General features: G+C 39.0%; 94 protein-coding genes and 19 tRNA genes (2 of these 113 running past the window's edge). 47 read left to right on the top strand and 66 right to left on the bottom strand.

What is annotated here, in order from left to right; genetic code table 11:
- The 7 genes from rodA to leuS all read right to left on the bottom strand — a co-directional run.
- Positions 1–1037 carry the 5' portion of a rod shape-determining protein RodA gene (gene rodA, locus AVFI_RS03815; RefSeq protein ID WP_005418170.1) on the bottom strand. Its footprint begins 85 nt before the window's first position, so only the first 1037 of its 1122 coding nucleotides appear in the window; it begins with the start codon at positions 1035–1037; its stop codon lies off the left edge, out of view.
- Positions 1037–2917, bottom strand: coding sequence for a penicillin-binding protein 2 (gene mrdA, locus AVFI_RS03820; RefSeq protein ID WP_054776188.1), 1881 nt, complete (start codon positions 2915–2917; stop codon positions 1037–1039). Before mrdA ends, rodA begins: the two co-directional genes overlap by 1 nt.
- Before the next feature lie 3 nt (positions 2918–2920).
- Positions 2921–3391 (bottom strand): 23S rRNA (pseudouridine(1915)-N(3))-methyltransferase RlmH, encoded by a 471-nt coding sequence (gene rlmH / locus AVFI_RS03825; RefSeq protein WP_005418174.1) that lies wholly within the window; start codon positions 3389–3391, stop codon positions 2921–2923.
- Between the two features lie 4 nt (positions 3392–3395).
- Entirely contained in the window at positions 3396–3719 is a 324-nt protein-coding gene (gene rsfS, locus AVFI_RS03830) for a ribosome silencing factor (RefSeq protein WP_080562627.1), read from the bottom strand.
- A 47-nt stretch (positions 3720–3766) separates the two neighbouring features.
- Entirely contained in the window at positions 3767–4801 is a 1035-nt protein-coding gene (holA, locus tag AVFI_RS03835) for a DNA polymerase III subunit delta (RefSeq protein ID WP_017018577.1), read from the bottom strand.
- Between the two features lie 2 nt (positions 4802–4803).
- Positions 4804–5421 carry an LPS-assembly lipoprotein LptE gene (locus tag AVFI_RS03840; protein ID WP_054776187.1) on the bottom strand — a complete coding sequence of 206 codons (618 nt, stop codon included), beginning with the start codon at positions 5419–5421 and terminating at the stop codon, positions 4804–4806.
- A gap of 167 nt (positions 5422–5588) precedes the next feature.
- On the bottom strand, positions 5589–8165 hold the full coding sequence (gene leuS / locus AVFI_RS03845; RefSeq protein WP_054776186.1) for a leucine--tRNA ligase: 2577 nt from the start codon (positions 8163–8165) through the stop codon (positions 5589–5591).
- Positions 8166–8331: 166 nt separating this feature from the next.
- Between leuS and AVFI_RS03850 the strand changes: the two genes are divergently transcribed.
- On the top strand, positions 8332–8814 hold the full coding sequence (locus AVFI_RS03850; protein ID WP_065597183.1) for a zinc ribbon-containing protein: 483 nt from the start codon (positions 8332–8334) through the stop codon (positions 8812–8814).
- Positions 8815–8872: 58 nt separating this feature from the next.
- On the opposite strand, the gene lnt is transcribed toward AVFI_RS03850, so the two are convergent.
- The 5 genes from lnt to miaB form a co-directional block, all read right to left on the bottom strand.
- Entirely contained in the window at positions 8873–10387 is a 1515-nt protein-coding gene (gene lnt, locus AVFI_RS03855; RefSeq protein ID WP_065597182.1) for an apolipoprotein N-acyltransferase, read from the bottom strand.
- Between the two features lie 95 nt (positions 10388–10482).
- The gene (corC, locus tag AVFI_RS03860; protein WP_005418183.1) at positions 10483–11361 is read right to left on the bottom strand and encodes a CNNM family magnesium/cobalt transport protein CorC; all 879 of its coding nucleotides are present in this window, start codon (positions 11359–11361) and stop codon (positions 10483–10485) included.
- A gap of 67 nt (positions 11362–11428) precedes the next feature.
- Positions 11429–11890 (bottom strand): rRNA maturation RNase YbeY, encoded by a 462-nt coding sequence (ybeY, locus tag AVFI_RS03865; RefSeq protein WP_012533592.1) that lies wholly within the window; start codon positions 11888–11890, stop codon positions 11429–11431.
- A gap of 16 nt (positions 11891–11906) precedes the next feature.
- A complete protein-coding gene (locus AVFI_RS03870) occupies positions 11907–12980 on the bottom strand; it encodes a PhoH family protein (RefSeq protein WP_005418188.1) in 1074 nt (357 codons plus the stop codon).
- Between the two features lie 146 nt (positions 12981–13126).
- Positions 13127–14551, bottom strand: a complete 1425-nt coding sequence (miaB, locus tag AVFI_RS03875; RefSeq protein WP_005418189.1) for a tRNA (N6-isopentenyl adenosine(37)-C2)-methylthiotransferase MiaB — start codon at positions 14549–14551, stop codon at positions 13127–13129.
- A gap of 214 nt (positions 14552–14765) precedes the next feature.
- Between miaB and AVFI_RS03880 the strand changes: the two genes are divergently transcribed.
- Positions 14766–15923, top strand: a complete 1158-nt coding sequence (locus AVFI_RS03880) for a 2-octaprenyl-3-methyl-6-methoxy-1,4-benzoquinol hydroxylase (protein ID WP_188863889.1) — start codon at positions 14766–14768, stop codon at positions 15921–15923.
- 174 nt (positions 15924–16097) lie between these two features.
- Here AVFI_RS03880 and AVFI_RS03885 read toward each other — a convergent pair.
- The 23 genes from AVFI_RS03885 to lolB form a co-directional block, all read right to left on the bottom strand.
- Positions 16098–16172 (bottom strand) — tRNA-Gln (locus AVFI_RS03885).
- A gap of 25 nt (positions 16173–16197) precedes the next feature.
- Positions 16198–16282 (bottom strand) — tRNA-Leu (locus AVFI_RS03890).
- Positions 16283–16370: 88 nt separating this feature from the next.
- Positions 16371–16447, bottom strand: a tRNA-Met gene (locus AVFI_RS03895).
- 10 nt (positions 16448–16457) lie between these two features.
- A tRNA-Leu gene (locus tag AVFI_RS03900) sits at positions 16458–16542 on the bottom strand.
- An 80-nt stretch (positions 16543–16622) separates the two neighbouring features.
- Positions 16623–16697 (bottom strand) — tRNA-Gln (locus AVFI_RS03905).
- Positions 16698–16722: 25 nt separating this feature from the next.
- Positions 16723–16807: transfer RNA gene (locus tag AVFI_RS03910), tRNA-Leu, on the bottom strand.
- A gap of 89 nt (positions 16808–16896) precedes the next feature.
- Positions 16897–16973, bottom strand: a tRNA-Met gene (locus AVFI_RS03915).
- Positions 16974–16983: 10 nt separating this feature from the next.
- Positions 16984–17068 (bottom strand) — tRNA-Leu (locus tag AVFI_RS03920).
- Positions 17069–17148: 80 nt separating this feature from the next.
- A tRNA-Gln gene (locus AVFI_RS03925) sits at positions 17149–17223 on the bottom strand.
- 29 nt (positions 17224–17252) lie between these two features.
- Positions 17253–17329 (bottom strand) — tRNA-Met (locus AVFI_RS03930).
- 10 nt (positions 17330–17339) lie between these two features.
- Positions 17340–17424, bottom strand: a tRNA-Leu gene (locus AVFI_RS03935).
- A gap of 80 nt (positions 17425–17504) precedes the next feature.
- Positions 17505–17579: transfer RNA gene (locus AVFI_RS03940), tRNA-Gln, on the bottom strand.
- A gap of 25 nt (positions 17580–17604) precedes the next feature.
- Positions 17605–17689: transfer RNA gene (locus AVFI_RS03945), tRNA-Leu, on the bottom strand.
- 80 nt (positions 17690–17769) lie between these two features.
- A tRNA-Gln gene (locus tag AVFI_RS03950) sits at positions 17770–17844 on the bottom strand.
- A 25-nt stretch (positions 17845–17869) separates the two neighbouring features.
- Positions 17870–17954 (bottom strand) — tRNA-Leu (locus AVFI_RS03955).
- 80 nt (positions 17955–18034) lie between these two features.
- Positions 18035–18109, bottom strand: a tRNA-Gln gene (locus AVFI_RS03960).
- 25 nt (positions 18110–18134) lie between these two features.
- Positions 18135–18219 (bottom strand) — tRNA-Leu (locus tag AVFI_RS03965).
- A gap of 78 nt (positions 18220–18297) precedes the next feature.
- Positions 18298–18374 (bottom strand) — tRNA-Met (locus AVFI_RS03970).
- Between the two features lie 307 nt (positions 18375–18681).
- Positions 18682–19773: a redox-regulated ATPase YchF gene (gene ychF, locus AVFI_RS03975; protein WP_005418193.1), complete on the bottom strand. Its 1092-nt coding sequence runs from the start codon at positions 19771–19773 to the stop codon at positions 18682–18684.
- 19 nt (positions 19774–19792) lie between these two features.
- On the bottom strand, positions 19793–20383 hold the full coding sequence (gene pth / locus AVFI_RS03980) for an aminoacyl-tRNA hydrolase (protein ID WP_005418195.1): 591 nt from the start codon (positions 20381–20383) through the stop codon (positions 19793–19795).
- Between the two features lie 181 nt (positions 20384–20564).
- Positions 20565–21512 carry a ribose-phosphate pyrophosphokinase gene (locus AVFI_RS03985; protein WP_054776196.1) on the bottom strand — a complete coding sequence of 316 codons (948 nt, stop codon included), beginning with the start codon at positions 21510–21512 and terminating at the stop codon, positions 20565–20567.
- A 38-nt stretch (positions 21513–21550) separates the two neighbouring features.
- Entirely contained in the window at positions 21551–22417 is an 867-nt protein-coding gene (gene ispE, locus AVFI_RS03990) for a 4-(cytidine 5'-diphospho)-2-C-methyl-D-erythritol kinase (RefSeq protein ID WP_011261467.1), read from the bottom strand.
- On the bottom strand, positions 22414–23040 hold the full coding sequence (gene lolB / locus AVFI_RS03995) for a lipoprotein insertase outer membrane protein LolB (protein WP_233650317.1): 627 nt from the start codon (positions 23038–23040) through the stop codon (positions 22414–22416). The genes ispE and lolB overlap by 4 nt, the downstream gene beginning before the upstream one ends.
- A gap of 169 nt (positions 23041–23209) precedes the next feature.
- Here lolB and hemA point away from each other — a divergent pair, with 169 nt between their 5' ends.
- The 6 genes from hemA to kdsA are packed head-to-tail and all read left to right on the top strand — an operon-like array spanning position 23210 to position 28516.
- A complete protein-coding gene (gene hemA, locus AVFI_RS04000; protein WP_188863894.1) occupies positions 23210–24466 on the top strand; it encodes a glutamyl-tRNA reductase in 1257 nt (418 codons plus the stop codon).
- A gap of 39 nt (positions 24467–24505) precedes the next feature.
- Entirely contained in the window at positions 24506–25594 is a 1089-nt protein-coding gene (prfA, locus tag AVFI_RS04005) for a peptide chain release factor 1 (protein WP_005418202.1), read from the top strand.
- Positions 25594–26448, top strand: coding sequence for a peptide chain release factor N(5)-glutamine methyltransferase (gene prmC, locus AVFI_RS04010; RefSeq protein WP_054776190.1), 855 nt, complete (start codon positions 25594–25596; stop codon positions 26446–26448). Before prfA ends, prmC begins: the two co-directional genes overlap by 1 nt.
- 15 nt (positions 26449–26463) lie before the next feature.
- Complete coding sequence (locus AVFI_RS04015) at positions 26464–26847, top strand: SirB2 family protein (protein ID WP_005418206.1); 384 nt, start codon at positions 26464–26466, stop codon at positions 26845–26847.
- A 2-nt stretch (positions 26848–26849) separates the two neighbouring features.
- Positions 26850–27650 carry a SirB1 family protein gene (locus AVFI_RS04020; RefSeq protein ID WP_054776191.1) on the top strand — a complete coding sequence of 267 codons (801 nt, stop codon included), beginning with the start codon at positions 26850–26852 and terminating at the stop codon, positions 27648–27650.
- Between the two features lie 11 nt (positions 27651–27661).
- The gene (gene kdsA / locus AVFI_RS04025; RefSeq protein WP_005418209.1) at positions 27662–28516 is read left to right on the top strand and encodes a 3-deoxy-8-phosphooctulonate synthase; all 855 of its coding nucleotides are present in this window, start codon (positions 27662–27664) and stop codon (positions 28514–28516) included.
- A 77-nt stretch (positions 28517–28593) separates the two neighbouring features.
- Here the strand turns inward: kdsA and cobA are convergent, their stop codons facing one another.
- The 5 genes from cobA to AVFI_RS04050 all read right to left on the bottom strand — a co-directional run bounded on the left by cobA (position 28594) and on the right by AVFI_RS04050 (position 35496).
- Entirely contained in the window at positions 28594–29370 is a 777-nt protein-coding gene (gene cobA, locus AVFI_RS04030) for a uroporphyrinogen-III C-methyltransferase (RefSeq protein ID WP_065622179.1), read from the bottom strand.
- Between the two features lie 128 nt (positions 29371–29498).
- The gene (locus AVFI_RS04035; RefSeq protein WP_054776192.1) at positions 29499–30308 is read right to left on the bottom strand and encodes a formate/nitrite transporter family protein; all 810 of its coding nucleotides are present in this window, start codon (positions 30306–30308) and stop codon (positions 29499–29501) included.
- 109 nt (positions 30309–30417) lie between these two features.
- Positions 30418–30747: a nitrite reductase small subunit NirD gene (nirD, locus tag AVFI_RS04040; protein WP_005418217.1), complete on the bottom strand. Its 330-nt coding sequence runs from the start codon at positions 30745–30747 to the stop codon at positions 30418–30420.
- A 2-nt stretch (positions 30748–30749) separates the two neighbouring features.
- Positions 30750–33326, bottom strand: a complete 2577-nt coding sequence (gene nirB / locus AVFI_RS04045; RefSeq protein WP_054776194.1) for a nitrite reductase large subunit NirB — start codon at positions 33324–33326, stop codon at positions 30750–30752.
- 295 nt (positions 33327–33621) lie between these two features.
- Complete coding sequence (locus tag AVFI_RS04050; protein WP_065597797.1) at positions 33622–35496, bottom strand: methyl-accepting chemotaxis protein; 1875 nt, start codon at positions 35494–35496, stop codon at positions 33622–33624.
- A gap of 424 nt (positions 35497–35920) precedes the next feature.
- Between AVFI_RS04050 and ushA the strand changes: the two genes are divergently transcribed.
- On the top strand, positions 35921–37582 hold the full coding sequence (gene ushA / locus AVFI_RS04055) for a bifunctional UDP-sugar hydrolase/5'-nucleotidase UshA (RefSeq protein WP_017019471.1): 1662 nt from the start codon (positions 35921–35923) through the stop codon (positions 37580–37582).
- A gap of 50 nt (positions 37583–37632) precedes the next feature.
- Here ushA and smrA read toward each other — a convergent pair whose 3' ends face one another.
- Entirely contained in the window at positions 37633–38217 is a 585-nt protein-coding gene (gene smrA / locus AVFI_RS04060; protein WP_054776195.1) for a DNA endonuclease SmrA, read from the bottom strand.
- Positions 38218–38427: 210 nt separating this feature from the next.
- On the opposite strand from smrA, the gene AVFI_RS04065 reads away from it, so the two are divergent.
- Together AVFI_RS04065 and AVFI_RS04070 are read left to right on the top strand one after the other, a co-directional pair.
- Positions 38428–38504 (top strand) — tRNA-Pro (locus AVFI_RS04065).
- A 202-nt stretch (positions 38505–38706) separates the two neighbouring features.
- Positions 38707–39878 (top strand): IS3 family transposase gene (locus AVFI_RS04070; protein ID WP_139073841.1). Its coding sequence is split into 2 segments (ribosomal slippage): positions 38707–38977 and positions 38977–39878, totalling 1173 coding nucleotides; the frame shifts between segments, so codons are not numbered across the junction.
- A gap of 62 nt (positions 39879–39940) precedes the next feature.
- Here AVFI_RS04070 and AVFI_RS04075 read toward each other — a convergent pair.
- Positions 39941–40378 (bottom strand): DUF411 domain-containing protein, encoded by a 438-nt coding sequence (locus tag AVFI_RS04075; protein ID WP_054776122.1) that lies wholly within the window; start codon positions 40376–40378, stop codon positions 39941–39943.
- Positions 40379–40481: 103 nt separating this feature from the next.
- Positions 40482–43163 (bottom strand): heavy metal translocating P-type ATPase, encoded by a 2682-nt coding sequence (locus tag AVFI_RS04080; protein ID WP_188863860.1) that lies wholly within the window; start codon positions 43161–43163, stop codon positions 40482–40484.
- Positions 43164–43248: 85 nt separating this feature from the next.
- Here AVFI_RS04080 and cueR point away from each other — a divergent pair, with 85 nt between their 5' ends.
- The gene (gene cueR, locus AVFI_RS04085) at positions 43249–43650 is read left to right on the top strand and encodes a Cu(I)-responsive transcriptional regulator (protein ID WP_005418236.1); all 402 of its coding nucleotides are present in this window, start codon (positions 43249–43251) and stop codon (positions 43648–43650) included.
- Positions 43651–43685: 35 nt separating this feature from the next.
- Here cueR and AVFI_RS04090 read toward each other — a convergent pair whose 3' ends face one another.
- The 6 genes from AVFI_RS04090 to AVFI_RS04115 all read right to left on the bottom strand — a co-directional run bounded on the left by AVFI_RS04090 (position 43686) and on the right by AVFI_RS04115 (position 50459).
- On the bottom strand, positions 43686–44540 hold the full coding sequence (locus tag AVFI_RS04090; RefSeq protein ID WP_012533772.1) for a thioredoxin family protein: 855 nt from the start codon (positions 44538–44540) through the stop codon (positions 43686–43688).
- 328 nt (positions 44541–44868) lie between these two features.
- Positions 44869–45696 (bottom strand): SDR family oxidoreductase, encoded by an 828-nt coding sequence (locus AVFI_RS04095; RefSeq protein ID WP_069581154.1) that lies wholly within the window; start codon positions 45694–45696, stop codon positions 44869–44871.
- Between the two features lie 183 nt (positions 45697–45879).
- Positions 45880–46887: a glycine betaine/L-proline ABC transporter substrate-binding protein ProX gene (gene proX / locus AVFI_RS04100; protein WP_012532956.1), complete on the bottom strand. Its 1008-nt coding sequence runs from the start codon at positions 46885–46887 to the stop codon at positions 45880–45882.
- Positions 46888–46889: 2 nt separating this feature from the next.
- Positions 46890–47972 carry a glycine betaine/L-proline ABC transporter permease ProW gene (gene proW / locus AVFI_RS04105; RefSeq protein ID WP_054776121.1) on the bottom strand — a complete coding sequence of 361 codons (1083 nt, stop codon included), beginning with the start codon at positions 47970–47972 and terminating at the stop codon, positions 46890–46892.
- A 3-nt stretch (positions 47973–47975) separates the two neighbouring features.
- On the bottom strand, positions 47976–49163 hold the full coding sequence (proV, locus tag AVFI_RS04110; protein WP_188863859.1) for a glycine betaine/L-proline ABC transporter ATP-binding protein ProV: 1188 nt from the start codon (positions 49161–49163) through the stop codon (positions 47976–47978).
- Positions 49164–49553: 390 nt separating this feature from the next.
- Positions 49554–50459, bottom strand: coding sequence for a TIGR01777 family oxidoreductase (locus AVFI_RS04115; protein WP_188863858.1), 906 nt, complete (start codon positions 50457–50459; stop codon positions 49554–49556).
- A gap of 127 nt (positions 50460–50586) precedes the next feature.
- Between AVFI_RS04115 and yfcE the strand changes: the two genes are divergently transcribed.
- Entirely contained in the window at positions 50587–51135 is a 549-nt protein-coding gene (gene yfcE, locus AVFI_RS04120; RefSeq protein ID WP_065596172.1) for a phosphodiesterase, read from the top strand.
- A 68-nt stretch (positions 51136–51203) separates the two neighbouring features.
- Here yfcE and AVFI_RS04125 read toward each other — a convergent pair whose 3' ends face one another.
- The gene (locus AVFI_RS04125) at positions 51204–51749 is read right to left on the bottom strand and encodes a regulatory protein ToxS (protein WP_012533028.1); all 546 of its coding nucleotides are present in this window, start codon (positions 51747–51749) and stop codon (positions 51204–51206) included.
- Complete coding sequence (locus tag AVFI_RS04130) at positions 51740–52621, bottom strand: winged helix-turn-helix domain-containing protein (RefSeq protein WP_012534065.1); 882 nt, start codon at positions 52619–52621, stop codon at positions 51740–51742. The genes AVFI_RS04125 and AVFI_RS04130 overlap by 10 nt, the downstream gene beginning before the upstream one ends.
- 230 nt (positions 52622–52851) lie before the next feature.
- On the opposite strand from AVFI_RS04130, the gene htpG reads away from it, so the two are divergent.
- From htpG to AVFI_RS04185, 11 genes are all read left to right on the top strand, one after another.
- The gene (htpG, locus tag AVFI_RS04135; protein WP_012534252.1) at positions 52852–54747 is read left to right on the top strand and encodes a molecular chaperone HtpG; all 1896 of its coding nucleotides are present in this window, start codon (positions 52852–52854) and stop codon (positions 54745–54747) included.
- Positions 54748–55008: 261 nt separating this feature from the next.
- On the top strand, positions 55009–55653 hold the full coding sequence (gene adk / locus AVFI_RS04140) for an adenylate kinase (protein ID WP_054776120.1): 645 nt from the start codon (positions 55009–55011) through the stop codon (positions 55651–55653).
- An 85-nt stretch (positions 55654–55738) separates the two neighbouring features.
- Entirely contained in the window at positions 55739–56707 is a 969-nt protein-coding gene (gene hemH, locus AVFI_RS04145) for a ferrochelatase (protein ID WP_054776119.1), read from the top strand.
- Positions 56708–57048: 341 nt separating this feature from the next.
- Positions 57049–58347 (top strand): trigger factor, encoded by a 1299-nt coding sequence (tig, locus tag AVFI_RS04150; protein ID WP_012533616.1) that lies wholly within the window; start codon positions 57049–57051, stop codon positions 58345–58347.
- A 105-nt stretch (positions 58348–58452) separates the two neighbouring features.
- Positions 58453–59076, top strand: coding sequence for an ATP-dependent Clp endopeptidase proteolytic subunit ClpP (gene clpP, locus AVFI_RS04155; protein WP_005418252.1), 624 nt, complete (start codon positions 58453–58455; stop codon positions 59074–59076).
- A gap of 86 nt (positions 59077–59162) precedes the next feature.
- Positions 59163–60449 (top strand): ATP-dependent protease ATP-binding subunit ClpX, encoded by a 1287-nt coding sequence (gene clpX, locus AVFI_RS04160; protein WP_005418253.1) that lies wholly within the window; start codon positions 59163–59165, stop codon positions 60447–60449.
- A gap of 132 nt (positions 60450–60581) precedes the next feature.
- Entirely contained in the window at positions 60582–62936 is a 2355-nt protein-coding gene (gene lon / locus AVFI_RS04165) for an endopeptidase La (protein ID WP_017018476.1), read from the top strand.
- Between the two features lie 172 nt (positions 62937–63108).
- A complete protein-coding gene (locus tag AVFI_RS04170; protein ID WP_005418257.1) occupies positions 63109–63381 on the top strand; it encodes an HU family DNA-binding protein in 273 nt (90 codons plus the stop codon).
- A 204-nt stretch (positions 63382–63585) separates the two neighbouring features.
- Positions 63586–65442, top strand: coding sequence for a peptidylprolyl isomerase (ppiD, locus tag AVFI_RS04175; protein WP_017018475.1), 1857 nt, complete (start codon positions 63586–63588; stop codon positions 65440–65442).
- A gap of 187 nt (positions 65443–65629) precedes the next feature.
- The gene (locus tag AVFI_RS04180; RefSeq protein WP_005418259.1) at positions 65630–65932 is read left to right on the top strand and encodes a ComEA family DNA-binding protein; all 303 of its coding nucleotides are present in this window, start codon (positions 65630–65632) and stop codon (positions 65930–65932) included.
- A 150-nt stretch (positions 65933–66082) separates the two neighbouring features.
- Positions 66083–67405, top strand: a complete 1323-nt coding sequence (locus AVFI_RS04185; protein ID WP_199414946.1) for an IS4 family transposase — start codon at positions 66083–66085, stop codon at positions 67403–67405.
- An 83-nt stretch (positions 67406–67488) separates the two neighbouring features.
- Here the strand turns inward: AVFI_RS04185 and AVFI_RS04190 are convergent, their stop codons facing one another.
- On the bottom strand, positions 67489–68844 hold the full coding sequence (locus AVFI_RS04190) for a peptide MFS transporter (RefSeq protein ID WP_017018474.1): 1356 nt from the start codon (positions 68842–68844) through the stop codon (positions 67489–67491).
- A 382-nt stretch (positions 68845–69226) separates the two neighbouring features.
- Here AVFI_RS04190 and rfaH point away from each other — a divergent pair, with 382 nt between their 5' ends.
- On the top strand, positions 69227–69721 hold the full coding sequence (gene rfaH, locus AVFI_RS04195; protein WP_065597783.1) for a transcription/translation regulatory transformer protein RfaH: 495 nt from the start codon (positions 69227–69229) through the stop codon (positions 69719–69721).
- A 60-nt stretch (positions 69722–69781) separates the two neighbouring features.
- On the opposite strand, the gene asnB is transcribed toward rfaH, so the two are convergent.
- The 4 genes from asnB to nagA form a co-directional block, all read right to left on the bottom strand.
- Complete coding sequence (gene asnB, locus AVFI_RS04200; RefSeq protein ID WP_065597782.1) at positions 69782–71449, bottom strand: asparagine synthase B; 1668 nt, start codon at positions 71447–71449, stop codon at positions 69782–69784.
- Between the two features lie 288 nt (positions 71450–71737).
- Positions 71738–73342 carry a cation:proton antiporter family protein gene (locus AVFI_RS04205; protein ID WP_005418263.1) on the bottom strand — a complete coding sequence of 535 codons (1605 nt, stop codon included), beginning with the start codon at positions 73340–73342 and terminating at the stop codon, positions 71738–71740.
- A gap of 84 nt (positions 73343–73426) precedes the next feature.
- A complete protein-coding gene (nagC, locus tag AVFI_RS04210; protein WP_005418264.1) occupies positions 73427–74641 on the bottom strand; it encodes a DNA-binding transcriptional regulator NagC in 1215 nt (404 codons plus the stop codon).
- Between the two features lies 1 nt (position 74642).
- Positions 74643–75779, bottom strand: coding sequence for an N-acetylglucosamine-6-phosphate deacetylase (gene nagA / locus AVFI_RS04215; protein ID WP_188863397.1), 1137 nt, complete (start codon positions 75777–75779; stop codon positions 74643–74645).
- Between the two features lie 402 nt (positions 75780–76181).
- Here nagA and nagE point away from each other — a divergent pair, with 402 nt between their 5' ends.
- Positions 76182–77675 carry an N-acetylglucosamine-specific PTS transporter subunit IIBC gene (gene nagE, locus AVFI_RS04220; protein WP_005418270.1) on the top strand — a complete coding sequence of 498 codons (1494 nt, stop codon included), beginning with the start codon at positions 76182–76184 and terminating at the stop codon, positions 77673–77675.
- 175 nt (positions 77676–77850) lie between these two features.
- Positions 77851–79509, top strand: a complete 1659-nt coding sequence (gene glnS, locus AVFI_RS04225) for a glutamine--tRNA ligase (protein ID WP_155661768.1) — start codon at positions 77851–77853, stop codon at positions 79507–79509.
- Between the two features lie 78 nt (positions 79510–79587).
- Here glnS and fur read toward each other — a convergent pair whose 3' ends face one another.
- Positions 79588–80031, bottom strand: a complete 444-nt coding sequence (gene fur / locus AVFI_RS04230; RefSeq protein WP_005418273.1) for a ferric iron uptake transcriptional regulator — start codon at positions 80029–80031, stop codon at positions 79588–79590.
- A 180-nt stretch (positions 80032–80211) separates the two neighbouring features.
- Between fur and AVFI_RS04235 the strand changes: the two genes are divergently transcribed.
- Entirely contained in the window at positions 80212–80676 is a 465-nt protein-coding gene (locus AVFI_RS04235) for a hotdog fold domain-containing protein (protein WP_063648471.1), read from the top strand.
- A 53-nt stretch (positions 80677–80729) separates the two neighbouring features.
- On the opposite strand, the gene fldA is transcribed toward AVFI_RS04235, so the two are convergent.
- The 3 genes from fldA to AVFI_RS04250 all read right to left on the bottom strand — a co-directional run bounded on the left by fldA (position 80730) and on the right by AVFI_RS04250 (position 82402).
- Positions 80730–81257: a flavodoxin FldA gene (fldA, locus tag AVFI_RS04240; RefSeq protein ID WP_011261496.1), complete on the bottom strand. Its 528-nt coding sequence runs from the start codon at positions 81255–81257 to the stop codon at positions 80730–80732.
- A gap of 59 nt (positions 81258–81316) precedes the next feature.
- Positions 81317–81538 carry a DUF2788 domain-containing protein gene (locus AVFI_RS04245; protein WP_054775277.1) on the bottom strand — a complete coding sequence of 74 codons (222 nt, stop codon included), beginning with the start codon at positions 81536–81538 and terminating at the stop codon, positions 81317–81319.
- 87 nt (positions 81539–81625) lie between these two features.
- Positions 81626–82402: an alpha/beta fold hydrolase gene (locus AVFI_RS04250; protein WP_054775278.1), complete on the bottom strand. Its 777-nt coding sequence runs from the start codon at positions 82400–82402 to the stop codon at positions 81626–81628.
- Between the two features lie 95 nt (positions 82403–82497).
- Between AVFI_RS04250 and seqA the strand changes: the two genes are divergently transcribed.
- The 3 genes from seqA to AVFI_RS04265 all read left to right on the top strand — a co-directional run bounded on the left by seqA (position 82498) and on the right by AVFI_RS04265 (position 85555).
- On the top strand, positions 82498–83040 hold the full coding sequence (gene seqA, locus AVFI_RS04255) for a replication initiation negative regulator SeqA (RefSeq protein WP_005418290.1): 543 nt from the start codon (positions 82498–82500) through the stop codon (positions 83038–83040).
- A 48-nt stretch (positions 83041–83088) separates the two neighbouring features.
- Positions 83089–84735, top strand: a complete 1647-nt coding sequence (pgm, locus tag AVFI_RS04260; RefSeq protein WP_011261498.1) for a phosphoglucomutase (alpha-D-glucose-1,6-bisphosphate-dependent) — start codon at positions 83089–83091, stop codon at positions 84733–84735.
- A gap of 64 nt (positions 84736–84799) precedes the next feature.
- A complete protein-coding gene (locus tag AVFI_RS04265; RefSeq protein ID WP_065622187.1) occupies positions 84800–85555 on the top strand; it encodes a Nif3-like dinuclear metal center hexameric protein in 756 nt (251 codons plus the stop codon).
- A 91-nt stretch (positions 85556–85646) separates the two neighbouring features.
- Here AVFI_RS04265 and AVFI_RS04270 read toward each other — a convergent pair whose 3' ends face one another.
- A complete protein-coding gene (locus AVFI_RS04270; protein ID WP_005418295.1) occupies positions 85647–86936 on the bottom strand; it encodes a citrate synthase in 1290 nt (429 codons plus the stop codon).
- Between the two features lie 393 nt (positions 86937–87329).
- On the opposite strand from AVFI_RS04270, the gene sdhC reads away from it, so the two are divergent.
- The 9 genes from sdhC to AVFI_RS04315 all read left to right on the top strand — a co-directional run bounded on the left by sdhC (position 87330) and on the right by AVFI_RS04315 (position 98737).
- Positions 87330–87725 (top strand): succinate dehydrogenase cytochrome b556 subunit, encoded by a 396-nt coding sequence (sdhC, locus tag AVFI_RS04275; RefSeq protein WP_026029235.1) that lies wholly within the window; start codon positions 87330–87332, stop codon positions 87723–87725.
- Entirely contained in the window at positions 87719–88066 is a 348-nt protein-coding gene (gene sdhD / locus AVFI_RS04280; protein ID WP_054775279.1) for a succinate dehydrogenase, hydrophobic membrane anchor protein, read from the top strand. The genes sdhC and sdhD overlap by 7 nt, the downstream gene beginning before the upstream one ends.
- A complete protein-coding gene (sdhA, locus tag AVFI_RS04285; RefSeq protein ID WP_188863396.1) occupies positions 88066–89832 on the top strand; it encodes a succinate dehydrogenase flavoprotein subunit in 1767 nt (588 codons plus the stop codon). The genes sdhD and sdhA overlap by 1 nt, the downstream gene beginning before the upstream one ends.
- Before the next feature lie 12 nt (positions 89833–89844).
- Positions 89845–90558 (top strand): succinate dehydrogenase iron-sulfur subunit, encoded by a 714-nt coding sequence (locus tag AVFI_RS04290; RefSeq protein ID WP_005418304.1) that lies wholly within the window; start codon positions 89845–89847, stop codon positions 90556–90558.
- A gap of 97 nt (positions 90559–90655) precedes the next feature.
- Complete coding sequence (sucA, locus tag AVFI_RS04295) at positions 90656–93472, top strand: 2-oxoglutarate dehydrogenase E1 component (RefSeq protein ID WP_017018466.1); 2817 nt, start codon at positions 90656–90658, stop codon at positions 93470–93472.
- A 19-nt stretch (positions 93473–93491) separates the two neighbouring features.
- The gene (odhB, locus tag AVFI_RS04300) at positions 93492–94703 is read left to right on the top strand and encodes a 2-oxoglutarate dehydrogenase complex dihydrolipoyllysine-residue succinyltransferase (protein ID WP_005418306.1); all 1212 of its coding nucleotides are present in this window, start codon (positions 93492–93494) and stop codon (positions 94701–94703) included.
- A gap of 152 nt (positions 94704–94855) precedes the next feature.
- Positions 94856–96022, top strand: a complete 1167-nt coding sequence (sucC, locus tag AVFI_RS04305; RefSeq protein WP_005418307.1) for an ADP-forming succinate--CoA ligase subunit beta — start codon at positions 94856–94858, stop codon at positions 96020–96022.
- The gene (sucD, locus tag AVFI_RS04310; protein WP_005418308.1) at positions 96022–96894 is read left to right on the top strand and encodes a succinate--CoA ligase subunit alpha; all 873 of its coding nucleotides are present in this window, start codon (positions 96022–96024) and stop codon (positions 96892–96894) included. The genes sucC and sucD overlap by 1 nt, the downstream gene beginning before the upstream one ends.
- A 232-nt stretch (positions 96895–97126) precedes the next feature.
- A complete protein-coding gene (locus AVFI_RS04315; protein ID WP_233650327.1) occupies positions 97127–98737 on the top strand; it encodes a methyl-accepting chemotaxis protein in 1611 nt (536 codons plus the stop codon).
- 94 nt (positions 98738–98831) lie between these two features.
- On the opposite strand, the gene znuB is transcribed toward AVFI_RS04315, so the two are convergent.
- Together znuB and znuC are read right to left on the bottom strand one after the other, a co-directional pair.
- Positions 98832–99617 (bottom strand): zinc ABC transporter permease subunit ZnuB, encoded by a 786-nt coding sequence (gene znuB, locus AVFI_RS04320; protein WP_017018464.1) that lies wholly within the window; start codon positions 99615–99617, stop codon positions 98832–98834.
- Complete coding sequence (gene znuC / locus AVFI_RS04325; RefSeq protein WP_005418311.1) at positions 99614–100384, bottom strand: zinc ABC transporter ATP-binding protein ZnuC; 771 nt, start codon at positions 100382–100384, stop codon at positions 99614–99616. The genes znuB and znuC overlap by 4 nt, the downstream gene beginning before the upstream one ends.
- Positions 100385–100472: 88 nt before the next feature.
- Here znuC and znuA point away from each other — a divergent pair, with 88 nt between their 5' ends.
- From znuA to AVFI_RS04355, 6 genes are all read left to right on the top strand, one after another.
- Positions 100473–101366 (top strand): zinc ABC transporter substrate-binding protein ZnuA, encoded by an 894-nt coding sequence (gene znuA / locus AVFI_RS04330; protein ID WP_054775281.1) that lies wholly within the window; start codon positions 100473–100475, stop codon positions 101364–101366.
- Positions 101363–102703 carry a murein DD-endopeptidase MepM gene (gene mepM, locus AVFI_RS04335; RefSeq protein ID WP_017018462.1) on the top strand — a complete coding sequence of 447 codons (1341 nt, stop codon included), beginning with the start codon at positions 101363–101365 and terminating at the stop codon, positions 102701–102703. Before znuA ends, mepM begins: the two co-directional genes overlap by 4 nt.
- Before the next feature lie 148 nt (positions 102704–102851).
- Positions 102852–106259 (top strand): helix-turn-helix domain-containing protein, encoded by a 3408-nt coding sequence (locus AVFI_RS04340; RefSeq protein WP_188863395.1) that lies wholly within the window; start codon positions 102852–102854, stop codon positions 106257–106259.
- Positions 106260–106887: 628 nt separating this feature from the next.
- Positions 106888–107115, top strand: coding sequence for a FeoA family protein (locus tag AVFI_RS04345; protein WP_005418316.1), 228 nt, complete (start codon positions 106888–106890; stop codon positions 107113–107115).
- A 1-nt stretch (position 107116) separates the two neighbouring features.
- Complete coding sequence (gene feoB, locus AVFI_RS04350; RefSeq protein WP_054775283.1) at positions 107117–109393, top strand: Fe(2+) transporter permease subunit FeoB; 2277 nt, start codon at positions 107117–107119, stop codon at positions 109391–109393.
- Positions 109390–109632, top strand: coding sequence for a FeoC-like transcriptional regulator (locus AVFI_RS04355; RefSeq protein ID WP_005418321.1), 243 nt, complete (start codon positions 109390–109392; stop codon positions 109630–109632). The genes feoB and AVFI_RS04355 overlap by 4 nt, the downstream gene beginning before the upstream one ends.
- A gap of 425 nt (positions 109633–110057) precedes the next feature.
- Here the strand turns inward: AVFI_RS04355 and pta are convergent, their stop codons facing one another.
- Positions 110058–112223: a phosphate acetyltransferase gene (gene pta, locus AVFI_RS04360; protein WP_005418323.1), complete on the bottom strand. Its 2166-nt coding sequence runs from the start codon at positions 112221–112223 to the stop codon at positions 110058–110060.
- A 99-nt stretch (positions 112224–112322) separates the two neighbouring features.
- The gene (locus AVFI_RS04365) at positions 112323–113519 is read right to left on the bottom strand and encodes an acetate kinase (RefSeq protein ID WP_012533087.1); all 1197 of its coding nucleotides are present in this window, start codon (positions 113517–113519) and stop codon (positions 112323–112325) included.
- 317 nt (positions 113520–113836) lie between these two features.
- Between AVFI_RS04365 and yfbV the strand changes: the two genes are divergently transcribed.
- Positions 113837–114286 carry a terminus macrodomain insulation protein YfbV gene (yfbV, locus tag AVFI_RS04370; RefSeq protein WP_017018457.1) on the top strand — a complete coding sequence of 150 codons (450 nt, stop codon included), beginning with the start codon at positions 113837–113839 and terminating at the stop codon, positions 114284–114286.
- A 109-nt stretch (positions 114287–114395) separates the two neighbouring features.
- Here the strand turns inward: yfbV and argS are convergent, their stop codons facing one another.
- Positions 114396–115343 carry the 3' portion of an arginine--tRNA ligase gene (gene argS, locus AVFI_RS04375; RefSeq protein WP_005418328.1) on the bottom strand. It continues 786 nt past the right edge of the window, so 948 of the gene's 1734 nt are visible here — the last part of the coding sequence; its start codon lies off the right edge, out of view — the gene reads right to left on this strand; the stop codon is at positions 114396–114398.

Genomic DNA, 115343 nt, shown 5'->3' on the forward strand with positions numbered 1-115343 from the left:
CCACCATAACTAACTAAGGGAAGAGGAACGCCTACAACAGGAAGAATACCACTGACCATGCCGATGTTTACAAAAATATAAACAAAGAAGCTTAGTACAACACTTCCTCCCATCATGCGCCCAAAAGCCGTCTGTGCTTGACTTGCCAAAAATAAGCCGCGACCAATGATAAATAGATAGAGCGTTAATAAAGCAATAACACCAATAAGTCCCCATTCTTCTGCAATCACGGCAAAAATGAAATCGGTATGTCGTTCAGGTATGAATTCGAGTTGAGACTGAGTCCCGTGTAACCATCCTTTTCCTAATAGGCCACCAGAACCAATCGCTATTTTGGATTGAATAATATGATAACCAGCACCAAGTGGATCGGATTCGGGGTTAAATAATGTTTGAACACGAACTTTTTGATAAGGTCGCATCAAGAAAAACCATAAAATAGGGATAAAAGCGCCAACGGCAACGGCTGCTGCTGTGATAATTTTCCAACTGATACCGGCTAGAAAAATAACGAAAATACCCGATGCTGCAATCAGTATTGAGGTCCCTAGATCTGGTTGTTTGGCAATCATGATGGTTGGAACAAAGACCATTAACAGAGCGAAAAAGAGAGTTCTAACCGTTGGTGGTAATGGTTTATTACCAATATAACGAGCCACCATTAATGGCACGGCTAATTTGATAAGTTCTGATGGTTGAAATCGAACAAAGCCGAAATTCAACCACCGTTGAGCCCCTTTTGATGCCTCTCCAAAAAGGAGAACCCCTAATAATAGGAAAATTCCTATAGTGAAAACATAGGGAGCAGCGGCTTCGTAGGCTCTTGGTGATATTTGCGCAAGAAAGAACATGACTCCCAAAGAAAGCAACATTCTCATTGCTTGCTTATCCATCATCAATAAGCTTTGACCACTGGCGCTATACATAATAACTAAGGCACATGCCATCAATAATAAAATGCCTAGCAATAGTGGTAAATCTAAATGAATTCGATGAAAAAAGTCGCGATTCTTTCCTGATGCAATATCAACTCTCATTACTTCTTAGCGGCCTCTTCCGTTTTCGGTAGTAATACATAATCGAAGACGTGACGAGCTATTGGACCACCTTGGCTAGAGCCACCACCACCATTCTCTAATACGAGAGAAATAATAACTTTTGGATCTTTTGCTGGTGCAAAACCGGTAAATAAAGCGTGGTCACGTAAGTGTTCTGCAATTTCATCTGCATTATATTCTTCATCTTCTTTTAGACCGAATACTTGCGATGTACCTGATTTACCAGCACTTACATAAGGTGTGCCAGCAAAAGCTCGTCTTGCTGTACCTTTACGTCCATTATTTACTAGAATCATGCCATCAATAGCTAATTGCCAGTAACTGTCTTTTACCCCTTCAATTGGTGGGTAAGGCTCTGGTTCATAAGGCACTTCTTTATTATTTTCAATAATGCCTTTTAATAAATGTGGTGCTTGAACTTTACCATGATTGGTTAATACAGCCGTTGCTTTTGCAAGCTGCATTGGCGTTGCTGTCCAGTAGCCTTGACCAATACCTACAGGGATAGTATCCCCTTGGTACCATGGGGTACGGAAACGAGCAACTTTCCATTCTCGAGTAGGCATATTCGCTTTACTTTCTTCACGAATATCAATACCTGTATAATCACCAAAACCAAATTTCATCATCCAACTTGATAATCTATCAATGCCCATATCATAGGCAATTTGATAGAAGAAGGTATCAACAGACTCTTCAATAGATTGTTTTAAGTTAACTGTACCGTGACCCCAACGCTTCCAGTCTCTAAATGGTTTAGTTTTAGAGTTCGGTATGCGCCAATAACCCGGGTCATCACGGGTTGTTTCTGTCGTAACAATTTTCTCTTTTAATGCTGCAACAGCAATAAATGGTTTTACGGTTGATGCTGGCGGATAGATACCTAATGTACTTCTGTTAACTAATGGACGATCAGGATCATTTAATAGAGCGCTGTAATTTTTACTTGAAATACCATGTACAAATAAGTTTGGATCATAGCTTGGGCTTGAAACCATAGCTAAAACTGCACTGGTTTTAGGGTCAAGTACAATGGCAGAACCTCTGCGTCCATCCAGTTGTTTTTCAACAAATTTTTGAAGTTTGATATCTAGGTTTAAAACGATATCTTTACCTGGGATTGGTGGTACGTACTTCAGAGTACGAATAACACGACCACGACTATTTACTTCAACTTCTTGATAGCCTGCAGTTCCATGAAGAATATCTTCATAAAAGCGCTCAATACCTAATTTACCAATATCACGAGTTGCTTGATAATTTGCGTCTTTTTCTTCTCGTGCTAGACGAGCTAAATCACGATCGTTAATTTTAGCTACATAACCAAGAACATGCGTGAGGGTTTTCCCATAAGGATAAAAACGTTTTAAGTAAGCTTTTATCTCAACACCTTGGAATTTATGCTGATTAACAGAAAATATTGCAACTTGCTCTTGTGTTAATTGGGTAAGAAGAGGAACGGATTTAAAGCGACGAGTTCGGCGACGTTCTTTTTGAAAGTCATCAATATTATCTTGTGTTATTGGCAGGATAGTTTGTAATTCTGTAAACAAAAGAGAAAGATCTGACACTTTGTCAGGGGTGACTTCTAAATTAAAAACAGGGCGGTTTTCCGCTAATGGATTTCCGTTTCTATCAAAGATTAATCCTCGGTTTGGTGCGATAGGGACTATCTTAATACGGTTATCATTTGAGCGTGTTTTATAATCTTGAAATTCATTGATTTGAATGTTGTACAAGTTAGTCAAAAGCAGACCAATAAGTACAATGATCCCTGAAAACGAGATAATTGCACGTGATGCAAATAATCTCGTTTCAGCGTGATAGTCACGGATCTGTGTGCGTTTGCGCTTAATCAACTCTTATTCTCTATGGTAAGGATGATTTGCCGTAATACTCCATGCTCGATATAGGCTTTCAGCCATGACAACTCGAACCAGAGGATGAGGAAGGGTTAGTGGTGATAAAGACCAGCTTTGATCGGCTGCTGCCTTACATGCAGGAGCCAAACCTTCAGGGCCACCTATTAAAATAGAGACATCACGAGCGTCTAATTTCCAAGCTTCCAGTTGTTCTGCTAATTGTTCTGTATCCCAGCGTTTTCCAGGAATATCAAGCGTTACGATACGGTTGCCTTTAGGAACAGCAGCAAGCATTGCTTCGCCTTCTTTTTGAAGGATTCGAGCTATGTCGGCATTTTTACCACGTTTTCCTGCTGTGATTTCTACGAGCTCAAGAGGCATATCTTTAGGGAAGCGTCGGCTGTATTCTTTGTAGCCTTCTTCAACCCATTTAGGCATTTTGGTTCCAACAGCGATTAACTGAATTTTCATGGAGTTAGCTCCACAGTTTTTCTAGTTGGTATAACTCACGGTGTTCTTCTTGTAGGATATGAACCATAACATTTCCCATATCGACAACAACCCATTCGCCTTCTGCTTCACCATCAATCCCATAAGGCATTAGGCCAGCTTCTTTTGCTTTGTCTGATACATTTGATGCAATAGAGCTTACATGACGTTTAGATGTTCCTGTACATACGATCATAAAATCGGTAATGCTTGATTTACCACGAACATCAAGAGTTGTTATGTTTTCAGCTTTCATATCATCAACGTTGTTGAATAGAAAATCATGGAGTTCTTTATCTTGCAAAGTCATCACCTAGAAATGGGTTATTTATAATGAAGTATATCAGTGAACGCCGCTTAATGAGAGACGTTCGATGTCACCGAAATGTGAATATTGCACATATCCAGCGTTAGTTGGCTAAGTTGTGGCCAGCAATCACTGTCATAGTCTGTTTTTGTTGCTATTTCGATCTGTGCAAGTAAGCGAATTAATTGTTTTATTTGAGTTATTGATAAGCGCTGTAGAGCGGCTTGGTATAATGCCCGACGGTTTTGCCATACTTTATATCGATCAAAAACAGTGAACATCGCTTCGCCTTGAGATAGTGAATATTGGAATGTCTGTAATAACAGCAATTCTTTTTGTAGTGTACGTAAAAGAATGATGACTTCTGTTCCTTCACTTTCAAGTTGACGAAGAATTCGTTGCGCACGTTTGGCTTGGCCTGATAATAACGTATCGACTAATTGAAATGGCGTAAAATGATTGTTTCTATTTAAGGCTTCTTCTATTCGAATTAATGTTAGTAAGCCATCAGGATATAAAAGGGCTAATTTATCTAGGCTTTGAGCAAGCGCTAATAAATTGCCTTCGTGCCATTGGGCAAGCATTTGAATCGCTTCTGCATCAGGTTTTAGCTTTAATTTTTTACAACGTTGTTGGATAAAACGAGGTAACTGCTGATTGTCAGGTGTATTACATGGAATAAATAAACCTAATTGCGTTAACGCCTTAAACCATTGAGTGCTTTCTTGAGCTTTATTAACTCTTGGACCTTGTAACAATAAAATTATATCGTCATGCAGTGTTGGTACTAGTTCTTTTAGCTTACTTGTATGTGCGGTTGTCATTCCTGTATCAGGAATGGTTAGCTCTATTATTTGTCTAGATGAAAAAAGACTTAACGCTTGAGTACAATCAAAAACGTTATTCCAATCTAACTGCTTATCCAGTGTAAATTGGTGCTTTTCTTCAAAACCTTGTGCAAATGCCGCTTGGCGAATTGCATCAAGGCTTTCTTGTTTTAACAGAGGCTCATTACCAAACAGTAAATAGCATTGACGTAGCCCACGTTCTAAGTTTTGAGCTAGTTGTTCTGGAAATACACGCATGATTATTGAGTCGTTTCAGCTGTAGAACTCATTGATTTTATGACTTCTTTCGTTGTCACTTTACTTTCAGTTTCATCATTGTGCGTAATTACATCAGTTGTCACAACTGGCGTATCATCTGCTTTTAAACGCGCCATTTGACGTAAGATTTGTTCAGCAGCTTGAGTTCGCATCTCACCTTCAATCATATCTCGTTCGACCGATTTTGCTAAGGCTGTTAGTGGGTTATCAAGATAATTACGGTTTACCGTTGTTGTATATATTTTTAAATCATGGCCCGGAATTAAAACGCTATAGCGAACATTGTAAGTAAGTTCTTTTTCAGCTGCACGACTGTTTTGATAAAGTGATAACGTACGCTCATTTAGGCTTTCACTGATTAAATCTAAGCTTGGCGTTACTGTTGTTGGTGCCACCTGACGGATACCATTCATGCGAAGTTGCTTTTGAACATCACGAGTTAATGCGCTGTATTGGTCAAAACTCGTTAATGATATTTCATGAACTTCATCTGGTAATAAATAATCACCACGTAGGTGAAATCCACAGGCTGAAGTTATTAATGAAAGAGTCAGAACAATTAACGTTCGAAGAGAAAATAGAGATAAAAGTCGTTTCACCGAGTAACTCCCTCAAGTGGTGATAAAAATGCTTATTTAACCATTTTATCGGCACTCTTATGGATTGCATAAGACAAAATGGTTAAATAAGCACAAGCGGATATCCGCTTATGCTTTAGTAGAAAAGTAATAAGAAAAATGGTTCAAATTACTTTTTTTATCGTTTCTTAGTTCGCTACGATGTTTAATAACTTACCAGGTACGTAGATAACTTTACGAATTGTTAAGCCATCTAAGAACTTCATTGCGTTTTCGTCTTTTAGACCAAGTTCACGTACGTGTTCTTCTGTTGCATCAGCTGCAACAACAAGTTTTGCACGAAGTTTACCGTTGATCATTACTACGATTGTTTTTTCATCTTCAACTAGTGCATTCTCATCGAATGTTGGCCATGTTGCAGAATCTAAATCTGATTCACCTAGTGCTTCCCACATTGCAAAACTTGCGTGTGGTGTCATTGGGTAAAGCATAGCAACAACCGCTTTTAGTGCTTCATCAAGAAGAGCACGATCTTGTGCTGATTCTTGAGGTGCTTTGTTTAGCTTGTTCATCAATTCCATAATAGCAGCGATTGCTGTATTGAATGTTTGACGACGGCCAATATCATCACTTACTTTTGCGATTGTTTTGTGAACGTCACGACGAAGTGCTTTTTGACCACCTGTTAGTGATGATGTATCTAGCGCTTCAGTTGTGCCTTTGTTTGTGTGCTCGTGAACCAGTTTCCATACACGTTTAAGGAAACGGTTTGCACCTTCAACGCCAGACTCTTGCCATTCAAGTGTCATGTCTGCTGGTGAAGCAAACATCATGAATAGACGAACGGTATCAGCACCGTATTTGTCTACCATTTCTTGTGGATCGATACCGTTGTTTTTAGACTTAGACATTTTGATCATGCCTGAGTGTTCAACTTCACGACCTTGGTCATCAACGGCTTTCTCGATACGACCTTTAGCATCACGCTCGATAGTTACATCCGTAGGAGCAACCCACTCTTTACCGCCTTTGTCGTTGGTGTAGTAGAATGCATCGGCAAGTACCATACCTTGACATAAAAGCTGTTTGAATGGTTCGTCAGAAGTAACATAACCCGCATCACGTAGAAGCTTATGGAAGAAGCGAGAATACAATAGGTGCATACAAGCGTGCTCGATACCACCAATGTATTGGTCTACTGGTAACCAGTAGTTTGCTTTTTCTGGATCTAGGATATCGTCTGCTTGTGGTGAACAGTAGCGAGCGTAGTACCAAGATGATTCCATAAAGGTATCGAACGTATCTGTTTCACGTAGAGCCGGTTCGCCGTTAAATGTCGTTTTAGCCCACTCTTTGTCTGCTTTAATTGGACTAGTAACGCCATCCATTACCACGTCTTCAGGAAGAATTACTGGTAATTGGTCAGCAGGTACTGGGTGAACTTCACCATCTTCAGTGGTTACCATTGGGATTGGAGCGCCCCAGTAACGTTGACGAGATACACCCCAGTCACGTAGACGGAAGTTTACTGTTTTCTTACCTTTGCCTTCCGCTTCAAGTTTCGCTGCGATAGCATCGAATGCTTCTTGGAAAGCAAGGCCATCGAATTCACCAGAATCGAATAGAACGCCTTTTTCTGTGTAAGCCGCTTCAGATACATCTAAATCAGAACCATCTTCTGGCTTGATTACAGGGATAATATCTAGGCCGTATTTAGTTGCAAATTCAAAGTCACGTTGATCGTGAGCAGGAACCGCCATTACCGCACCTGTGCCGTAATCCATTAATACGAAGTTAGCAACAAATACTGGTACTTCACGACCATTTAATGGGTGAATAGCACGTAGACCAGTGTCCATGCCTTTCTTTTCCATTGTTGCTAATTCAGCTTCAGCAACTTTAGTGTTACGGCATTCTTCAACAAAAGCGGCTAACTCAGGGTTATTTTGAGATGCTTTTTCTGCAAGAGGGTGACCAGCAGCAATACCAACGTAAGTTACGCCCATTAGCGTATCAGGACGTGTAGTATATACTTCTAAAGGTGCTTCTTCGCCGTTTACAGCAAATGAAAGCTCAACGCCTTCAGAACGGCCAATCCAGTTACGTTGCATGGTTTTAACCATTTCAGGCCAACCATCAAGGTTATCTAGATCATCAAGAAGCTCTTGTGCGTATTCAGTAATTTTAATGAACCACTGTGGAATTTTCTTTTGTTCAACAGGGGTGTCACAACGCCAACAACAACCGTCTTCAACTTGTTCGTTAGCCAGAACCGTTTGGTCATTAGGACACCAGTTTACAGAAGAGGTTTTCTTGTAAACTAGACCTTTGTTGTACAGTTTTGTGAAGAACTCTTGTTCCCAACGGTAGTACTCAGGTGTACATGTTGCAAATTCACGATTCCAATCGTAACCAAAGCCTAATAGCTTAAGTTGGTTCTTCATGTACTCGATATTTTCATAAGTCCAAGGTGCTGGAGCTGTTTTATTTTTAACAGCCGCATTTTCAGCAGGAAGACCAAACGCATCCCAACCAATAGGTTGCATTACGTTTTTACCTTGTAGACGTTGGTAACGAGAAACTACATCACCGATAGTGTAGTTACGAACGTGACCCATGTGTAGACGACCACTTGGGTATGGGAACATTGAGAGACAGTAGAATTTTTCTTTATTTGCGTCTTCAGTTACAACAAACGTTTTGTTGTCGTCCCAATGTTTTTGGATCTTTTGTTCAAGATCCTGTGGATTATATTGTTCTTGCATCGATTTACCCAGTTATGTCAGTGGATCACAAAAAATGTGAGATCGGTTTGATCAGATAATACTTGATCGGCATAGAATAACTAATGGAGCGCTTATACTCAAGCGACCTGATAACCTTTAACTCACTCTTCGCTATATAAATCTAGTGAAATCTTGGAGGTGACTTATGTCTAAGCAAAAAACAGGTTATAACGCCGTCTTTGAGCGGGTAATGAATGTATTAGAAAGAAGTCCTGAAGAATTTGAACATTGGGCTAAATCTTCAGAGGAAGTGGTGGATGCCGCTTCTGATATGACTAAAGATGAGCTTGCTCTCATTTCCACTTACGTTAAACGTGATATTAAAGAATTTGCTCAAAGTTATGAAGAGAGTAAAAGCACATTCCCTGATTCGCCTTTCTACCGATTAATTGCGGATTCAATTTGGCATGGCTTATTGGAGATAACCGATAGAACGCAAGTTGAATGGAAGGAGGTCTTTGATGATTTGGAGCATCAAGGGGTATATCAGGCAGGAGAGGTTATTGGTTTAGGTATTCTAGTGTGTGAAAAGTGCGGGCATCGTGAGCAATTTAACCACGCTCAAATCATAGAGTCGTGTACTCACTGTCAACATGAAGAATTTACAAGAGTTTCTTTAAAACCTTAGTTTAAAAGGCTATTGGTTAAAGGTCTGTATATCAAAAAGAGATACAGACCGTAAGATGTTACATATTGTCTTTTCGTTTACGCCAAGCAACAAGCAGAAATAGACCGACTAATAAGTATAAAGGAATCGAACCCCAGTAGCGGTAAGGGGTAGTCCCTGTAGTAGGAATAACCTCTCCACGTAATACTGCAGTAGTGAACTGTGGGATTTGTTTTGTTATATGCCCTTTATGGTCAGTAATTGCTGTAACCCCGTTGTTAGTTGAACGAATTACTGGTTTCCCTATCTCTAACGCTCGCATTTGAGCCATTTCCATGTGTTGTAATGGACCAATAGAAGTACCAAACCATGCATCATTAGACAGGGTTAAAATATAATCGGTTTGTGGTGTGATATTTTCTCTCACTTGTTCCCCATAAACGATTTCGTAGCACAATGCAGGGGCTAAATGAGTGCCGCTAGCTTCCATATTTGGTTGAATATAATTACCTCGGCTAAATGATGACATAGGTAGATTAAATATTGGTGCAATTGGGCGTAATAAATTTTCAAAAGGGACGAATTCACCAAATGGAAGTAAATGGTGTTTGCTGTATCTTGGTTGCTGTCCGTAATCGTATCCATTAGTGCCGTTAACACCTAATGAAATAATGTTATTGTAGAAATTACCGGTAGGGCTTTGACCTACAATCCCGGTGATAACTGTGCTGTTATTCATTGATGCAGCACTATCTAAGTTGCGAAGAAAGCTAGGGATCTCTACTTCTAATGCTGGAATAGCGGCTTCTGGCCATACAATGACATCGGCATCCCAATTTTTACGTGTTAAATCCATGTACTTCATGATCGTTGGCCAACGCTCGCTCGGTAGCCATTTAATTGCTTGATTGATATTCCCTTGAATTAACGCCACTTTAGTTGCTTTATCTGCTTGAGGTGTAACCCAATCAAAAGGTTTTATAGCAAAAGATGTCGCTAAAATTACAGCTGGAATAAGTAATAGAGACCATTTCTTTTCAAGGAAACTGTACGCAATAGTGCCAACAGATAGAAGGATCATTATAGTAATACCTTCAACGCCTAATATTGGTCCCCAAGCTGACAGTGGGCTATTAATTTGGCTGTAACCTAGCCATAACCATGGAAAGCCAGTAAATACCCAACCACGAAGCCAATCGGTGATAATCCAAAGAGCAGGTGCGGCAAGTAAATACTTTGTGATGTTGTGATTGCTAAAAAAGCGTTGTAAAAGAAACGAGAATAGCATTGGATATAACGAAAGGTAGCTGATCAGCCCTATCATTAAAAATAGACTGGCAGCAACAGGCATACCACCAAAATTATCGATACTGACATGAACCCAACTCACACCTGCACCAAAGTAGCCTAAACCCCAAACAAAACCTAACCAAGTGGCTTTTTTGGTTGTTTGCTTATGCATTAGTAATAAAAGGATTAAAGGCGCAATAAAAGCAAAAGGCCATAAAGAGTAGGGAGCAAAAGCAAGGGTTGCACTTGCGCCAGAGAGTAAAGCAACAAGAAGGCGAATAAAGTAATGAGAAAGTAAAGGCATCGGCTATAACTCAAATAGATGGTAAGTAGCGAAAGAGAGTTAGTCTGTATAAATTAGATAAAGTTCAGCCACTGAAATATCAGTGGCTGATTTTGTTATTCTTCTTCAGGATCTTTGTTTTCAGATTCTTTATCAGGAATCGTCACTTGAAGTTGAATAATACGACGGTTGTCTGCAGCAGTAACTTTGAATGTAAATCCTGAGATTTCAATCGTTTCACCACTTTCTGGTAAATGACCAAATCCAGTTAATACAAGACCACCTACAGTATCAATTTCTTCGTCGCTGAAGTTGGTTGAGAACGCTTCATTAAAATCTTCGATTTCAGTTAATGCTTTCACAGAGAATGTGTGTTTGCTTAACTGACGAATGTCTTTTTCTTCTTCGTCATCAAATTCATCTTCAATGTCACCAACGATTTCTTCTAAGATATCTTCAATGGTAACTAGACCAGAAACTCCACCAAACTCATCGACAACGATGGCCATGTGGTAACGCTCTTCTCTAAACTCTTTTAAAAGCTTATCAACACGTTTGCTTTCTGGAACTACAACAGCAGGTCTAATAACTTGCTCTATTTCAAAGGCTTCACAGTCAGAGCCTAAGTATCTTAGTAAGTCCTTCGCAAGGAGTATACCTTCAACATGGTCTTTATCTTCACTGATCACTGGGTAGCGTGAGTGAGACGCTTCAATGATGGTTGCTATCAGTGATTCAAGGTCTTGAGTTTTCTCGACCGTGACCATTTGAGAGCGAGGTAACATAATGTCTCTTACTCTCATTTCGGCTATTTCCATAACACCTTCAAGCATATCTCGAGTGTCATGGTCGATAACTTCATTTTCTTCAGAGTCTCTAAATACATCAACCAACTCTTGGCGATCTTTAGGTTCTCCTTGAAATAGTTGTGAAAGGCGTCCTAAGAAGGACTTTCTACTCGGACCTTCTGTATTCTGTGAATTTTCGTCGTTCATGGCTTCTTTTAAAGTAAATGCTATCAATGTGGATAGCGCACATTAGTAACTACGGGTTATTCCGTTGTTATTTCTCAGCAATATATGGGTCTTCAAATCCCATACCTTGCATTAATTCTGTTTCGAGCGATTCCATCTCTTCAGCTTCATCATCTTCGATATGGTCATAACCTAGCAGATGAAGACTACCATGTACAACCATATGAGCCCAATGTGCTAATAATGGCTTATTTTGCTCGATAGCTTCTTCTTCAACAACTTGGCGACAGATAATTAAATCGCCAAGTAAATCGAGTTCAAGACCAGGAGGAGCTTCAAACGGAAATGAAAGTACATTAGTTGGCTTATCTTTACCACGATATTCGTGATTTAATTCATGACTTTCTTTTTCGTCTACAATACGAATGGTTAATTCGGCTTGCGGTTGAAATTGTGGAATAACTGCATTTAACCATGTCATCAGATCTTTTTCTGATGGTAAGCCGTTTTCATTTTCACATGCAATTTGTAGATCGAGTTCAATACTCATTGTTCACCTGATTTTGTTACTGATTATTTTCTGCTTCAGCCATACGAGCATCACGCTCCTGCTTTCTGCGTATTTCCTCTAGTTTACGCTCTTTTTGATCTTTTGCTTCCCATTTTTCATAAGCGTTCACAATTCGAGCTACGACAGGATGACGAACCACATCATCTGCAATAAAGAAGTTGAAGCTGATTTCATCTACTTCAGAAAGTACTTCAATCGCGTGACGAAGACCTGATTTAGCGCCACGAGGCAAATCAATTTGAGTTACATCGCCAGTAATAACCGCACGTGAATTAAAACCAATACGAGTTAAGAACATTTTCATTTGTTCTACAGTTGTATTTTGGCTTTCATCTAGGATGATAAAGGCATCGTTAAGGGTTCTACCACGCATATAAGCAAGTGGAGCTACTTCAATGACGTTGCGTTCAATAAGTTTCTCAACACGCTCAAAGCCAAGCATTTCAAATAGCGCATCATAAAGAGGGCGTAAATACGGGTCAACCTTTTGGCTAAGATCACCTGGTAAAAAGCCTAATTTTTCACCCGCTTCAACAGCTGGACGAGTAAGCAGGATACGACGAACTTCTTGGCGTTCTAAAGCATCAACGGCAGCAGCAACCGCAAGGTAGGTTTTCCCTGTACCTGCAGGGCCAATGCCAAAGGTAATATCATGAGTTACCATATTGGTTACGTATTGCGCTTGGTTTTCGGTTCTTGGCTTTATTAACCCTTTTTTGGTTTTAATAAAGACTTCTTTTCCATAAGGAATGGTTGAAACGTCTTCTTTCGCCTGTTCTAAAACACCGGATTCTTTTACCGCTAAATGGATTTGTTCTGGCTCAATATCAGGGTATTGATTCTTTACAGGAGCGGTATCGACGTATAGATCTTTGAGAATATCAATAGTAGCTGAAACGGTATGAGGTTTACCGACCACAGTAAATAGGTTGCCTCTATAGTTAATCTCCACCCCTAAACGACGTTCAAGGTGCTTGATGTTGTCATCAAAAGGCCCACAAAGGCTAGATAAACGATGATTGTCTGCTGGCTCTAAGGTCAACTCTAATTTGGTTGTTTTAATGCTCAATGTCACCTCGCATAAAGTAACTAGTAAGATATCTATACAGTATTTATTGGGTAAATAAGGTATTTTCTCAAGACTATAAAAGAAAAAAGATGACTGAGTAACCTCAATCATCTTTATTTGTCTTTGATTTTATTAAAGAGATCACACTATGGCGTAAAAGTACCTACACCAAGATCATCTTCACGACGTGTTTTTTCCATCATTTCTGCTGGAGTCATAACAACACGTAAACCCATGTCTTTTTCTGTACGAACTAGTTCACCACGCAGTGAGTTTGCAAATACATCTGTGATTTTAACATCAACAAATTGACCAATAAGATCCGCTGAACCTTCAAAGTTTACAACACGGTTGTTTTCAGTACGAGCACGAAGCTCCATCAGGTTTTTCTTCGATGGGCCTTCAACCAATACACGTTGCTCTGTGTCTAGCATTAAACGAGAGTAGCGCATTGCTTGGCTGTTTACTTGCTGTTGCAGTTCAGCTAGGCGATCTTTCTTCTCTTGTTCAGGGATATCACATGGATAATCAGCAGCAGGTGTTCCTGGACGTGCAGAGAAGATGAAACTAAAGCTCATGTCGAAATCAACATCTTTAATCAGTTTCATTGTATCTTGGAAGTCTTTCGCCGTTTCACCAGGGAAGCCAACAATAAAGTCAGAACTGATTTGAATATCAGGACGAGCTTTACGTAATTTACGAATGATTGATTTATATTCAATCGCTGTGTGAGGACGCTTCATCATGGTTAAAATACGATCAGAACCACTTTGAACAGGTAAGTGTAAGAAACTTACTAGCTCTGGCGTATCTTCGTATACAGCGATGATGTCATCACCAAACTCTAATGGGTGGCTTGTTGTAAAGCGTAAACGGTCGATACCATCGATAGATGCAACCATACGTAGTAATTCAGCAAATGTGCAGATATCACCATCGTGCATTGGACCACGGTACGCGTTAACGTTTTGACCTAATAGGTTTACTTCGCGTACGCCTTGCTCTGCAAGTTGTGCGATTTCAAATAATACGTCATCAAGAGGACGACTTACTTCTTCACCACGAGTGTATGGAACAACACAGTAAGTACAGTACTTAGAACACCCTTCCATAATAGAAACGAATGCTGTTGCACCTTCTGCCTTTGGTTCTGGAAGGTTGTCGAACTTTTCGATCTCTGGGAATGAAATATCCATTACTGGCTTTTCATTTGATTGAGATTGACGGATCATTTCAGGTAAACGGTGTAAAGTTTGTGGACCAAAGATAACGTCAACATATGGAGCTCGTTGGCGAATATGATCACCTTCTTGAGTTGCAACACAACCACCAACACCGATCACTAGATCTGGTTTTTTATCTTTTAGGTTTTTCCAGCGGCCTAATTGGTGAAACACTTTCTCTTGTGCTTTTTCACGAATAGAGCAGGTATTTAATAGTAGAACGTCAGCTTCTGTTGGTTCTTCTGTTAATTCATAACCATTTGCGGCACCTAAAAGGTCGGCCATTTTAGATGAATCGTATTCGTTCATCTGACAGCCCCAGGTTTTGATCAGCAGTTTCTTAGTCATGTAACTTTTCACTCGTTTTGTATTACTAAAATTCGGTACAGTTTTGAGAGACAAGCTCGATCAAAACGGATAGGGCGCGTATTGTACTGCTTTCCAAGCGCTGTGACTAGGTGTAGTAGACCATGAAAATTATAAGGACATGCAGTGAGTGATTTCGATTACTGATAAATCAGGCTAGAATAAGGGAAAATAATTGATTCAATAAGGTCGATGGATGATAAAAGAATATGATTATGCCGTAGTCGGTGGTGGCATGGTTGGCGCAGCAACTGCGGTTGGTTTGGCTAAATTAGGTCACTCAGTTGTTTTGCTTGAAGCAAGAGAACCAGCGGTTTATGACAAAGCACAACCTATGGATATTCGAGTTTCGGCTATTTCACAATCATCAGTCGACTTATTAGATTCTTTAGGTGCTTGGAAATTTATAAGCGAGACAAGAGTATGTCCTTATAAGCGATTAGAAACGTGGGAACATCCTGAGTGTAGGACGCGTTTTCATTCAGATGCTCTTAATCTGGAACAACTTGGCTTTATTGTTGAAAACCGATTAATCCAATTAGGTCTTTGGAATGAATTTTCTCATTACAGTAACCTAAATGTACTCACTCCAATAAACATTAATACAATCACTTTTCATCAAGAATACAATGAGTTAACTCTAAGTGATAATTCCGTATTAAAAGCAAAATGGGTGATTGGAGCTGATGGCGCTAACTCTTATGTTCGTCAACAAGCAAAAATAGGAATAACTGCTTGGGATTATCGTCAACATTGTATGTTGATTAATATTGAAACCGAGCAAGAACAGCAAGACATTACATGGCAATGGTTTACACCGTCAGGGCCAAGATCATTCTTACCTTTATTTGGAAATAAAGGCTCATTAGTTTGGTATGACTCACCTACTCGTATTAAGCAATTAACTGCAATGAGTAATACTCAATTAGAAGAACAAATCAAGCGACACTTTCCTGCAGAACTTGGTGGTTTTAAAGTTGAACGCTTTGGTTCTTTTCCTCTTACACGCAGGCATGCTCAACAATATGTAAACCATCGGTGTGTGTTACTTGGTGATGCGGCACATACCATTAATCCGCTAGCAGGGCAGGGTGTTAATTTAGGTTTTAAAGATGTGAATGTCTTTTTAGAAGAAGTCGAAAAAAATGGCGTAGAGAGTGATAAAGCGCCAGTAAGATATGAAAACAGAAGACGAACAGATAATTTACTAATGCAAACCAGTATGGATGTTTTTTATACCTTATTTAGCAATACACTGCCTCCGGTTAAATTATTACGTAATATTGGATTAAGAGCTGCAGAATCAGCAGGTCCATTAAAGATCCAAGCATTGAAATATGCATTAGGGTTATAGAAAATATTAGGGACAAGGGACAAGGGACAAGGGACAAAAAACGAAAGGTGATCATTAATTGGTCACCTTTTTTGTATCTGATTAACTAATTATCCTGATTGGCATGAGCGGATGAAAATAGGATCTTACAGACGAAAAAAAAGCCCATCAAATTAATGATGAGCTTTTTAAAAGTGGCTGGGATACCTGGATTTGAACCAGGGAATGGCGGCATCAAAAGCCGCTGCCTTACCGCTTGGCGATATCCCAACGAGATTCTTACGAACCTAAATAATGGTGCGGTCGGAGAGACTTGAACTCTCACACCTCGCGGCGCCAGAACCTAAATCTGGTGCGTCTACCAATTCCGCCACGACCGCACAAATTTTATAGTGAAATTAGAGATTGGTGATCTAATAACACTTTTTCCTTTCTTACTTACTCTCAAGTTAATGAGGAAGAGAAGAATGGTGGCTACTACGGGATTTGAACCTGTGACCCCATCATTATGAGTGATGTGCTCTAACCAGCTGAGCTAAGTAGCCATTCAATTAATGGTGCGGACGGAGAGACTTGAACTCTCACACCTCGCGGCGCCAGAACCTAAATCTGGTGCGTCTACCAATTCCGCCACGTCCGCACAAATATTGTAGTGAAATTGAAGATTGGTGATTCAATAACACGTTGTCATAATCGAAATAAATCAATTACGTTTTAAAATGGCTGGGATACCTGGATTTGAACCAGGGAATGGCGGCATCAAAAGCCGCTGCCTTACCGCTTGGCGATATCCCAACGAGATTCTTACGAATCTAAATAATGGTGCGGTCGGAGAGACTTGAACTCTCACACCTCGCGGCGCCAGAACCTAAATCTGGTGCGTCTACCAATTCCGCCACGACCGCACAAATTTTATAGTGAAATTAGAGATTGGTGATCTAACAACACTTTTTCCTTTCTTACTTATTCTCAAATTAATGAGCAAGAGAAAGAATGGTGGCTACTACGGGATTTGAACCTGTGACCCCATCATTATGAGTGATGTGCTCTAACCAGCTGAGCTAAGTAGCCATTCAATTAATGGTGCGGACGGAGAGACTTGAACTCTCACACCTCGCGGCGCCAGAACCTAAATCTGGTGCGTCTACCAATTCCGCCACGTCCGCACAAATATTGTAGTGAAATTGAAGATTGGTGATTCAATAACACGTTGTCATAATCGAAATAAATCAATTACGTTTTAAAGTGGCTGGGATACCTGGATTTGAACCAGGGAATGGCGGCATCAAAAGCCGCTGCCTTACCGCTTGGCGATATCCCAACGAATTTTTTTACTAAACAATTAAAAAATGGTGGCTACTACGGGATTTGAACCTGTGACCCCATCATTATGAGTGATGTGCTCTAACCAGCTGAGCTAAGTAGCCATTCAATTAATGGTGCGGTCGGAGAGACTTGAACTCTCACACCTCGCGGCGCCAGAACCTAAATCTGGTGCGTCTACCAATTCCGCCACGACCGCACAAATATTGTAGTGAAATTGAAGATTGGTGATTCAATAACACGTTGTCATAATCGAAATGAATCAATTATGTTTTAAAGTGGCTGGGATACCTGGATTTGAACCAGGGAATGGCGGCATCAAAAGCCGCTGCCTTACCGCTTGGCGATATCCCAACGAGATTCTTACGAATCTAAATAATGGTGCGGACGGAGAGACTTGAACTCTCACACCTCGCGGCGCCAGAACCTAAATCTGGTGCGTCTACCAATTCCGCCACGTCCGCACAAATATTGTAGTGAAATTGAAGATTGGTGATTCAATAACACGTTGTCATAATCGAAATGAATCAATTATGTTTTAAAGTGGCTGGGATACCTGGATTTGAACCAGGGAATGGCGGCATCAAAAGCCGCTGCCTTACCGCTTGGCGATATCCCAACGAGATTCTTACGAATCTAAATAATGGTGCGGTCGGAGAGACTTGAACTCTCACACCTCGCGGCGCCAGAACCTAAATCTGGTGCGTCTACCAATTCCGCCACGACCGCACAAATTTTATAGTGAAATTGAAGATTGGTGATCCAATAACACGTTATTATAATCGAAATGAATCAATTACGTTTTAAAGTGGCTGGGATACCTGGATTTGAACCAGGGAATGGCGGCATCAAAAGCCGCTGCCTTACCGCTTGGCGATATCCCAACGAGATTCTTACGAATCTAAATAATGGTGCGGACGGAGAGACTTGAACTCTCACACCTTACGGCGCCAGAACCTAAATCTGGTGCGTCTACCAATTCCGCCACGTCCGCATTCTACTATTTTAACGTTAATACGTTAAGTAGAAATTTTATTTTAATCGACAATTGGATAATCAATTAAAAATTGTATGGTGGCTACTACGGGATTTGAACCTGTGACCCCATCATTATGAGTGATGTGCTCTAACCAGCTGAGCTAAGTAGCCAAATTGTATTGCATTTCTTGCTTGTCTCTCTTTCGCCTTAGCGGTGAGGACGGAGCGCATTATGCGTATCTAAGGCTTATGCGTCAACACTTTTTTGAAAAAAACAGTAATTCTTTGTTTGTTCGAACGGAATTTAATCAAACCGTGCTTTTTATATGCAAATATGAGCATAAATGAATAAAACTCAGTATATAAGAGATAAAAAGGGGGGAAGAAAAATAACAGAGGACTGGTTGAAAAGTAATCTTAAGTGGTTGAATTATTAGCAAGTAATAAAAAGGCCAGCAAATTTGCTGGCCTTATTTAATTATACGTTGAAGCGGAAATGAACAACATCACCATCTTTAACGATATATTCTTTACCTTCTAGACGCCATTTACCTGCTTCTTTAGCACCACTCTCACCGTTGAACTCGATGAAGTTGTCGTAACCAATAACTTCAGCACGGATAAAGCCTTTTTCAAAGTCAGTATGGATCTTACCAGCAGCTTGTGGTGCTGTAGCTCCTACAGGGATAGTCCATGCACGAACTTCTTTAACACCAGCAGTGAAGTAAGTTTGAAGAGTAAGCAGTTCGTAACCAGAACGGATTACACGGTTTAGACCTGGTTCTTCGATACCCATATCAGCAAGGAACTCTTCACGATCTTCATCGTCAAGTTCAGAAAGCTCAGATTCAATAGCAGCACAAACAGGAACAACCACGTTGTTTTCTTTTTCTGCGTATTCACGAACCATATCTAGGAATGGGTTATCTTCGAAGCCATCTTCGCTTACGTTAGCAATGTACATGGTTGGTTTTAACGTTAGGAAGTTTAGGTAACCAATAGCTGCCGCTTCTTCTTTCGTTAGCTCAACAGTACGAGCCATACCACCTTCAGTTAATACTGGAAGCAGTTTCTCAAGTACAGAAATTTCAAACTTCGCGTCTTTGTCTCCGCCTTTTGCTTTTTTCGCATTACGTTGCATTGCACGTTCACACGAATCTAAATCAGCAAGAGCAAGTTCAAGGTTGATGATCTCAATATCTTCAATTGGTGAGATCTTACCAGCAACGTGAATGATGTTTTCATTTTCAAAACAACGAACAACATGACCAATTGCATCTGTTTCACGGATGTTTGCTAGGAATTTGTTACCTAGACCTTCACCTTTAGATGCGCCTGCCACTAAACCAGCGATATCAACGAATTCCATTGTAGTAGGAAGAATACGTTCTGGTTTTACGATTTTTGCTAATGCATCTAAACGTAGATCAGGAACAGGAACCACACCTGTGTTTGGTTCAATTGTACAGAAAGGGAAGTTTGCTGCTTCGATTCCTGCTTTTGTTAGTGCGTTAAATAGTGTTGATTTACCAACGTTTGGAAGACCAACGATTCCGCATTTAAAACCCATGATGTAAACCTTATCTGTGTTATTCAGCTTTGAATGTGTGTAAACGATTTTGTGCTTTGCTTAATCCATCTTTGAGAAGGATATCAAGGCAGCGTGTAGATTCATCTACTGCAGCATCGATTAATTCTTGCTCTTTAGTTGGCGCTTTACCTAAAACAAAACCGGCAACTTTATCTTTATGGCCAGGATGACCAATGCCAATACGAAGGCGGTAAAACTCTTTCGTATTCGCTAATTTACTAATGGTGTCACGTAAACCGTTATGGCCACCGTGTCCACCACCTTTTTTAAATTTAGCAACACCAGGAGGGAGATCCAGTTCATCATGAGCAACAAGAATTTCTTCTGGTTTGATCTGATAGAACTTTGCCATCGCAGCGATAGCTTTACCTGATAGATTCATAAAAGTGGTTGGGATCAACAATCGAAGATCATCACCATTACTTTGGATCCTACCAGTTAAGCCGAAGAATTTAGCTTCTTCTCGCATAGAAACATTATGAACTCGAGCGAGTTCTTCAACAACCCATGCACCAGCATTATGGCGAGTTCTTTTATACTCAAGACCAGGGTTTGCTAGTCCAACGAGAAGTTTGATCTGATTACTCAAAGAATTATCTCTCTTATCTTGGATACTAATATGATTAATGAACTTGTTTAGAGCGTATGAGAGCTAAATACAATTAATGATATTAGTATGCACCATTAAAAAGGCGCGCCATATTACCACAAGAATTCCAAATACAAAAACGCCCCGCAAAGGCAGGGCGTTTGAATAGATTTCTGTTTGATTAGTGATCAAACATTGCAGAGATAGACTCTTCATTGCTGATACGACGAATCGCTTCAGCTAGCATGCGAGAAAGGCTAAGTTCAGTTACTTTACCTGTTGCTGCCATTTCTTTAGAAAGAGTAATTGAGTCAGTTACGATAACTTGGTCAAGAACTGAGTTTGCAATGTTTTGTGGTGCACTACCAGAGAATACTGCGTGAGTTGCGTATGCAAATACACGTTTTGCGCCACGCTTTTTAAGCGCTTCAGCTGCTTTACATAATGTACCGCCAGTATCGATCATGTCATCAACGATTACACAATCACGACCGTCAACATCACCAATTAGGTTCATTACTTCAGAAACGTTAGCACGTGGACGGCGCTTATCAACGATAGCGATATCAACATCACCTAATGCTTTTGCTGTTGCACGAGCACGAACAACACCGCCTAGGTCAGGAGAAACAACAACAGGGTTTTCTAAACCACGAGTACGCATGTCATCAAGCAGTACAGGAGTACCGAAGATGTTGTCTACAGGTACGTCGAAGAAACCTTGAATTTGTTCAGCGTGAAGGTCGATAGTTAAAACGCGGTCAACACCAACGTTTGAAAGCATATCAGCAATAACTTTTGCAGTGATTGGTACACGAGCAGAACGTACACGACGATCTTGACGAGCGTAACCAAAGTATGGGATTACCGCAGTAATACGGCCAGCAGAAGCACGACGAAGTGCATCAATCATCACTACTAATTCCATAATGTTGTCATTAGTAGGAGCACAAGTCGATTGAATGATGAAAACATCACTACCGCGTACATTCTCGTTAATTTGAACGGCTACTTCGCCGTCAGAAAAACGATCTACAGTAGCGTCACCAAGTGAAATATATAGTCGATCAGCGATACGTTGGGCTAGTTCAGGAGTTGCATTACCAGCAAATAGCTTCATGTCAGGCACGGTGGAAACCTCAGGGTTGCGTCCAAATTGTGAGAATTTTATATTTTGCATAATGATTTATACTCTTCCAGTGTTCGGTTGAGTGGCGAAGTATTCATACCTCGGGCGATAAATCCGGTTGCATTATCAGGGATTAAAGAATAAACATCTTGTGCTTCTTTTTCGCTGTTAAATTCAGCAAAAACACAAGCGCCTGTTCCAGTTAATCTCGATGGCGCATATTCTAACAGCCATGAAAGTTGGTAATCAACCTCTGGATACACACTTCTGACAATTTTTTCGCAATCGTTTACGTATGTTGCCTCTAAAAGTGCGTTAAGTGGCTGTTTTGGTGTATTTCTGACCAAGTTAGGATGAGTGAAAACATCGACGGTTGCGATACTGACTTCTGGTTTGATTAAAACGTACCATAACTCTTTAGGGGTGGCTGGTTGCAATTTCTCACCAATACCTTCTGCAAAAGCGGCAAATCCATGAACAAAAATAGGCACATCAGCCCCTAGTTTTACTCCGAGTGCTGCTAAAGTATCGTTACTTAAATTGAGCTGCCATAGAAAATTAAGGGCGACGAGTACGGTCGCTGCATTAGAGGAACCACCACCGATACCTCCACCCATAGGTAAAATCTTTTCTATTTCGATATGAGCACCGAATTCACATTGACTGTGCTGCTGTAATAGCGTTGCCGCTTTCCATATCAGATTATCTTCCGTTTTTACTCCAGGAATGTCTGGTGCAAGGGTTATTTGACCTGATTGATTAGCAGTAATGGTGAGGTGATCACATAAATCAATAAATTGAAATAAAGTTTGAAGCTCATGATAGCCATTTTCTTGTTGGCCATTGATATAAAGAAATAGGTTTAATTTGGCTGGGGATGGCCAGCGAGTTGTTTTGGTGATCATTGAGAAATTATCCAATTTGAAGCAATGATTTTAATGGTGGTATCTTGTTGAGTGAGTTTCATTGAATTAGGGAGAAGTAGGTTACTTTTTTCAATATAGCTGTTGTAACGTAAATGCCAGTTAGTTTGACCAATTTGTTTTGATAAGTGTTCTACAGTATTAAGCTCATTGAGTTGGAAATTATCTGCGGCGGTTGGTAAGCCTTTAATCCAATCTTGTAAATACCCTATAGGCATGCTGATGCCACTTAAGCTATACATTAATCTTCCAGGATCACGACCTTCAAATTTTTGTCCATCGCCAGTCTCGATTGTTGTCATTTGCTCTGTCATTGTTAGTTTCATTACCGTTTGGCCAAGAAATGAAGTGAGCAATAGTTGACTTTGTTCTGGTTTCTGAATCCACTGGAAATTTAAACTATGGCGTTGGTTCGGTGCTTGATATCCAATTTTTCCTGTTACTTTATATTGCGTAATCTGTTCGAGTTTTGCTTGATGTTTATCCCAATCTGTCGATTGTTGAGGTGTTAAAGGGGTCGTTGAACAGGCGTTAAGAAAAAGCGTGAATATGAGAATAGTAAAAGGGGAACGTACAAAGCGAGGAAACATTCTTGATAATCTCATCTTTAATTCTGAAGTAATGCAACAATTGTAGCAAATTAATGGCGAATTTGGAGCCAAATAGTATTTGAATATCACTAATTTCTTACACAAAAGCCCTGATGCCTTTTAAAATTGGGTCGCATCAAGTAAAATCCGCCCTTGTTATTTTTATTATTGGTCCGTTTGCCGAATGTCATTGCTTGTTATTGGAATTAATCATACGTCAGCCTCTGTTGATTTACGTGAGAAAGTTGCATTTTCTCCGGAAAAATTGACAAAAGCGTTAGATGAATTAAAAAACAGTGATGCAATTCAAAGTGGTGTAATCCTATCGACCTGTAATCGAACAGAAATCTATTGCGAAGTTAAACACGGTATTAGCAGCGGTTATGTGATTAATTGGCTCGCTGAATTTCATCATGTCGCACTAGAAGTCTTAATGCCTAGTATTTATATCCATGAAGAGCAAGCTGCAGTAAAACACCTTATGCGTGTTTCTTGTGGTTTGGATTCGCTGGTTTTAGGTGAACCACAAATTTTGGGGCAAGTTAAAAAAGCCTTTGCTGATGCACGAGAGCACAATGCGGTTGAAGGAACAATTGAAAAATTATTTCAGCAGGATTTCTCGGTAGCAAAAAGAGTACGCACTGAAACCAATATTGGTGGCAATGCCGTTTCTGTTGCTTATGCAGCATGTACATTAGCTCGTCAAATTTTTGAATCTCTGTCTGATTCGACCGTACTTTTGGTTGGAGCAGGTGAAACCATTGAGCTTGTCGCAAAACATTTAGATGACTCTGGTTGTAAAAGACTGATTGTTGCTAACCGAACTCGTGAGCGAGCGATGGGATTAGCGGAGCAATTTAATGCTGAAGTCATTAGTCTTCCTGAGATCCCTGAGCATCTCCCTAAAGCCGATATCATTATTAGTTCTACTGCAAGTCCTTTGCCTATTATTGGTAAGGGGATGGTTGAAAGTGCGTTGAAATTACGTAAACACCAACCAATGTTGTTTGTTGATATTGCTGTTCCTCGAGATATTGAGGGTGAAGTCGCAGAATTAAATGATGCGTATTTATATTCAGTTGATGATCTTCAATCTATTATTGATCACAATATAGAACAACGAAAAATAGAAGCGATACAAGCTGAAGCAATTGTCAGTGAAGAGAGCGCAGAATTCATGACATGGATTCGTTCTCGTCAAGCGGTAAATAGTATCCGTCAGTATCGTGAAAATTCAGAAGCGATGCGAATTGAGCTATTGCAAAAAAGTATGCAAGCACTTGCTTCAGGACAAAATCCAGAAAAAGTATTGGCTGAACTCAGTAATAAGTTAACCAATAAACTCATTCATGCACCAACATTGGCGATGCAGCAAGCTGCAAAAAACGGTGAAACTGAAAAATTAACAGTAATCCGAACCACTATTGGTCTAGACAACTAAGCGTAGCGTTCGCTACCAACAAAAAGAACAAATATTATTATGAAAGCATCCATTCGAGTAAAATTAGAGACGCTGGTTGAGCGTTATGAAGAAGTTCAGCATTTATTAGGCGATCCTGATGTTATCGGAGACCAAAATAAGTTTCGTGCTTTATCTCGTGAATACTCACAGCTAGAAGAAGTTACACAATGCTTCCAAGCGTATGAGCAAGCTCAAGAAGATCTTGTTGCAGCCCAAGAAATGGCGCAAGAAGATGATGAGGAAATGCGTGAGATGGCACAAGAAGAAATTAAAGATGCTAAAGAAGCTATTGAACGTTTAACTGATGAACTTCAAGTTCTTCTTCTTCCAAAAGATCCAAACGATGAACGTAACTGTTTCTTAGAAATCCGTGCTGGTGCAGGTGGTGATGAAGCGGGCATTTTTGCTGGTAACCTATTCCGCATGTATTCACGTTTTGCTGAGAAAAAGGGCTGGCGCGTTGAAGTAATGAGCTCAAACGAAGCTGAACACGGTGGTTATAAAGAAATGATCGCAAAAGTGAGCGGCGAGGGTGCATACGGTGTACTTAAGTTTGAATCAGGCGGTCACCGTGTACAACGTGTACCAGAAACTGAATCTCAAGGTCGTGTACACACATCGGCATGTACGGTTGCAGTTATGGCTGAAATCCCAGAAGCGGATCTTCCTGAAATTAAAGCAGCAGACTTAAAAATTGATACTTTCCGTGCGTCAGGCGCGGGTGGTCAGCACGTTAACACCACGGATTCCGCAATTCGTATTACTCACTTACCAACAGGTACGGTTGTTGAATGTCAGGATGAACGTTCACAACATAAAAACAAAGCAAAAGCGATGTCTGTTCTTGCTGCTCGTATTATTCAAGCAGAAGAAGCTCGTCGTGCTGCTGCTGTTTCAGATACTCGCCGTAACTTGTTAGGTTCTGGTGACCGTTCTGACCGTATTCGTACTTACAACTACCCACAAGGTCGTGTATCGGATCACCGTATTAACTTAACGGTTTACCGTTTAAATGAAGTGATGGAAGGTGATTTAGGCTGTCTAATTGAGCCAGTTGTTCTTGAGTACCAAGCAGACCAATTAGCTGCATTGGCTGAACAAAACTAATGAGCTTGTCTATTGAAGCGTTATTAAAGCGCTCAATTCAATCTCTGATGCTTGAGGGGAGTGATTCTCCTCAAGTTGATGCTGCGGTTCTTCTTTGTCATGTGTTAGATAAGCCAAGAAGTTATCTATTAACTTGGCCTGAGAAAATAGTATCAGACGAAGAGCTGGGTAATTTTAATGCGTTACTAGAGCGTCGTCTTGCTGGTGAACCGATTGCTTATATCGTGGGTTATCGTGAATTTTGGTCATTACCACTTAAGGTATCGCCAACAACATTAATCCCAAGACCTGATACCGAACGTCTGGTTGAAGTGGCATTAGATCATTTAACACCTAATGCTCAATCCATTTTGGATTTAGGAACAGGTACAGGAGCCATTGCGTTAGCTATTGCTTCTGAAATGCCTACTCTTAATGTGATAGGTGTCGATTATCAAGACGATGCGGTTGAGTTAGCAAAAGGGAATGCGAAAATAAATCACATTAATAATGTTGAATTTAGACAAGGAAGCTGGTTTGAACCTATTTCTCTGAGTGATAAGTTTGACATTATTGTGAGTAATCCCCCTTATATTGATGGTAACGACCCTCATTTATCTGAAGGGGATGTTCGTTTTGAACCGCAAACCGCTTTGGTTGCGGAACAAAACGGTTTTTCAGATTTAATTCACATTATGCAACACGGCCGAGAGTATTTATTAAATGGCGGTTGGTTAATGATGGAGCATGGTTTTGAACAAGGTGAACAATTACGTCACTTTTTTGAAGATCATGGTTATATTAATGTGAAAACAGAGCAAGATTATGCTGGCAATGACCGAGTTACTTTAGGTCAATGGGTAGTAGATAACTAGAATAAAGGATAATTCATGTATACCGCAGTTAAACACATACACTTATTATTAGTCGCTTGTAGCGTATTGTTTTTTGTCGTTCGTTATTGTTTGATGATGGCAAATTCTGACATTCGTAATAATGGCTTCTTTAAGCGTGTTCCTCACGTTGTTGATTCAGCAATGCTACTTAGTGGTATTTGGCTTATTTTTATTACTGGATTCATTCCATTTACGTCATCTGCGCCTTGGTTAACAGAAAAAATCACCTGTATTATGGTTTACCTTGCTTTAGGTGTAGTTACTTTAAATAATGGTAAAAATAAAGTCTTTAAGACCTTTGCATTTTTAGGTGCAATGGGTTGGTTAATGGTTGCTGCTAAAATTGCGGTAACAAAAGTACCAACGTTCTTGGGGTAATTATGTTCCAACTGTGTGATGAAAATTTAGATGACCGCACTTTAGCTGAAGGAGCATTAGAGCTTAATTTAGCGATAAACCCCGATACTGAAATACATTGGGCTAAACATAAATTACAGCAGATGTGCCAAGAAGCTGAGCAAGTACTTGTTCATGAGCCAAATGATGAACTACGCTTAGAGCGTCTTATTCAATTGTTTTATGTTGAATGGGGTTATTGCGGAGACGTGAATACTTATTTTAATTCTGAGAATGCATTTATTGAACATGTACTCAAAGAAAAAAAAGGCATTCCTGTCACCTTAGGCGCTGTGTTTTTGTATTTATGCCAATACATGGGTTTTCCAGTTAGTGCGATTAATTTCCCTACTCAACTCGTATTACAAATAGAGTGGCCAAATAAAAAAACGCAATATTTTAATCCGTTTGATGGGCAATATTTAAGTCAACACTTGATGACGGCATGGTTAATAGGCTACGGTGGGCCATTAGCTACAATTCAACCATCACACTTGGAAAAAGTGGATAATTCTACCTTACTTGCTGTTATTAAAACGGCTTGTATTCGTGAAAAGAATTTTTCATTTGCATTAAAATGCAGTGATTTAGCACTGACAATGGTGCCAGATGATCCGTTTGAAATTCGTGATAGAGGCTTAATCTATCAACAATTGCATTGTAATGATGCCGCGAAAAATGATTTAGAATATTTTATTGAACAGTGCCCAAATGACCCATCAGTTTTACTGATGAAAGAGCAAGTTCAATTATTACTTGAACAACACCCTACCGTTCTCCATTAAGAGTGAAGATAATGCAAAATCAAAAAACAGTAAAAATTGGCAATATCGATGTAGCGAATGATAAGCCGTTTACCTTATTTGCCGGTATGAACGTATTAGAATCTCGTGATCTTGCAATGCAAATCTGTGAGAAATACGTAGAAGTAACAGATAGATTAGGCATCCCGTACGTATTTAAAGCGTCTTTTGATAAAGCAAACCGTTCATCTGTTCATTCATACCGTGGTCCTGGTATGGAAGAAGGTTTGAAAATTTTTCAAGAGCTGAAAGATACGTTTGGTGTGAAAATCATTACCGATATTCATACAGAAGCTCAAGCTCAACCTGTTGCTGATGTGGTGGATGTGATTCAATTACCTGCATTTTTGGCACGTCAAACGGACCTTGTTGAAGCAATGGCAAAAACAGGTGCTGTAATTAATGTGAAAAAACCACAGTTCATGAGCCCAGACCAAGTGGGTAATATCATTGATAAGTTCTCTGAGTGTGGTAATGAAAACATCATTCTTTGTGAACGTGGTTCTTGCATGGGCTATGACAACCTAGTTGTTGATATGCTTGGTTTTGGTGTAATGAAAAAAGCATCAAATGGCAGCCCAATTATCTTTGATGTGACGCATTCACTACAGAATCGCGATCCAAGTGGTAAAGCATCTGGTGGTCGTCGTTCACAAACTGTTGAGTTAGCAAAAGCAGGTTTAGCGACGGGAATTGCTGGTCTATTTATTGAAGCGCATCCAAACCCAGATAAAGCGTTATGTGATGGTCCTTCTGCATTGCCATTAGATCAATTAGAACCTTTCTTGAAGCAAATGAAATCACTAGATGATTTAATTAAAGGTTTCGAGCACATCGATATTAAATAATCGAGTTCTAAAGAATAAATAAAAAAGCCCAAGAGAGAATACTTTCTTGGGCTTTTTTATTATCTGAATGGTAAAAATTATTCGTTTGGTTTAAACCAATCTAATTTATGATGAAGCGTTGTTACGGTACCTACTACGATCAGCGATGGACTGATGGCTTTTTCTGCTAATTGTGCAAGCTCTGAAATATCGCCAGTAAATACTTTTTGTTTATCTGTGGTGCCTCGCTCAATAATTGCACATGGTGTATCAGCAGCTAATCCATGTTTTATCAACTGTTCAGATATATGAGGAGATTGCTTTAATCCCATATAAAATACCAAAGTATTATTAGAGCGGACTAATGCATCCCATTCAATATCAGCACCATCTTTTTGTACATGAGCTGTGATAAATTGAACGCTTTGGGCATGATCTCGGTGAGTTAATGGGATACCTGCGTATGAGGTTGCCCCCGCCGCAGCTGTGATCCCCGGAACAACTTCAAAGTGAACGCTATTTTCAGCTAACGTTTCAAGCTCTTCTCCGCCACGCCCAAAGATAAATGAGTCTCCGCCTTTAAGGCGAACCACATGTTTACCTTCTTGTGCTTTATCGACTAAGATTTGATTGATTTTATCTTGAGGAACGAAGTGGAAATCCAGTTTTTTTCCAACATAAATCATTTCAGCATTTTCATTTGCAAGCGCTAAAATTTCTTTTGAGACTAGACGATCATAAACGACAACATCCGCCTCTTTAATTAAGCGATAACCTTTCATGGTTAATAGTTCGGGATCACCAGGACCTGCGCCAACAAGAGAAACAAGTCCGTTTTGTTTTTTCGGCTCAGATTGAGCTTGAATACTTGGCATAATGGAATTCCAGAATAAGGTTTAATCACCTTAGTATGTAAGAGTCGATAAAAAAAATCACCCTTAATCAATTAGTAAGAGTGATTTTAATCGCATGAGTTATAACTAATCTAAACGGAAATAAATTCTTAAGCGTCTAATGATGGCGCTGTTTTTACGTGTGTTAGGTATAGAGGAATACATGTAAATAGTAGACCACCAACAATGTTACCTAAAATAGTTGGGATTAAGTTGTAGCTTAACCATGTAGTGATACCAAAGTCAGCACCAAGCATCATACCTAGTGGGAATAGGAACATATTTACTACCGCATGTTCAAATACAAGAGCGAAGAAGATAAAGATAGGTAGCCACATTGCTGCAATTTTTCCAGCAACAGAACGAGCGGTCATATTACCAATGACACCTAGACATACCATTAGGTTACATAAAATGCCGCGTACAAAACAGGTAATCCAACCATCCGTACCTAGGTTTTCAAAACCAACAGTACGTGCAGTAGCAACCGCCATGAATTTTTGACCAACTGCGTTTGGCTCTACGCTGAAATTCATTGTTAATGATAGTGCAATAAGGGCCGCAACAATTAAAGAACCAATTAGGTTGCCAAGACCAACAAGACCCCAACAACGGAAAACACGTCCCCAAGAAACGCCTTTACGATTTTCAAATTTAGCAAGAGGAGCAAGACCAAATACACCAGTAACAAGGTCATAGCCCATTAAACTTAAAATACAAAAACCAACAGGGAAGACCAGAGCGCCAACAATACCTACACCTGTTTGAACAATAGTCGTGATTGCAACAACAACAGCCAGAGAGAGAATAATACCGGCCATTGTGCCACGTAAGATAAGATCACGAGAGCTAGTTTTAATCTTTGCTTCGCCAACATCGATCATAGTTTGGACGAATTCAGAGGGTTTGTTATAAGACATAGAAGTCCCTTACTAAAAGTTAAAATTAAAAATTGGATAGGAAAGGGCTCTAGTCGCTGTTTTATGAGCAATAAATAGGTGACTAAAACCCTTGAACTATCAAATCTTCTTATGCTGAGATTTCAACATGTCCGTTAGTTACACGAACTTTGTATGTCTTTACGTTAAAACGCTCGTCTTCCATACATGCACCAGTCACTAAATTAAAGTGTTGTTTCTTTAGTGGACTTGCTACCCAAAGTTCGCCTTGGTGTTCCCCCGTTAAACCACGAGAAAGTACGTTTGAATTAGCGAATGGGTCACGATTACTAATAGCAAAGACTTCATCATTTTCTCTTGGACGAAATACAGCTACTTGTTCGCCATTTATAAGAGCACAAACACCAGTGCCAGGGATGATGTCATCGAGTTGGCAGATTTTTTGAAATTTAGCAGCCATGATTATTTCTCCACTGTTGCATCAGTTAGAGCGACATGCAGAATATCGCCTTTCGCATTTGGGTTTTTCTCAGTGTATGTTGCAGGACGGTGTTGTTCACGACTATCTGAAACAAAAACCACATTGTCATCACGTTCATCACTATTGATGAAATGAGTAAAACGTTTTAACTGAGATTCATCATTGATGGTGTCTGTCCACTCACATGAGAATTCATTAACTAGTTTTGCAACATCCAGTTCTAATTGATCATTGATACCCAGTTTGTTATCAACAATAACTTCGCGTAAATAATCAACACCACCTTCAAGGTTTTCCATCCACACAGAGGTACGTTGCAGTGGTGCAGCCGTACGAATGTAGAACATCATGAAGCGGTCGATGTATTTAATTAATGTCTCTTGGTCTAGGTCGGTAGCCAGTAAGTCAGCGTGACGAGGTTTCATACCGCCGTTACCACATACGTACATATTCCAACCAGCATCGGTAGCAATAATACCTAAATCTTTACCTTGAGCTTCTGCACATTCACGAGTACAGCCAGATACACCGAACTTCATTTTATGAGGTGTACGAATACCTTTGTAGCGATTCTCAATCATTACTCCAAGGCCAACAGAGTCTTGAACACCATAGCGACACCACGTTGAACCAACACACGTTTTAGCCATACGAAGAGCTTTTGCATACGCTTGACCGGTTTCGTATCCAGCTGCAATTAGCTTTTTCCAGATAGCTGGTAAATCGTCTTTTTGAGCACCAAATAAACCAATACGTTGAGCACCAGTGATTTTTGTATACAGGTTATATTCAGCCGCTACATCAGCAAGAACGCTTAGAGCCTGAGGTGTTACTTCACCACCTGCCATACGAGGGATAACAGAATAAGTACCATCTTTTTGCATGTTGCCTAAGAAGTTATCGTTAGTATCATGCAGTTTAACCAACTCAGGTTTTAGAATGTGTTCGCCCCAGCATGACGCTAAGATTGAACCAACGGCTGGTTTACACACTTCACAACCGTATCCTTTTCCGTATTTTTCTAATAGCTCATCAAAAGTTTTGATCTCTTCAATACGGATGAGGTGGAACAGTTCTTGGCGAGAATAAGCGAAGTGTTCACAGATATCATTTTTTACTTCAATACCTGATTTTGCTAGTTCAGCATTAAGAACAGACGTTACTAGAGGGATACAACCCCCACAGCCAGTACCCGCTCCAGTAACCGCCTTAATTTCTGCCATTGTGTGATTGCCATCAGCAACCGCTTGAGCAATTTTTCCTTTTGTTACATCAAAACATGAACAAATTACAGCACTTTCAGGTAATGAATCAGCACCTAAAGAGGGTTTTTCAGCACCAGCATGCGCAGGTAAGATCAGAAGGTCTGGATGTTCAGGTAAATCGATATCATTCAGTTTAAGTTGAAGTAAATCACCATAATCAGAAGTATCACCTACCATTACTGCACCGAGTAACTTTTTGCCATCTTCAGAAACGATAATACGTTTATAGATCTCTTCTTCTTCGTTTTGGTATACGTAGCTTTTACAACCAGGAGTACGGCCATTAGCATCACCAATTGAGCCTACTTTAACGCCTAGAAGTTTTAATTTTGCGCTCATATCAGCGCCTTCAAACTCACTTTCGTTACCAACTAAATGGTCAACGGCAACCGTTGCCATTTTGTAACCAGGAGCAACCAGTCCATAGAAGGTTTGGTTCCAAGACGCACATTCACCAATTGCGTAAATGTTTTTATCTGTTGTTTGGCAGTTGTTGTTAATTTCGATACCGCCACGAGGAGCAATACCTAAGCCCATTTGGCGAGCCAGTTTATCTTGAGGACGAATACCTGCAGAAAAGACAATGAAGTCTGTTTCAAGCTCAGAGCCGTCAGCAAAGCGCATTACGTTTCGAGCGTCAGTACCTTCTGGTGCAATCTCAAGTGTATTTTTACTTGTATGAACTTGTACGCCCATACGTTCAATTTTATTACGTAGTTGCAGGCCACCTTGTTGATCAAGCTGTTCAGCCATTAATACAGGAGCAAATTCAACAACGTGAGTCGTTACCCCTAATGCTTTAAGTGCACCAGCGGCTTCAAGGCCAAGAAGGCCGCCACCAATAACAACGCCACTTTTACTTTTCTTAGCGGTCGCTTCAATAGATTTTAGATCTTCAATGGTACGGTAAACAAAGCAGTCTTTGCTTTCATTACCTTTAATTGGTGGGACAAATGGGTAAGACCCCGTAGCAAGGATTAGTTTGTCATATTGAATTTCACGGCCAGTGCTTGAGTAGACAATGCGGTTTTCACGGTTAACGTTAATTGCACGTTCGCCCAGTAATACATTGATACCGTGTTTTTCGTAGAAGCCTTCTTTAACAAGAGAAAGTTCATCAGCAGTATGATGAGAGAAGTAGGACGAAAGGTGAACACGATCGTATGCGATTCGAGGTTCTTCACAAAACACGGTGATGTCCATGTTTTGAACGTCAGTTTTATCTACTAAATCTTCGATATAGCGATGACCAACCATGCCATTACCGATGATGACTAACTTCATCTTGCTCATAAGAAATCCTATTATTTTTGATATATAGATATGATGAATTATGAACGAATATGTAGATATGATGTGGATCAATTACGAAATAAAACTACTCGAAAGGGGTAGCTCCAAGGTGGTGATATCACTTTTTGTTATTAAATCAAGTGGTTGTATGTGGCACGTGAGTAATGCGTGTAGTTTTTTACAATATCTAACAGAATTATTTTCTTTTTTGTTGGTTTTATTCTGATTTTCTGAAAAAAAAAGACAGAATGTGAATTCACGTTCTGTCTTTAATTTGGGGATATGTTTAATGAATTTACAGTTTAAATCGGTCGATTTCTTGTTTTAATTCATTTGACAGTTCAGATAGCTCAGACGCCTGAATAACAGATTGTTTTGTTTCTTCTGTTAGTTCGTTTGAAACATCACGAACCGCTTCAGTATTACGTGTGATCTCTTCAGTTACAGATGATTGCTCTTCAGCGGCCGCTGCAATTTGAGCTGCCATATCACTTATTTGAGTCACTGAGTTTGTGATTTGCAACAAGCTTGCTGAAGCAGATTGTGCATCTTCTACACTTGTATTTGCAAGGTTCTGGCTATCTTCCATAATACCAACTGCTTTTTGAGTTGTTCCTTGCAGTGTTTCGATCATTTGCTGAATTTCTTGAGTAGAAGCATGAGTTCGTTGGCTTAGAATTCGAACTTCATCAGCAACCACTGCAAAACCACGACCTTGTTCGCCCGCTCGAGCTGCTTCAATCGCGGCATTTAATGCAAGCAAGTTGGTTTGTTCAGCAATGTTTTGAATTGTTGAAAGAATCGTATTGATGTTCTGAGCATTATGGTGAAGTTCTTCAATGACGCCAGTTGCTGTTTCGACTTCTTTTGCAAGGTTGTCGATAGAGTGTTGGCTTTGGCTCACTTGCTCTGCACCATGATTTGATGCTGTCACGGTTTCTTCAGCTGTTTGAGCGGTATTATCAGCATTACCCGCAATCTCTTGTGTCGCTGCTGCCATTTCATTAATCGCAGTTGCAACCATATTGATTTCATCCATTTGATGTTGGATACGAACATTACGTTCTTCCGCTCCCTCTGCCGTAGAGTTTGCTTGGTTTGCTAGTGTTACTGAAATATCACGTAAACGACATACCATTGAATGCATGTTACCAACAAAGGTATTAAAGTTAATGGCGAGTTGACCGACTTCGTCATCGCTATGAGGTTCTAGACGTTGAGTTAAATCGCCTTCACCAGATGATATTTCTGCTAGTGCGTCTGATACTCGGATTAAATCTCTAAATAAAAGATTAACTAATGTTGTTACACCAACAGCGACAATTACCGTTAACACAATGCTTAATAAAATGATTTCACGAAGTAGGGCACTGTGAGCCGCTTCTTCTGTTTCTTTTGTCATTTCAACTGCAAATGTCCAATTAGTATTTGGTACTTTAGAGAAATAAACCAGTTTTTCACTGCCGTTAATATTAGCAACTTCAATGCGATTTGCGCTGATTGAATCTTGAATACTTTGGGCGCTCATATCGCTGAAATAGCGATTCACTTCTTTTTTGATTAGTGCTTTATTTGGGTGAGCTAGGAACGTACCGTCGCTATCAATCAGCATCGTAATGGTATCTTTACCTGCATCTAAACTGATCACATCGTTGATTAATTGATCAATAAGAACATCGGCACCAACAACACCTAAAAGTTGTCCATTTTTATAGACAGGTTCTGCAATGGTTACCAGTAGAGACTGAGTAATAGCATCTTGATAAGAAGAGGTGATGATCTGTTTATTTTCACGTTGAGCTTCTTGATACCAAGGTCGTTGACGAGGGTCGTAATCTGCTCGATTTCTCTCGGGGTGGGAGCGGAACATTTCACCTTGTGGTGTTCCAAAGAAAATGTCATCAAATCCACCAGCTTTACGGCTGATTTGTAGGAATGAAACAACATCTTCTTCTTGGCTATAGTCATTAAAGGCATGTGCAATTTCAGCTTTTAATGTTATCCAGTTTGATATACCGGTTGTCGCAGCTGATGTAACGCTTTCTGCTCGTGAATAGACACCATTGCGTGTTTGTTCAAACAGTTGGTTAGAAGCCAACCAAGTAAGAGCAGAGGCAGTGATGATGACAGCAAGTAAACTAGCACCGATTAACTTATGTTTTAATTTCATGATTTTGCCTAATCTTATTAAAAGTAATCCATTAATATAAAAAAGCTGTGATTTGTTGGTCTTATTATAAGCTTTGATTATGTTATCGGGGCAAAGTGAAATAACTTTACCTATTTATAGGAGGTATTGATGATAAATATTTCAAGTTTTAGTTTTTTATATAAAAAATGAGAATAGACTTCGTTTAATTAGTAAACGCTAACTTGGAAGGTAAACGTTTGCGTGTTTGGTGGGTGTTAAATCCTTGTGTGGTTTATCTTTTTTTACATAATGATCAGTAATTTTTAGTGATCTAATAGACATATTTATGAGATCAATGTGAGTGTATGACGTAATTCTTTTAAACTTGGTCAGGTTATTTGGCCAGTAAGAAGAAGACTCTTAATTTGGCCATAATTTATCCCCCTTTGAATAATGGTGAAACATGATGGAACGTCTTTCTCTAAAAGCGGCAATTGCTGCTGCATTAGTAACAACACTGGCTGGTTGTGCAACAACCTCTGAGCCTGCTTGGCAAGAAGATACAACGTATAAAATCACAGTGCTGCATACCAATGATAACCATGGTCGTTTTTGGCAGAATAAATACGGTGAGTATGGAATGGCTGCTCGCAAAACGTTGATCGATGACATTCGAACTGAAGTGCAAGCGGAAGGGGGCAGTGTGCTTCTTTTATCTGGTGGTGATATTAACACTGGTGTACCAGAATCAGATTTACAAGATGCAGAACCTGATTTCAAAGGCATGAATAAAATTGGTTATGATGCGATTGCATTAGGTAACCACGAATTTGATAATCCACTGGATGTACTGCAAAAACAAATTGATTGGGCTGAGTTCCCAATGTTATCTGCCAATATCTATGATAAGAAAACTGGCGAACGTATGTATCAAGCATACGAAATCTTTGAAAAACAAGGTATCAAAATCGCTGTAGTTGGTTTAACAACAGAAGATACAGCAAAAATTGGTAACCCTGAGTACATCGGTAGTCTTGAATTCCGCGATCCTAAATTGGAAGCAAAAAAAGTGATTGCTGAATTAAATGAAACTGAAAAACCTGACCTTATTTTTGCCGTAACTCATATGGGACACTATGAAAATGGTGAGCGTGGTATTAATGCTCCAGGTGATGTTGCACTAGCGCGTTCTTTAGATATGGGTGAGTTAGATATGATTGTGGGTGGTCACTCGCAAGAGCCTGTATGTATGGAAGGTCCTAACTTAATTAAGAAAAACTTTAAGCCGGGTGATGAGTGTAAACCAGACCAGCAAAATGGTACATGGATTGTTCAAGCTCACGAATGGGGTAAATACGTAGGTAAAGCTGATTTTGAGTTCCGTAATGGTGAATTAGAAATGGTTAGCTACGATCTTATTCCTGTTAACTTGAAGAAAAAAGTAAATATCGATGGTAAAAAACAACGTGTATTTATTGAAGATGAAATTGAACAAGATGCAGAGTTACTTGCTTTCTTGAAACCGTTCCAAGAAAAAGGACAAGGCCAACTTAATGTTAAGATTGCTTCAACTAATGGCAAATTAGAAGGTGATCGTAATGTTGTTCGTTTTGAACAAACTAACTTAGGTCGCTTGATTGCTACATCACATATGGTTCGTGCAAAAGCTGATTTTGCAGTAATGAACTCTGGTGGTGTACGTGATTCAATTGAAGCGGGTGATGTAACTTACAAAGACGTATTAACGGTTCAACCATTTGGCAATATCGTAACTTATGCGGATATGACGGGTAAAGAAGTGTTAGATTACCTGAATGTTGTTGCTACTAAACCTGTGGATTCTGGTGCCTATGCGCAATTTGCTGGCATTAAAATGACTGTTGAAAATGGTAAAGTATCAAATGTATTTATTGGTGGTAAGCAATTACGTCTAGATGAAACATATCGTTTTACCGTGCCAAGTTATAACGCTGCTGGTGGCGATGGATATCCAAAAATCTCAGATCACCCAGGTTATGTAAATACTGGTTTCGTTGATGCTGAAGTGTTGAAAGATTTCCTAGAAACAAACAGCCCAATCGACGTAAACAAATTTGCTCCGCGTGGTGAAATTGTTTACAAATAACAGTAAGTTTACTGGTTAATAAAAAGCCTCCAGATATTTGGAGGCTTTTTTTATGCACTGCGTTTTTGATGTTTTTCTCTGTTCTCTAATTTCTTTTCAGCGCTTTTTCTTAATAGAATATATACCGCTCCAGAACCACCATGTTGTGCTTTAGCTGAATGTATGCACATCACTTCTTTTATTTGTGGGAGCCATTGAGCAACATGACTTTTAACTAATGCGGGAGGGTTGGATTTTGCACCTTTACCATGGACGATAACAGCAAAGCGTACATCCATTTTCTGGCATTGTTTTAAAAAGTGAAGCACTTCATCTCTAGCTTGTTTTAATGTGCGTTTGTGTAAGTCTAAACGTGCTTGAATTTCATATTTACCGAGACGAACTTTTCGATATACACCATCTTGAACACCATCACGTTTAAACTCAATGATATCGTCAGGTTGTAATAATGGTGCATTATCTAAAGATAGAAAGTCTGGGTCAGTTTCTGATAATGCTTGCGCTGCCTCTTTACGTGCTAATTGAGATTCTGTTGCTTTATGGGGAGAGGTTAGCGGTGTCACTATATCTTGTTTAATGGGTTTTACGTCTCCCATCATCTCTTGGAATAGTGAAAATTCATCTGTATGAGGCATAAATAATCCTTAGAGCGATCATATATTTATTTGGATTATAGTGATGTAACTGGTGAATTCTAAGCAAATTTTGATGATTTATTTATGAATTCGATTAATTTGATGAATAAATAGCCGAACAAATTGAAAAATGAAAAAAACACTTGTCAAAAAAATCCTGAGCAGTATTATAGCCCTCGTTGACACGGACAAGGTCTTTGTTAAACATCTCGGTGAATAGCGCAGCTTGGTAGCGCATCTGGTTTGGGACCAGAGGGTCGGGGGTTCGAATCCCTCTTCACCGACCACTTTTAAGAAAGCCGCATCAGAAATGATGCGGCTTTTTTGCATTTATCAGTCCTGTATTCATTCAAGTAACTATTGGTATTATTCTTATTTACTGCGATTGATATAAAAACGGCATTGATATCACTCAACACCGTTTATTATTTCCCTAGTCCCTGATTTGACCCCAATAAAGTGGACACTCGATCACGAGGATTGAGTGACATGAAAATCAAATCACAACGAAAGTTTTCTAATGAGTTCAAAAGAAACGCAGTTCAACAGTCATTAGACTCTCCAGATACAGTAAAATCAGTGGCGATCTCTATTGGGATCGCTCCTCAGCTATTGGTAAAATGGAGAAGCCAGATGACATCTAAAAAACACACAGTAGCGCCCATTCCTAATAAAGGCCCTGAAAAATCGCTAAAAGAACTAGAGCGTGAGGTTGTCGAACTTAAAAAACGCTTAGCAGATGCGGAGTTGGAGAACGATATCTTAAAAAAGGCGACGGCCTACTTCGAAAGACGAAGAGAATAAGATTTGAGTTTATTTCCAAGTACTCAAGCCCAGTAAGGCCGGTAGTAAAACTTTGTCGCTATCTTGATGTGTCCACTTCAGGGTATTATAAGTGGTTAAATAGAGAGCCTACGCTTCGCGATAGATATAACGCTGAATTGAAGTGTTTTTTAAAAGACGAAAGCGAACGTCAACACTGTGTCCCTGGCTATAGAAAACTCTATGAAGCCGCTATCTCTTATGGTTTTATTTGTAATAAGAAACGGATCCAACGTCTGCTTCAAAGTCTTGGTTATCGTTCCAGAGCGAGTAAGAAGAGGCATGGGTGTGCGCCTAAGCAGAAATTAGGCTTTCCAGCTTTTAATTTACTGGACCGAAAGTTTTCAGTATCACAGCCAAACAGGGTTTGGACTTCAGACATTACTCAGGTCCGATGTAGTGAGGGTTGGCAGTACTTATGTGTTGTATTAGACCTTTACTCAAGAAAGGTCATCAGTTGGTCGACGAGTAGGATTAACAACGCAGAGCTTGTAGTTCGTAGTTTAAAGAAGGCTTGGGAAAGACGTAGACCTGATGGTAGTCAATTGATGTTTCATTCAGACCAAGGAGTTCAGTATACGTCAGAGATGACGATGCGTTGGTTGTACAAGAGAGGAATAACAATCAGTATGTCCCGTAAAGGAAACTGTTGGGATAATGCTTGTTCAGAGAGTTTCTTTGCTCAGTATAAAAAGGAATGGATAAGCTGTTTAGGGCAACTATCAAGAGAAGAGATGACAATGCAAAGTCGACTTTATATCGATGGCTATTATAATCCGATAAGAAGGCATGGGACTCTAGGAGGAAAGAGTCCCATAGATTTTGAGTTAAGTAACTAAAACCCCGTGTCTACTTTTAAGGGGTCATATCACCCTAGTCCCTAGTCCCTAGTCCCTAGTCCCTAATTATGCGTATTAAATAACGCTAATTTTCCATTTTCTTTAAACGCCACAACTTGGTATTTGTCTTTTTTATCTCCATATTCCATCCCCGGAGAGCCCATTGGCATACCTGGAACGGCTAATCCTTTGTAGTCACGAGGATCAGCAAGAAATTTTTTAATATCAGATGCAGGAATATGACCTTCAAATACATAACCATTAATGACTGCGGTATGACAAGAAGTAAGACGAGGATCAACACCTAGTTTTTTCTTAATCGCACTCATGTCTTCATGTTTTTCAGTTGTAACGTCATAACCGTTATCTTTCATGTGTTGTTCCCATTCAGTGCAACAACCGCAGTAAGGGGATTTGTAAGAAGTAACTTCGGTTGCTGCAAATGCAGATGAGCTCATTAACATAAGAGAAGTGAAAGCTATTTTTTTTACGTTTTTCATGGTGATATTCCACTATTTACTTTGAATTAGGTGAAAGCCAGAACCAATAAACAATGGCGACTATTAAAGAAATACCAACTATATTAATCATGAGTTTCACCTGTTACTTTTGTTGAGATTGAGGAGTAAAAAGTCGTAACCTATTTGCATTAGTTACCACTGTTATAGATGAAAGAGCCATTGCAGCACCAGCAACCACAGGGCTTAAAAGCATGCCAGTAAATGGGAATAAAATGCCTGCCGCAACAGGGATTCCAATGGTATTGTATATAAATGCACCAAATAGATTTTGCTTCATATTTTTCATGGTTGCTTTGGATAATGTAATGGCATTGACTGCAGTTAATAAAGAGTGATTCATTAACGTTAAATGTGCACTTTCAATTGCAACATCGCTGCCATTGCCCATTGCAATACCGACTTCAGCTTGTGCTAGTGCTGGGGCATCATTAATACCATCGCCTATCATGGCTACTTTTTTGCCTTGTTTTTGCAGTTCTTGGATTGCTTGCGCTTTACCATCAGGTAATACACCAGCAATGATTTGATTGATCCCTAGTTCTTTTGCTACGTGCTCAGCAGTCTCTTTACGATCGCCAGTTAACATGACCACATCAATACCAAGTTGGTTAAATTGCTTGATGGCAGCTTTGGAATCTAAGCGAATGGCATCACTAACCTGAATAACCCCGATACACTCTTGCTCATTAGCCACATATAAAGGTGTTGCTGATGGTGAAATTGAAATATCAGGACTTGGTATGTTGTTCTTAGCAAGGTAGCGACGGTTACCAATAAAGATGACATTACCATTTACTTTAGCTGATGCGCCTAGGCCCAGTTCAGCCGTAAAATTTGTACTAGTAAGAGGTATCCAATGATTGTCATTTAAATAATTCACAACAGCTAAAGCTAATGGATGCTCAGAATGAACTTCGACTGCTGCTGCGAGTGAAATTACTTCTTTTTCATCGAATTGATTGAAGACGGTTACCTTAGTTACTCTTGGCTTTCCTTCCGTTAATGTTCCTGTTTTATCAACAACAACTGTATCGATGGTGCTTGCAGTTTGAAGTACGTCAGCATCTTTAATTAATGCACCAAATTCAGCTGCTTTACCAATTCCTACTGTCACAGACATAGGCGTTGCTAATCCAAGGGCACAAGGACAAGCGATAATTAGAACCGTAGTGGCGACAACTAACATATAACTTGATGTTGGCTCTGGACCAAAGTTATACCAAATAAGTGCTGATAGAATAGCGATAATCATAACGCTCGGAACAAAGATTGATGATATTTTATCTGCCAATTTAGCTAATTTAGGTTTACTGCTCTGTGCATTTCGTACCATGGTAATAATACGAGCGAGCATGGTGTGCTCACCAACTTTCGTCGCTTTAAAGGTAAAGCTTCCTTGTTGATTGATGGTACCGGCATGTACGGCATTACCTAAGGATTTTAAGCTCGGTATTGGCTCTCCAGTTAACATGGCTTCATCAAGATAGCTCTCACCACTTAAGATAGTGCCATCAACGGGAATTTTTTCACCGGGTTTAATTTTAATTACCATTCCTTCAACAACTTGAGCGACAGGCAAGGTAACCTCTTGGCTATCAATAATAACGGTAGCCGTTTGTGGTTGTAAGTTGATCAGTTTTTCAATGGCATTTGACGTGCGATTTCTGGCTTTAGTTTCAATGAGGTTACCCAGTGTAATTAAGCCTAAGATCATTGCTGTTGCTTCAAAATACACATGACGAGCTTGTTCTGGGAAGAATTCAGGAAAAAGAACTAGTGCCATGGAATATAGCCAAGCAGAGCCTGTGCCTAATGCAACTAAGGTATCCATTGTCGCTCTATGGTGAGTAAAGGCCTTCCATGCGTTGACAAAAAAGTGTCTACCAGCCGTCAGTAATAATCCTAAACAAATAATCCCAATAACTCCCCAAGCAAGTTGGTCGTAAGTATTTGATATTTGCATATTGCCACCGAAAACACCCCATAACATAAGCGGAGCGCCGATGCTTAGTGATAGGATTGTATTTCTTTTATGCTCCGCGGTTGTTTTTAGAAATTGCTCTTTTTGTCGCTTTCTACGCTGCTCTTCACTGACGCTTAGCTCTGCTCCATAACCGCCATCTTCAATGCTTTTGATTAATGTTGGTACATCGATATCGCCATGAACGAGCGCGGTGCGTTCAGCAAGATTAACCGTCACTGAGTGTACGTTTTTATTTTGTGCAATGATTTTTTCAACAGAAGATACGCAGCTCGCACACGTCATTCCAGACAATATTAATTGTGTCGTTTTTTCTGATGAATGGTTGATATTGTCTGTTTTTGAGCTATCAGATAGAGGCGTTTGTTCCTCTTGATTATCAGATGCAGGTGATACGGAACTTGCGTGAAAGCCAATAGACTCAATGAGGTCGATAATGTGTTGTTGCGAGTGAGTGGTTTCTAATTTCAATAGTGTTGTTGAAATAGACGTAATACTGGAATGCGATAAATCACTTAACGCTTCTTTGGTTTTATTGACGCACTTATCACAATTTAATCCAGATAAATAAAGAGTGACATCTTGTGCTTTAGGGACGGAGTATCCCAGCTCTGTGATTAATTTAACCACCTCTTGATAAGAGAGACTGGTGGTTAGCTTTGTATCCGTTTTAGTTACCGAGTATTGCTGTACATGCGGATTGTCTGCAAATGCTTTTTCTATTTTTGCAATACAACGACCACAATTTAATCCCGCTAAAGGCAGATTGAATTCTTGACTCATAATAACCTCGATAACCTATCTTGATATTAGGCATCATAAACCTTACAGTTAATGGAAGGTCAAGAAGAAAAGTAAAGAGAGTTGTATGAACATAAGTGAAGTAGCGAAATTAACTGGATTAACAGCAAAAGCAATTCGTTTTTATGAAAGTAAAGGGATAATAAAAGAGGCGAGTCGTGGCGCAAATGGGTATCGTCAATATACACAACATCAAGTGGATGAGTTGTTACTTATCCGTCGCTCAAGGTTAGTTGGATTTAACTTAGATGAATGTCAAGAGCTGTTAAATTTATCGAATAATCCAAATAGACGAAGTGCGGATGTAAAACAAAAAACACTAGAAAAGGTTTCAGAAATAGAAACTAAGATAGAAGAGCTAGAAAGGATGAAGAAAACGTTATTAGATCTAGCTGATACATGTCCTGGTGATGATAGTAATGACTGTCCAATCATTAAAGGATTAACCTGTTGTCATGAGAATAAATAACAACAGGTTAAATAATGACAGGTTATATGCTTACTTTAATAAAGTAGAGAATAGAGTTGGCGACGGAATTTACCAGCGATAGGGTTACCTTGACCTAGAGCTGATAAAATATCCATCATCACTTTTTTTACTTGGCCATCTTGAGCATTAAGATCGTTAACTAATATCGCCATTAAAATCTCTAACGCCTCTTCTTGGCGATTCACTTGACTGTATTGAATAGCAAGCTCTAATGCGACTTCTGTATTAGTTGGATCTGCGTTGTGTTTTTCTTCTAATGCTTGGATTTCAGGTGTATTACCTGCTTGCTTATGCAGTTCAAGCTTAGCAACTAATTCTTTATATTTACTATCTTGATCTTGCATTAAAATTTCAGACAAGACGCTTTCAGCTTGCTCATAAGCTTGTGTTTCAATATAGCATTGAGCGATATGAAGCTTGATCTGCCCATTGCCACCAAAATGATCTAATAAAGCAAGCAACATAGGAAGTGCCGCTTGGTATTCACCCTCTTCAACTAATTTAAACGCTTGACCTAATTGAAGCTCTTCTTGACTAGGTAAGTGTTTGCTTAACATATCTTGGATGGCTTCAATTGTTTGAGGACCACCCATACCATCTACGGCTTGACCATTTTTAAATAAAGCAATAGTAGGTAATGTTTGCACACCAAATTGTTGAGCAAGGCCTTGTTGTTCTTGGCAATTAAGTAGGGCAAGGGTAACAGCATCACCGTATTGTTGGGCAAGCTGTTGAAGTGCAGGTATTACAGAAAGGCTTTCTTGGCTCATTGGCGCCCAGAAGTGAATCAACACAGGGGTTTGCACTGAGCTTTCTATAATTTGCTGGAAATTTTGTTCGTTCAATTCAACGCTATGTTCTGCTTGCATATCTTGTCCTAAAATCAGAATTATCTCTTTTAGTAGATATATGGCGTTAGTGGGCTATTTTCAAGGAGACAAAAAACAAGAAAGCCACGATATTAATATATTGTGGCTTTTTGTTTGCAAGCAAAGGTTACTATTAGATCAGTATGAATACCGCAACCGCTACACTCACACAGATCCAGTTAATTTTTCCTAGTGTCATACTTCCCTCGAAAACACTAATCGACCAGATAGTATTAAATATACGATTGCTTTATGACACTAATATTACATTTTTATCTTTTTCTCGTATTTATTAAAAATTACACAGTGGTGGCGGTATAAAGTTACATTAATCACTCTTATTTAAGATCTTATCGAGGATTTTTGTTGGTAAAATACGTTTAAGAAATGCAAATAAATAGGTTGGAAAGGTAACCCGATACCTTACTTTTGGTTTTGTGGAATTTAAGGCGTGTAGTAATGGGGAAATTACGGCGGTTGATGGTAAAACAAACGCACTACCTGACTTTTCTTTTTCGAGTCTTTGTTGCTGAATAAGGTATTTTTCCTTATGAGGGCTATTTTCTACATCTATCCATTTATTAAATGCTTTCAATGCGTTAGAGCGAAATTCGGTTTCTATTGGCCCAGGTTCAATTAAGCAGACTTTAATGTTTGTATCTGATAGTTCTAGACGTAACGTATCTGTCCAACCTTCAATAGCAAATTTTGATGCGTTATAAGCTCCACGGTATTTCATGGCAACAATGCCTAAAACAGAGCTGTTTTGAATGATACGTCCTTGATTTTGTTCTCTCATAATAGGGAGTAATTCTGTTACTAACTGATGCCAACCAAAGAAATTAGCTTCGAACTGTTCTTTTAAGGCATCACGAGGTAGATCTTCGAGTGCGCCTGCCTGTCCATAAGCCCCATTATTAAATAAAGCGTATAATTTTCCATCAGTTAGTGTTTTTATTTTTTGCACTGCATCACTAACGCTCTTAGGGTCATTATAATCGAGTTGTAAGCAAGTGAGTCCTTCCTTCTGAAGTCGAATAACATCTTCTTCTTTTCTACATGAGGCGATAACATCAAAGCCGTGTTGCTGTAATTGGTGAGCTGCGGTATATCCGATACCTGTAGAGCAGCCAGTTATAAATATAGAACGCTTCATAAATCCCTATAAATGTTTATTAGCAAACCAAATAAGTATATAGACCTTATTTTCGTTGACATAAGTACAATAGAAAACAGTATAAAGTAGGGGTTATAGAATTGATAATTTGAGTGTGAGATTTTGCGTATAAAATAAAAAAGCCAATAATACTATTGGCTTTTTTTGGAGTATGACGAAGGATTACATCGCTGCTTTTTTCGCTTCATTTATCCAAGAGTCAAATAAATTACGGTTTGCTTTTATCCAACCATTGACGTGAGATTCAATATCAGCAGTGCTGTTTTTACCTTTACTCATCATCATGTTTTGCGCACTCACATCGTTGATGTTTAGCTTAATTATTTCAAATAACCTTGCAGCTGCTGGGTTTTGTGCCGCAAATTCTTTATTCGCAATAATGCGCATAGAGTTCATTTCAAAACCGTAGTTTTTGCCATTTGATAATGTGGTATCTACATTTTTACGTTCCCCTGGTAATGCAGAGAAAGGTACTTCTAACCAAACAACGTCTTTATTTGGTACTAGAACACCACTTACCCAGTAAGGTGTCCACGTATAGTAGAGAATTGGCTCGCCATTTTTATAACGTGAAATCGTATCAGCAATAATTGCTGCGTAGTTACCTTGGTTATGTGTGACAGTATCTTCAAGTTGATAAGTCTCAATTTGGTGTTCGATTACCATTTCACAACCCCAACCAGGGTTACAACCAGTAAGATCTGCTTTGCCATCACCATCAGCATCAAATAATTTAGCTATCTTTGGATCTTTTAATTGACCAATATTAGTGATGCCATATTTCTCTGCTGTTTTTTTATCAATTAAGTAACCTTGAGCTGCGCCACTTACGTATTGGCCTTGACGGTAGAATTTGTCATCTCCACCAGACATTGTGTATTTATCGGCATGAAGAGGGAACCATCCAACAGCAAGAAATGTTGCATCGCCTTTAGCAATTGATGTGTAAGCAACGTTGTAATCCACTTCTTTTGTTGGTTGTACATCATAACCAAGTTCTTCAAGAGCACGATTTACAATCGAGGTTTGAAATGTTTCTTCAGCAACTGTTGATTGAAGAGCTTGAACGCTAACTCCTTCTCCTGGAAGCTTTTCAGCCCAAACATTAGTAGATAAAGCTAATGTCGAAACGATACTGGCTGTTAGTGCTTTCTTCCATGAATTAATCATTCTTATTTCTCCTTAAGTTTCAGTTCTTGTTTTGGTTCTTTTTTTTGAGCAAATATTTTTAATAAGATGGCGACAGGTCCCATTTGATACCAACGTAATTTGGTATTGCCTGCGTTTACACCTAATACTTGAGTGATTCTATCGAGTAAAATGGCAAGGATAACAATACCTAGACCACCAACGGCAGCCAGCCCCATATCCAATCGTCCAATACCTCGTAATACCATTTGACCTAAACCACCTACAGCAATCATAGATGCGATAACAACCATAGACAGAGATAACATTAGGGTTTGGTTTACACCAGCCATGATAGTTGGCAGCGCTAGAGGTAATTGGATTCGATAAAGCATCTGTTTTTTATTCGCACCAAAAGAGTGTCCAGCTTCAATAAGGTCGGTAGGTACTTGCTGAATACCGAGTATGGTTAAACGAACAACCGGAGGTAGAGCAAAAATGATGGTTACGACTACACCTGGAACATTACCAATACCAAATAGCATAACGATTGGAACTAAATAAACGAATGCAGGGGTGGTTTGCATTGCATCTAAGATAGGTCTAATAAATTTGGCTGCAGTGCGACTCCTTGCTAACCAGATCCCCATAGGGAGTCCGATAAGTAAACAGAAAAACACAGAGGTCATAACCAGAGCAAGGGTTGTCATCGCTTGTGACCAAGCACCGATAAGCCCTATAAATAACAGTGAAATTGCAGTGGATACTCCAAGCTTTAGATTTGAAAATTGCCACGCAAGTAAAAATAAAATAAGCAACATGAATGGCGCAGGTGTTGATACAAGAGCGGTTTCAAAAGAGCTTAAAATAAAGTCGATAGGAACACGTATTGCTTGAAATAGGGGGCGACCATGCTCCACCAACCAATTTAATCCAGATTCAACCCATGTATCTACAGGAAGAACCGCTTCTTCAAATGGGTTTAGAATATCAAAAGATTTAGTGTCGACTGCTTCTGTTGTTAACCAATCGTTTGAAGATGCTGATTCGCTTGCTTGACCCCAAGGATCGTTTGATTGAGTTTCATTTTGTGACCATGGATCATTTGTTGTTTGATTTGCTGACATGACTTATCCCTTATCTAACGTTTGTAGAAGTCGTGATTTAGTCACAACACCAAAGTAATTACCGTTTTTGTCAACGACAGGAACGGAATAAGGAACGTCAGCAACAATACCTAAAATATCATTAATTGGTTGTTCAGGTGTAAGAGTGACGCCATTTGCCAATTGAGCACTTATTAATGAATTATGGTCATTATGAGCTTCACGAAGAGAGTCGACAGAGACTATGCCAGAGTAGTGGTTACTTTTATCGACAATAATCCCATATTCGCGATCATTATCAATTAAGATTTGAAGAGCTGAAGCTGGGCCATCATGTTCTGATTTTTTAAAAACAGCGGCAGGCTTTTTTCGTGCAATATCTTTAGCCGTTAAAACGCTAGCAACATTTACACCTCTGAAAAATGCTTCAACATAGTCATTGGCTGGATTATTAAGGATATCATCTGGAGTGCCTACTTGAACGACTTCACCATTTTGCATAATAGCAATGCGATCGCCGATCCTCATCGCTTCATCAAGATCATGAGAGATAAAAACTATCGTGCGTTTATCGTCATTTTGTAAGCGAATGAGCTCGTCTTGCATTTCAGTTCTGATTAAAGGGTCAAGAGCAGAAAATGCTTCATCCATTAATAAAATATCTGGATCACAAGCTAATGCTCTAGCAAGACCAACTCGTTGTTTCATACCACCAGATAGTTCATCAGGATAAGATTCAGAATAGGCACCAAGTCCAACTCTATCTAGCGCTTCTAGTGCATTTGCTTTTCTTTTTTCCGTATCAACTCCTGCGAGTTCTAAACCAAAAGCTGCATTTTCTATGACTGTCATGTGTGGCATTAGAGCGAAGTTTTGAAAAACCATGGAGATGTTGTTGCGGCGAACTTGACGAAGTTCTTCTTCTGAAATGTGGGCGATGTCTTTTCCTTTGAGAAACACATTACCTTTTGTTGGTTCGATCAGACGATTGAGAAGACGAACTAATGTGGATTTTCCAGAACCAGAAAGTCCCATTATTACGAAAATTTCACCTTCTTGAATACTAAGAGAAACATCATTAACTCCAATCGTTAATCCCGTTTTCTCAAACACTTGATCTTTATTTGCGCCTTTATCAATCATTGAAAATGCACGTTCAGTGTCTTCTCCAAATACTTTGTACAGTCCCTTAACTTCCAGTATGGGATTCATGTTTTAGATCCTTTATCAAAAAATTGCTTAGTACTATAAGTAAAATGCGATTGATAATCAAGAGTTGCTATATTGTAAAATAATTTACAAAATTTATTTTTTTGATAAACAAGTCGCATGGATGCGACTTTGGTGTTTGTAAGTAGTTGATTTTATATAATTTAAAGTCTTGGCGATAAGTGAGAGCATTCATTTAATAACACGTTGAATCTTGGGGGGGAGATTGAAAACAAATGAAGTTAACAGAGGTATTTTGATAATTGATTTGAGTACGAACTAAATTTTAATAGAGGGGGATCTATGTGCTAATAATCAGTTCTATCTTCACTTCGATAAACAATGACATTGTCTATTCGAAGTGAATGATACTTTAGAGTCGGAGGAGCGAGGTTATTGTAGAAGTTGTTTTAATGCCGATTCTATCCGTGAGTAGCGAAATTTGAATCCTTCATTAACTAAACGTTTTGGTCTTATACGTTGGCTATCTAAAAGTAATACTGCGGATTCACCTAAAATTGTTTTGATTAATAATTTGGGAGTGAATAAAAAATGTGGGCGTTGCAGTGTTCCTGCTAAGGCTTGGCTAAATATGCGGTTGGTTACAGGGTGAGGAGCCGTGATGTTATAAATACCATGGCTTTGCTCTTCAAAAACTAGGTGTAAGATAGCAGAAACCATATCATCAATATGTATCCATGACATATATTGTTTACCGTTACCGATTGGTCCACCTAAACCGAGTTTGTATGGGAGTAACATTTTTCCTAGTGCTCCACCAGATTGCGATAACACAATGCCAGTACGCAGTATGCAAACTCGAGTATTGTCGTTTTGGGCTCGGAGTGCCTTGCTTTCCCATTCTTGACATACTTGATGAGTAAAATCGGGTAGGGATACCTGCATGCTTTCGTCTATGTTTTTATTATCATGACTGCCGTAATAGCCGATAGCTGATCCAGAAATAAAACAACTAGGTGGAGTTGAAGAGGCAAGACAAAGCTCAGAAAGCTGTTGAGTTAGTTCACATCGACTTTGAATGATTTTTTTCTTTTGTTTTTTTGTCCATTTTTTATCGGCAATGGGCTCTCCAGCCAGATTGATAATAATATCAATATCATTGAAGTTTGAAAAAGATGACAGGTCAGAAACAAACTCTACATGTGGTAAAGCAAGGTGGTTTAAAGAAAGTTGGGCTTTTTTTATATTTCGAGTAAGAAGGATTAAATGATGCCCTTTTAGGTGGTCAAGTAATTGCTTTCCTATTAATCCTGTACTACCTGTTATGAGTATTTTCATCTCGTCTCCTGCAAGATATTTTCGTTATCTGTCTAACTAAGTATAAATTGACTTCAATGATTGGCAACTTTGCTTACATTTCCTTTATACTTTGTGTTCGCATTATATCTATATTTAAGGACCTTTCGTGAAACTATTTTTTGCTTCGGATCTGCATGGATCTTTACCTGCAACCCAGCGTGTTATTGATACGTTTCTAGCTTCAAAAGCAGATCACCTGATTTTACTTGGGGATTTAATTAATTTTGGTCCACGAAACCCATTACCTGAAGGTCACAACCCACTTGCGGTTGCCGAATTATTAAATCAATATGCAGATTCTATCATTGCAGTAAGAGGGAATTGTGACAGTGAAGTTGATCAGATGCTGCTTTCATTTCCTATCATGTCTGATTATCACATTGTGCTATTACCAACGGGTCAAAAATTATTTTTAACTCATGGCCATATTTATAATGCTGATAAGCGACCACCATTGAAAAAAGGCGATATTATCGCTCATGGTCATACGCATATTACGGTTGCAGAGTGGGTTGGAGATCAAATTATTTTTAATCCAGGTTCTACAACTTTCCCACGTATTGAAGGGGAAAAAGCAAGTTATGGGTTACTTGATGGACAGACGCTAAGTGTATGTGATTTTGAAGGTAATACTTTGCACTCGATTGATATTTAATAATTATATTTTAGATATAAAAAAAGAAGCGTAATAATCGCTTCTTTTTTATTAATTTGAGATCATCGTTAATGTGAGAATAGAATGCCAGAGCCGTAATTTAAGCTCGTTAGCAATAATGTTTTATCATTAACCACATCAACACGCTTACTTTGTTGAGCATCCATTCTGAAAACTCGCATAATCAGCTTTTTCTGAGAACCTGAAAAGTTTTTATTGTCACTGGCAGTAACATCTTTAAATTCAGTAGGGTCAATAAGTAAATAATCACCGCTGTAATCCCAATTACCAGTCTCCATTACATTGATTGTTAGTGGATGAATTTCATCAGTTAACCCACTGTAAATCGTTAATGTAGATGACTTTGAATAGGTCTTATTTGGTAAATAAACCACGTTAGATTTAATATCAGCACGTTTAAGTGGGCCCATATCCTCATAGTCAGTGTCTATTCGAACTGTGCTCATACTTTGCCATTCTTTAGATATTAATAGCTGCTCTACTTTACTGTCGCTTTTCCAATAAAACCATGCACTACCTATTACTGAGATAGTTAGCAGGATTAAGGGTAATAAACGTTTGAATAGAGGTAACTGCTCTTTGTTTATCCACATACCTTATCCACCCCTTTTTGATCAATTAGCAAGCGTACACTGATGCTTTGATCACTGTGCTCTTCGCTATGTATATAATTTAATGTAATTTGATTTGGTTGACCGCTAGTGGCAATAACTTCAATTGGTTTTAATGAATCAGTGTGCTTTGAATTATAAAAATTTGTACATTGTTCAATAAGAGGTTTCCACTGCTCGATGCTAGGGTGGTTAACCGGAACAAAAACAGGCGTATTATCATAATTAGCAACTTGGACAAAGGCATCTGATTTTGGCGTATGATTAACATAAGCAAGAATAGGCAAAACAAATGCAATAATAAGCATTATTGTACCTAAAAGAGATAGATGTGCCTGTGGTGCTGAATTAGCCGTAGATGGCTGATGTATTGTTGCGTTTTGTTGTGGTGCCACAGTTTGTGCTTCTTGAGCATCATCTTGATGTACTGAAGTGTTATTTAGAGAATCGTTTAACGGAGTATTCTCTACATTGTGTTCAGTTTCAGCTTCTATTTTCTGGTCTGGATCGACTTGAGCAACAGCTGTTGAAATAAATTGATAACCACGTTTTGGCACTGTTTTTACATAAACAGGCAACTTGGTTGGGTCTTGGAGCATCTTCCTTAATGTAGAGATAGCTTGAGTTAAACTTGAATCATCAACTTCAAAGCCTTGATCTCTCCAAACATACTCATGTAGTTCGTGACGGCTAACAACCTTCCCTGGTTCTTGAATCAGCAGGCTTAAAACTCGACTTTCATTACCACCCAAGCGAATAATCTCATCATCATTTAGTGTATCAATAAGACTATTGTCGTTTGGATCGAAGAGAAACCGGTCGCCAATAATAATTTTGTTATTTTCTGTATTCATCGGTTATTAACTCAGTAGTGGCAGTTCTTAGATATGATAAAGAGTATCACTTTTAGAATGTCTATATTATGTCAAAATTTATCATTAATCATTTTTGTTCTATAAAAAAAGCAAAAAAACAGCAAAAAATCTGCCTGTTTTACATATCTTTACCTTGAATTGCTGTTTTATGACCCTATTTCAATATGTAAGTGTAAATAATGTTACCTCTTATATATTGGAGTTTTTAGATGAGTGAGCAAACTGCTAATAAAGAAACACGTGGATTTCAATCAGAAGTAAAACAGTTACTTCATTTAATGATTCACTCTTTATATTCAAATAAAGAGATCTTTTTGCGTGAACTAATCTCAAATGCTTCTGATGCATCAGATAAGCTACGTTTTAAAGCGCTATCAAATGGCGATTTATATGAAGGTAATGCCGACCTTGGTGTTAAATTATCTTTTAACGAGGCTGCAAATACATTAACCATCTCAGATAATGGTATTGGTATGAGCCGTGAAGATGTGATTGAGCATTTAGGTACGATTGCAAAATCGGGAACGGCTGATTTTTTCTCTAAATTATCTGAAGACCAAAGTAAAGACTCTCAACTTATCGGTCAATTTGGTGTAGGTTTTTACTCTGCATTTATTGTCGCTGATGCGGTTACGGTTCGTACGCGTGCTGCAGGTTCTGAAAAAGATCAAGGTGTTCAATGGCACTCAGAGGGTGAAGGTGATTACACCATTGAAGACATTACAAAAGAAAGTCGCGGTACAGATATCATTCTTCATATGCGTGAAGAAGGTAAAGAATTTCTAAATGAGTGGCGTTTAAAAGAAGTGATTGGTAAATACTCTGATCACATCGGTATCCCTGTCTCTATCTGGACTGTTGAAAAAGACGAAGAAGGAAAAGATAAAGAAGGTAAATGGGAACAAGTAAATAAAGCTCAAGCACTTTGGACTCGTAGTAAATCAGATATTGAAGATGCTGAATACCAAGAGTTCTATAAGCATGTTTCTCATGATTTTGCTGATCCATTAACTTGGAGTCACAACAAAGTAGAAGGTAAAAATGACTACACGAGCCTTCTATATATTCCGGCAAAAGCACCATTTGATATGATGAACCGTGATCATAAAAGTGGTCTAAAGTTATATGTTCAACGTGTCTTTATTATGGACGATGCTGAGCAATTTATGCCAACGTACTTACGTTTTGTTAAAGGGTTAATTGACTCAAATGATTTACCTTTAAACGTATCGCGTGAGATTCTTCAAGATAATAAAGTAACTCAATCATTACGTAGTGCATGTACAAAACGTGTACTGGGTATGCTTGAGAAAATGGCGAAAAAAGACGATGAAAAGTACCTGACTTTCTGGAAGCAATTTGGCCAAGTTTTAAAAGAAGGCTTAGCTGAAGATTTCGCTAATAAAGAAAAAATTGCTGGGTTACTACGCTTTGCAACGACAGAAAAAGACAGTTCAGAGCAAGCTCTAGGTCTTGCTGGCTATGTTGAGCGCATGAAAGAAGAACAAGATAAGATCTTCTATCTAACTGCTGATAGTTATGCTGCTGCGAAAAACAGTCCACACCTAGAACAATTTAAAGCAAAAGGTATTGAAGTTGTTCTGATGTATGACCGTATCGATGAGTGGCTAATGAGCTACTTAACCGAATTTGACGGTAAGCAATTCCAATCAATCACAAAAGCGGGCTTAGATTTAAGCAAGTTTGAAGATGAAGCGGAAAAAGAAAAACACAAAGAAACTGAAGAAGAGTTCAAGTCAGTTGTTGAGCGTACAAAGTCATATTTAGGCGATCGAGTTAAAGAAGTTCGTACTACGTTCAAATTAGCAACGACACCAGCGGTTGTTGTTACTGATGACTTTGAAATGGGTACTCAAATGGCAAAACTGTTGGAAGCTGCAGGTCAAGCAGCACCAGAAGTGAAGTACATTTTTGAAATTAACCCTGACCATGCTTTAGTAAAACAAATGGCAGATGAAGCAGATGAAGAAGCATTTGGTCGTTGGGTTGAGATGTTACTTGGTCAAGCGATGCTTGCAGAACGAGGCTCTTTAGAAGATCCGTCGCAGTTCTTAAGCGCAATGAATCAACTGCTAGCAAAATAACGATTATTTGTGCTAAATAAAGTGAGACCTTAGTAAAGATAACACTAAGGTCTCATTGTCTTTTATGGTGAAAATACACACAATTTAAGAGTCAGTTTTTGCTTTTTTAATTGCAAACTTGATAGCTTTCACAGTTACGTGTATCTTCACGACTTATTTTTTAGAAATAAAACTTATACCTAAGTTTATAAATATAGGTTAGGTAACTTTTATTTGTAAGGTTTGGTATAAATTCCAAGATTATTTTTTAAGGGGAAAACAATGCGTATCATCCTTTTAGGTGCACCAGGTGCGGGTAAAGGTACTCAAGCTCAGTTCATCATGGATAAATATGGTATTCCACAAATCTCTACAGGTGACATGCTACGTGCTGCAATCAAGGCAGGTACTGAGCTTGGTAAACAAGCAAAATCTGTAATTGATGCTGGTCAACTTGTATCTGATGAGATCATCCTTGGTCTTGTTAAAGAGCGTATTGCTCAAGAAGATTGCGCTAAAGGTTTCCTACTAGATGGTTTCCCTCGTACAATTCCTCAAGCTGATGGCCTAAAAGAGAACGGTGTATCTATCGATTACGTTCTTGAGTTTGACGTTGCTGACGAAGTAATCGTTGAGCGTATGTCTGGTCGTTGTGCTCACCTTCCTTCTGGTCGTACTTACCACGTAGTGTACAACCCACCAAAAGAAGAAGGTAAAGATGACGAAACTGGCGAGCCTCTTGTTATCCGTGAAGATGATAAGCCTGAGACAGTACTTGCTCGTTTAGGTATCTACCATGAGCAAACTGCACCGCTTATCGCTTACTACAACAAAGAAGCTGAAGCAGGTAATACTAAGTACCTTAAATTTGATGGTACTAAATTAGTTGCTGAAGTAAGTGCTGAAATCGAAAAAGCACTAGCGTAATCTTACGTAGTCAGTAATTTATTGCTATATTGAAGCGGCCTTTTATAGGTCGCTTTTTTTATGGAAAATAAATAGGTAATTGACAGTGAATAATAAAAAGACAGGGGTGTTGCTGGTTAATCTTGGAACACCAACAGCGCCAACAGCTGCTGCGGTAAAACAATTTTTATCAGAATTTTTACATGATAAGCGAGTGGTGGATATGAATCGATTCATATGGTGCCCATTGCTTCATGGTGTCATTCTTCCTATACGCGCCCCAAAAGTGGCTAAGTTGTATGAAAGCGTTTGGATGGAAGACGGCTCACCATTATTAGTGTATTCACAGCGACAGGTAAAAGCATTAGAAACACGCCTTTCGATGCCTGTAGCTTTAGGAATGACTTATGGTGAACCAAGAATTAAATCTGGTATTGAGTCATTAGAACAACAAGGCTGTGATGAGATAATTATTTTACCTTTGTATCCGCAATACTCTCGTACTACAACTGCAGCTGTTTTTGACCAAATTGCAAAACAATACAAAACGACACCTGTACTACCCAATTTCACCATGATTCATAATTACCATGATCACCCTTTGTACATTAAAGCACTTGCAAACTCCGTGCGTCAGTCGTGGGAAAGGAATGGAAAGGGGGATTATGTTCTTTGCTCATACCACGGTATTCCACAACGTTTTGTTGATAATGGCGATATTTATGCAGCGCATTGTGAAAGAACAACCGAATTATTAGCACAAGAGCTAGGGTTAACTTCTGAACAAATTGGTATGAGTTACCAATCTCGTTTCGGACGTGAAGAGTGGTTACAACCTTATACTTCTGAAACATTAAAAGTGCTTGCGCCAAAAGGAATTAAATCATTAGACATTATCAGTCCTGCTTTTTCGTCTGATTGTTTGGAAACATTAGAAGAGCTTTCTGAAGAGTGTAAAGAGATTTTCATGGAGTCTGGTGGTCAAAAATACACCTTTATTCCGTGTTTAAATGATGATGAGTTACACATTGAAATGATGGCGGATATTGTTAGTAGCAACATTTTTAATAAATAACGGTTATTTTAAGAAAAAAATCGTTAATAAGGGTTGAAAAGTACTACTTATTCCCCAATTTCTCATTAAAGATTATCAACAAGTGTAGTGAGCCTCGACATAGAAACGTCAGATCGCTACAATATCGCGTCTTATTTTGCCACTTGGCTAAATGACGTATTTTGATTGCTAAAATACGTATTTGCTTTTGATATAAAAGTAAATAAAAGGAAGGTACCCTGAGGTATCACGAATCATAGGGGTTGCGGTCTATCTTTATAGTCCCGTAACACAAGGATGCGACACGTTTTGTTTTGTCGCAAACTCAGAGAACCTGAGTCGATTTTGAGGTTTATATAAACATGCAAGTTACCGTTGAAACTAAAGAAGGCCTAGAGCGCGTTCTAACTATCACTGTTCCAGCAGCAAACATTGAAGATGCAGTATCTGCTGAGCTTCGTAATATCGCTAAAAATCGTCGCTTCGATGGCTTCCGTAAAGGTAAAGTGCCAATGAAGATGGTTGCGAAAATGTATGGTCAAGCGGTACGCAATGATGTGATGGGTGAAGTTATGCAACGTCACTTCATCGAAGCTATCGTAAAAGAGAAAATCAACCCAGCTGGCGCTCCAACATTTACACCTGTTGAATTCGCAGAAGGTAAAGATCTAGTTTTCTCTGCTTCTTTTGAAGTTTACCCAGAAGTAGCTCTTCAAGGTCTAGACAAAGTTGTTGTTGAAAAACCACAAGTTGAAGTTAAAGATGAAGACGTAGCAGAAATGCTAGAAACTCTACGTAAGCAACAATCTACTTGGGCTGATGCTGATATCGCTGCTGAAGACGGTACTCGCGCTACAATCAACTTTGTTGGTTCTATCGACGGTGAAGAGTTTGAAGGCGGTAAAGCTGAAAACTTCCCTCTAGAAATGGGCCAAGGTCGTATGATCCCTGGTTTTGAAGATGGCATCAAAGGTAAGAAAGCTGGTGACGAACTAACTATCGACGTTAACTTCCCAGAAGAATACCACGCAGAAAACCTAAAAGGTAAAGCTGCACAGTTCGCTATTAAAGTAGTTAAAGTTGAAGCTCGTGAGCTTCCTGAACTAAACGACGAGTTCGTTGCTAAGTTCGGCGCTGAAGGTGGCGTTGAAGGTCTTAAAGCTGAAGTTCGTAAGAACATGGAGCGTGAACTAGCTCAAGCTGTTAAGAACAAGATCAAAGAACAAGCAATCAACGGTCTAGTTGAGCAAAACAACATTGACGTACCTTCTGCTCTAATCGATCAAGAAGTTCAAGTTTTACGTCAACAAGCAGTTCAACGTTTCGGTGGCAACGCTGACACAGCTCCTGAGCTTCCACGTGAACTATTTGAAGAACAAGCTAAACGTCGCGTAGTTGTTGGTCTTCTTCTTGGTGAAGTTATCAAGTCTGAAGAGCTAAAAGCTGATGATGAGAAAGTAAAAGCACTTATCAACGAAATGGCTTCTGCATACGAAGATCCAACAGAAGTTGTTGCTTACTACGAAGGCAACGAGCAAATGATGAACAACATGCGTAATGTTGCTCTAGAAGAACAAGCTGTTGAAGCTATCCTAGCTAAAGCACAAGTTTCTGAAAAAGCATTTGGCTTTAACGAACTAATGAATCAACAACCTGCTTAATTTCTAAATTAATTAAGTAGTTAGTTGACTTAGTTTCACAAGATCTGCTAATAATGGTCCGAATGAAGCGTCATTCGGACCATTTATTTTATAAGGGATACGGTTATGAGCTATCAAGAAAACAATGCAATGCCTTCTATTATGGATGCACTTGTTCCTATGGTTGTTGAGCAAACTTCACGTGGTGAGCGTTCGTATGATATTTATTCCCGTCTGTTAAAAGAGCGAGTTATCTTTTTAACAGGTCAAGTTGAAGATCACATGGCTAACCTAGTTGTAGCACAGTTGCTTTTCCTTGAGTCTGAGAACCCTGATAAGGATATCTTCCTATACATTAACTCTCCAGGCGGCTCTGTTACTGCGGGTATGTCTATTTACGACACAATGCAGTTCATCAAGCCAAACGTGAGTACAGTATGTATGGGTCAAGCATGTTCTATGGGTGCCTTCTTACTTGCAGGTGGTGCTCCTGGTAAGCGTTATGTATTACCAAATTCACGTGTGATGATTCACCAACCACTAGGTGGTTTCCAAGGTCAAGCGTCTGATATTCAAATTCATGCTCAAGAAATCTTAACGATTAAGAAGAAATTGAATACGTTGCTTGCAGAGCACACAGGTCAGCCTTTGGAAGTGATTGAACAAGATACAGATCGTGATAATTTCATGTCAGCAGATGATGCTGTGAAATACGGTCTTGTAGATGCTGTGTTAAATAAGCGTGACTAATTCATAAAAAAGCAGTAACGTTTACAGCAAAGAAGGTAAGTTAGTATAAACTTACAGCATAAAGGCAACGTTTAAGAGGTTAGCAAATGACAGACAAGCGTAAAGACGAAAATAGTGGAAAGTTACTATATTGCTCTTTTTGCGGAAAAAGCCAGCATGAAGTTCGTAAACTAATTGCAGGCCCATCTGTTTATGTTTGTGATGAGTGCGTTGATTTATGTAACGACATTATTCGCGAAGAGCTAAAAGATAATACTCTGTCTCCTAAAGAGAGTAGTGAAGAGTTACCAACACCACGTAATATTCGTGAGCATTTAGATGACTATGTAATTGGTCAAGAACATGCGAAGAAAGTACTGGCTGTTGCTGTATACAACCACTACAAGCGTTTGCGTAATGGCGATACAACAAAAGATGGGGTAGAGCTTGGTAAAAGTAATATCCTTCTGATTGGCCCAACGGGTAGTGGTAAAACATTACTTGCTGAGACTCTAGCTCGTTTCTTGGATGTACCGTTTACTATGGCGGATGCAACCACATTAACTGAAGCGGGTTATGTTGGTGAAGATGTTGAAAACATCATTCAAAAGCTATTACAAAAATGCGATTACGATCCTGCTAAAGCAGAGCGTGGCATTGTATATATCGATGAAATTGACAAGATTTCTCGTAAGTCTGAAAACCCATCAATTACACGTGATGTATCTGGTGAAGGTGTTCAGCAAGCGCTATTGAAATTGATTGAAGGCACAATTGCTTCAGTTCCACCTCAAGGTGGTCGTAAGCATCCACAGCAAGAATTCCTACAAGTAGATACATCTAAGATTCTATTTATTTGTGGTGGTGCTTTTGCTGGCTTAGATAAAGTAATTGAGCAACGTGTTGCAACAGGTACAGGCATTGGTTTTGGTGCTGATGTTCGTTCTAAAGAAAACGAAGCAACAATCGGTGATTTGTTCAAGCAAATTGAACCAGAAGATTTAGTTAAGTTTGGTTTAATTCCAGAATTTATTGGCCGTTTGCCTGTAACAACAACGCTGACTGAATTAGATGAAGAAGCGTTAGTTCAGATTTTAAGTCAACCTAAAAATGCATTAACTAAACAATATGGTGCATTATTTGATTTAGAAGGTGCAGAGCTTGAATTCCGTGAAGATGCTTTAAAAGCAATTGCTAAAAAAGCAATGGATCGTAAAACAGGTGCTCGTGGACTTCGCTCAATTCTAGAAGCGGTATTACTTGAGACTATGTATGAATTACCTTCAAAAGAAGGCGTTTCTAAAGTAGTAATCGATGAGTCTGTGATTAATGGTGAATCAGAACCACTATTAATTTTTGAAAACACAGAAACAAAAGCAATTTCTGCTGAATAGCAAAAAGACAAGTTAGTTGAATAAAAAGGAGGCATTGGCCTCCTTTTTTATTTTTTAATGAAAATTATATTGAATCTTAGCGACTTGCCCCCATATTATTCCTAATAGATACTGACGGAAAGAGAGAAGAATATGAACCTGGAGCGTTCCGAGCGCATCGAGATACCAGTTCTACCATTACGCGATGTTGTGGTATATCCCCACATGGTTATTCCATTATTCGTAGGCCGTGAAAAATCCATCCGTTGCTTAGAAGCAGCAATGGAACAAAATAAGCAAGTTTTACTTGTGGCACAAAAAGAAGCTGCAAAAGAAGAGCCACAGTTAGATGACTTGCACGGTGTTGGTACAATTGCGACAATTTTACAGTTATTAAAACTACCAGACGGCACAGTAAAAGTGTTAGTTGAAGGTCAGCAACGAGCGAAAATTCACCAGTTTCTTGAGGCTGATTTCTTTACTGCCGATGCTGAATTCTTGCTGACACCTGTTATTGATGATGCAGAGCAAGAAGTGATCATGCGCTCTGCAATTAATCAATTTGAAGGCTTCATCAAATTAAATAAAAAGATTCCACCAGAAGTGTTAACTTCATTAAATGGAATTGAAGATGCTGCACGCCTTGCTGATACTATCGCTGCTCATATGCCATTAAAATTGGTTGATAAGCAAGAAGTATTAGAATTAACAGATGTGATTGCTCGTTTAGAATATTTAATGGGCATGATGGAATCGGAGATCGATTTACTTCAAATCGAAAAACGTATTCGTGGCCGCGTTAAAAAACAAATGGAAAAAAGCCAACGTGAGTACTATTTGAATGAGCAAATGAAAGCCATTCAGAAAGAACTGGGCGATTTGGATGATGCGCCTGATGAATTTGAAGCACTGCAAAAGAAAATTGTAGATGCAAAAATGCCAAAAGAAGCGCAAGAAAAAGCAGAGCAAGAGCTTCAGAAATTAAAAATGATGTCTCCAATGTCAGCTGAAGCAACGGTAGTTCGTAGCTACATTGATTGCATGGTTGGTGTTCCATGGCATAAACGCTCTAAAGTGAAGAAAGACTTGGCAAAAGCTGAAGAGATCTTAAATTCAGATCACTACGGCTTAGAGCGAGTAAAAGAACGTATTTTAGAATATTTAGCGGTTCAAAGCCGAGTAAGTAAGCTAAAAGGTCCTATCCTTTGTTTAGTTGGACCTCCTGGTGTAGGTAAAACCTCATTAGGGCAATCTATTGCGAAAGCAACGGGACGTAAATACACACGTATGGCTCTTGGTGGCGTACGTGATGAAGCTGAGATTCGAGGACATCGTCGTACTTACATTGGTTCATTACCAGGTAAGTTAATCCAAAAGCTGTCGAAAGTTGAAGTGAAAAACCCACTCTTCCTTTTGGATGAGATTGACAAAATGTCATCGGACATGCGTGGTGATCCAGCATCTGCTTTATTAGAAGTACTTGATCCTGAACAAAACAGCGCATTCAGTGATCACTATTTAGAAGTTGATTACGATTTGTCAGATGTCATGTTTGTTGCAACGTCTAACTCAATGAATATTCCGGGTCCATTATTGGATCGTATGGAAGTGATTCGTTTATCTGGTTATACAGAAGATGAAAAATTAAACATTGCTAAGAATCATTTACTGACAAAACAAATTAAGCGTAATGGCTTAAAAGAAAATGAAATTGAGATTGATGATTCAGCAATCATTGGCATTATTCGTTATTACACGCGTGAAGCTGGTGTTCGTAGTTTAGAGCGCGAAATCTCTAAATTATGCCGTAAAGCGGTTAAGCAGATCTTACTTGATAAATCGATTAAGAAAGTAACGATTAATCAAGATAACCTGAAAGATTTCTTAGGCGTTCAGCGCTGTGATTACGGTAAAGCAGATGATGAGAATCGTATTGGTCAGGTTGTTGGTTTAGCTTGGACTGAGGTAGGTGGTGACTTACTTACTATTGAAGCTGAATCAATGATAGGTAAAGGTAAACTTACTTATACAGGTTCGCTTGGTGACGTGATGAAAGAGTCAATCCAAGCAGCAATGACCGTAGTTCGTACTCGTGCTGAAAAATTAGGTATTAATCCTGATTTCTATGAAAAGCGTGATATTCACGTTCACGTACCAGAAGGTGCAACACCAAAAGACGGTCCAAGTGCAGGTATCGGTATGTGTACGGCACTTGTTTCAAGCTTAACTGGTAATCCGGTTCGTTCTGATGTTGCAATGACGGGTGAAATTACATTACGTGGTGAAGTACTGCCTATTGGTGGTTTAAAAGAAAAATTGTTAGCTGCACACCGTGGTGGAATTAAAACCGTGATCATTCCAAAAGAGAATGAGCGTGATTTAGAAGACATTCCAGCGAATGTAATTGCTGATTTATCTGTACATCCAGTTAAGTGGATTGACGAAGTTTTGACATTGGCTTTACAAAGCGACCCATCAGGTTTTAGTGTTGAACAATCTAAAAAGTGATGTGTAGCAAAAAACGTTGATATAACAGGGCTGACAAGTCGAAATGACTTGTCACTCTATATTGATATCGTTAAGTTAGACTCTATTGCTGTGAAGATAAATTCACACAACAAATATTATTATATGGACTCGTTCATTAAACTGTTGAATGAAAATTTTAAAGGGGAATACCGTGAATAAATCTCAATTAGTTGATCAAATTGCTGAAAGTGCAGATATCTCAAAAGCAGCAGCAGGCCGTGCTTTAGATGCACTAGTTGAAACAGTAACTGAGACGCTAAAAAGTGGCGATCAAGTAACTCTTGTTGGTTTTGGGTCATTTGTAGTTCGTGAGCGTGCAGCTCGCACAGGTCGTAACCCTAAAACTGGTGAAGCGATTGAGATTTCAGCTGCAAAAGTTCCTGCTTTTAAAGCGGGTAAAGCATTAAAAGATGCGTGTAACTAATCGAAAACTAGATAAAACTCTACACAAGCTAGCGTAACGCTAGTAGACTAGAGATATGAGTCATAGGCGCATCCAATGATGCGCTTTTTTATTGTTAAATTTTTCTTTTGTTGAACTATTTTACATTTTCACTATCAATAGAAATTGACACGCTACTTGTATAAATAGTGTATTCCACTTGGTGATTAGGAGTTAAAACATATTATGATGGATCGAATTCGCGAAGGTTCAACAGGCCTTGCAGTTAAGATCATTCTCGGTCTAATTATTTTCTCATTTGTATTTGCAGGTGTAGGTAGTTATTTAGTCGGTGGTGGCCAGCCTTTAGCAGCGAAAGTTGGTGAGCGCGAAATTACTCGTAATGAGTTTGAGCAAGTTTATCAAAATGAACGTAACCGTATGCAATCACAGTTAGGTGAATATTTTGCTACGTTACTGGGTGATCCTGCATATGTAGAGCAATTCCGTAAGTCAGTTTTAGACCGTATGGTTAATGATGCACTGCTTGATAACCAAGCTCAAGATTTAGGCTTGCGTATTAGCGATGATCAAATTCGTCAAACTATCCTTTCAATGCCTCAATTCCAAAAAGATGGCAAGTTTGATGAAGAAATCTATAACATTTCTTTACGCCGCGCAGGTTTTAGCTCTGATAGTTTTGCCGCTTACTTACGTCAAGACTTAGTAAGAAACCAGCTAGTTATGGCGTTGGAATCGACAGAGTTTACGTTATCAAATGAAGTTCAAGCACAAGCGGCTTTAGAAACTCAGCAACGTGAAATTCGTACGATTACATTAAATACTGCTGATTTTGCTAAAAATGCAAAAGTAACAGATGAAGAAATCACAGAATACTACAATGCAAACAAACAACAATTTGTTCGACCTGAACAAGTAAAAGTGTCATATGTAGAGCTATCTGGTAATTCATTAAAAGCGCAGGCGCCAATTACAGATAAAGAAATTGAAGAGTACTATCAAGCAAATTTAGATAAATATTCTACACAAGAGAAGCGTGAAGTTAGCCATATTTTAATTAAAGGCGACGAAGCTGATGCACAAAAAGTGCTAGATAGAATTAACAATGGTGAAGACTTTGCCACTGTAGCTAAAGATGCTTCACAAGATATCCCTACAGCTAAAGAAGGTGGTTCTTTAGGCTGGATTGAACGTGGTGTTATTGATCCTGAGTTTGAAGATGCCGCTTTCCAATTAGCAAAAGTTGGTGATCATTCTGGTATCGTTAAATCAGCGTTTGGTTATCATATTATTCAATTGAATGGTATCGAAGAGCCAACGACAAAACCGCTTGCTGAAGTAAGTGCTGATATCAAATCTTTCTTAGTTGATGAGCATGCAGCAGATGCGTTTTACAGTCTACAAACTGAATTAGCTGAAAAAGCGTTTGAATCACCTGATTCATTAGATGATGCAGCAGAAGCAGTTGATGCGAAGATTGTAACATCTGATTTCTTCTCTCAAGCTGATGCACCTAAAGCGCTTGCGGATTCAGCTGTACTTCAAGCTATTTATAGCCCAGAAGTTAAAGAAGATGGCTTAAACTCTGATGTTATCGAAATTGCACCTGAACACGTTATCGTTGTTCGTGTTGAAGATGTTCGTGATGAAATGGTTTTACCTCTTGATGAAGTAAAAGATGCAGTAATCGCTCGATTATCTCAGGCACAAGGCGAACAGAAAGCTCTAGAACTTGCTCAAAACGTAATTTCAGGTCTTAATAACGGTGACAATAGCGTTATCGCAAATAATGGCTTAGCGTTTGCTGAGGCTCGTATGATCAGCCGTAATGATGAGTTAGCAAATGATGTATACCGCTTAGAGAAACCTGTTGATGGTAAATCAACGTATGCGCAGGTTATGGATCGTCAAGGAAACCATGTCATTGTTGCTCTTGATAGTGTATTAGAATTAAATGATTCAAATATGTCATCGCAAATTGCTACTGGTTTATTGCGTTCTCAAACTCAGCAAGATTTAACTGCAACGTTAGATACGCTAAAAGAAAGTACAGAAATTAGCTATCCGTTACTTGAACAGTAAAGCATTTCTTTGTAACTGATAAATATAAAAGACGGGCTCCTATAAGGGGCCCGTCGTGTTTTTAAAGATAGAAACTATTTCCATATAGGTTTTTAGTAAACGTTTTAATATGCTTTTTCCGATGTTTGAATAGGTGTTGTTTTCTGATGTATCAATCATCATTTTTTCATTTTAAAAAGGATACATAATGAAACGCATACTCACTTTACTTAGTACCTTGATGTTAACACTAACACTTTTCTCTGCTTCAGTAGCTGCAGAAGTAACAAAAAGCGATACACATGAAGGTATTGAAATAACGGTTAACATCAACCAAGCAGGAGCTGAAGAGCTAAAAACGTTATTGGTTGGTGTTGGAGAATCAAAAGCTCAAGCGATAATTGATTACCGTAATGCTAACGGCAAGTTTGTCAAAGCTGATGATTTAACGAAAGTTAAAGGTATTGGGGATAAACTGGTTGAGAAAAACCGAGATAGAATCACATTGTAGAGTTATATTTAGTTGTACCAATTTAGCTAATCAGTTCATTGGTATAATAAAAAGGCAGCCATGAAGGCTAATGCCGATCGTTTAAGGGACTTGAACGATCCTTTGCAGCCTTCATAATCGGTCTTAAATTTATTTTAAGGCCGATTTTTTATGTCTGAGTTTTCTCGTGAATTACAATTAACTGCAGAATTTCACCTTCCTGAATCTATGGATTCATTTCGGAAAAATATTCCTATTGAGTGGATTTCAGAAGCCGTTAACCAAACTGGTCGCGCCGCTATCAGAAAGCGCAGATTTCCTGCTGAACAAGCTGTTTGGTTAGTGCTTGGAATTGGCTTAATGCGTAACCGCTCCATTAGCGATGTTTGTGATAAATTAGAATTAGCCTTCCCTGATGCTAAAGGGGAGCTCCCTCCCTTGGCCACAAGTAGTATCGTAAAAGCTAGACAGCGTATTGGTTATGAACCATTACGTTACCTATTTCATACCACTGCGAGTAAATGGGAGACAGAAGAATCGCCTGATTTAGTTTGTGGACTTAAACTCATGAGCGTTGACGGGACTCAATTTAAAACCCCTGAAACTAAGGATAACCAAAAGCTAGGCTACGCGACAGGTAAGGCTACATTTCCTTCAGTTCTTGCTGTTACCCTCATGTCTACACGCACCCACCTTATTTCAGATGCTGCTTTTGGACCAATAACCAATAGTGAAATATCTTATGCACAACAATTAGTTGGCTCCGCTCCAAATAATTCATTAACTCTTTTTGACCGTGGTTTTATGTCCGCTGAACTTTTTGAATCATGGCGTAATGCAGGAAAAAATACTCATTGGTTAACTCCAATAAAAAGTAAATTTAGGTACGACGTTTTAGAAGAGTTTTCAGACTACGATAAACTGATTAAAATGCCAGTTTCGCCTGATGCAAAACAGAAATATCCTCACCTCGGAGATAGCTGGCAAGCTCGTTTAGTTTTAATACCTGAGCCGAAAGGAGAGATCAAAGGGTTTATTACTTCATTAGAGTGTCCTGTGACTTATCCATTGAAAGATATTGTTGAAATTTACTGGGAACGATGGGAAATAGAACAAGGTTATGGTGAATTAAAACAAGGTCAACTTAACAATCAAGCAGTGCTTAGAAGCTTGAAAATAGAAGGAATATATCAAGAGTTATGGGGGATTTTGATTTCTTATAACCTCGTTCGTCTAGAAATGAAAAGAATGGCCGATTTTCATAAAATGGAACCATTAAGAATAAGCTTTATTAATGCGTTAAGGCTAATCCAAGATGAGTTCCTGTGGTGTTCAGGGCGAACACCAGGAACAGTGCCCAAGAAGCTGAAAAATCTACGAGAAAGCGGAAAGCGTCTAATCCTGCCAAAGAAAAGAAAGCGAAAACCATTTCCGCGACAAGTGCTTTATAAAGCACCGCGCTACCCTTATAAAAAAAGAGCCACTAGCTGTTAAGCGAGCGGCATTAAGCCATGAAGGCTGCCTTTTTTGTGCTAAATCGCATTCTGAATATTTGATATTCAGTTTGGACTTACTTATTAATGGGCTTTTTCAGCACCGTGCATCCAACGAATAAGCGTACCTGAAATTATCAGAAGAAGAACACCAGAAACCGTTGCCGTGATAGCAATACCAGCAAAAATATCTAGAGCACCTAAGCTTTCAACATGTGAGCCTACTAAACCTGCAATGTAGTTAGAGATAGCATTGAAGCCAAACCAAGTCCCCATCATTAATGAAGCTAAACGTAATGGAGCTAATTTAGTCACTAATGAAAGACCAATTGGTGATAAACACAGTTCACCTAAAGTATGGAAGAAATACGCGCCAACTAACCAAAGCATTGAGGTTTTAATGGTTAAGTCGCCACCTTGTTCTAGTACTGCGCCAACCATACATACGAAACCCATAGCCAAGAAGAATAGAGCCATCGCAAATTTAACTGGTGAGCTTGGCTCTTTTGGACCGAGTTTAACCCATATACCAGCAATGATAGGAGCAAGAACAATAATAAAGAATGGGTTTAACGATTGGAACCAGGCTGCAGGAACTTCAAAAGAACCAATCATTCTATCTGTGTATTGTTGTGAATATACATTCATTAGGCCACCAGCTTGTTCAAAACCTGCCCAGAAAACAATAACGAATAAGCCCATGATCATGACCACTTTTAGTCGATCAATTTCTTCTTTAGTTAATGCAGTGCTTGATTTACCAGCTGCTTTTGCATTCTCTTTTGCAATATGTGCAGCAGGTCTAACACCGATGTTACCTAAGAAGCGCTGAGCAAAAAGACCTTGAATGATCAAACTGATGATCATACCGATACCAGCTGCAACGAAACCAGCTTTCCATCCCCATACTCCAGTTACAGAGCCTGATACAACACCAGCAAGTAAAGAACCTAAGTTAATACCCATGTAGAAGATAGTAAATGCACCATCGCGTCGATGATCACCATCTTCATATAAATCACCAACCATTGTTGACACATTTGGTTTAAATAAACCATTACCAGCAATTAGAAAACCAAGACCGGTATAAAATAAGGCTTCGACAGAAAAAGGAAGAAAATCGTGTGGTAAAGCCAAAGTAAATTGACCAATTACCATTAAAAAACCACCGATTAATAATGCTTTACGTTGGCCTAAGTAATTATCAGCTAACCATCCGCCAATGAGGGGGGTGATGTACATAAGTGCGGTATAAGTACCATATAGGCTTAATGCGTCTTTTACTGTCCAACCCATACCGCCATTGATGGTTCTATCTGTGAGATATAGAACCAAAATAGCGCGCATTGCGTAATAGGAGAAGCGTTCCCAGAGCTCTGTTCCAAAAAGTAAGAACAACCCTTGAGGGTGTCCCATAAGTAATTTGTTGTTATTTGACATAATGTTCTCTTTTATAATGGAATATTATTCTTCTTATACATCGTAAATTTATACGCTTTGAATGTCGTTACTGCAATGTCGTACATTTTTATGTGATTTGCGTAACATTTTAACTCTTTGAAATGTTTGGAAACATTTTAAATTAGTAACATTATCATACTCTGTTTTTGTTTTTACTTGTAGGTTTAAGTTCTTTTTTGTTTTAATTTATTAGTTTTTTATTTTAATTCTTCGTTGTTATTTAGGTTTTAGATGTAATTTTGGTTATTTATCGATATTTAACATTTGTTGTGCGTGCAACTATTGATTTTTACTAGGAAATCATTTTTTTGAATGATTTGACATGCTATGATCTTCCGTTGGTTTGGTTAGGTATTGAGTTATGAAACAGTGGTATTTACTTTATTGCAAACGCGGTGAGCAAGAGAGAGCGAAACTACATTTAGAAAATCAAATGGTAGAGTGCTTTTATCCTGAGATCGTTGTAGAGAAAATTGTTCGAGGAAAAAGAAAACAAGTAAAAGAACCACTATTTCCATGTTATATGTTTATCTATTTTGACTTTGAGATAGGTCCGTCGTTTACTTCTATTCGTTCTACTCGTGGAGTCAGTGACTTTATCCGATTTGGTGCTCAGCCAAAGGTTCTGCAAGGTGACTTGATATACTCATTAAAAACGCTCGATGAAAATAACAATAAAGAAAAAGTAGAGTGTTTACCTGAAGCAGGGCAAAAAGTAGCGATAAAAGAAGGACCGTATAGCGGTATTGAAGCCATTTATAAAGAAGCTGATGGTGAAAAACGCTCTATCCTCTTAATAACGTTAATTAATAAAAAAGTAGAAATTAAAATACCAAACTCAGATATAGAATATTAATACATAAAAAAAGCGCCTATATAAGGCGCTTTTTTATTACTCTAAATAAGTGTTAGTTCATTAATTGTATGCTTCGTTATGAACGGCTTGAACAGCACGACCTGACGGATCTACACAGTTCTGGAAAGATTCATCCCATTCAATTGCTTTTGCTGATGAACAAGCAACTGATGGACCACCAGGAACACATTTCGCTGCATCCTCTAGAGGGAATAACTCTTCAAAGATTTCTCGATAAACATACGCTTCTTTCGTTGTTGGCGTGTTATACGGGAAGCGGAATTTTGCTGATTCCATTTGTTGATCTGTTACTTTTGCCTCTGCTGTTTCTCGTAATGTGTCGATCCAGCTATATCCAACACCATCAGAGAATTGTTCTTTCTGTCTCCATGCGATAGCTTCAGGTAAATAATGCTCAAAACATTCACGTAAGATGTGTTTTTCCATCTTCCCATTGCCACACATCTTATCTTGTGGGTTTAAACGCATAGCCACATCAATAAATTCTTTATCTAAGAATGGAACACGGCCTTCTACACCCCAAGCTGCAAGTGATTTATTCGCTCGAGCACAATCAAACATGTTTAAAGCAAGTAGTTTACGAACGGTCTCTTCATGGAACTCTTTTTTGTTTGGTGCTTTATGGAAGTAGAGGTAGCCACCAAAGATTTCGTCAGCACCTTCACCAGAAAGTACCATTTTAATGCCCATTGCTTTGATTTTACGACCCATTAAGAACATTGGTGTTGATGCTCGAATCGTGGTTACATCATAGGTTTCAATATGATAAATAACATCACGAATCGCATCCAAACCTTCTTGAATGGTGTAAGTCATTTCATGGTGAACAGTACCCAGTTTATCTGCAACTTCACGAGCGGCTTTTAGATCTGGTGCGCCTTCTAAGCCAACAGCAAAAGAGTGCAGTTGAGGCCACCATGCTTCCGACTTTTCATCGTCTTCAATACGCATCGCCGCGAAACGTTTAGCTACGGCAGACGTAATGGATGAATCTAATCCACCAGAAAGAAGTACACCATAAGGAACATCTGTCATTAATTGGCGTTTTACAGCATCTTCAAGTGCCTGCGTTAAGTCTTCTTTACTTGTTGGGTTATCTTTAACTGCATCATAATCCATCCAATCACGTAAATAATAACGTGTTGGTTCTGCATCTTTTGATGAGTAGAAATGGCCAGGAGGAAACTCACTGATTGATTTACATACAGGAACTAATGCTTTCATTTCTGAAGCAACATAATAGTTACCATGTTCATCATAACCGTGATACATAGGGATAATACCAATATGGTCACGACCAATTAAATATTCATCTTTTTCTTCATCGTAAAGAATGAAGGCAAAAATACCATTTAAATCTTCGAGTAGATCAGCTCCTTTTTCACGATATAACGCTAAAATAACTTCACAATCTGAATCAGTTTGGAATGTGTAATTATCTGCGTATTTTTCGCGAAGCTCTTTGTGGTTATAAATTTCACCATTAACAGCAAGGATGTGCTTTTTATCTTCGCTATAAAGAGGTTGTGCGCCACTGTTTAAGCCAACGATAGCTAAACGTTCATGCGCTAAAATTGCTTTGTCAGATGAATAGATACCTGACCAATCGGGGCCTCGATGGCGTAACTTTTTAGACATTTCTAAAGCGGTAGTTCTTAGTGGCGTTGGATCGCTTTTAATATCTAGAATTCCGAAAATTGAGCACATAAATAAGTTCCTTCTACTCTTCTTAATTTTTATCTTAAATTATTGTCCTGAATACAATTTGCCATTACCGCTAAAAAAATCAACCCAGAAATACAAATAAATTCACAAATACGACCCATGATTAGATATTTTTTAACAAAATGAAAGTTTACTTATTGAATCGTTACTTGGTGCTGCTTTTTTGAACTAAAAGTTATAATTATTGAAGATAAAAGAGATAAAAAAAGAGAGCACAACAAACGATGCTGTGCTCTCTTCATTATTTGAATGAAATAAATTAACGATAAATTAATGTGTTATGTAATCTTTATGATGATTAAATTGTGGATCCAACTGTTCACTTACATGGCGGGCAAAACCACTGCCTGCTTCGTGGTAAATATTAAATGCAGCATCAACACCTTGTTCAATTAATCCATCAATTTGGTCATTATATGCTGCGATTGCAGCGGTTTGTCCTTGATAGTTTCTGGTTTGTAGTTGCTCAAGTGCAAATTGATTACCTTGGTGATTTGGCATCGCTAATAAAACTAACTTTACGTGCGACGTTGAAAGAATACGTTCCCAAAAATCAGGGTCGGTTGCATCACCAGAAATCACATTTCTTCCTAGCTCTTGGTGCTGTTTTGCTGATTCTTCACGCAATTCTATACCTAAAATAATGTCACCATATTTTTCTTTTAGTTCATCATAGGCGCCACTACCAATACGGCCCATACCTAAAATCAAAATTTGAGCGCGTCCGGGGTTAATTAGCTTATCCATCGGATTTAATCGTTCAGCAGTATGTTCTTTTAGCCAATGACGAGAACGTTGGTAAATGGTATGTCCGAAATTATTTAATGGTGCTGAGATAATGAACGAGATGGAGACCGCAATAGCAATGGCTACCAAGGTATCTGCTGGTAACCATCCCATTTTAAAGGCAAGACCGCCAACAATAAGCCCAAATTCGCTGTAATTAAATAGAGTTAGGGAGGCAAGCAATGAGGTTCGCACTCGGAACTTGAATTTATTAATAATAATGAAGTACAAGAAACCTTTAACAGGCAGCAATAGAATAAGGATCAGAGCGAGTCCAAGACCTGAAATAGTTGGTGCAGCAGACAAGCCTATATTTAAAAAGAAGCAAATGAGGAGAACTTCTTTTAAATTAAAAAGTGATTTAGATAATTCTGAGGCTTTTGCATGTCCAGCTAATAGCATTCCTAAGATAAGTGCACCTAGATCCGGTTTCATACCTACTAATTCAAAAGTACCTGCACCAGCAACTAACGCTAAGAAAATACCGTAAAGGACCAGCATTTCACCGTGCCCAGCCCAATCGAGTAGTTTAAAAAACAATGGTCTAAACAAAGGTAATGCAAAAAGAGCGAGCGCGGTAATTTCTGGAATTTTACCCGTTGATGCAGTTAAAAATACAACCGCAAAGATATCTTGCATAACAAGAATACCAATGGCTAAGGTACCGTAGGTTGCATTCATTTCACCTTTTTCTTGTAATGCTTTTACTGCGAATACTGTACTTGAGAAAGAGAGTGCAAAACCAAAGAGTACCAGTTGAGCTGTCTCTATGTTGGCAAGCATATTGATGCCAAGAAGTTTAAGCCCTAATAATGCAAAGGTAAAAAACAGAGTTGAAAAGACATTATGAAGTGTAGCGCCTAACCAAATTTCTTTAGCAAGTAATGTTTTGATATCTAATTTTAAGCCAATGGAAAAAAGTAATAGGGTGACACCAAGATCCGCAAATGTCTCAAGGGCGTCGTTAGATTGAAAACCAAGGGCGTGTAAACCAAATCCTGCTAATAAAAAACCGACAAGAGGCGGTAGATTAATTTTTAAAGCAATAAATCCCATTACAAACGCTGCAATGATAAAAAGTAACTCCATATACTCATGTTCCTGATGGTAAGCGAAAAAAAGGGCTGCTAATAGCAACCCTTAGAATCATAACACGTGAATAGAGACTCGTGATTATTCATCGAGTAATTTTTGTAACAAGACCCCATTAAGCATCGCACGTTTTACCATAGAGAATGCCCCGATCGTTGGTTGGTCGTATAACTCAGAAGCAACAATTGGTAGATCTTTATGGAAAGTAGTTAATGATTGATTTTTAATACAGTTACGAATTGCAGCAAATAGGATTTTATCTGCATGGGTAATTGCACCTGCGATAACGATCTTTTGAGGATTAAATAAGTTTATTGTCATCGCAATAGCCTTACCTAATTGATTACCTACACGCAATATTGTTTGAGTCGCTAGCTCATCGCCATGATTTGCAGCATGACAAATATCTGTCATGGTGATTTTTGGTAACTGAGAAAGACTTGATGGATAGCCTTGTTTTAATAAAGACTCAACACGTGCAATGATTGCAGGATCAGCTGCAACGGTTTCTAGACAACCAAAATTACCGCATTGACATTTATCACCAATAGGGTCAATTTGGATATGACCAATTTCACCTACATTGCGGTTATGACCTAAAAATACTTTGCCATTAACAATAATACCTGCGCCAGTACCACGGTGAACACTGACTAAGATCGAATCATAACAATCTTGTGAAGCACCAAAGTAATGTTCAGCAAGTGCAAGGCCACGAACATCGTTACCTACAAAACATTCAGTATTAAAATTATCTTTGATGAAATCCGCTAAAAGTAGCTTGTTTACATCGGTATTTGGCATGTATTCAACCACACCCGTTTCAGGGTTAACTAAACCTGGAAGAGTAATGCCGATAGCAATCAATTGCTTAATTGTATCTTGGTTTTTTGAAATAAAGCCTTCCAATAGTAATTTCAGTCCATCCAGTAGATGTTCTTGGTTGCTATAATGGAATTCTTGGTATTCGCTAGCCAGCTCTTTAGTCGAAAGGTCAAACAAACTCAGTTGAATGTAATCTCGTCCTAGACGTACTGCTATAGAGTGGAAAGGGGAGGTTTCAGTGGTCAAAGAGATAGCTCTTCGACCACCAGTAGATGCTTGTTGCGCGACTTCTTTTATTAAGCCGCGCTCTAATAGTTGACGGGTGATTTTGGTAACACTTGCAGGAGCCAGCTGGCTTACATCTGCAATTTGAATTCGAGAAATCGGACCTTTTTGGTCGATTAAACGATAAACAGCCGCACTGTTTAATTGTTTTACTAGATCTACATTACCAATTTGTCCGCCAGTCATATTAACTTTGCTCGTATTGTCCGTTCACAACAGTCGCTTTTACATTGAAGTCACGATCAAAAATAGCAAGGTTAGCAACCATGTTCTTTTTGATGCGGCCAAGTTTATTATCTAAGCCCATAGCTTGAGCTGGATATAAAGTCGCCATGCGTAGTGCTTCGTCTAAAGCGATTCCAACGTGCTCAACTGTATTCTGAACTGCTTCAATCATAGTCAGAGCTGAGCCACCTAATGTGCCATTTTCATCAACACATTTGCCATCCTTGTAATATACTTTCTTACCCACAAAAATAAAGTATTCCATGTCAGCACCTGCAGGAGCTGTGGCATCGGTCACTAATACTAGTTTTTCTTTCTTTATTTTGTGTGCAATACGGATGTTTGCATAGTCAACATGAAAACCATCTGCAATGATGCCAGCATAAACGTCTGGAGTATCATAAATTGCACCCACAACACCAGGTTCACGACCAACCATAGGTGTCATTGCATTAAACAAGTGAGTTGCGAAAGTGATACCTGACTCAAAGCCTTGGCGAGCTTCTGCATAAGTTGCGTTTGTGTGGCCAATAGATACAACGATACCGGCTTTATGAAGGCGCTCGATATGCTCAGGATCATTTTGCTCTGGCGCAAGCGTTACTTTTGCGATTAGGTCTGCGTTATCACACATAAGTTGGATCATGTCTGAGTCTGACGTACGGATATGATCAACGCTGTGAATGCCTTTTTTCATCACGTTTAGATATGGACCTTCTAGGTGCAAACCTAAAGATTGGTTTTGATATTTGCAGTGGTATTCACGAGCTGCTTCTATTGCCGCACGCATATCTTCATCAGAAGAGGTAATCAACGTTGGTAAGAAGCTAGTACAGCCTGATTTTAGGTTTGCTTCATGCATAATTTGCATGGTTTCTGCTGTAATTTCATCATTAAGCATTACGCCGCCACAACCATTAAGCTGAAGATCGATAAAGCCTGGGCTTAGAATTGCTCCATCTAAGTCTTTTAGCTCAATACCAGCTGGTAGTTCTGATGTTGGGCAAACAGCTTCAATCTCTGTTCCATTAATGATTACTGAATGGTCAGTAAGAACATCGTTACCTGTATAAACTTTACAGTTAGTTAGCGCATACATAGCTTGAATCCTTTGGTTATAATTTAGAGTACGAAAAAAAATAAACTTTTTTCGTTGAAATTTTTAAGCAGGTGAAAATAGAACTGCTTACTGAGCGGTACACTCAGAATACCTAAATGTTACGTTCAGTAATGACAAAATTTGGTCATAATATGCACCAAATTTTATTCCTGATGTTTTATTCTTTCGAATGATAAAATAAGTTTTATGATCTCGCTAGCAAAATACCCTAAATATTCCTTCCGCAGGTGATAATGATCACAATACGTTAGCTTTTAATTTGCGGGGCGAAATTAATCCCTTACACTGACCCTGTTTATAACGAGTAACGAAATAAGTTTTGTGAAGAACAGGTTAAGTTATTCAAAAAAAATCTAAAATCCTTATAGGGGGAATCTAAAGGTGAATATTTTAGGATATTTTCAAAAAGTAGGTAAGGCACTGATGGTACCAGTTGCTACATTACCTGCAGCAGCAATTTTAATGGGTATTGGTTACTGGATTGACCCGGTAGCTTGGGGTGGCAACAGTGCACTTGCAGCGTTTTTAATCAAAGCTGGTGCGGCTATCATCGACAACATGTCAGTACTGTTCGCAGTAGGTGTTGCATATGGTATGTCTAAAGATAAAGATGGTGCAGCTGCACTTTCTGGTTTTGTTGGTTTCCTAGTTGTTACTACTCTTCTTTCACCAGGAGCAGTTGCTCAAATTCAGGGTATTGATCCTGCTGCAGTTCCAGCTGCATTTGGTAAAATCAATAACCAATTTGTTGGTATCTTAGTTGGTATCGTATCTGCTGAAATCTACAACCGTTTCTCTTCTGTAGAACTGCATAAAGCACTTGCATTCTTCTCAGGTAAGCGTCTTGTACCTATCCTAACTTCTTTCGCAGGTATCTTAATTGCGTTTGTACTTATGTACATCTGGCCTGCAATTTACGGTGGCCTAGTACACTTTGGTGAATCAATCCAAGGTATGGGTTCTGTTGGTGCTGGTATCTACGCATTCTTCAACCGTCTACTTATCCCTGTTGGTCTTCACCACGCACTTAACTCTGTGTTCTGGTTTGACGTAGCGGGTATTAACGATATTCCTAACTTCCTAGGTGGCGCTAAGTCTATCGCTGAAGGTACTGCAACTGTAGGTGTTACAGGTATGTACCAAGCTGGTTTCTTCCCAATCATGATGTTTGGTCTACCAGGTGCAGCACTAGCTATCTACCACACTGCTAAAGTTGAGAACAAAGAAAAAGTTGCATCTATCATGATCGCTGCTGGTTTCGCATCATTCTTCACTGGTGTAACAGAACCTCTAGAATTCTCATTCATGTTCCTTGCTCCTGCACTATACGTAGTTCACGCAGCATTAACAGGTATCTCTGTATTCATCGCAGCATCTATGCAATGGATTGCAGGTTTCGGTTTCTCAGCTGGTCTTGTAGATATGGTACTTTCTACTCGTAACCCTCTAGCTGTTAACTGGTACATGCTAATTATCCAAGGTATCGTATTCTTCGCAATCTACTACTTCGTATTCCGCGCTGTAATCGTTAAGTTCAATCTTAAGACTCCAGGCCGTGAAGATGACGAAGACGAAGAAGGTTCAACAGTTGGTGGTTCTAAAGAAACTGGTGAGCTAGCTAAACAATACCTTAAAGCTCTAGGTGGTCACGAAAACCTAGAAAACATCGATGCTTGTATCACTCGTCTACGTCTAACTCTTAAAGACACTAGCGTAATCAGCGAGAAGCAACTTAAAGCTCTAGGTGCAATGGGTGTGGTTAAACTTGGTTCAAACAACGTTCAAGTTATCCTTGGTCCTCTTGCTGAAATCGTAGCTGGCGAAATGAAAAAAATCCCAGCTTCTGAAGACCTAACAGCAGTTGCACTACCATAATTATTGAGTAATTAACTCAAAATCAACAAGCCGCTCTCTTTAGAGCGGCTTTTTTTATATAAATAACCAAACTATTTGATTCTATATATTGAGTATCTGCCCATAATTGTGGATCATAGGGAGATATGAACAATCTGTTCTTTCTGACAATACTAATACCAATGAGGTGCTTTAGATGAGTGAAACTGAAACTCGTCCTACCAACTTTATCCGTCAAATTATTGATGAAGATTTAAAGTCTGGTAAACATTCCAGTGTCCATACTCGTTTCCCGCCAGAGCCAAATGGCTATCTGCATATCGGACACGCAAAATCTATCTGTTTGAATTTTGGTATTGCTCAAGATTATCAGGGTCAGTGTAATCTTCGTTTTGACGATACAAACCCTGAGAAAGAAGACATCGAATACGTTGAGTCTATTAAGAATGACGTTAACTGGTTAGGTTTTCAATGGAGTGGAGATATTCAATATTCTTCAAACTACTTTGATAAGCTATATGGTTATGCTGTTGAATTAATTGAAAAAGGATTAGCGTATGTTGATGAGCTAACTCCTGAGCAAATGCGTGAATACCGTGGTTCTCTAAAAGAGCCAGGTAAAAACAGCCCATACCGTGATCGTAGCGTAGAAGAAAACCTAGCGTTATTTGAACAAATGCGTGATGGTAAATTTAAAGAAGGCACAATTTGCTTACGAGCTAAAATTGATATGGCTTCTTCATTCATCGTACTTCGTGATCCTGTTATTTATCGTGTACGTTTTGCTACTCACCATCAAACGGGTGATAAGTGGTGCATTTACCCAATGTACGACTTCACACACTGTATTTCTGATGCGTTAGAAGGCATTACGCACTCTATTTGTACGCTTGAATTCCAAGACAACCGTCGTTTATACGATTGGGTACTAGAGAACATCACAATTGATTGCCAACCGCGTCAATATGAATTTAGCCGCCTAAACCTTGAATATACGGTAATGTCTAAGCGTAAGCTGAACCAACTAGTGACTGAGAAATTAGTAAATGGTTGGGATGATCCACGTATGCCTACGGTTTCTGGTTTACGTCGTCGTGGCTTTACTTCTGCATCAATTCGCGAGTTCTGTAAGCGTATCGGTGTAACGAAACAAGAAAACATGATTGAATTCAGCTCTCTTGAGTCTTGTATTCGCGATGATTTAAACGAATCAGCACCTCGTGCAATGGCTGTTCTTGAGCCAGTGAAACTTGTGATTGAAAACTACGAAGAAGGTAAGGTTGAGACGCTAAATATTGCTAATCATCCAAATAAACCTGAAATGGGCACTCGTGAAGTACCATTTACTCGTGAAATTTATATTGAACAAGACGATTTCCGCGAAGAAGCGAACAAAAAATACAAGCGTTTAGTGCTAGGTAAAGAAGTTCGTTTACGTGGTGCTTACGTTATTCAAGCTAACCGTATTGAAAAAGACGAAGCAGGTAATATCACAACGATTTTCTGTAGTTACGATGAAGATACGTTAGGTAAAAACCCTGCAGATGGTCGTAAAGTTAAAGGTGTTATTCACTGGGTTTCTGCTGATAAAGCATTACCAGCTGAAATTCGTTTATACGATCGTTTATTCACTGTACCAAACCCAGGTGCTGCGGATGATTTTGCTGCAACAATCAACCCTGAGTCTTTAGTGGTTAAAAATGGTTTTGTTGAACCGAGTTTAGCAACAGCAGAAGCTGAAGTTGGTTATCAGTTTGAGCGTACAGGTTACTTCTGTGCAGATAACAAAGACTCAAGTGCTGATGCATTAGTCTTTAACCGTACTGTAGGTTTACGAGATACTTGGGCTGGTTAATTAATCATTACTAGCTAATAAAAAACCAGCATGAAAATGCTGGTTTTTTTTATATGAGGTTATGCAAAAAGCAATTAATTAAGCGTTGTGTGCATCATCATTATCAGCACAATCACCCGTTATGCAGTGACCATATAGGTACAAACTGTGATTCGTTAGACGGACATTGTACTTTTCTGCAACTTGTTTTTGACGTTGCTCAATTGTCTCATCCGAGAACTCAATTACTTTTCCACAATCTAAGCAAACTAAATGATCATGGTGATGTTGAGTTGCTAATTCAAAAACTGATTTACCGCCTTCAAAATGGTGGCGAGTGACGATACCAGCATCATCAAATTGGTTTAATACACGGTAAACAGTTGCAAGTCCGATTTCTTCACCGATATCAATCAGCTTTTTATACAAATCTTCAGCGCTAATGTGTTGGCACTCTGGTTCTTGTAGCACTTCTAAAATTTTAAGGCGCGGAAGGGTTACTTTTAAACCGGCTTTTTTTAGAGCTTGGTTATTATCTGACATCGACTTTTCCTGTTTTGGCTTTCTGCATCGATTTCCTGTGCAGTTTTAATCACTTAATTATAGGGAACATTCAATTCAGTTGAAACCTTATATGCAAGATCTCTTACAAAAAAATAGATGTTGATCTTTTGTTAACAAAGAAACTATTATGAGGTCTGACCAGAATTAAAGAGATTAAATATGTATCGTTACTTTACCCCAAAAATTGTAAAAAGGGCATTAAATATTTGGCCTCCATTTTGGGGGGCTGGGATCTCAATCGAAAATATTTCATCTGACTTTCAAGAAGTAAGTGTTATTTTGAAAGATCGTTTTTGGAATCGAAATGCTAATAGAACTCAGTATGGAGGCAGTATTTTTTCTATGACCGATCCTGTGTTCTCTCTCATGTTAATGGGGATATTAAGAGATGAATATTATGTATGGGATAAACAATCTGAAATAGATTTTATTTCACCAGGAACCACTGATTTACACGCTCGGTTTGTGATATCAGATGAACAGTTAGCAGAAATCAAACAAGCAACAAAAGAGGGGGAAAAGCATTTTCCGCAATTTGAAGTATATATTTATGATAAAAAAGGAAAGGTAGTGGCTAGGGTAAATAGAACATTATATGTAAGGAAGAAACCAGAGTTTAGATAATGCTCCCTACACTAAATGAGTGATAGGTAGAGAGCATTATAGGAATTAGAATATTAGTCTTCTAATTCTGCTAAGCACATTTCTTCGTGGATTTGGTTTACCCACTTAGTAACACGCTCTTCAGTTAGTTCTGGTTGACGATCTTCATCGATACATAGACCAACAAAGTTATCATCATCTACTAATGCTTTAGACGCTTCAAACTCATAACCTTCAGTTGGCCAGTAACCGATGATAGTACCGCCTTTTGCTTCTACGATATCACGGATATTACCCATCGCATCACAGAAGTATTCAGCGTAATCTTCTTGGTCACCACAACCAAAAATAGCAACTAGCTTTGTTGAAAAGTCAATTTCTTCTAGTTCAGGGAAGAAATCATCCCAATCACATTGAGCTTCACCGTAGTACCATGTAGGGATACCTAATAGAAGTAGATCGAAATTATCGATGTCTTCTTTGCTGCTTTTAGCAATATCTTGTACATGAACTAGCTTTTTACCAAGCTGCTTTTGAATCATCTTGCCAACAGCTTCAGTGTTACCTGTATCGCTGCCAAAGAAGAGTCCTACACTTGCCATATGATGAATACCTGTATTGTCTATATTAAATAAAAATAAATGGTGTTAGATCAGTCAATTTAATTGAGTCCAGAACTTTCCCAGCTCAGCTGGATGAGTCCTTTAGCAATAAAGCCTGCACAACCTAAAAAGAGAACAAGCCATACAATTTTACGGCCGAAAGGGGGAACATTTGCTTGCTTTAATACATCTTTAATAGCCATACCGATAAAAAAGAATATCGAGGCAAACAATAAATCTAAACCAATAGATTCAATGAGATCAAAATGTTCATAAAGCATGAATCACCCTTATCTTAAGTAAGCGACCTATATCTGATCGAATAATTTTGCAAAACTATATCATAGCTTTGTCTTTGTTGGTATGGATTATCGATTTGTCACTTTTTCAATGAAGCGTTTTATGACTCGATAAATTGTTTCTGGCTTTTCTGCATGTAACCAATGTCCAGTTCCGTTAACAATGTGCGCTTTGGCATTTGGGAATTGGCTTATAATATTCGCTTGATGTTCAGGTAAAATATAGTCTGAGTTTTGTCCCTTAATAAAGATAACATCACCCTCAAAAGCGGGAATATTATCCCAGCCAATAATCTGTGCATAATTATCAAATAAAGCATTCACATTAAAGCGAAGAGCAAGGTGCTCTTGTTCTTTATATAGGGATTTACTTAAAAATTGTCTAACACCAGGATCAACAATAGAGGTGGCAAGTAAGTTGTCTGCTTCTTTACGTGTTACTGGCTTATTATCAAGGATCTTGTGCAAACCTGAGAATACAGCATCATGTTTTCTCTCAAGGTAAGCAATAGGAGCCATGTCTAAAATGGATAGAGATTGAATCAATTGTGGTGATTGACTCGCTAGCGCCATTGCTACTTTACCGCCCATTGAATGACCAATAATATGTGCTGAAGTGATAGATAAATGATCTAATAAATTAACAAGATCGTTTGCAAGTTCATGATAATTATGAATATCAGAGTGAAATGAACGACCGTGATTTCGAAGATCAACACTGATCACTCGGTATTCCGTTTCGAATTGTCGAGCAAGAAGACCTAAGTTGTCTAAGCTTCCAAATAATCCATGAATTAGGATCAAAGGCTCCCCATTTCCTTGTTCTTTATAGTTAAGTAACATCATTTTTCTATCGTTGTGTTAGGTTTGTCGTAGAGTATCACGATTTTACAGGGTATAATCGTGCCTTCATAAATAGATTATAGAATACGAACCATATAATGAAGACAATTGAAGTAGACGAAGAACTATACCGCTTTATTGCGAGCCAAACTCAACACATCGGTGAAAGTGCCTCTGATATTTTACGTCGTCTCTTAATGCAGTCATCACCTTCAGACCTTGCTGTTTCTGCTCCTGTTGAAGTACAGAAAAAAGGCATTGTAGTCAGTAAAGATGCTGGTAAAGAGGCATCGGTAGATCGCGTTAAAGCGGTGCGTACCTTATTAATCTCTGATGAATTTTCAGCATTAGATAAAGCGATCGATCGCTTTTTAACTGTATTATCTGAATTATATAAAATTGACTCAAAAGCTTTCTCTGAAGCAACGGAAGTAAAAGGCCGTACTCGAGTTTATTTTGCTGACAATCAAGAGACATTAATCGCGAGCGGTAAAACGACAAAGCCTCGTGAAATTGTAGGTACTCCATTCTGGGTAATCACAAATACAAATACTAATCGCAAGCGCCACATGGTTGAATTATTAATGGAGCGAATGGGCTTCCAACATGATTTAACAGAAAAAGTGTGTGCGGCGATCTAATTTTTTGAGTCATAACTCAAATCATAATTTGTCACAAGGAATCGTCAAATGGCTATACATCCTCGTGCTGGGCAGAAAGCTCAGCAAGAAGATTTACACAATATCCCATCATTAGTTGCTAATTATTTCTTATTAGAACCGAACCCAACAAATGTTGATCAGCAAGTGCAATTTGGTACTTCTGGCCACCGTGGTACGGCAGATAAAGCGACGTTTAACCAACATCATATTTGGGCGATAGCTCAAGCTGTGGCTGACGTACGTAAAGAAAATGGCGTAACTGGTCCATTATTTTTAGGTAAAGATACCCACGCGCTATCTGAACCTGCATTCACATCTGCTATTGAAGTACTTGTTGCTAATGGCGTTGAAGTGATCATTCAAGAAAATAATGGTTACACACCAACTCCTGGTATCTCGCATGCAATCTTAACGCACAATGTTAAGTGTGAAGATAAAGCGGATGGCATTGTGATAACTCCTTCTCATAACCCACCTCAAGATGGCGGTATTAAATATAATCCTGTTCATGGTGGTCCTGCCGAGGGTGAGCTGACGACAGCAATTGAAAATCGTGCAAATCAATTAATTGCGAATGAATTAAAAGATGTTAAACGTGTATCAATTACTGAAGCGATGTCATCTGATTTAGTAAAGCAAATGGATTTAGTGCAGCCTTATATTGATGACTTAAAAAATGTTATTAATATTGAAGCGATTCAAAAAGCAAATCTAAAATTAGGTGTGGATCCATTAGGTGGCTCTGGTATTGAGTACTGGCGTCAAATTGGTCAAGCTTTTGATCTTGATTTAACCTTGGTGAGTGAAGCGATTGATCCTTCATTCCAGTTTATGTCACTAGATAAAGATGGTGTAGTTCGAATGGACTGCTCGTCTCCTTATGCAATGGCTGGTCTATTATCATTAAAAGATGAATATGACCTAGCGTTTGGTAATGATCCTGATTATGACCGTCATGGTATCGTAACGCCATCGGGCTTAATGAATCCAAATCACTACTTAGCGGTATGTATTGATTATCTATACCGTCATCGTCCAGAGTGGAAACCTGAAGTTGCTGTTGGTAAAACATTAGTATCTTCTGCCATTATCGATAAAGTAGTTGCTGATCTTGGCCGTGATTTGTGTGAAGTGCCTGTAGGCTTTAAGTGGTTTGTAGATGGTTTATATGCAGGCTCTTTAGGTTTTGGTGGTGAAGAAAGTGCAGGCGCTTCTTTCTTACGTTTTGATGGTACGCCTTGGTCAACTGATAAAGATGGTATTCTTTTATGTCTTCTTGCGGCTGAAATCACAGCTGTTACCGGTATGAATCCACAAGAATACTACAACAAACTGGCTGCTCAGCATGGCGAATCTAGCTACAATCGTATTCAAGCGGTTGCTAACAAAGCGCAAAAAGCAGTGCTAAGTAAGTTATCACCAGAAATGGTTTCAGCAACAATGCTTGCTGGTGATGAGATCACAGCTCGTTTAACGCATGCTCCTGGTAACGGAGCTGCAATTGGTGGATTAAAAGTAACAACTGAAAATGGTTGGTTTGCTGCTCGTCCATCTGGCACTGAAGAGATCTATAAGATTTACTGTGAAAGTTTTAAAGGTGCTGATCATTTAGCACTGATTGAACAAGAAGCTCAAGAAATTGTAAGTAACGTGTTTAAAGAAGCCGGTTTATAATTTTTTAAGTAATACAAATTAAGCAGCGCATGTCGCTGCTTTTTTTTGATAAGAAGGTCATGACATGAATAATTTTCAGTTAGAACAATTATTAAACTCAGAGTTAAAACCTCAATTAATTAAAGATTATTGCCCAAATGGTCTTCAAGTTGAAGGTTCAAATGAGATAAAAAAGATCGTAACAGGAGTTACTGCATCTCAAGCTTTAATTGATGCCGCGATTGAAGAAAATGCAGATGCATTACTTGTGCATCATGGCTATTTTTGGAAAGGGGAAGCTGAGCCAATCATTGGAATGAAAGGTAAGCGTATTCGCTCATTAATTCAAAATGATATTAATCTATTTGCTTATCATTTGCCTTTAGACATTCATCCAACGTTAGGTAATAACGCTGAGCTAGCTCGTTTATTTTCGATCTCAAATGTGGAAGGGTTAGAAGCCACACCACAATCGATCGCTATGAAGGGAGAGCTTATTGAAACACTATCAGGCGAAGAATTTGCACAGCGTATTCAGCAAGTATTAAATCGTGAACCATTGCATATTAAACCAACACAAGACAAGCCGATTAAAACGGTTGCTTGGTGTTCTGGTGGTGGCCAAGATTATATAGAATTGGCGGCTCAACAGGGGATGGATGCGTTTATTTCGGGTGAGATTTCGGAACGTACGACTTACATTGCTCGTGAACTAGGGATTCACTATTTTGCTGCAGGTCATCATGCAACAGAGCGTTATGGTGTTAAAGCGCTAGGTGAGTGGTTAGAAAAAGAGCATGGGTTTGATGTTAAGTTTATTGATATCGATAACCCAGTATAGTCAATTTGAGTTATCAATGCGGTGATATAAAAAAAGGTTGATGTATTTACATCAACCTTTTTGTTCATAGGTCTAACGATTTAAAGCGACATTATTCACGCTCATGAAGCGGTTTAAACTCGCGTAGTTCTTCACCTGTATAAAGTTGGCGAGGACGACCGATACGATTTGTTGGGTCACTGTGCATTTCGCTCCAGTGTGCAATCCAGCCAACAGTACGAGACATTGCAAAGATAACCGTAAACATAGATACAGGAATACCAATTGCTTTTAGGATAATACCTGAGTAGAAATCTACGTTTGGATACAATTTCTTAGATACAAAATATTCATCAGAAAGTGCAATACGTTCAAGTTCCATTGCGACATCAAGTAGTGGATCTTTAATGTTTAGTTCTTTTAGAACATCGTGACATGCTTCACGCATTACGGTTGCACGAGGGTCATAGTTCTTATAAACACGGTGACCGAAGCCCATTAGGCGGAATGGGTCATCCTTATCTTTTGCTTTTGCAACGTATTCATCAATGTTGTCTACAGAGCCGATCTCTTCAAGCATACGTAAACATGCTTCGTTAGCACCACCATGAGCAGGTCCCCATAGAGAAGCAATACCAGCAGCGATACAAGCAAATGGATTCGCACCTGATGAACCAGCTAAACGAACGGTTGATGTTGATGCATTTTGCTCATGATCGGCATGTAGCGTAAAGATTTTATCCATTGCTCGTGCAACAACAGGGTTTACTTCATATTCTTCACACGGGTTAGCGAACATCATGTGTAAGAAGTTTTCTGCGTAAGTCAGATCATTACGAGGGTAGATGAACGGTTGTCCAATTGAGTATTTGTAAGACATTGCTGAAAGAGTTGGCATTTTTGATAGTAATCTAAATGCAGCAATTTCGCGGTGTTCATCGTTATTGATATCTAAAGAATCGTGATAGAAAGCAGCCAGTGCTCCTACAACACCACACATCACGGCCATCGGGTGAGCATCACGGCGGAAGCCATGGAAGAAGCTTGAAATTTGCTCATGTACCATTGTGTGGCGAGTTACGATGTCCTTGAATGTTTCATATTCTTCTCTGTTTGGCGCTTCGCCATTTAGAAGGATATAACAGACTTCAAGGTAATCTGCATTGTTAGCTAACTGATCGATAGGGAAACCACGGTGCAATAGAACACCTTTGTCACCATCGATATAGGTAATTTGAGACTCACAAGATGCAGTGGCAAGAAAACCAGGGTCGAAAGTAAAGTAACCATTCGCTCCTAATTTACGCACATCGATCACTTCTGGACCAATCGTTCCATCCATGATTGGCATGTCTATAGGCGATTGACCTTCAATATGAAGTGTTGCCTTTTTATCTGCCATAACATTCTCCTTTTGTTATATTTTTATTCTATCCCGGATATGAGAGTGACAACTTTGTACCCATTACACGGGCTAAAGTCAATTTTTGTGCGCTTATGTGTGCACTTGTTTATATTTTTGATGAAAAAAAAGTTAATTTTCTGTGGTGTGATGTAAGTTTTGTTTATGGGTTTGTAATAAGATGTTTCACATCGTATACTGCGGCTGAGTTTCTGGTCTGTTTCCTTATATTATATGGGGTTAACGTGATTTTCATCTACTTATAAATAGAGTGCGGTTTATATATTTAGCTCAATAAAGAGATGTTGCTCACATCAAAAGTTGCATAAATGTTAAATCTAGGCGGTTTTTGATAGATCGGAGGTATCTATAACAATAAAATGCTCAATGGAGCTGAGTGAGCCCCTTGTGAAAGTTAAAAAGTCAAGACCTGTCAACCTAGATCTACAAACGATCCGTTTTCCTATAACGGCTATCGCCTCAATCTTGCATCGCGTGAGTGGTGTAATTACTTTTGTTTCTGTCGGAATATTGCTTTGGTTGCTCAACCTATCGCTTTCTTCACCCATTGGATTCGCACAAGCCGCTGATTATGTCGATGGCTTTTTTGTGACTTTCATTATGTGGGGAATTCTGACTGCTCTTGCTTACCATATTGTCGTAGGTATTCGTCATTTACTGATGGATATGGGCTATTTTGAAGAGCTCGAGTCAGGCACTCAAAGTGCTAAAGTTGCGTTTGCAATTACAGCCGTGTTGTCACTTTTAGCAGGAGTATTGGTATGGTAGCTAATGTTTCGTCATTTGGTCGTAACGGTGTACACGATTTTATCCTAATTCGTGCCAGTGCGATCATTCTTACTCTATACACATTATACATTGTTGGCTTTTGTGCCTTTGGGCCAGAGTTAACGTATTTGTCATGGACTAACTTCTTTGGTGGACTATTTACAAAAGCGTTTACCATGTTAGCTCTACTGTCGATTCTAATTCATGCATGGATTGGTTTATGGCAAGTACTGACTGATTATATTAAACCTGTCATGTTGCGTGCTCTGCTTCAGCTTGGTTTAGTGTCAGTGTTATTAGGATATTTCTTCTCTGGTTTAATAATTGTGTGGGGTGTGTAGTGAGTATTCCTGTTAGAGAATTTGATGCCGTTGTAATTGGCGCTGGTGGTGCAGGTATGCGAGCTGCATTGCAAATTTCTGAGCAAGGCCTATCTTGTGCATTGCTTTCTAAAGTTTTCCCTACTCGTTCTCATACGGTTTCTGCGCAAGGTGGCATTACTGTTGCTCTTGGTAACGCGCATGAAGACCATTGGGAACAACATATGTACGATACGGTGAAAGGGTCTGATTATATCGGTGACCAAGATGCGATCGAATACATGTGTAAAAATGGTCCTGAGTCGGTTATTGAACTAGAGAAAATGGGCTTGCCTTTCTCACGTTTTGATAATGGTACGATTTATCAACGTCCATTTGGCGGTCAATCTAAGAACTTTGGTGGTGAACAAGCCGCGCGTACTGCTGCTGCGGCAGACCGTACTGGGCATGCGCTTCTTCATACGCTTTACCAACAAAATATTAAGCATAAAACGACGATTTTTTCTGAGTGGTATGCGCTTGATTTAGTAAAAAATGAAGATGGTGCCATTTTAGGATGTACTGCTCTTTGTATGGAAACCGGTGAAGTTTGTTACTTTAAATCGAAAGCAACAATTCTCGCTACTGGTGGTGCTGGACGTATTTATGCTTCAACAACCAATGCACACATTAATACTGGTGATGGTGTTGGTATGGCGATTCGAGTTGGTGTTCCAATGCAAGACATTGAAATGTGGCAGTTCCACCCAACAGGTATCGCAGGTGCTGGTGTTCTTGTAACTGAAGGGTGTCGTGGTGAAGGTGGTTATCTTTTAAATAAAGATGGTGAACGTTTCATGGAACGTTACGCACCAAATGCTAAAGACTTAGCGGGTCGTGATGTTGTTGCTCGTTCAATGATGGTTGAAATTCGTGAAGGTCGTGGTTGCGATGGCCCTTGGGGTCCACACATTAAACTGAAATTGGATCACTTAGGTAAAGAAACACTTGAGTCACGTCTACCCGGTGTATGTGAGTTATCTCGTACCTTTGCTCATGTTGACCCAGTTAAAGAGCCTATCCCAGTAATCCCAACCTGTCATTACATGATGGGTGGTGTACCAACACAAGTTTCTGGTCAAGCGATTAAGCAAGATGAAAGTGGCGCCGATGTTGAAGTTCAAGGCCTGTTTGCTTGTGGTGAAATTGCGTCAGTTTCAGTACATGGTGCTAACCGTTTAGGTGGTAACTCTTTGCTTGATTTAGTGGTGTTTGGTCGTGCAACAGGGCTTCACCTAGGCGAAACACTGAAAAAGCAAGCAGAAGCAAAACCAGCAACTGAAGAAGATATTCAGCGTTCACTAGAGCGTTATAATCGTTGGGAAAATAGCACGGGTGGTGAAGACCCAGCTCAAATCCGTAAAGACTTACAACAGTGTATGCAAAATAACTTCTCGGTATTCCGTGAAGGTGATGCAATGGCAAAAGGTCTTGAAGAGCTAAAAGTGATCCGCGAGCGTCTAAACAATGCGTATCTATCTGATAAATCGACAGAGTTTAATACTCAGCGTATTGAATGTTTAGAGCTAGAGAACTTGATGGAAACGGCATTTGCAACCGCAGTAGCAGCAAACTACCGTACAGAAAGTCGTGGAGCACACGCACGCTTCGATTTCCCTGAGCGTGATGATGCTAATTGGTTATGCCATTCAATTTACAACCCTGAGACAGAGTCAATGTCTAAGCGTAATGTAAATATGGAACCTGTTTACCGTGAAGCTTTCCCTCCGAAAGCTCGTACATATTAAGAGGGCAGAAGAATGAAATTGAATTTTTCGATCTACCGCTATAATCCAGATGTAGATAATGCACCTCACATGAAAGCATACACATTAGATGTTGAAGAAGGTTCAGATATGATGGTGCTTGACGCACTTATCTTATTAAAAGAACAAGACCCAACATTAGCTTTCCGTCGTTCATGTCGTGAGGGTGTGTGTGGTTCTGATGGTCTTAATATGAATGGTAAAAACGGACTTGCATGCATTACGCCATTATCTGAATTAGCAGATAAAAGTGAGATTGTTATTCGTCCATTGCCTGGTTTGCCTGTTGTTCGTGATTTGATTGTCGATATGGCACAATTTTATGAAAATTATGAAAAGGTAAAACCGTTCTTAATTAGTGATGGAGCAACACCACCTTCAAGAGAAAACCTACAATCTCCAGAAGAGCGTGAGCATCTAGATGGTTTATATGAATGCATCATGTGTGCATGTTGCACTACCTCATGCCCATCATTTTGGTGGAATCCTGATAAATTCATCGGACCAGCAGGGTTGCTTGCAGCTTATCGTTGGTTAATTGATAGTCGAGATACTGCAACAAATGAACGTTTATCTAATTTAGATGATGCATTCAGTGTTTTTCGTTGCCATGGTATCATGAATTGTGTAAGTGTATGTCCTAAAGGGTTAAACCCAACAAAAGCAATTGGTCATATAAAGACAATGCTATTGAAAAAAGCGGTATAATTTACTTTTCCTCAACCTATGTTGATAGGTTGAGGCTTATTATAAGCCCGGCACAAAGACCGGGATAGACGTGAAACTACTGGATTAAGGGAAAATAATGCAGAATAGCGTGATGAAGGCATGGCTCGAGTCTTCACATTTAGCTGGCGCTAATGCAACGTACGTAGAAGAACTCTACGAACTCTATCTCAGTGACCCGGAAATCGTTAGTGACGAATGGCGAGAAGTTTTTGATGCGCTGCCAGTAAATCAAGCTGGTACAGCAGAGCAAGCTCATACTCCTGTTCGTGATTATTTCCGTCGTCTTGCGAAAGAAACCAAGCAATTTAGCGCTCAAGTTAACGATCCAGACGTAGATGCTAAGCAAGTTAAGGTACTGCAACTTATTAATGCATACCGTTTCCGTGGGCATCAAAATGCAAATCTCGATCCACTAGGTTTGCAAATTCATGAATATGTTGCTGAATTAGAACCAGCATTTCATAACTTAACCGATGAAGATTTCTCAGAAACGTTCAACGTTGGCTCTTTTGCTTCAGGCCAAGAGACAATGAAACTTTCTGATTTGTATGATGCATTACGCAGCACTTATTGTGGTTCTGTTGGTGCAGAATATATGCATATTACTAATACAGAGGAAAAACGTTGGATCCAACAACGTCTAGAATCTGTAGCAGGTAAGCCATCTTTTACTTCTCAAGAAAAGCTCACATTCCTAGAAGAGCTCACGGCTGCTGAAGGCCTTGAACGCTATCTTGGTGCTAAGTTCCCTGGAGCGAAACGTTTCTCACTGGAAGGTGGCGATGCCATGGTTCCTATGGTGAAAGAGTTAATTCGTCATGCGGGTTCGTGTGGTGGTAGAGAAGTCGTTATTGGTATGGCTCACCGTGGCCGTTTAAATATGCTAATCAACGTACTTGGCAAAAAGCCACAAGATTTATTCGATGAATTTGCTGGAAAGCATGGCGATTCATGGGGTACAGGTGATGTTAAGTATCACCAAGGTTTCTCTTCTGATTTCGCAACTCCGGGTGGAGATGTGCATTTAGCATTGGCTTTCAACCCATCTCACTTAGAAATTGTAAACCCAGTAGTTATTGGTTCGGTTCGTGCTCGCCAAGATCGTTTAAACGATAAAGCGGGTGATAAAGTAATTCCTATCACTATTCATGGTGATTCTGCTATTGCAGGGCAAGGCGTGGTAGCTGAGACATTTAATATGTCACAAGCTCGTGCTTTCTATGTGGGTGGTACGATTCGCATTGTCGTGAATAACCAAGTTGGTTTTACCACATCAAATCCGAAAGATACTCGTTCAACTCAATATTGTACTGATATTGCAAAAATGGTTCAGGCACCAATATTCCATGTGAATGCAGATGATCCTGAAGCCGTTGCTTTTGTCACACGAATTGCATTGGATTACAGAAACGAATTCAAACGTGATGTAGTGATTGATTTAGTGTGTTATCGCCGCCATGGCCATAATGAAGCTGATGAGCCAAATGCAACGCAACCATTGATGTATCAAAAAATCAAAAAACACCCAACACCACGTAAATTGTATGCGGACGCATTAATTGAGCGCCAAGATCTTGAGTTAGAAACGACAACTCAACTGATTAATGAGTACCGAGATGCACTAGACCATGGTGAAGTTGTGGTGAAAGAGTGGCGTCCAATGAAACTACATAATGTAGATTGGTCACCATTTATTGGTCATGATTGGAATATGGAATGGGAGAACGAATTCAATAAAGAGCGCTTAGTTGAGCTTGGTCAGCGAATTTGCCAATACCCAGAAAGCCATAAATTACACAGCCGAGTAAATAAGTTATACAACGATCGTATGTCAATGATTGCTGGAGAAAAAGCAATTGATTGGGGTATGGCTGAAACATTAGCTTATGCGACGCTTGTTGATGAAGGTAAGCGTATTCGTATTACTGGCCAAGATTCTGGTCGTGGTACTTTCTTCCATCGTCATGCAGTACTACATAATCAATCTGATGCAAGTACATACGTACCGCTATCAAATGTTCATGATAAACAAGGTCCATTTGAAGTTCATGATTCTGTTTTATCAGAAGCTGCCGTATTAGCGTTTGAGTATGGTTATGCAACGGCAGAACCGAGTGGTTTAACGATTTGGGAAGCGCAATTTGGTGATTTTGCTAACTGTGCTCAAGTTGTTGTGGATCAGTTCATTTCTTCAGGTGAGCAAAAGTGGGGCCGTATGTGTGGTCTAACTATGCTGCTACCGCACGGTTATGAAGGTCAAGGTCCTGAGCACTCTTCTGCACGTTTAGAGCGTTATTTACAGCTTTGTGCTGAACAAAATATGCAAGTGGTTGTGCCATCAACACCGGCGCAAGTTTATCACATGTTACGTCGTCAAGTGGTTCGCCCAATGCGTCGTCCATTAGTGGTAATGTCACCTAAATCTTTACTACGTCATCCATTATGTACATCAACACTTGAAGAGCTTGCTGAAGGTAACTTCCAGTCAGCGATTCCTGAGATTGATGCGTTAGATCCTAAACAAGTCAAACGAGTTGTTTTCTGTTCTGGTAAGGTTTATTTCGACCTTCTGGAACAACGTCGAACGAATGAACAGAATGACATTGCAATTGTTCGTATTGAACAACTGTACCCATTCCCTAAAGAAGACGTAGAAGCAGCAATAGCTGAATATACAAATGTTGTTGATTATGTTTGGTGTCAAGAAGAACCTCAAAACCAAGGTGCTTGGTATTCAAGCCAACATAACTTCCGCTCAGCATTACCTGATGGTGCGATTCTACATTATGCAGGACGCCCAGCATCTGCTTCGCCAGCAGTAGGTTATATGTCGGTGCACGTGAAACAACAAAAAGCGTTAGTAGAAGACGCTCTGACCCTAGATAAGAACTAGAAAGTATAGGAAAACGGATATGACAATCGAAATTCTGGTTCCAGATTTACCTGAATCTGTAGCAGACGCTACTGTAGCAACATGGCATAAACAGCCTGGTGATGCAGTTGAGCGTGATGAAATACTTGTAGACATTGAAACGGACAAAGTGGTTCTTGAAGTACCAGCGCCAGAAGCAGGAGTACTAGAAGCCATTTTAGAAGATGAAGGTGCAACGGTTCTTTCTAAACAACTTCTTGCGCGCATTAAGCCAGGTGCTGTTGTTGGTGAGCCAACGACTGATGTAACAACGGCAACTGAATCATCTCCTGATAAACGTCATACAGCGTCTTTATCAGAAGAAAGCAATGATGCATTAAGTCCAGCGGTTCGTCGTCTATTAGGTGAGCATGATATTGCTCCATCTGATGTGAAAGGCACAGGTGTTGGTGGTCGCATTACACGTGAAGATGTTGATGCACATATTGCAGCATTGAAAGCCGCGCCAAAAGCAGAAAAAGCAGCAGATAAGCCAGCAGAAGCATTAGCTCATCGTAGCGAAAAACGTGTACCGATGACTCGCCTTCGTAAAACAGTAGCCAATCGTCTACTTGAAGCGAAGAACAGCACAGCGATGTTAACGACGTTTAATGAAGTAAACATGAAACCTATCATGGATCTTCGTAAGCAATATAAAGATCAATTTGAAGAGCGTCATGGCACACGTTTAGGCTTTATGTCTTTCTATGTGAAAGCGGTAACAGAAGCATTGAAGCGTTACCCAGAAGTGAATGCGTCAATTGATGGTGATGATATCGTTTATCATAACTACTTTGATATTAGTATGGCAGTTTCAACTCCTCGTGGGTTAGTTACTCCTGTACTGAAAGATTGCGATACGCTTGGATTTGCTGATATTGAAAAAGGCATTAAAGAGCTAGCAATTAAAGGTCGTGACGGTAAATTAGCAGTAGAAGATTTAATGGGCGGAAACTTTACCATTACTAATGGTGGCGTGTTTGGTTCATTAATGTCGACGCCTATTATCAATCCACCTCAAGCTGCAATTTTAGGTATGCATAAAATCCAAGATCGTCCTATGGCGGTTGATGGTAAGGTAGAAATTTTACCAATGATGTATCTAGCATTGTCTTACGATCACCGTTTAATTGATGGTCGTGAATCAGTAGGTTTCTTAGTAACCATTAAAGAGTTACTTGAAGATCCTGCTCGTTTATTACTAGATGTTTAAATATAACTCTTAGTAACAAACAAAGGCTGCCATGCTCACGGCAGCCTCTTATTCAACTTCATTATTGGATAAAAAATAGAAAGAGACCTTAGAGCCTCTTAGGACATTAAAAATTCCCATAAAAGGGAATAACATAAAATGGATAGAACATAATGAACTTACATGAATATCAAGCAAAGCAGCTCTTTGCAGAATTTGGCCTTCCTGTACCCGAGGGTTATGCTTGCGATACACCTCAAGAAGCTTTTGAAGCTGCAGGCCGTATTAGCACGGCGAAAAAAGTAGTTAAGTGTCAAGTACACGCTGGTGGCCGTGGTAAAGCGGGCGGTGTTGAACTGCATGACACAAAAGAAGGCGTTAAAGAATTTGCACAAAAATGGCTAGGTAAAAATCTAGTTACTTTCCAAACTGATGCCAACGGCCAACCTGTATCAAAAATTTTAGTCGAAGAAGCATCAAATATTGCGAATGAATTGTACTTAGGTGCAGTTGTCGATCGTGCATCACAGCGTATTGTATTTATGGCATCGACTGAAGGTGGCGTTGATATTGAAAAAATTGCTGAAGAAACACCAGAACTGATACATAAAGCGGCGATCGATCCTCTTGTTGGTCCTCAAGCATACCAAGGTCGTGAACTGGCATTTAAATTGGGTTTAGAAGGCGATCAAATTAAGCAGTTTGTTAAAATCTTCATGGGCTTAGGTAATATGTTTGCTCAGTACGATTTAGCGCTTCTTGAAATCAACCCATTAGTGGTTACTGCTGAAGGTAGCCTTCTATGTCTTGATGGCAAAATCAACATTGATTCAAATGCGATGTACCGTCAACCTAAGCTTCGTGAAATGCACGATCCATCTCAAGAGGATGAGCGTGAAGCGCATGCTGCTCAGTGGGAATTAAACTACGTAGCACTTGATGGCAGCATTGGCTGTATGGTTAATGGTGCGGGTCTTGCGATGGGTACGATGGATATCGTAAATCTACACGGTGGCCAACCAGCTAACTTCCTTGATGTAGGTGGTGGTGCAACAAAAGAGCGTGTAACTGAAGCGTTCAAAATTATTTTATCAGACAGTAATGTTAAAGCGGTTCTCGTAAACATCTTTGGTGGTATTGTTCGTTGTGATCTAATTGCAGATGGCATCATTGGTGCTGTTGAAGAAGTGGGTGTTGAAGTTCCTGTTGTTGTTCGCCTTGAAGGTAACAACGCACCACTAGGTTCACAAAAACTGGCTGAAAGTGGCCTAAATATCATTGCGGCTACTTCATTAACTGAAGCGGCTGAAAAAGTTGTTGCTGCAGCGGAGGGCAAATAATGTCTGTACTAATTAATAAAGATACAAAAGTTATCTGCCAAGGTTTTACTGGTGGTCAAGGTACGTTCCACTCAGAGCAAGCCATTGATTATGGAACGCAAATGGTTGGTGGTGTATCACCAGGCAAAGGCGGTCAAGTTCATCTTGGTCTTCCTGTATTTAACACGGTTCGTGATGCAGTTGAAGCAACTGGTGCTACGGCTTCAGTGATTTATGTACCTGCACCTTTCTGTAAAGATGCAATCCTTGAAGCAATCGATGCGGGCATTAAGCTTATCGTAACGATTACAGAAGGCATTCCAACACTTGATCTTTTAGACGTTAAAGTTCGTTTAGATGCCGAAGGCGTAGTGATGATTGGTCCTAACTGCCCAGGTGTTATTACTCCTGATGAATGTAAGATTGGTATCATGCCGGGTCACATTCATAAGAAAGGTAAAGTAGGTATTGTTTCTCGCTCTGGTACATTAACGTATGAAGCGGTTAAGCAGACAACTGACGAAGGCTTTGGCCAATCAACGTGTGTTGGTATTGGTGGTGATCCAATTCCAGGTTCAAACTTTATTGATATTCTAAAACTGTTCCAAGAAGATCCAGAAACAGAAGCAATCGTAATGATTGGTGAGATCGGTGGTACAGCAGAAGAAGAAGCGGCTGCATATATTAAAGCGAATGTAACTAAACCTGTGGTTTCTTATATTGCAGGTGTTACTGCGCCTCCTGGTAAACGTATGGGCCATGCTGGTGCCATTATCTCTGGTGGTAAAGGTACGGCAGAAGATAAGTTTGCAGCGCTAGAAGAAGCGGGCGTTAAGACAGTAAAAAGTCTTGCAGACATCGGTAAAGCACTAAGAGAAGTGACTGGTTGGTAATAAGTTAAACCAATACATGAATAACTCAGAAGCCATTTATAGAAATATGAATGGCTTTTTTAATATGTGACATTATGACATGTTTAGTTACATTTGGAGTGGTGAAAAAGAGTACAGGATTAAGATAACTATTTGATAAGATTCGGCGCTTTTTCTTTCTACGACTCTTATTTATATTACTCAAAGAATGAATAGCACGATTATTAATGGTTATTTTTATTTGAGACCTTTTATGCAATTTAATACAAAATCTAAGTATTTTATTATCTATGTAATTTTTTCGGCTGCAATGTTTGGTTCCATTATTATGGGGGCATACAACGTACGATTCACTTTAGAAACCAATAACGTAACACGTTTAGAAAACTTGCTAACCAATGCGAAAAACACCATTGCTACATTAGAAGAAAAAGTCGCAACAGGTGAATTGTCAGAAATTGAAGCTAAGCGTCTTGCAAGTGAATTGATGCAAAGTTATGCCTATTCCGATAATGAATATATTTGGATGACGGATGAAAAGTTAAACTTTTTAGCTGCGCCATTAGATCCTCAAATTATAGGTAAGCATTTCTCAGATATTGTTAGTAAAGAAGCAGAAACTCATATTATTAATAATTTAACCGTAGCTGGGCAAGTGATTACTTATTCATGGTTTACGACTCGTGAAAATGTCACAACAGAAGTGAAATCAATAGCAGTAAAAACAAAACTGTGGAATTGGTATTTAGGTAGTGGTGTTCAAGAGAAAAAAGTAAACGATACGTTTAAAGCATTCTTGTTTGAAGGGTTAACAATTGGTGTTGTTGTTAATCTGTTTATTGGATTAGTGATGTTTTTTGCGGTTCGAAAATACAACAAAACCTTAGGGAATGAGCCCGATGTCATTCTTAATGTTATTGACCGTATTTCTCGTGGCGATCTAAGTCACTTACCTGAAAAATCAATTGAAAATGTTGGTATCTATGGCCGCATTCTTGATATGGCCTCAAATATCAAAGATCTAGTTAATGATATAACGGTATTAACAAAAGAGTTAAGTGACTCATCTCATCATCTATCGGCTTCATCTCAAACAATGAATGTTAATGTGAAAACACAAACAGAACAGTTAGAACAAGCTGCTGTTGCCACAGATCAAATAGTTGTTAGTGTTAATGAAGTAACGAAAAGTGCTGTTCAAGCTACGGATTCAGCTCTGACCGTAAATAGTACATCAGCAGATTGCATTAGCACTATCGGTGACATGAATAATGATATGCAACAACTGGCTGGAAATATTAAAGGTGTGGCTGGAGTTATCGGTAATTTACAAGTTGAAACCGAAAACATTGGCAGTATTTTAGATGTTATTCGAGGTATTGCCGATCAAACAAATTTACTGGCATTAAATGCTGCGATTGAAGCTGCACGTGCCGGTGAAAGTGGTCGTGGTTTTGCTGTTGTCGCTGATGAAGTTCGTTTACTGGCGAGTCGAACTCAAGACAGTACTGCTCAAATATCAGAAATGATTGCAGGCTTACAAGATGAAGCGGTTAAATCAGTGAACCTAATGCAAAGTAATTCAGACGAAGCGCACACAATTGCTGAAAAAACAGTGGTAGCTCAAAATACAGTGAACTCTATCTTTGAATCTGTTTCTGTAATACAAACCATGAACAGCCAAATATCAGCATCAACAGAAGAGCAATTAGTTGCAACAACGAACGTAAATCAGTTAATCACTGATATTAATATGTTTGCAAAAGATAATTTAACGGATGTGGAGTCAACAGCACAACAAGCTGAAAAACTTGGCTCCATGGCAGATGATTTAACAAGTATTGTAAATCGATTTAAATTATAAAAATAAAAAGAGCAAGACGAAATCGTCTTGCTCTTTTTGTATGACTTCAATCAGGATGCACCGTTGGTTAAATCTTTATGTAAATCGGTATATTTTAACCTTTTACTTTTTTTAGCTGACTGAGCATAAATATCGCAGCACCAGAAACAACAACAGATGGGCCTGCAGGAGTATCATAATGCCAAGATAAGGCCAACCCAGCCATTACTGCTACGCACCCGAATATAGATGCAAATACAACCATTTGTTCAGGTGAACGAGAAAATCGACGAGCGGTAGCAGCAGGGATAATTAATAAAGAAGTAATAATTAACGCTCCCACAAACTTCATTGCAATGGCAATAACTAATCCAACCATCAACATTAAGACTAAACGCATTAATTCAACGTTAACCCCTTCAACTTGAGCCAACTCTTCACTGATTGTTGAAGACAGTAATGGTTTCCAAACAATAAAAATCAATCCTAATATAATAATGACGCCTGAATAGATATATAAAAGGTCATCATAAGTTACCGCTAATAAATCACCGAATAAATATGACATTAAATCCACACGAACATTATCTAAAAAGCTGACAGCAACTAAACCTAGAGAAAGTGAACTATGCGCTAAAATGCCCAATAGGGTATCGGTAGCAACAAGACGTTGCTTTTGTAATGTCACCAGTAATACAGCGATAGCAACACAGCAAATAACCAAAGCTAAATTTAGATTGATATCAAATAAGAAACCTAAAGATAAGCCGAGTAAAGAGGCGTGAGCTAATGTATCACCAAAATAAGCCATTTTACGCCAAACAACGAATGAACCTAATGGACCTGCCAATAAAGCGATGCCTAATCCAGCGAGTAAAGCAGGAAGTAAAAATTCAATCATTGGTGTGCCTTTTTATTTTTGCTGCAGCATGAACCATCACTTGGTTCTCCAGAAAGATCATGATTGTGATGATGTTCATGATGGTAAAACGCAAGTTGTTGATCTCGTTGTTGTCCAAACAGGGCAATATACTTTGGGTGTTTTGAAATGGATTCAGGAGCCCCTGAACAGCAAATATGATGCTGAAGGCAAATGACTTCATCTGTTTTTGCCATCACTAAATGTAAGTCGTGCGACACCATAAATACGGCACAGTTAAAACGGTGTCGAATAGATTCAATTAATGCATATAAACTGATTTGTCCTTGTACGTCGACACCTTGTGCAGGTTCATCTAGAACGAGTAAATCAGGGCGTTGTAATAATGCTCGCGCTAATAACACACGTTGCGATTCTCCGCCAGAGAGTTTATGCATATTGGAATTTAAAAGATGCTCTGCTTCAACAAGCTTTAAAGCACTAAGATGCTCCTGCTGGCTGTACTTACCGGCTAGTTTTAGAAAACCATGAACTGACAAAGGAAGCGAGTCGTTTAAATGCAATTTCTGAGGAACATAACCAATACGCAGTTTTTTTTCTTTTTTGATGGTTCCGCTTGTTGGTTTTTGTAGACCTAGGATAGTTTTTACTAATGTCGACTTTCCTGCGCCATTAGGGCCAATCAAAGTAATGATCTTATTTGATTCAATAGAAAGAGAGACATTATCGATGACATGACGGTCATCAAAGACAACACAAACATCTTGTAAAGTGAGTAAAGTGGTCATTTTTAAATAAGAGTCGTTTGCAATTAGTAAGTGTTATAATGTAACATTTTAAAAATCCAATCGCTATCACATTTTTTAAGAGACAAAAATGACGAAAAGAATTCAATTCATATTGCTGTGTATATGTACCTTTTGGGGAGTAAATGCACAAGCAATGAGCGTATTATCTTCAGTAAAGCCGATTAATCTTATTGTACAGGAATTAACAGCAGGTGTAGCGACATCGTCATATTTAGTTCCAAGCGGCGCATCTCCTCATGATTACGCATTACGCCCATCAGATATGAAAAAAATTAAGAACGCAGATACCATAGTTTGGTATGGAAATGATCTTGAACCTTTCCTTAGTAAAGTTCTAGAAAATAAAAAGAACATCATCACAGTAAGCCAATTTCCTTCTGTTGAATTTTATCATTTTGATAAGCACGATGAAGATGAGCACGCTCATGAAGGGCACCATCATCACAATACAGACCCTCATTTTTGGTTAGGTCCGAAAGAAACTTTGGGCGTCGCAAAAGAGATAACCAAGCAACTGATTAAAATTGATCCATTGAATAAAGATCAATATCAGTCTAACCTTGCACAGTTTGAAAAAAAGTTAACACAGGTAGTGAAAACGATTTCAACTCAATTAGCCCCAGTGAAGAGTAAAGGTTACTTTGTTTTTCATGATGCATATGGCTATTTTGAGCGTTATTTTGATATGAATAACTTAGGGCACTTTACGGTGAGTCCGGATAGAAAACCGGGTGCAAAAACATTGATAAAAATAAAAAAATCACTGGTTTCTCAGCAAGCAGTATGTGTTTTTTCTGAACCTCAATTTGAGCCAGCAATCGTAATAACGATAACTCGCGGTACTGATGTTCATAAAGGTGAATTAGATCCTTTAGCCATACAGCAAGATGAAGTTCCGGGTGCTTATTTTAATTTCTTATTAACCATCAGTAACGAGCTAGAAAGTTGTCTAAATCAATGAAGTATAAAGAAGTATTAGCAGCTCGAATTAATTCACTATCGAAAAGGCATAAGCTTGTTTTAATGTCTTTGTCTCTTTTTACGGTAGTCGTTTTTATTTGGGAACCGACACATAGTATTACTCAAAGTCTTTCGGAACCATCTCGAAGCACTGTGACATTGTCGAGTGAGAATCTACAAACACTAGCAGATCAGAATAGTGAACCTGTAGAAACGATTTTTGATCCTAATGATCCAGAATTTAATGCCCCTAAAGATGAATTAGATAAGCACATTAATGCTGAAGATATCGTTCATTCACATACCGTTGATGCGGGTGAAACGTTAGGCGCTATTTTTAATCAATACGCATTATCTATTTCAGATATGTATGCACTTCTTGATGTAAATAAATCAGCGGCGAATATGCGAGTTGGTGTTGATCTTGAGTGGCAGCAAGATGAAGATGGAAAATTAACCGAGTTAAAAATCCATCGAAACATTAAAGATACGGATGTGTATGCTTGGAATGGTGAAAAATATACTTTCACTCAGATTGAAGAGAAGGGTGAGATAAAACCCGTATTCCTTTCAGGTAGAGTAACAAGTAATTTTTATAATTCAGCACGTTCAGCTGGGTTAACGCCTGGTCAAATCCAAACACTTGCAAAACAGCTCCAGTGGAAATTTGATTTTGGTAAAGAAGCTCGTAAAGGGGATCGATTTGCCGTTGAAATTGATAAAGAGTTTATCGATGGGAAAGCCGTTTCATCTGGTGATGTAAAGGCGGTGCTATACAAAAATGCAGGTCGTGATATCACACTAATTAAACACACTGATGGACATTATTATGATGTTCAAGGTCGTAGTTTAAATCGAGCATTAGAGCGTTTTCCTACTCATCAACGCTACAGAATTAGTTCACCGTTTAATCCGTATCGTAAGCACCCTGTAACAGGAAGGATTTCTCCTCATAACGGTACCGATTTTGCTGCACCTGTGGGCACGTCGGTGTATGCCACGGGTGATGGGGTGGTTGTAAGAGCATTACACCATCCATTGGCTGGTAATTATATTATTATTAAACATGGTCGTGAATATATGACTCGCTATCTTCATTTAAGTAAGATCTTAGTGAAGAAAGGGCAAAAAGTATCAATGGGAGACAAGATAGCGCTAAGTGGTAATACAGGCCGTTCAACAGGGCCTCACTTGCACTATGAACTAATTAAAAATGGTCGAGCAGTTAATGCTATGAAGGTACCTTTACCTCAGGCATCTCCAGTGAAAAGTGATGAGCGAGCTCGTTTTAAACAACAAGCTAAGCTAACGATTGAGGCACTGCAAGAGCAGGTCTAACTGTTCAGATAAACATAATTATATAAAGCCCTGCATATATTAATATGACAGGGCTTTTTTATATCCTTTATCTATGCATTGATTGCTATATAGACGGAGTTTTTCTATGATGTTGATACCCATTCTCTTTTCATTCTAAGGCGAGTAGATGCTTTTCTTCAGAATACTTACTTTAAGTATTTTTCTCTTTTTCTCTACTTTCACTTTATCACAATCTGAAAGCTCAATTTTTTACCCAATGCCAATTCATACTGATGGTCAATATATTACCGCTCAGCAACTGTTTATGAGAGAAGATGGTGCGGTATGGATGTATGACATCTATGGTCAACTTCATCTATTTGATGGTGAAAATATTTTTACTATAGGTGAAAAGAGCGATAGAACCTTGCCAAGAAAAATAGCGTATTTTAATGGCGAATTTTGGTTTATTAAAAAAGGAAGTATTCACGCTTGGTCTAAAAAAACAGGAATGAATGAAGTTTATAAGATGCCAAAAGGAACTAGCATCATAGAAATGAATCAGCAGAATGGTATGTTCTGGGGCAATGATACCGATAGTTTTTTTGTTTATGACCCAAAGAAAAAACGTTATTACTCATCTAATATCAATGAAGTAAATACCAGTGCTATTTTAGATGAAATTACGATAACTGGTGCTATATATGTTGATAATCGCTGGCTCGTTTCCACATCGGAGGGGGTTTTTGAGTTTGATATAGCAACAGAAAGTTATACACCTCTTTATCTTGGACAATATATAGATGCCATTTTTTACTCTAAATATACTGATAAGATATTTTTAGGGACTCATGGCAGTATTTGGTCATCAGAACTTCATGATCATGAATTAATCATTAATAAAAAAATATTAATTAATTCATCATTACTTTCATTTGCAGAAACAGAAAGCTACTTTTGGTTTGGGACGAGTGATGGGTTATATAAATGGAATATTTTAAATAACAAAATAGACCATTTTACTGCGGTTGTTCGTGATGACTACTCTTTAGAAGGTAATAAGGTTTATTCCGTTATTGCTGATCATAATAATGGCCTTTGGGTTGCCACTGATAATGGTGTGAGCTATTACTCGGACAGCAATCGATTATTTTCGCGTTTACGTTATAAAGACGTAAACGGATTACTGAATATCAGTGAAATTAATGCGATTACTCAAACATCAGAAAACGATGCGTGGTTGGGCACATCGTCAGGTCTATTATTGATAAACACGGATAACTTATATCAACCAATCGTTACCATAAGTAAGCATTCGATCAATGATCTTACTCATGGAGATCAGTTTGTATGGGCTGCAACGGATAAAGGTATACTGCAAGTCGATCCACTGTTAAAAAATACCTATATACCTAAAGGTCTTAAACCCGTAGAAGATGAAAGTATCGATCATTTACTATTAAGTGATGATGGTATGTTATGGTTTTCCAGTTCTTATGGTTTGTATAAGTACGACATTCATCAAGATAAATTAGTAAATCTAGGGTTCTCTTGGGCCTTGGATCAGAAGCATTCAATACAAATAACGCACATCTATCAAAATAAGAACAGTCAAATATCCATAGGGACAAATGTTGGTTTATATCGATATGAAAATGGGGCGTTAACCTTTGATTATGCCTATGTTCATGCTGGCAGTATTTTAGATATGGTAGATACTGAATATGGAAACTCATGGATTGTCAGTAACTATGGGTTGCAGATCAGTAATAGTAACGGGATAAGAACGGATATCTCATTACCAACAGAATACACCACACCACATTGTGTATTATCCAGCGATAATGGTGTTTGGCTATCATCAAGTAAAGGGCTCTCTTTATATACCCATCGTGGACGAATCGTAAAGCATTTTGGAACTCAAAGTGGACTTATCAATAATGAATTACTTCCTGATCTTTGTTCAATATCCCCAAATGGCGTAATGCTATTTGCAAGTAAAGATGGGGTTATCGTTGCTCATGAGCAGGAGTTAATCGAATACCATCGTCCCAAACCTCACGTAGTATTAGGTCAAATTAAAATTGATTCTGAAATTGTAAATTATGGAGGAGAGAAAAAGTTAACCAAGCAAGTTCCTTATGGGGCGAATATATCGTTTTTGTTCGGTGTGCTTCCTGAGTTCAATAATAAGTCGCTTTCTTTTCAACTGTTAGGTTCGAATGATGAAGCATGGCAAGATTTTGATGGTAGCTTATTAATCTTTGATTCATTGCAATCAGGTAAGTATGAATTGCGTATAAAACCACGAAATAATGGCCAGCGAAGAAGTCTTGTGACTGAGGTTGAGTTTTATGTTGAAGTCCCGTGGTTTTTTGCTCCTTGGTTTATCTTCTTTTTATTTAGTTTAGTGAGTGCAATCTTAATGGGCATTTACTATTGGCGATCTAAAGAAATTAAGAAAAGTAATGAGAAGCTGAAAAAAAGTGTTGAAATCAAAACGAAGCAATTAAGTAATCAAGGTAAAGCGTTAATCTCAAGCAACCGACAATTACAAAAGCTTCTTACTGTTCGTCAGCATGTTATTTCTGAAATGGCAGAACAAGCGAGACAGCCAATAAAAGACATTCAAGCAAATCTACAAAAGAAAGGGTTACTTACCAACCTTGCTTTGGCGAATCAATGTGAACACAGTTTGCAATTATTAGAGCAACTGACTCATATTGAACCTTTTGTTACGTTGCAAAAGAATAAGAGAACCAATCAAGTTTTAGCTCCTTTACTTAGTGCGGCATTAAAAAGCTGGAAAGATGAATACCATACAAAAGGGGTTGATCTTATCCTTGAAGACAATTCACAAGGCGTTTCTATCTTTGTTCAACCGCTATTGATCGATGCCATTTTTAATAATGTATTATTTAGTTTATTAAAACGAAGTCAATCAGGTGAGGTGGTAACGATACGTATTCAGTGTGATGGCGCACGAGTGGCTGCTTACTTTTTGAGTGAAGGTGCTGAGATATCAGTAACTGAGTTAGATGAATTAGGAAGAGTAGATTTATCACAAACAATTGAAGTGATTAATCAAGCATTAGGCCTCCCAGCAGTTAAATTACTCACAGTTCAAAATGGTGGGCATTTTGAAATAGTTAAGAATATGTCTGGCTCTAATGAGCTGCAATTTTCGTGGCCAATTGCTATCGATGAATTTATTACGCCTCAAGTACCAGAGGTTCATTCTAAAGATAAAGACAGTGATGAGCAGAAACAACACCAAGAATGGTTATTAAAAGTCTACCAACTTATTGAAGATAATTACTCTCTGGCGTCTTTTGGTACGAGTGCGGCAGCAAAAGCTCTGTTTATATCGGAACGAAATCTACAACGGAAATTTAAGCAATTAACTCAGCGTTCTTTTATGGAATATTTAATTGATACACGATTAGAAAAAGCGTGTGAACTGCTTATCTCTGGTCAGAAAGTTGCAGATGCTGCTTTTGAATCAGGTTTTAATGATCCTTCTTATTTTAGTAAGCGTTTTAAGCGTCATTATGGTTTGTCACCAACACAGTTTGTGACTGAGAATGAAGAATAGTACGTAACTGAAACGATATAAGATATTTAAAAGAAAATAAGTGATGTATACAATGAAACTTGGTCGATAAATATAGGTAACGTGTTGAATGCTTGGGGTTCAATATGAGGTATTTAATCGGATGGGTATTTTCATAAAGAAAAAAAAGATCGTGACGTAGCCGGGGGGACTACGTCACGGGCGCCAAAGACGCCTTCGCTTGCTGCCGAAGTAACAAGATACTTCTTGTTACTTCTATTAGAATAAAAGTTGAGAGGTCTCCCTCTCGATGTAATTAACTATAATCGCCCCTCCTTTTTTTACATATCAAAATAACGACAATCTATTGGTACAAAAACGACATTCATATAATTTTATGCTTATCTATTTGTTTTTAAATGATATTTTTTTGTTTGTCGTTTTTGTTATGTTTTTAATTATTTTAACGTTATTTATTTATGGTATTAAATTGACGTAATTGACGTGGTTTTGGAAGCAATGTCATATATCTTATTTTACGATTAACAAAAGGGTATTTGATGTTTTTTGTCAATTTACTGAAAAAAATTGATTTAGCGCAAGAAAAAAGTAACTGTTAGTTATAAAATGAAACGAAATAATAATGATTCTCACTATCGTGGAGCTTGAGATGAACCTAGCGCAATTAGAGAGCGGCAAAAAAGCTGTAGTAACAGACATGTCTTTGTTACCAACCGACACAAGAAAGAAGTTAATGGTAATGGGTATGTTGCCTCATACTGAAATTGCGATTTTACGAAAAGCTCCAATGGGAGACCCATTACAGATTAGCGTGAGAGGCACTTCTCTTGCTATCCGAAAGAATTTAGCTGAACAAATTACAGTTAAGGAATTATAAAATGCAGTATCAAGTATTAACTGTAGGTAACCCAAATAGCGGTAAAACAACGCTGTTTAATGGATTAACTGGCGCAAAGCAACAGGTCGGTAACTGGGCGGGTGTTACAGTTGAAAAGAAAACCGGTAAATATACGTGTTCTGGTGATGAGTTTTTACTCACTGACTTACCAGGTATCTATGCATTAGACAGTGGTAATGACGTAAACAGTTTGGATGAAACTATTGCGTCACGAGCTGTGTTAACTCATGCTGCGGATGTGATTATTAATGTTGTTGATGCTTCTTGTTTAGAACGTAGCTTATACATGACATTACAACTTCGTGAGTTGGGGCGCCCAATGATCGTTGTTTTAAATAAAATGGATGTGCTTAAGCGTCAACGTCAAATTTTAGATGTAAAAGGGTTAGAAAAAGTTCTGGGTTGCCCTGTATTGTCTTTATCGGCAAATGATAAAAACCAAGTTCATAAATTCAAAGAGAAGTTACATAAGTCAATTGCTCAAGGCATTAAAATGATGCCACTTGAACTTACTTATGGTGATGATGTTGAAGCTGCAATTAAAGAAGCATCGCCATTATTCTCGAGTGAATATGCATCTAGTCGCTCACTGGCAATTCGTGCTTTAGAAAACGATGCTTTAGTGCTTAATACTCTAGAAGCGGATAAGCGAAATCAAGTAGCTAATATTACTAATGTACTTAATACAAATGTTGAAGCTGATTTTCATATTGCTGATTGTCGTTACACTTTCCTACATCAATTATGTCAGCAATTACGTCGTCAAGAAGGTCGATTAAGCCACAGTGTTAGTGAGAAAATTGACCAATTTATTCTAAATAAGTGGATTGGTGTTCCTTTCTTCTTTTTCGTCATGTATTTAATGTTCATGTTCTCTATCAACATTGGTAGTGCATTTATTGATTTTTTTGATATCGGTGTTGGCGCACTTCTTGTTGATGGCGGCCATTATTTATTAGATGGGCATTTACCTGTTTGGTTAGTGACATTAATTGCTGATGGTGTCGGTGGTGGTATTCAAACCGTAGCAACCTTCATTCCTGTTATCGCTTGTCTATACTTGTTCCTTTCTTTACTAGAAAGTTCTGGTTATATGGCTCGTGCTGCATTTGTACTTGATAAAGTGATGCAAAAGATTGGATTACCAGGTAAAGCATTTGTACCACTTGTACTTGGCTTTGGTTGTAACGTTCCAGCTATCATGGCTACTCGTACTTTAGAACAAGAGCGTGAGCGTAAATTGGCAGCGTCAATGGCTCCATTTATGTCATGTGGTGCTCGTTTACCTGTATATGCATTGTTTGCTGCTGCTTTCTTCCCTGAAAATGGTCAAAACGTTGTATTTGGTTTGTACTTTTTCGGTATTTTAGCTGCAGTATTTACTGGTTTGTTACTGAAACATACGATTTATCCAGGGCGTAGTGATTCGTTCATCATGGAAATTCCTGATTACGAATTCCCAACTATGCGTAACATCATGATCAAAACATGGCAGAAACTAAAACGTTTTGTACTTGGTGCAGGTAAAACCATTGTTGTTGTTGTAACACTATTAAGCTTCTTTAACTCATTAGGTATGGATGGTTCATTCGGTAACGAAGACAGTGAAAACTCTGTGCTATCAAAAGCAGCTCAAGTGGTTACTCCAGTGCTTGCACCAATTGGTATTCAAAAAGATAACTGGCCAGCAACAGTAGGTATTATCACAGGTATCTTTGCTAAAGAGGCCGTTGTTGGTACGTTAAATAGCTTATATGCCGATCCTGCGGGCGATGATGCTGAGTTTGATTTAATGGCTAGCTTAAATGAAGCAGTAATGTCTATTCCAGATAACCTATCAGGATTAAGCTACTCAGATCCACTAGGTGTTGAAGTGGGTGACTTAACCGATATTGAAGCGGTAGCAGAAGAGCAAGGCGTTGAGAATTCAATCTTTGGTAATCTACAAGCTCACTTTGTAACAAGTGCAAGCGCAATGGCTTACTTAATCTTCATCCTGCTTTACACTCCATGTGTCGCTGCGATGGGAGCATACATGCGTGAATTTGGTCGTAAGTACTCGTACTTTATTGCTGGATGGACAATGCTACTTGCTTATGTTTCAGCAACACTGTATTACCAAATTGCTCACTTCTCAGCAGCACCGATGACAAGTGCTATGTGGATAGCTATTTCACTTATTATTATGTTAGTGACTTACCTAGTACTAAAACGTAAAGGTCAAGAAGCTCAAGAACAGCAGGCAGCACTAGTATGATTTTAACCGAACTTAAGCAGTATATTGACGAACAAGGCCGTGTAGAGCGTATTGCATTAGCAAAGAAATTCAGCATGAGTGAAGATGGTGTTGATGCAATGCTTGAGCTTTGGGTAAAAAAAGGAAAGTTAACTCGTGAACTCGCTGGATGTGAGAAAACACAATGTTGCCAAGAGGCAGAGCGTGTGTGGTATCGCCCAGTGTATCAAAACGAGTTAATGACCACTTACATACGATAGTCGCTTAACTTAGAGTAAAGTGATAAATAAAAACGAGAGCCAACTGGTTCTCGTTTTTTTTATGAGAGAAAGAGGTGAGGGGCGAGAATTTAGGGATTAGATAAGAGCAGAAGAAAGTTGCGATAAACGTTATGATTTTACTTTCATTTATAGATATTTATTACTAAGTTCTAGTCGAGAGAAGGTAGCTCTTGCTCTTACTCCGCCCTAGTCCCTACCTCTTGAACGTTCTGTTCGCTCTTACCTCGCCCCTAATCACTCGTCCTTAGTCCCTAGTCTCTAGCTCTTAAAAGTTCTATTCGCTCTTACCTCGCTCCTAATTACTCGCCTCTAGTCCCTATCTCATAAACACAAAAAAAGACACGCAACTTTCATCGCGTGTCTTCTTATTTTCATTAACTACACTCTATTTCTAGAGCATGAAATTAGTTAATTACTTTTTCTTCAGCTTGTGCAGCTTGATCCGCTTGGATAGCTGTTAGTGCTACTGTGTATACGATATCGTCAACTAGAGCACCACGAGACAAGTCATTTACTGGCTTGCGCATGCCTTGAAGCATTGGACCGATAGATACTAGATCTGCAGAACGTTGAACCGCTTTGTACGTTGTGTTACCAGTGTTTAGGTCTGGGAATACAAATACAGTTGCTTTACCAGCTACAGGAGAGTTAGGTGCTTTAGAAGCAGCTACGTTTTCCATGATTGCAGCATCGTACTGTAGAGGACCGTCGATCATTAGATCAGGACGTTTCTCTTGAGCGATCTTAGTTGCTTCACGTACTTTATCAACGTCTGCACCCTTGCCAGATTCACCAGTAGAGTAAGAGATCATTGCAACACGTGGGTCGATACCAAATGCCGCTGCAGAATCAGCAGATTGGATAGCGATTTCAGCAAGTTGCTCAGCTGTTGGATCAGGGTTGATCGCACAGTCACCGTATACAAGAACTTGATCAGGCAGAAGCATGAAGAAGATTGAAGATACGATAGAAGCATCAGGAGCTGTTTTGATGATTTGGAATGGAGGAACGATAGTGTTTGCTGTGGTATGAACCGCACCAGACACAAGACCGTCAACTTCACCCGCTTCAAGCATCATAGTACCAAGGAATACTGAATCTTGTAGTTTTTCACGAGCCACAACTTCAGTCATGCCTTTCGCGCCACGTAGCTCAACTAAACGAGCAACGTAGTTTTCACGTACAGAATCAGAATCGATGATCTCAACTCCAGCACCAAGTTCAACACCTTGTTGCGCTGCAACACGACGGATTTCTTCAGGGTTACCTAAAAGAACACAAGTCGCGATACCACGCTCAGCACAGATAGCCGCAGCTTTAACTGTACGAGGCTCATCACCTTCAGGAAGAACGATACGTTTAGCCGCTTTACGAGCAAATTCAGTTAACTGGTAACGGAATGCTGGTGGACTTAGACGACGGATACCTTCAGTACCTTCAGATAGAGAGTCAATCCAAGGGCCATCAATGTGGCTAGCAACGTGCTCGTTAACAAACTCAATACGCTCTTTATCATCTGCAGGAACTTCAAGGCTGAAGCTTTGTAGATTTAGAGAAGTCTGCCAAGTGTTACCTTGTGCAGTGAAGATTGGAAGACCAGACTCTAGAGCAGGCTTACAAAGTTCAGCAATTGATTGAGGGATTTCGTAACCGCCAGTCAGTAAGATCGCGCCGATTTCTACGCCGTTCATTGCAGCAAGACATGCAGCAACGATAACGTCAGGACGGTCAGCAGAAGTTACTAATAGAGAACCTGGTTTGAAGTGCTCAATCATGTGCGGTAGAGAACGTGCACAGAAAGTGATGCTCTTAATACGACGAGTCGCAATTTCACCTTCGTTGATGATTTCAGCATTTAAGTGCTTAGCCATGTCGATAGCACGAGTAGCAATTAGGTCTACTTTCCAAGGCACACAACCAAGAACACGAATAGGACTAGAGTTGAAGATTTGCATTACTTCAAGGTTAGTCTTAGTCGTTGCATCTGCATCATCAAAGATTTCAGATAGGTCAGGGCGAGTACGACCCGCTTCATCAACAGGAGCATTTAGCTTGTTGATGATAACGCCAGCGATTTGTTTGTTCTTAGTGCCACCAAAGTTAGAACATGCTACTTCGATACGCTCTTTAAGTTGAGAAGGGTTATCTGTACCAGGAGTTGCTACAAACACAATCTCAGCACCCAGAGTTTTTGCAATTTCACCGTTTAATTGGTTAGCAAATGGGTGTTTACGAGTAGGAACTAAACCTTCGATAAGTGTCACATCAGTGTCTTGGCTGATTGACTTGTAACGCGCAACGATTTCTTCTAGAAGAACGTCAGACTGTTCGTTACGTAGCAGTTCTTCTGCACGAGAGATTGTAGTTGGTTCTGCTGCTTTGATATCGCTGCTGCTAGTCACGATTGAAGTAGTTAGATCAGGTTGATCACCACCGTGACGAGGCTGAGAGATTGGTTTGTAAAAAGAAACGCTTACGCCTTTACGTTCCATTGAACGTAATACACCCAAACTTGCGCTAGTTAGACCAACACCAGCACTGATTGGAACAAGCATAATAGTACGAGACATGGAAAATTCCTCTACACTATTGGGGCAAGAGACCTTATTGAAAAAATAAAGCCATAGAAAGAAAAAAGGCTAACCTAATGGCTAGCCTTTTAGGAGATATTACAGACCAGCTAGTTTAGCTGTGTCTTCTGCGATAACTAGCTCTTCGTTAGTAGAGATAACCATTGCAGGAATACGGCTGTTAGCAGTAGTGATAGTACCTTCACCACCGAAACGTGCTTTAAGGTTTGCTTCGCCATCAACTTCGATACCGAAGATACCTAGACGGTTAAGAACCATTTCACGGATTGGAGCAGAGTTTTCACCGATGCCGCCTGTGAAAGTGATTGCGTCTAGACGACCTTCTAGAGTTGCTGTGTAACCTGCAACGTATTTAGCTAGACGGTGACAGAATACGTCCATCGCACGTGTTGCTTCTTCTTTCTCACCGTAGTTGTCTTCAACGAAACGACAGTCAGAAGTTACTTGAGTTAGACCTTGTAGGCCAGACTCTTTAGTTAGCATGTTGTTGATTTGTTCAACAGAGTAACCTAGAGCGTCATGTAGGTGGAAAACGATAGCAGGATCGATATCACCACAACGAGTACCCATTACTAGACCTTCAAGAGGAGTAAGACCCATAGAAGTATCTACAGATTCACCGTTTTTAATTGCACATACAGATGCGCCGTTACCTAGGTGACAGTTGATGATGTTAACTTCTTCAACAGGCTTGTTTAGTAGACCAGCAACTTCACGAGTGATGAACAGGTGAGAAGTACCGTGCATGCCGTAACGACGGATGCCGTGCTCTTTGTATAGGTTGTATGGAAGAGCGTATAGGTAAGATTCTTCAGGCATAGTTTGGTGGAACGCTGTGTCAAATACAGCAACGTTTTGAAGGCCTGGGAAGTTAGCTTTAGCTGCTTCGATACCGATGATGTGAGCTGGGTTATGAAGAGGTGCAAAAGTTGCAGCGTCTTGAATACCTTTAAGTACTTCGTCAGTGATAAGTGCTGACTTAGTGAATTGCTCACCACCGTGTACGATACGGTGACCGATAGCGCCAAGGTTAGCTTTAAGCTCTGGCTTAGATGCAAGGATAGTTTCTACCATAAATGATAGAGCTTCTACGTGTGCAGCGCCTGCACCTAGTTGAGCTTCGTGCTTGCCATCAAGTTTCCACTTCATACGAGCTTCAGGAAGACCAAGACACTCAGCAAGACCAGTTAAGTGCTCTGCACCAGATTCTGCGTCAACAACCGCAAATTTAAGAGAAGAACTACCGCAGTTTAAAACTAAAACCAGCTTAGACATGTATAAATACCTATTTATTCATCAGTAATTAAAGTTATGTCGTAATGACATATCACGACAAATGTAGTCGATTAATTGAAAACAACCACATTTATCCAAAAAAATTAGCTATCCTTAGTAAGAGCATTACAGCAGTCCTTGCCGATTTATCTACTTTTAGCTTATAGTAGAACTACAGCAAAAGATAAATCAGCGCATAGGATAACGATTGTGCGCTAAGATAACAAAAATATTTTAAGATAATATTAATTCTAATCAAGTTTATTCTGTATTTTTTTGAATGATTCAACTTTTGTTTAGAAGTCCAAGGGGGCAATATGAGTGAAAACGGTTTTTTATTCCGATTTCGAGATGGTCAAACCTATATGGATACTTGGCCTGAGCGAAAAGAGTTAGCTCCGATGTTCCCTGAGCAACGAGTGATTAAAGCAACTAAGTTCGCTGTTAAAGTCATGCCAGCGGTTGCGGTTATCAGCGTATTAACGCAAATGGTTTTTAATAATACAGCAGGGTTGCCACAAGCTATCATTATTGCATTGTTTGCGATTAGTATGCCATTACAGGGTTTTTGGTGGTTAGGTAATAGATCGAATACAAAATTACCGCCAGCATTAGCGAGTTGGTATCGTGAGTTGTACCAAAAAATTATTGAATCAGGGGCCGCATTAGAGCCAATGAAGAGTCAGCCACGTTATAAAGAACTGGCGAATATTTTGAATAAAGCGTTTAAACAGTTAGATAAAACAGCTTTAGAACGTTGGTTTTAATATTTTCTTACATAAAGTATAGATAATAAAAAAGGAGCTAATTTTAGCTCCTTTTTTGATCTTTAGTTATCAACAATCTGAATGAGTATTCAGATTGTTGAAATAGGAATTACATACGCTCTAGCGTTTCAATACCTAGTAGTTCTAAGCCTTGCTTAATTGTTTTCGCTGTTAATGCAGCTAACTTCAGGCGGCTTTGCTTAACAGCGTCATCTTCGTTGTTAAGAATAGGGCACGCTTCGTAGAAGCTAGAGAATTGACCAGCAAGTTCAAATAGGTAAGCACACATTAGGTGAGGTTGACCTTCACTTGCTACTGCTTGAACCGCTTCTTCAAATTGCATTAACTTAGCAACTAACGCTTTTTCTTTCTCATCAGTGATCTTAACTTCACCTGTTAACTCATCCATAGATAAGCCAGCTTTGCTGAAGATAGAAGCTACACGAGTGTATGCATATTGCATGTAAGGCGCTGTGTTACCTTCGAACGCAAGCATGTTGTCCCAATCGAAGATGTAATCCGTAGTACGGTGCTTAGAAAGATCTGAGTACTTAACTGCAGCCATTGCAACGGTTGTAGCAATTTTTGCTTTTTCTTCAGCAGATAGATCTTTGTTTTTCTCTTCGATCAGTTTTGTTGCACGTTCTTCAGCTTCATCAAGAAGATCAGCTAGACGAACTGTACCGCCTGCACGAGTTTTAAATGGGCGACCATCTTTACCTAGCATCATACCAAATGCATGGTGTTCTAGAGATACGCTCTCAGGAACATAGCCCGCTTTACGAACGATAGTCCAAGCTTGCATTAAGTGCTGGTGTTGACGTGAATCGATGAAGTAAAGAACACGATCTGCATTCAGTTCTTCGTAACGGTATTTAGCACAAGCAATATCTGTTGTTGTGTATAGGAAGCCACCGTCACGTTTTTGAACGATAACACCCATAGGTTCGCCATCTTTGTTTTTGTATTCATCTAGGAATACAACTTGAGCGCCTTCGCTCTCAACAGCTAAACCTTGTTTTTGAAGATCAGCAACAATTGGAGCAAGCATGCTGTT

It is taken from the genome of Aliivibrio fischeri ATCC 7744 = JCM 18803 = DSM 507 (assembly GCF_023983475.1).
Taxonomy (GTDB): domain Bacteria; phylum Pseudomonadota; class Gammaproteobacteria; order Enterobacterales; family Vibrionaceae; genus Aliivibrio; species Aliivibrio fischeri.

Bases quoted from the DNA above. Each gene is read 5' to 3' on its own strand.
- rlmH (WP_005418174.1), bottom strand. From the start codon at position 3,391: ATGAAAATTCAGTTAATCGCTGTTGGAACCAAAATGCCTAAATGGGTT.
- rsfS (WP_080562627.1), bottom strand. From the start codon at position 3,719: ATGACTTTGCAAGATAAAGAACTCCATGATTTTCTATTCAACAACGTT.
- holA (WP_017018577.1), bottom strand. From the start codon at position 4,801: ATGCGTGTATTTCCAGAACAACTAGCTCAAAACTTAGAACGTGGGCTA.
- leuS (WP_054776186.1), bottom strand. From the start codon at position 8,165: ATGCAAGAACAATATAATCCACAGGATCTTGAACAAAAGATCCAAAAA.
- AVFI_RS03850 (WP_065597183.1), top strand. From the start codon at position 8,332: ATGTCTAAGCAAAAAACAGGTTATAACGCCGTCTTTGAGCGGGTAATG.
- lnt (WP_065597182.1), bottom strand. From the start codon at position 10,387: ATGCCTTTACTTTCTCATTACTTTATTCGCCTTCTTGTTGCTTTACTC.
- corC (WP_005418183.1), bottom strand. From the start codon at position 11,361: ATGAACGACGAAAATTCACAGAATACAGAAGGTCCGAGTAGAAAGTCC.
- ybeY (WP_012533592.1), bottom strand. From the start codon at position 11,890: ATGAGTATTGAACTCGATCTACAAATTGCATGTGAAAATGAAAACGGC.
- miaB (WP_005418189.1), bottom strand. From the start codon at position 14,551: ATGACTAAGAAACTGCTGATCAAAACCTGGGGCTGTCAGATGAACGAA.
- AVFI_RS03880 (WP_188863889.1), top strand. From the start codon at position 14,766: ATGATAAAAGAATATGATTATGCCGTAGTCGGTGGTGGCATGGTTGGC.
- ychF (WP_005418193.1), bottom strand. From the start codon at position 19,773: ATGGGTTTTAAATGCGGAATCGTTGGTCTTCCAAACGTTGGTAAATCA.
- ispE (WP_011261467.1), bottom strand. From the start codon at position 22,417: ATGATCACCAAAACAACTCGCTGGCCATCCCCAGCCAAATTAAACCTA.
- lolB (WP_233650317.1), bottom strand. From the start codon at position 23,040: ATGAGATTATCAAGAATGTTTCCTCGCTTTGTACGTTCCCCTTTTACT.
- hemA (WP_188863894.1), top strand. From the start codon at position 23,210: ATGTCATTGCTTGTTATTGGAATTAATCATACGTCAGCCTCTGTTGAT.
- prfA (WP_005418202.1), top strand. From the start codon at position 24,506: ATGAAAGCATCCATTCGAGTAAAATTAGAGACGCTGGTTGAGCGTTAT.
- prmC (WP_054776190.1), top strand. From the start codon at position 25,594: ATGAGCTTGTCTATTGAAGCGTTATTAAAGCGCTCAATTCAATCTCTG.
- AVFI_RS04015 (WP_005418206.1), top strand. From the start codon at position 26,464: ATGTATACCGCAGTTAAACACATACACTTATTATTAGTCGCTTGTAGC.
- AVFI_RS04020 (WP_054776191.1), top strand. From the start codon at position 26,850: ATGTTCCAACTGTGTGATGAAAATTTAGATGACCGCACTTTAGCTGAA.
- kdsA (WP_005418209.1), top strand. From the start codon at position 27,662: ATGCAAAATCAAAAAACAGTAAAAATTGGCAATATCGATGTAGCGAAT.
- cobA (WP_065622179.1), bottom strand. From the start codon at position 29,370: ATGCCAAGTATTCAAGCTCAATCTGAGCCGAAAAAACAAAACGGACTT.
- AVFI_RS04035 (WP_054776192.1), bottom strand. From the start codon at position 30,308: ATGTCTTATAACAAACCCTCTGAATTCGTCCAAACTATGATCGATGTT.
- nirD (WP_005418217.1), bottom strand. From the start codon at position 30,747: ATGGCTGCTAAATTTCAAAAAATCTGCCAACTCGATGACATCATCCCT.
- nirB (WP_054776194.1), bottom strand. From the start codon at position 33,326: ATGAGCAAGATGAAGTTAGTCATCATCGGTAATGGCATGGTTGGTCAT.
- AVFI_RS04050 (WP_065597797.1), bottom strand. From the start codon at position 35,496: ATGAAATTAAAACATAAGTTAATCGGTGCTAGTTTACTTGCTGTCATC.
- ushA (WP_017019471.1), top strand. From the start codon at position 35,921: ATGATGGAACGTCTTTCTCTAAAAGCGGCAATTGCTGCTGCATTAGTA.
- smrA (WP_054776195.1), bottom strand. From the start codon at position 38,217: ATGCCTCATACAGATGAATTTTCACTATTCCAAGAGATGATGGGAGAC.
- AVFI_RS04075 (WP_054776122.1), bottom strand. From the start codon at position 40,378: ATGAAAAACGTAAAAAAAATAGCTTTCACTTCTCTTATGTTAATGAGC.
- AVFI_RS04080 (WP_188863860.1), bottom strand. From the start codon at position 43,163: ATGAGTCAAGAATTCAATCTGCCTTTAGCGGGATTAAATTGTGGTCGT.
- cueR (WP_005418236.1), top strand. From the start codon at position 43,249: ATGAACATAAGTGAAGTAGCGAAATTAACTGGATTAACAGCAAAAGCA.
- AVFI_RS04090 (WP_012533772.1), bottom strand. From the start codon at position 44,540: ATGCAAGCAGAACATAGCGTTGAATTGAACGAACAAAATTTCCAGCAA.
- AVFI_RS04095 (WP_069581154.1), bottom strand. From the start codon at position 45,696: ATGAAGCGTTCTATATTTATAACTGGCTGCTCTACAGGTATCGGATAT.
- proX (WP_012532956.1), bottom strand. From the start codon at position 46,887: ATGATTAATTCATGGAAGAAAGCACTAACAGCCAGTATCGTTTCGACA.
- proW (WP_054776121.1), bottom strand. From the start codon at position 47,972: ATGTCAGCAAATCAAACAACAAATGATCCATGGTCACAAAATGAAACT.
- proV (WP_188863859.1), bottom strand. From the start codon at position 49,163: ATGAATCCCATACTGGAAGTTAAGGGACTGTACAAAGTATTTGGAGAA.
- AVFI_RS04115 (WP_188863858.1), bottom strand. From the start codon at position 50,459: ATGAAAATACTCATAACAGGTAGTACAGGATTAATAGGAAAGCAATTA.
- AVFI_RS04125 (WP_012533028.1), bottom strand. From the start codon at position 51,749: ATGTGGATAAACAAAGAGCAGTTACCTCTATTCAAACGTTTATTACCC.
- AVFI_RS04130 (WP_012534065.1), bottom strand. From the start codon at position 52,621: ATGAATACAGAAAATAACAAAATTATTATTGGCGACCGGTTTCTCTTC.
- htpG (WP_012534252.1), top strand. From the start codon at position 52,852: ATGAGTGAGCAAACTGCTAATAAAGAAACACGTGGATTTCAATCAGAA.
- adk (WP_054776120.1), top strand. From the start codon at position 55,009: ATGCGTATCATCCTTTTAGGTGCACCAGGTGCGGGTAAAGGTACTCAA.
- tig (WP_012533616.1), top strand. From the start codon at position 57,049: ATGCAAGTTACCGTTGAAACTAAAGAAGGCCTAGAGCGCGTTCTAACT.
- clpP (WP_005418252.1), top strand. From the start codon at position 58,453: ATGAGCTATCAAGAAAACAATGCAATGCCTTCTATTATGGATGCACTT.
- clpX (WP_005418253.1), top strand. From the start codon at position 59,163: ATGACAGACAAGCGTAAAGACGAAAATAGTGGAAAGTTACTATATTGC.
- lon (WP_017018476.1), top strand. From the start codon at position 60,582: ATGAACCTGGAGCGTTCCGAGCGCATCGAGATACCAGTTCTACCATTA.
- ppiD (WP_017018475.1), top strand. From the start codon at position 63,586: ATGATGGATCGAATTCGCGAAGGTTCAACAGGCCTTGCAGTTAAGATC.
- AVFI_RS04180 (WP_005418259.1), top strand. From the start codon at position 65,630: ATGAAACGCATACTCACTTTACTTAGTACCTTGATGTTAACACTAACA.
- AVFI_RS04185 (WP_199414946.1), top strand. From the start codon at position 66,083: ATGTCTGAGTTTTCTCGTGAATTACAATTAACTGCAGAATTTCACCTT.
- AVFI_RS04190 (WP_017018474.1), bottom strand. From the start codon at position 68,844: ATGTCAAATAACAACAAATTACTTATGGGACACCCTCAAGGGTTGTTC.
- rfaH (WP_065597783.1), top strand. From the start codon at position 69,227: ATGAAACAGTGGTATTTACTTTATTGCAAACGCGGTGAGCAAGAGAGA.
- asnB (WP_065597782.1), bottom strand. From the start codon at position 71,449: ATGTGCTCAATTTTCGGAATTCTAGATATTAAAAGCGATCCAACGCCA.
- AVFI_RS04205 (WP_005418263.1), bottom strand. From the start codon at position 73,342: ATGGAGTTACTTTTTATCATTGCAGCGTTTGTAATGGGATTTATTGCT.
- nagC (WP_005418264.1), bottom strand. From the start codon at position 74,641: ATGACTGGCGGACAAATTGGTAATGTAGATCTAGTAAAACAATTAAAC.
- nagA (WP_188863397.1), bottom strand. From the start codon at position 75,779: ATGTATGCGCTAACTAACTGTAAAGTTTATACAGGTAACGATGTTCTT.
- glnS (WP_155661768.1), top strand. From the start codon at position 77,851: ATGAGTGAAACTGAAACTCGTCCTACCAACTTTATCCGTCAAATTATT.
- fur (WP_005418273.1), bottom strand. From the start codon at position 80,031: ATGTCAGATAATAACCAAGCTCTAAAAAAAGCCGGTTTAAAAGTAACC.
- AVFI_RS04235 (WP_063648471.1), top strand. From the start codon at position 80,212: ATGTATCGTTACTTTACCCCAAAAATTGTAAAAAGGGCATTAAATATT.
- fldA (WP_011261496.1), bottom strand. From the start codon at position 81,257: ATGGCAAGTGTAGGACTCTTCTTTGGCAGCGATACAGGTAACACTGAA.
- AVFI_RS04245 (WP_054775277.1), bottom strand. From the start codon at position 81,538: ATGCTTTATGAACATTTTGATCTCATTGAATCTATTGGTTTAGATTTA.
- AVFI_RS04250 (WP_054775278.1), bottom strand. From the start codon at position 82,402: ATGATGTTACTTAACTATAAAGAACAAGGAAATGGGGAGCCTTTGATC.
- seqA (WP_005418290.1), top strand. From the start codon at position 82,498: ATGAAGACAATTGAAGTAGACGAAGAACTATACCGCTTTATTGCGAGC.
- pgm (WP_011261498.1), top strand. From the start codon at position 83,089: ATGGCTATACATCCTCGTGCTGGGCAGAAAGCTCAGCAAGAAGATTTA.
- AVFI_RS04265 (WP_065622187.1), top strand. From the start codon at position 84,800: ATGAATAATTTTCAGTTAGAACAATTATTAAACTCAGAGTTAAAACCT.
- AVFI_RS04270 (WP_005418295.1), bottom strand. From the start codon at position 86,936: ATGGCAGATAAAAAGGCAACACTTCATATTGAAGGTCAATCGCCTATA.
- sdhD (WP_054775279.1), top strand. From the start codon at position 87,719: ATGGTAGCTAATGTTTCGTCATTTGGTCGTAACGGTGTACACGATTTT.
- AVFI_RS04290 (WP_005418304.1), top strand. From the start codon at position 89,845: ATGAAATTGAATTTTTCGATCTACCGCTATAATCCAGATGTAGATAAT.
- sucA (WP_017018466.1), top strand. From the start codon at position 90,656: ATGCAGAATAGCGTGATGAAGGCATGGCTCGAGTCTTCACATTTAGCT.
- odhB (WP_005418306.1), top strand. From the start codon at position 93,492: ATGACAATCGAAATTCTGGTTCCAGATTTACCTGAATCTGTAGCAGAC.
- sucC (WP_005418307.1), top strand. From the start codon at position 94,856: ATGAACTTACATGAATATCAAGCAAAGCAGCTCTTTGCAGAATTTGGC.
- sucD (WP_005418308.1), top strand. From the start codon at position 96,022: ATGTCTGTACTAATTAATAAAGATACAAAAGTTATCTGCCAAGGTTTT.
- AVFI_RS04315 (WP_233650327.1), top strand. From the start codon at position 97,127: ATGCAATTTAATACAAAATCTAAGTATTTTATTATCTATGTAATTTTT.
- znuB (WP_017018464.1), bottom strand. From the start codon at position 99,617: ATGATTGAATTTTTACTTCCTGCTTTACTCGCTGGATTAGGCATCGCT.
- znuC (WP_005418311.1), bottom strand. From the start codon at position 100,384: ATGACCACTTTACTCACTTTACAAGATGTTTGTGTTGTCTTTGATGAC.
- znuA (WP_054775281.1), top strand. From the start codon at position 100,473: ATGACGAAAAGAATTCAATTCATATTGCTGTGTATATGTACCTTTTGG.
- mepM (WP_017018462.1), top strand. From the start codon at position 101,363: ATGAAGTATAAAGAAGTATTAGCAGCTCGAATTAATTCACTATCGAAA.
- AVFI_RS04340 (WP_188863395.1), top strand. From the start codon at position 102,852: ATGCTTTTCTTCAGAATACTTACTTTAAGTATTTTTCTCTTTTTCTCT.
- AVFI_RS04345 (WP_005418316.1), top strand. From the start codon at position 106,888: ATGAACCTAGCGCAATTAGAGAGCGGCAAAAAAGCTGTAGTAACAGAC.
- feoB (WP_054775283.1), top strand. From the start codon at position 107,117: ATGCAGTATCAAGTATTAACTGTAGGTAACCCAAATAGCGGTAAAACA.
- AVFI_RS04355 (WP_005418321.1), top strand. From the start codon at position 109,390: ATGATTTTAACCGAACTTAAGCAGTATATTGACGAACAAGGCCGTGTA.
- pta (WP_005418323.1), bottom strand. From the start codon at position 112,223: ATGTCTCGTACTATTATGCTTGTTCCAATCAGTGCTGGTGTTGGTCTA.
- AVFI_RS04365 (WP_012533087.1), bottom strand. From the start codon at position 113,519: ATGTCTAAGCTGGTTTTAGTTTTAAACTGCGGTAGTTCTTCTCTTAAA.
- yfbV (WP_017018457.1), top strand. From the start codon at position 113,837: ATGAGTGAAAACGGTTTTTTATTCCGATTTCGAGATGGTCAAACCTAT.